General features: G+C 26.5%; 134 protein-coding genes and 3 pseudogenes (1 of these 137 running past the window's edge). 65 read left to right on the plus strand and 72 right to left on the minus strand.

Annotated elements, in window-relative coordinates:
• The coding region (locus tag ACTG47_RS19500; RefSeq protein ID WP_479927100.1) for a tyrosine-type recombinase/integrase at positions 1-1,113 on the plus strand (1,113 nt) is incomplete at its 5' end.
• Between the two features lie 221 nt (positions 1,114-1,334).
• Positions 1,335-1,481, plus strand: a complete 147-nt coding sequence (locus ACTG47_RS19505) for a hypothetical protein (protein ID WP_479927101.1) — start codon at positions 1,335-1,337, stop codon at positions 1,479-1,481.
• A gap of 152 nt (positions 1,482-1,633) precedes the next feature.
• On the opposite strand, the gene ACTG47_RS19510 is transcribed toward ACTG47_RS19505, so the two are convergent.
• Positions 1,634-2,041 (minus strand): hypothetical protein, encoded by a 408-nt coding sequence (locus tag ACTG47_RS19510; protein ID WP_479927102.1) that lies wholly within the window; start codon positions 2,039-2,041, stop codon positions 1,634-1,636.
• Positions 2,042-2,381: 340 nt separating this feature from the next.
• Between ACTG47_RS19510 and ACTG47_RS19515 the strand changes: the two genes are divergently transcribed.
• On the plus strand, positions 2,382-2,513 hold the full coding sequence (locus ACTG47_RS19515; protein ID WP_479927103.1) for a hypothetical protein: 132 nt from the start codon (positions 2,382-2,384) through the stop codon (positions 2,511-2,513).
• A 108-nt stretch (positions 2,514-2,621) separates the two neighbouring features.
• Here ACTG47_RS19515 and ACTG47_RS19520 read toward each other — a convergent pair whose 3' ends face one another.
• The 3 genes from ACTG47_RS19520 to ACTG47_RS19530 all read right to left on the minus strand — a co-directional run bounded on the left by ACTG47_RS19520 (position 2,622) and on the right by ACTG47_RS19530 (position 3,889).
• Positions 2,622-2,837 carry a hypothetical protein gene (locus ACTG47_RS19520; RefSeq protein ID WP_479927104.1) on the minus strand — a complete coding sequence of 72 codons (216 nt, stop codon included), beginning with the start codon at positions 2,835-2,837 and terminating at the stop codon, positions 2,622-2,624.
• A 238-nt stretch (positions 2,838-3,075) separates the two neighbouring features.
• Complete coding sequence (locus ACTG47_RS19525; RefSeq protein ID WP_479927105.1) at positions 3,076-3,411, minus strand: BlaI/MecI/CopY family transcriptional regulator; 336 nt, start codon at positions 3,409-3,411, stop codon at positions 3,076-3,078.
• 127 nt (positions 3,412-3,538) lie between these two features.
• Complete coding sequence (locus ACTG47_RS19530) at positions 3,539-3,889, minus strand: helix-turn-helix domain-containing protein (protein WP_479927106.1); 351 nt, start codon at positions 3,887-3,889, stop codon at positions 3,539-3,541.
• 597 nt (positions 3,890-4,486) lie between these two features.
• On the opposite strand from ACTG47_RS19530, the gene ACTG47_RS19535 reads away from it, so the two are divergent.
• Entirely contained in the window at positions 4,487-5,023 is a 537-nt protein-coding gene (locus ACTG47_RS19535; protein WP_479927107.1) for a hypothetical protein, read from the plus strand.
• Between the two features lie 282 nt (positions 5,024-5,305).
• Here the strand turns inward: ACTG47_RS19535 and ACTG47_RS19540 are convergent, their stop codons facing one another.
• The 31 genes from ACTG47_RS19540 to ACTG47_RS19690 all read right to left on the minus strand — a co-directional run bounded on the left by ACTG47_RS19540 (position 5,306) and on the right by ACTG47_RS19690 (position 44,625).
• The gene (locus ACTG47_RS19540) at positions 5,306-6,244 is read right to left on the minus strand and encodes a tyrosine-type recombinase/integrase (RefSeq protein ID WP_479927108.1); all 939 of its coding nucleotides are present in this window, start codon (positions 6,242-6,244) and stop codon (positions 5,306-5,308) included.
• Positions 6,245-6,276: 32 nt separating this feature from the next.
• On the minus strand, positions 6,277-6,588 hold the full coding sequence (locus tag ACTG47_RS19545; protein ID WP_167640833.1) for a hypothetical protein: 312 nt from the start codon (positions 6,586-6,588) through the stop codon (positions 6,277-6,279).
• Complete coding sequence (locus ACTG47_RS19550) at positions 6,589-6,840, minus strand: phage holin family protein (protein ID WP_479927109.1); 252 nt, start codon at positions 6,838-6,840, stop codon at positions 6,589-6,591.
• Between the two features lie 11 nt (positions 6,841-6,851).
• Positions 6,852-7,469: a glucosaminidase domain-containing protein gene (locus ACTG47_RS19555; RefSeq protein WP_479927110.1), complete on the minus strand. Its 618-nt coding sequence runs from the start codon at positions 7,467-7,469 to the stop codon at positions 6,852-6,854.
• A gap of 12 nt (positions 7,470-7,481) precedes the next feature.
• Entirely contained in the window at positions 7,482-8,294 is an 813-nt protein-coding gene (locus ACTG47_RS19560; RefSeq protein ID WP_479927111.1) for an N-acetylmuramoyl-L-alanine amidase, read from the minus strand.
• Positions 8,295-8,367: 73 nt separating this feature from the next.
• On the minus strand, positions 8,368-8,544 hold the full coding sequence (locus tag ACTG47_RS19565) for a hypothetical protein (protein ID WP_479927112.1): 177 nt from the start codon (positions 8,542-8,544) through the stop codon (positions 8,368-8,370).
• Between the two features lie 26 nt (positions 8,545-8,570).
• A complete protein-coding gene (locus ACTG47_RS19570) occupies positions 8,571-8,897 on the minus strand; it encodes a hypothetical protein (protein WP_479927113.1) in 327 nt (108 codons plus the stop codon).
• Positions 8,898-8,913: 16 nt separating this feature from the next.
• Positions 8,914-10,737 carry a hypothetical protein gene (locus ACTG47_RS19575; RefSeq protein WP_479927114.1) on the minus strand — a complete coding sequence of 608 codons (1,824 nt, stop codon included), beginning with the start codon at positions 10,735-10,737 and terminating at the stop codon, positions 8,914-8,916.
• 34 nt (positions 10,738-10,771) lie between these two features.
• The gene (locus ACTG47_RS19580) at positions 10,772-10,954 is read right to left on the minus strand and encodes a hypothetical protein (protein WP_479927115.1); all 183 of its coding nucleotides are present in this window, start codon (positions 10,952-10,954) and stop codon (positions 10,772-10,774) included.
• Complete coding sequence (locus ACTG47_RS19585; protein ID WP_479927116.1) at positions 10,954-11,247, minus strand: hypothetical protein; 294 nt, start codon at positions 11,245-11,247, stop codon at positions 10,954-10,956. The genes ACTG47_RS19580 and ACTG47_RS19585 overlap by 1 nt, the downstream gene beginning before the upstream one ends.
• Before the next feature lie 16 nt (positions 11,248-11,263).
• Positions 11,264-12,922 (minus strand): glycine rich domain-containing protein, encoded by a 1,659-nt coding sequence (locus tag ACTG47_RS19590; protein WP_479927117.1) that lies wholly within the window; start codon positions 12,920-12,922, stop codon positions 11,264-11,266.
• A 14-nt stretch (positions 12,923-12,936) separates the two neighbouring features.
• On the minus strand, positions 12,937-13,473 hold the full coding sequence (locus ACTG47_RS19595) for a hypothetical protein (protein ID WP_479927118.1): 537 nt from the start codon (positions 13,471-13,473) through the stop codon (positions 12,937-12,939).
• A gap of 72 nt (positions 13,474-13,545) precedes the next feature.
• Positions 13,546-13,683 (minus strand): XkdX family protein, encoded by a 138-nt coding sequence (locus ACTG47_RS19600; RefSeq protein ID WP_479927119.1) that lies wholly within the window; start codon positions 13,681-13,683, stop codon positions 13,546-13,548.
• Positions 13,683-14,015, minus strand: coding sequence for a hypothetical protein (locus tag ACTG47_RS19605; RefSeq protein WP_479927120.1), 333 nt, complete (start codon positions 14,013-14,015; stop codon positions 13,683-13,685). The genes ACTG47_RS19600 and ACTG47_RS19605 overlap by 1 nt, the downstream gene beginning before the upstream one ends.
• Positions 14,016-14,032: 17 nt before the next feature.
• The gene (locus ACTG47_RS19610; protein ID WP_479927121.1) at positions 14,033-16,225 is read right to left on the minus strand and encodes a WD40 repeat domain-containing protein; all 2,193 of its coding nucleotides are present in this window, start codon (positions 16,223-16,225) and stop codon (positions 14,033-14,035) included.
• Positions 16,226-16,304: 79 nt separating this feature from the next.
• Complete coding sequence (locus ACTG47_RS19615; RefSeq protein WP_479927122.1) at positions 16,305-16,643, minus strand: CD1375 family protein; 339 nt, start codon at positions 16,641-16,643, stop codon at positions 16,305-16,307.
• Positions 16,644-16,652: 9 nt separating this feature from the next.
• Positions 16,653-21,800, minus strand: a complete 5,148-nt coding sequence (locus tag ACTG47_RS19620; RefSeq protein WP_479927123.1) for an RCC1 domain-containing protein — start codon at positions 21,798-21,800, stop codon at positions 16,653-16,655.
• Between the two features lie 17 nt (positions 21,801-21,817).
• Positions 21,818-22,954, minus strand: coding sequence for a hypothetical protein (locus ACTG47_RS19625; protein ID WP_479927124.1), 1,137 nt, complete (start codon positions 22,952-22,954; stop codon positions 21,818-21,820).
• Positions 22,947-23,111, minus strand: a complete 165-nt coding sequence (locus tag ACTG47_RS19630; RefSeq protein WP_167640766.1) for a hypothetical protein — start codon at positions 23,109-23,111, stop codon at positions 22,947-22,949. The genes ACTG47_RS19625 and ACTG47_RS19630 overlap by 8 nt, the downstream gene beginning before the upstream one ends.
• A 19-nt stretch (positions 23,112-23,130) precedes the next feature.
• Entirely contained in the window at positions 23,131-23,442 is a 312-nt protein-coding gene (locus ACTG47_RS19635; RefSeq protein WP_167640767.1) for a hypothetical protein, read from the minus strand.
• A gap of 30 nt (positions 23,443-23,472) precedes the next feature.
• Entirely contained in the window at positions 23,473-28,125 is a 4,653-nt protein-coding gene (locus ACTG47_RS19640) for a gp53-like domain-containing protein (protein ID WP_479927125.1), read from the minus strand.
• Between the two features lie 11 nt (positions 28,126-28,136).
• Positions 28,137-28,304 (minus strand): hypothetical protein, encoded by a 168-nt coding sequence (locus ACTG47_RS19645; RefSeq protein ID WP_223153101.1) that lies wholly within the window; start codon positions 28,302-28,304, stop codon positions 28,137-28,139.
• A gap of 5 nt (positions 28,305-28,309) precedes the next feature.
• Positions 28,310-30,226, minus strand: coding sequence for a tail fiber domain-containing protein (locus tag ACTG47_RS19650; RefSeq protein WP_479927126.1), 1,917 nt, complete (start codon positions 30,224-30,226; stop codon positions 28,310-28,312).
• On the minus strand, positions 30,226-31,887 hold the full coding sequence (locus ACTG47_RS19655; RefSeq protein WP_479927127.1) for a hypothetical protein: 1,662 nt from the start codon (positions 31,885-31,887) through the stop codon (positions 30,226-30,228). Before ACTG47_RS19655 ends, ACTG47_RS19650 begins: the two co-directional genes overlap by 1 nt.
• 70 nt (positions 31,888-31,957) lie before the next feature.
• The gene (locus ACTG47_RS19660; protein WP_479927128.1) at positions 31,958-32,293 is read right to left on the minus strand and encodes a type II toxin-antitoxin system RelE family toxin; all 336 of its coding nucleotides are present in this window, start codon (positions 32,291-32,293) and stop codon (positions 31,958-31,960) included.
• The gene (locus tag ACTG47_RS19665) at positions 32,293-32,628 is read right to left on the minus strand and encodes a type II toxin-antitoxin system Phd/YefM family antitoxin (RefSeq protein WP_479927129.1); all 336 of its coding nucleotides are present in this window, start codon (positions 32,626-32,628) and stop codon (positions 32,293-32,295) included. The genes ACTG47_RS19660 and ACTG47_RS19665 overlap by 1 nt, the downstream gene beginning before the upstream one ends.
• 886 nt (positions 32,629-33,514) lie before the next feature.
• Positions 33,515-39,889, minus strand: coding sequence for a hypothetical protein (locus ACTG47_RS19670; RefSeq protein WP_479927130.1), 6,375 nt, complete (start codon positions 39,887-39,889; stop codon positions 33,515-33,517).
• Positions 39,890-40,674: 785 nt separating this feature from the next.
• Positions 40,675-42,045 (minus strand): phage tail tape measure protein, encoded by a 1,371-nt coding sequence (locus ACTG47_RS19675; RefSeq protein ID WP_479927131.1) that lies wholly within the window; start codon positions 42,043-42,045, stop codon positions 40,675-40,677.
• A gap of 56 nt (positions 42,046-42,101) precedes the next feature.
• Positions 42,102-43,184 (minus strand): WG repeat-containing protein, encoded by a 1,083-nt coding sequence (locus ACTG47_RS19680; RefSeq protein ID WP_479927132.1) that lies wholly within the window; start codon positions 43,182-43,184, stop codon positions 42,102-42,104.
• Positions 43,185-43,501: 317 nt separating this feature from the next.
• Positions 43,502-43,660: a hypothetical protein gene (locus tag ACTG47_RS19685; RefSeq protein WP_479927133.1), complete on the minus strand. Its 159-nt coding sequence runs from the start codon at positions 43,658-43,660 to the stop codon at positions 43,502-43,504.
• A 152-nt stretch (positions 43,661-43,812) separates the two neighbouring features.
• Positions 43,813-44,625, minus strand: a complete 813-nt coding sequence (locus ACTG47_RS19690; protein WP_479927134.1) for a phage antirepressor — start codon at positions 44,623-44,625, stop codon at positions 43,813-43,815.
• A gap of 260 nt (positions 44,626-44,885) precedes the next feature.
• On the opposite strand from ACTG47_RS19690, the gene ACTG47_RS19695 reads away from it, so the two are divergent.
• Positions 44,886-45,272, plus strand: a complete 387-nt coding sequence (locus tag ACTG47_RS19695; RefSeq protein WP_479927135.1) for a helix-turn-helix domain-containing protein — start codon at positions 44,886-44,888, stop codon at positions 45,270-45,272.
• 183 nt (positions 45,273-45,455) lie between these two features.
• Here the strand turns inward: ACTG47_RS19695 and ACTG47_RS19700 are convergent, their stop codons facing one another.
• The 9 genes and pseudogenes from ACTG47_RS19700 to ACTG47_RS19740 form a co-directional block, all read right to left on the minus strand.
• Positions 45,456-46,205 (minus strand): toll/interleukin-1 receptor domain-containing protein, encoded by a 750-nt coding sequence (locus ACTG47_RS19700; RefSeq protein ID WP_479927136.1) that lies wholly within the window; start codon positions 46,203-46,205, stop codon positions 45,456-45,458.
• Between the two features lie 62 nt (positions 46,206-46,267).
• A complete protein-coding gene (locus ACTG47_RS19705; protein ID WP_227862063.1) occupies positions 46,268-46,588 on the minus strand; it encodes a hypothetical protein in 321 nt (106 codons plus the stop codon).
• Positions 46,589-46,651: 63 nt separating this feature from the next.
• The gene (locus ACTG47_RS19710) at positions 46,652-47,212 is read right to left on the minus strand and encodes a TIR domain-containing protein (protein WP_479927137.1); all 561 of its coding nucleotides are present in this window, start codon (positions 47,210-47,212) and stop codon (positions 46,652-46,654) included.
• Entirely contained in the window at positions 47,212-48,042 is an 831-nt protein-coding gene (locus ACTG47_RS19715; RefSeq protein ID WP_479927138.1) for a macro domain-containing protein, read from the minus strand. The genes ACTG47_RS19710 and ACTG47_RS19715 overlap by 1 nt, the downstream gene beginning before the upstream one ends.
• 515 nt (positions 48,043-48,557) lie before the next feature.
• Positions 48,558-48,716, minus strand: coding sequence for a hypothetical protein (locus ACTG47_RS19720; protein WP_479927139.1), 159 nt, complete (start codon positions 48,714-48,716; stop codon positions 48,558-48,560).
• A 146-nt stretch (positions 48,717-48,862) separates the two neighbouring features.
• Positions 48,863-49,225, minus strand: a complete 363-nt coding sequence (locus ACTG47_RS19725) for a hypothetical protein (RefSeq protein WP_479927140.1) — start codon at positions 49,223-49,225, stop codon at positions 48,863-48,865.
• A 237-nt stretch (positions 49,226-49,462) separates the two neighbouring features.
• Positions 49,463-50,176 carry a LytR/AlgR family response regulator transcription factor gene (locus tag ACTG47_RS19730; protein ID WP_479927141.1) on the minus strand — a complete coding sequence of 238 codons (714 nt, stop codon included), beginning with the start codon at positions 50,174-50,176 and terminating at the stop codon, positions 49,463-49,465.
• Between the two features lie 329 nt (positions 50,177-50,505).
• Positions 50,506-51,243 (minus strand): BRO-N domain-containing protein, encoded by a 738-nt coding sequence (locus ACTG47_RS19735; protein WP_479927142.1) that lies wholly within the window; start codon positions 51,241-51,243, stop codon positions 50,506-50,508.
• A 251-nt stretch (positions 51,244-51,494) separates the two neighbouring features.
• Positions 51,495-51,851 (minus strand): annotated as a pseudogene (locus ACTG47_RS19740) (phage antirepressor KilAC domain-containing protein); the annotation flags it as partial.
• A 232-nt stretch (positions 51,852-52,083) separates the two neighbouring features.
• On the opposite strand from ACTG47_RS19740, the gene ACTG47_RS19745 reads away from it, so the two are divergent.
• On the plus strand, positions 52,084-52,815 hold the full coding sequence (locus tag ACTG47_RS19745; protein ID WP_479927143.1) for an ApaLI family restriction endonuclease: 732 nt from the start codon (positions 52,084-52,086) through the stop codon (positions 52,813-52,815).
• A 31-nt stretch (positions 52,816-52,846) separates the two neighbouring features.
• Here the strand turns inward: ACTG47_RS19745 and ACTG47_RS19750 are convergent, their stop codons facing one another.
• Positions 52,847-54,061: a DNA-methyltransferase gene (locus tag ACTG47_RS19750; RefSeq protein WP_479927189.1), complete on the minus strand. Its 1,215-nt coding sequence runs from the start codon at positions 54,059-54,061 to the stop codon at positions 52,847-52,849.
• Positions 54,062-54,469: 408 nt separating this feature from the next.
• Here ACTG47_RS19750 and ACTG47_RS19755 point away from each other — a divergent pair, with 408 nt between their 5' ends.
• Positions 54,470-54,898, plus strand: coding sequence for a helix-turn-helix domain-containing protein (locus tag ACTG47_RS19755; protein WP_479927144.1), 429 nt, complete (start codon positions 54,470-54,472; stop codon positions 54,896-54,898).
• Between the two features lie 79 nt (positions 54,899-54,977).
• Entirely contained in the window at positions 54,978-55,229 is a 252-nt protein-coding gene (locus ACTG47_RS19760) for a hypothetical protein (RefSeq protein ID WP_479927145.1), read from the plus strand.
• A 64-nt stretch (positions 55,230-55,293) separates the two neighbouring features.
• On the opposite strand, the gene ACTG47_RS19765 is transcribed toward ACTG47_RS19760, so the two are convergent.
• The 26 genes from ACTG47_RS19765 to ACTG47_RS19890 all read right to left on the minus strand — a co-directional run bounded on the left by ACTG47_RS19765 (position 55,294) and on the right by ACTG47_RS19890 (position 76,408).
• Positions 55,294-55,497 carry a DUF4236 domain-containing protein gene (locus ACTG47_RS19765; protein ID WP_021383048.1) on the minus strand — a complete coding sequence of 68 codons (204 nt, stop codon included), beginning with the start codon at positions 55,495-55,497 and terminating at the stop codon, positions 55,294-55,296.
• Positions 55,498-55,582: 85 nt separating this feature from the next.
• On the minus strand, positions 55,583-56,620 hold the full coding sequence (locus ACTG47_RS19770; protein ID WP_479927146.1) for a YHYH domain-containing protein: 1,038 nt from the start codon (positions 56,618-56,620) through the stop codon (positions 55,583-55,585).
• An 89-nt stretch (positions 56,621-56,709) separates the two neighbouring features.
• The gene (locus ACTG47_RS19775) at positions 56,710-57,144 is read right to left on the minus strand and encodes a hypothetical protein (RefSeq protein WP_021383114.1); all 435 of its coding nucleotides are present in this window, start codon (positions 57,142-57,144) and stop codon (positions 56,710-56,712) included.
• Complete coding sequence (locus ACTG47_RS19780) at positions 57,145-57,594, minus strand: hypothetical protein (RefSeq protein WP_479927147.1); 450 nt, start codon at positions 57,592-57,594, stop codon at positions 57,145-57,147.
• A gap of 13 nt (positions 57,595-57,607) precedes the next feature.
• Positions 57,608-58,411: a phage tail domain-containing protein gene (locus ACTG47_RS19785; RefSeq protein ID WP_479927148.1), complete on the minus strand. Its 804-nt coding sequence runs from the start codon at positions 58,409-58,411 to the stop codon at positions 57,608-57,610.
• An 80-nt stretch (positions 58,412-58,491) separates the two neighbouring features.
• The gene (locus tag ACTG47_RS19790) at positions 58,492-59,307 is read right to left on the minus strand and encodes a hypothetical protein (RefSeq protein ID WP_227863445.1); all 816 of its coding nucleotides are present in this window, start codon (positions 59,305-59,307) and stop codon (positions 58,492-58,494) included.
• A gap of 40 nt (positions 59,308-59,347) precedes the next feature.
• Positions 59,348-60,148, minus strand: a complete 801-nt coding sequence (locus tag ACTG47_RS19795) for a hypothetical protein (protein WP_479927149.1) — start codon at positions 60,146-60,148, stop codon at positions 59,348-59,350.
• A complete protein-coding gene (locus ACTG47_RS19800) occupies positions 60,148-60,597 on the minus strand; it encodes a hypothetical protein (RefSeq protein WP_479927150.1) in 450 nt (149 codons plus the stop codon). Before ACTG47_RS19800 ends, ACTG47_RS19795 begins: the two co-directional genes overlap by 1 nt.
• A gap of 59 nt (positions 60,598-60,656) precedes the next feature.
• Positions 60,657-61,649, minus strand: coding sequence for a hypothetical protein (locus ACTG47_RS19805; protein WP_479927151.1), 993 nt, complete (start codon positions 61,647-61,649; stop codon positions 60,657-60,659).
• Complete coding sequence (locus ACTG47_RS19810; RefSeq protein WP_479927152.1) at positions 61,642-62,298, minus strand: hypothetical protein; 657 nt, start codon at positions 62,296-62,298, stop codon at positions 61,642-61,644. The genes ACTG47_RS19805 and ACTG47_RS19810 overlap by 8 nt, the downstream gene beginning before the upstream one ends.
• A complete protein-coding gene (locus ACTG47_RS19815) occupies positions 62,288-62,857 on the minus strand; it encodes a hypothetical protein (protein ID WP_479927153.1) in 570 nt (189 codons plus the stop codon). Before ACTG47_RS19815 ends, ACTG47_RS19810 begins: the two co-directional genes overlap by 11 nt.
• Positions 62,858-62,882: 25 nt before the next feature.
• Positions 62,883-63,854 (minus strand): hypothetical protein, encoded by a 972-nt coding sequence (locus tag ACTG47_RS19820; protein WP_479927154.1) that lies wholly within the window; start codon positions 63,852-63,854, stop codon positions 62,883-62,885.
• Between the two features lie 66 nt (positions 63,855-63,920).
• Positions 63,921-64,379: a hypothetical protein gene (locus ACTG47_RS19825; protein WP_479927155.1), complete on the minus strand. Its 459-nt coding sequence runs from the start codon at positions 64,377-64,379 to the stop codon at positions 63,921-63,923.
• Positions 64,380-64,420: 41 nt separating this feature from the next.
• Positions 64,421-65,803, minus strand: coding sequence for a hypothetical protein (locus tag ACTG47_RS19830; protein ID WP_479927156.1), 1,383 nt, complete (start codon positions 65,801-65,803; stop codon positions 64,421-64,423).
• Between the two features lie 12 nt (positions 65,804-65,815).
• Positions 65,816-66,043, minus strand: a complete 228-nt coding sequence (locus tag ACTG47_RS19835) for a hypothetical protein (protein WP_021383029.1) — start codon at positions 66,041-66,043, stop codon at positions 65,816-65,818.
• Complete coding sequence (locus tag ACTG47_RS19840; protein ID WP_479927157.1) at positions 66,006-67,490, minus strand: hypothetical protein; 1,485 nt, start codon at positions 67,488-67,490, stop codon at positions 66,006-66,008. The genes ACTG47_RS19835 and ACTG47_RS19840 overlap by 38 nt, the downstream gene beginning before the upstream one ends.
• Entirely contained in the window at positions 67,459-69,234 is a 1,776-nt protein-coding gene (locus ACTG47_RS19845) for a terminase large subunit (RefSeq protein ID WP_223153130.1), read from the minus strand. The genes ACTG47_RS19840 and ACTG47_RS19845 overlap by 32 nt, the downstream gene beginning before the upstream one ends.
• Positions 69,224-70,051 (minus strand): hypothetical protein, encoded by an 828-nt coding sequence (locus tag ACTG47_RS19850; protein ID WP_479927158.1) that lies wholly within the window; start codon positions 70,049-70,051, stop codon positions 69,224-69,226. Before ACTG47_RS19850 ends, ACTG47_RS19845 begins: the two co-directional genes overlap by 11 nt.
• Positions 70,052-70,181: 130 nt before the next feature.
• Positions 70,182-71,381, minus strand: a complete 1,200-nt coding sequence (locus tag ACTG47_RS19855; protein ID WP_479927159.1) for a metallophosphoesterase — start codon at positions 71,379-71,381, stop codon at positions 70,182-70,184.
• An 80-nt stretch (positions 71,382-71,461) separates the two neighbouring features.
• The gene (locus ACTG47_RS19860) at positions 71,462-71,647 is read right to left on the minus strand and encodes a hypothetical protein (RefSeq protein WP_479927160.1); all 186 of its coding nucleotides are present in this window, start codon (positions 71,645-71,647) and stop codon (positions 71,462-71,464) included.
• A gap of 159 nt (positions 71,648-71,806) precedes the next feature.
• Positions 71,807-72,085 carry an HU family DNA-binding protein gene (locus tag ACTG47_RS19865; protein WP_021383106.1) on the minus strand — a complete coding sequence of 93 codons (279 nt, stop codon included), beginning with the start codon at positions 72,083-72,085 and terminating at the stop codon, positions 71,807-71,809.
• A 118-nt stretch (positions 72,086-72,203) separates the two neighbouring features.
• Positions 72,204-73,643: a hypothetical protein gene (locus ACTG47_RS19870; protein ID WP_479927161.1), complete on the minus strand. Its 1,440-nt coding sequence runs from the start codon at positions 73,641-73,643 to the stop codon at positions 72,204-72,206.
• A gap of 8 nt (positions 73,644-73,651) precedes the next feature.
• Positions 73,652-73,900 (minus strand): hypothetical protein, encoded by a 249-nt coding sequence (locus tag ACTG47_RS19875; protein ID WP_227866565.1) that lies wholly within the window; start codon positions 73,898-73,900, stop codon positions 73,652-73,654.
• 179 nt (positions 73,901-74,079) lie between these two features.
• Complete coding sequence (locus ACTG47_RS19880) at positions 74,080-75,021, minus strand: hypothetical protein (RefSeq protein WP_479927162.1); 942 nt, start codon at positions 75,019-75,021, stop codon at positions 74,080-74,082.
• Positions 75,022-75,210: 189 nt separating this feature from the next.
• Positions 75,211-75,480, minus strand: a complete 270-nt coding sequence (locus ACTG47_RS19885) for a hypothetical protein (protein ID WP_021383071.1) — start codon at positions 75,478-75,480, stop codon at positions 75,211-75,213.
• Positions 75,481-75,493: 13 nt separating this feature from the next.
• A complete protein-coding gene (locus ACTG47_RS19890; RefSeq protein WP_021383103.1) occupies positions 75,494-76,408 on the minus strand; it encodes a ParM/StbA family protein in 915 nt (304 codons plus the stop codon).
• 1,118 nt (positions 76,409-77,526) lie between these two features.
• Between ACTG47_RS19890 and ACTG47_RS19895 the strand changes: the two genes are divergently transcribed.
• From ACTG47_RS19895 to ACTG47_RS20020, 26 genes are all read left to right on the plus strand, one after another.
• Positions 77,527-77,670 (plus strand): hypothetical protein, encoded by a 144-nt coding sequence (locus ACTG47_RS19895; RefSeq protein ID WP_227831932.1) that lies wholly within the window; start codon positions 77,527-77,529, stop codon positions 77,668-77,670.
• Positions 77,671-77,863: 193 nt separating this feature from the next.
• Positions 77,864-78,064, plus strand: coding sequence for an AbrB/MazE/SpoVT family DNA-binding domain-containing protein (locus tag ACTG47_RS19900; protein ID WP_479927163.1), 201 nt, complete (start codon positions 77,864-77,866; stop codon positions 78,062-78,064).
• 475 nt (positions 78,065-78,539) lie between these two features.
• Positions 78,540-78,749, plus strand: a complete 210-nt coding sequence (locus ACTG47_RS19905) for a helix-turn-helix transcriptional regulator (RefSeq protein WP_227831842.1) — start codon at positions 78,540-78,542, stop codon at positions 78,747-78,749.
• Between the two features lie 198 nt (positions 78,750-78,947).
• Positions 78,948-79,103, plus strand: a complete 156-nt coding sequence (locus ACTG47_RS19910) for a hypothetical protein (RefSeq protein WP_219673427.1) — start codon at positions 78,948-78,950, stop codon at positions 79,101-79,103.
• A gap of 260 nt (positions 79,104-79,363) precedes the next feature.
• Complete coding sequence (locus tag ACTG47_RS19915) at positions 79,364-79,555, plus strand: helix-turn-helix domain-containing protein (protein WP_219673426.1); 192 nt, start codon at positions 79,364-79,366, stop codon at positions 79,553-79,555.
• Between the two features lie 86 nt (positions 79,556-79,641).
• Entirely contained in the window at positions 79,642-79,956 is a 315-nt protein-coding gene (locus ACTG47_RS19920) for a hypothetical protein (protein WP_479927164.1), read from the plus strand.
• A 326-nt stretch (positions 79,957-80,282) separates the two neighbouring features.
• The gene (locus ACTG47_RS19925) at positions 80,283-80,489 is read left to right on the plus strand and encodes a helix-turn-helix domain-containing protein (protein ID WP_479927165.1); all 207 of its coding nucleotides are present in this window, start codon (positions 80,283-80,285) and stop codon (positions 80,487-80,489) included.
• Positions 80,490-80,734: 245 nt separating this feature from the next.
• Positions 80,735-80,929 carry a helix-turn-helix transcriptional regulator gene (locus ACTG47_RS19930; RefSeq protein ID WP_021373110.1) on the plus strand — a complete coding sequence of 65 codons (195 nt, stop codon included), beginning with the start codon at positions 80,735-80,737 and terminating at the stop codon, positions 80,927-80,929.
• 452 nt (positions 80,930-81,381) lie between these two features.
• Positions 81,382-81,705, plus strand: coding sequence for a hypothetical protein (locus tag ACTG47_RS19935; protein ID WP_479927166.1), 324 nt, complete (start codon positions 81,382-81,384; stop codon positions 81,703-81,705).
• A gap of 96 nt (positions 81,706-81,801) precedes the next feature.
• Positions 81,802-82,005 (plus strand): helix-turn-helix transcriptional regulator, encoded by a 204-nt coding sequence (locus ACTG47_RS19940; RefSeq protein ID WP_021425105.1) that lies wholly within the window; start codon positions 81,802-81,804, stop codon positions 82,003-82,005.
• Between the two features lie 215 nt (positions 82,006-82,220).
• Complete coding sequence (locus tag ACTG47_RS19945) at positions 82,221-82,481, plus strand: hypothetical protein (RefSeq protein ID WP_219673422.1); 261 nt, start codon at positions 82,221-82,223, stop codon at positions 82,479-82,481.
• Between the two features lie 77 nt (positions 82,482-82,558).
• Positions 82,559-82,789 carry a hypothetical protein gene (locus tag ACTG47_RS19950; RefSeq protein WP_227825345.1) on the plus strand — a complete coding sequence of 77 codons (231 nt, stop codon included), beginning with the start codon at positions 82,559-82,561 and terminating at the stop codon, positions 82,787-82,789.
• 227 nt (positions 82,790-83,016) lie between these two features.
• On the plus strand, positions 83,017-83,733 hold the full coding sequence (locus ACTG47_RS19955) for a Fic family protein (RefSeq protein ID WP_479927167.1): 717 nt from the start codon (positions 83,017-83,019) through the stop codon (positions 83,731-83,733).
• 34 nt (positions 83,734-83,767) lie between these two features.
• Entirely contained in the window at positions 83,768-84,553 is a 786-nt protein-coding gene (locus ACTG47_RS19960) for a HipA domain-containing protein (protein ID WP_479927168.1), read from the plus strand.
• Positions 84,525-84,902, plus strand: a complete 378-nt coding sequence (locus ACTG47_RS19965; RefSeq protein WP_479918874.1) for a hypothetical protein — start codon at positions 84,525-84,527, stop codon at positions 84,900-84,902. The genes ACTG47_RS19960 and ACTG47_RS19965 overlap by 29 nt, the downstream gene beginning before the upstream one ends.
• 91 nt (positions 84,903-84,993) lie before the next feature.
• A complete protein-coding gene (locus ACTG47_RS19970; RefSeq protein ID WP_479927169.1) occupies positions 84,994-85,503 on the plus strand; it encodes a hypothetical protein in 510 nt (169 codons plus the stop codon).
• Complete coding sequence (locus tag ACTG47_RS19975) at positions 85,503-86,123, plus strand: hypothetical protein (RefSeq protein WP_479927170.1); 621 nt, start codon at positions 85,503-85,505, stop codon at positions 86,121-86,123. Before ACTG47_RS19970 ends, ACTG47_RS19975 begins: the two co-directional genes overlap by 1 nt.
• Before the next feature lie 350 nt (positions 86,124-86,473).
• Positions 86,474-87,094, plus strand: coding sequence for an integrase (locus ACTG47_RS19980; RefSeq protein ID WP_223153060.1), 621 nt, complete (start codon positions 86,474-86,476; stop codon positions 87,092-87,094).
• 129 nt (positions 87,095-87,223) lie between these two features.
• Entirely contained in the window at positions 87,224-88,150 is a 927-nt protein-coding gene (locus ACTG47_RS19985; RefSeq protein WP_167641045.1) for a hypothetical protein, read from the plus strand.
• A gap of 4 nt (positions 88,151-88,154) precedes the next feature.
• Positions 88,155-89,696: a hypothetical protein gene (locus ACTG47_RS19990; protein WP_021383047.1), complete on the plus strand. Its 1,542-nt coding sequence runs from the start codon at positions 88,155-88,157 to the stop codon at positions 89,694-89,696.
• A gap of 410 nt (positions 89,697-90,106) precedes the next feature.
• A complete protein-coding gene (locus tag ACTG47_RS19995) occupies positions 90,107-90,373 on the plus strand; it encodes a hypothetical protein (protein ID WP_021383050.1) in 267 nt (88 codons plus the stop codon).
• 68 nt (positions 90,374-90,441) lie between these two features.
• Complete coding sequence (locus tag ACTG47_RS20000; protein WP_021383056.1) at positions 90,442-90,687, plus strand: hypothetical protein; 246 nt, start codon at positions 90,442-90,444, stop codon at positions 90,685-90,687.
• A 1-nt stretch (position 90,688) separates the two neighbouring features.
• Positions 90,689-91,075, plus strand: coding sequence for an aspartyl protease family protein (locus tag ACTG47_RS20005; RefSeq protein WP_479927171.1), 387 nt, complete (start codon positions 90,689-90,691; stop codon positions 91,073-91,075).
• A 29-nt stretch (positions 91,076-91,104) separates the two neighbouring features.
• Entirely contained in the window at positions 91,105-91,368 is a 264-nt protein-coding gene (locus ACTG47_RS20010) for a helix-turn-helix domain containing protein (protein WP_219673403.1), read from the plus strand.
• Positions 91,369-91,442: 74 nt separating this feature from the next.
• Positions 91,443-92,621: a hypothetical protein gene (locus ACTG47_RS20015; RefSeq protein ID WP_479918879.1), complete on the plus strand. Its 1,179-nt coding sequence runs from the start codon at positions 91,443-91,445 to the stop codon at positions 92,619-92,621.
• A 689-nt stretch (positions 92,622-93,310) separates the two neighbouring features.
• On the plus strand, positions 93,311-94,024 hold the full coding sequence (locus tag ACTG47_RS20020; RefSeq protein WP_479927172.1) for a LytR/AlgR family response regulator transcription factor: 714 nt from the start codon (positions 93,311-93,313) through the stop codon (positions 94,022-94,024).
• Positions 94,025-94,511: 487 nt separating this feature from the next.
• Here the strand turns inward: ACTG47_RS20020 and ACTG47_RS20025 are convergent, their stop codons facing one another.
• Complete coding sequence (locus ACTG47_RS20025; RefSeq protein ID WP_044212557.1) at positions 94,512-94,865, minus strand: helix-turn-helix domain-containing protein; 354 nt, start codon at positions 94,863-94,865, stop codon at positions 94,512-94,514.
• A 180-nt stretch (positions 94,866-95,045) separates the two neighbouring features.
• Between ACTG47_RS20025 and ACTG47_RS20030 the strand changes: the two genes are divergently transcribed.
• The 31 genes and pseudogenes from ACTG47_RS20030 to ACTG47_RS20180 all read left to right on the plus strand — a co-directional run.
• Positions 95,046-95,219, plus strand: a complete 174-nt coding sequence (locus tag ACTG47_RS20030) for a hypothetical protein (protein ID WP_167641019.1) — start codon at positions 95,046-95,048, stop codon at positions 95,217-95,219.
• A 36-nt stretch (positions 95,220-95,255) separates the two neighbouring features.
• Entirely contained in the window at positions 95,256-95,480 is a 225-nt protein-coding gene (locus ACTG47_RS20035) for a hypothetical protein (RefSeq protein ID WP_021383150.1), read from the plus strand.
• 37 nt (positions 95,481-95,517) lie between these two features.
• On the plus strand, positions 95,518-95,754 hold the full coding sequence (locus ACTG47_RS20040; protein ID WP_167641018.1) for a hypothetical protein: 237 nt from the start codon (positions 95,518-95,520) through the stop codon (positions 95,752-95,754).
• Between the two features lie 218 nt (positions 95,755-95,972).
• On the plus strand, positions 95,973-96,380 hold the full coding sequence (locus ACTG47_RS20045; protein ID WP_227831938.1) for a DNA ligase: 408 nt from the start codon (positions 95,973-95,975) through the stop codon (positions 96,378-96,380).
• Positions 96,381-96,433: 53 nt separating this feature from the next.
• Positions 96,434-96,952 (plus strand): hypothetical protein, encoded by a 519-nt coding sequence (locus ACTG47_RS20050; RefSeq protein WP_021383058.1) that lies wholly within the window; start codon positions 96,434-96,436, stop codon positions 96,950-96,952.
• Between the two features lie 289 nt (positions 96,953-97,241).
• Positions 97,242-98,342 (plus strand): annotated as a pseudogene (gene nrdD / locus ACTG47_RS20055) (anaerobic ribonucleoside-triphosphate reductase); the annotation flags it as partial.
• A gap of 211 nt (positions 98,343-98,553) precedes the next feature.
• Positions 98,554-99,252 (plus strand): hypothetical protein, encoded by a 699-nt coding sequence (locus tag ACTG47_RS20060; protein ID WP_021383031.1) that lies wholly within the window; start codon positions 98,554-98,556, stop codon positions 99,250-99,252.
• A gap of 141 nt (positions 99,253-99,393) precedes the next feature.
• Positions 99,394-100,413, plus strand: a pseudogene (gene nrdD, locus ACTG47_RS20065) (anaerobic ribonucleoside-triphosphate reductase); the annotation flags it as partial.
• 15 nt (positions 100,414-100,428) lie between these two features.
• Positions 100,429-100,926 (plus strand): anaerobic ribonucleoside-triphosphate reductase activating protein, encoded by a 498-nt coding sequence (nrdG, locus tag ACTG47_RS20070; RefSeq protein WP_021383028.1) that lies wholly within the window; start codon positions 100,429-100,431, stop codon positions 100,924-100,926.
• Between the two features lie 34 nt (positions 100,927-100,960).
• Positions 100,961-101,092, plus strand: a complete 132-nt coding sequence (locus ACTG47_RS20075) for a hypothetical protein (RefSeq protein WP_021383042.1) — start codon at positions 100,961-100,963, stop codon at positions 101,090-101,092.
• Between the two features lie 56 nt (positions 101,093-101,148).
• Complete coding sequence (locus ACTG47_RS20080; protein ID WP_479927173.1) at positions 101,149-104,220, plus strand: PHP domain-containing protein; 3,072 nt, start codon at positions 101,149-101,151, stop codon at positions 104,218-104,220.
• Between the two features lie 103 nt (positions 104,221-104,323).
• Entirely contained in the window at positions 104,324-104,575 is a 252-nt protein-coding gene (locus ACTG47_RS20085; RefSeq protein ID WP_479927174.1) for a hypothetical protein, read from the plus strand.
• Positions 104,575-104,892, plus strand: coding sequence for a hypothetical protein (locus ACTG47_RS20090; RefSeq protein ID WP_021383026.1), 318 nt, complete (start codon positions 104,575-104,577; stop codon positions 104,890-104,892). Before ACTG47_RS20085 ends, ACTG47_RS20090 begins: the two co-directional genes overlap by 1 nt.
• A gap of 119 nt (positions 104,893-105,011) precedes the next feature.
• Positions 105,012-105,572 (plus strand): RlpA-like double-psi beta-barrel domain-containing protein, encoded by a 561-nt coding sequence (locus ACTG47_RS20095; RefSeq protein WP_479927175.1) that lies wholly within the window; start codon positions 105,012-105,014, stop codon positions 105,570-105,572.
• An 11-nt stretch (positions 105,573-105,583) separates the two neighbouring features.
• Entirely contained in the window at positions 105,584-106,252 is a 669-nt protein-coding gene (locus ACTG47_RS20100; protein WP_479927176.1) for a hypothetical protein, read from the plus strand.
• A gap of 46 nt (positions 106,253-106,298) precedes the next feature.
• Positions 106,299-107,192: a hypothetical protein gene (locus ACTG47_RS20105; protein WP_479927177.1), complete on the plus strand. Its 894-nt coding sequence runs from the start codon at positions 106,299-106,301 to the stop codon at positions 107,190-107,192.
• 37 nt (positions 107,193-107,229) lie between these two features.
• Positions 107,230-107,787, plus strand: coding sequence for an ERF family protein (locus tag ACTG47_RS20110; RefSeq protein WP_167641153.1), 558 nt, complete (start codon positions 107,230-107,232; stop codon positions 107,785-107,787).
• Between the two features lie 62 nt (positions 107,788-107,849).
• The gene (locus ACTG47_RS20115; protein ID WP_479918890.1) at positions 107,850-108,383 is read left to right on the plus strand and encodes a hypothetical protein; all 534 of its coding nucleotides are present in this window, start codon (positions 107,850-107,852) and stop codon (positions 108,381-108,383) included.
• Entirely contained in the window at positions 108,383-109,957 is a 1,575-nt protein-coding gene (locus tag ACTG47_RS20120; protein WP_479927178.1) for a DnaB-like helicase C-terminal domain-containing protein, read from the plus strand. Before ACTG47_RS20115 ends, ACTG47_RS20120 begins: the two co-directional genes overlap by 1 nt.
• 9 nt (positions 109,958-109,966) lie before the next feature.
• Positions 109,967-111,028: a CHC2 zinc finger domain-containing protein gene (locus tag ACTG47_RS20125; protein WP_479927179.1), complete on the plus strand. Its 1,062-nt coding sequence runs from the start codon at positions 109,967-109,969 to the stop codon at positions 111,026-111,028.
• A gap of 33 nt (positions 111,029-111,061) precedes the next feature.
• On the plus strand, positions 111,062-111,307 hold the full coding sequence (locus ACTG47_RS20130) for a hypothetical protein (RefSeq protein WP_227825321.1): 246 nt from the start codon (positions 111,062-111,064) through the stop codon (positions 111,305-111,307).
• Complete coding sequence (locus ACTG47_RS20135) at positions 111,300-111,635, plus strand: hypothetical protein (RefSeq protein WP_479927180.1); 336 nt, start codon at positions 111,300-111,302, stop codon at positions 111,633-111,635. The genes ACTG47_RS20130 and ACTG47_RS20135 overlap by 8 nt, the downstream gene beginning before the upstream one ends.
• Positions 111,636-111,926 carry a PD-(D/E)XK nuclease family protein gene (locus ACTG47_RS20140; protein WP_479927181.1) on the plus strand — a complete coding sequence of 97 codons (291 nt, stop codon included), beginning with the start codon at positions 111,636-111,638 and terminating at the stop codon, positions 111,924-111,926.
• A 55-nt stretch (positions 111,927-111,981) separates the two neighbouring features.
• The gene (locus ACTG47_RS20145; protein ID WP_479927182.1) at positions 111,982-112,464 is read left to right on the plus strand and encodes a PD-(D/E)XK nuclease family protein; all 483 of its coding nucleotides are present in this window, start codon (positions 111,982-111,984) and stop codon (positions 112,462-112,464) included.
• A gap of 33 nt (positions 112,465-112,497) precedes the next feature.
• Positions 112,498-112,812: a hypothetical protein gene (locus tag ACTG47_RS20150; RefSeq protein ID WP_227831963.1), complete on the plus strand. Its 315-nt coding sequence runs from the start codon at positions 112,498-112,500 to the stop codon at positions 112,810-112,812.
• Positions 112,813-112,814: 2 nt separating this feature from the next.
• Positions 112,815-113,396 (plus strand): guanylate kinase, encoded by a 582-nt coding sequence (locus ACTG47_RS20155; protein ID WP_479927183.1) that lies wholly within the window; start codon positions 112,815-112,817, stop codon positions 113,394-113,396.
• Entirely contained in the window at positions 113,387-113,878 is a 492-nt protein-coding gene (locus tag ACTG47_RS20160; protein ID WP_223153079.1) for a crossover junction endodeoxyribonuclease RuvC, read from the plus strand. The genes ACTG47_RS20155 and ACTG47_RS20160 overlap by 10 nt, the downstream gene beginning before the upstream one ends.
• Positions 113,879-113,893: 15 nt before the next feature.
• Positions 113,894-114,427, plus strand: a complete 534-nt coding sequence (locus ACTG47_RS20165) for a dUTP diphosphatase (protein WP_479927184.1) — start codon at positions 113,894-113,896, stop codon at positions 114,425-114,427.
• Entirely contained in the window at positions 114,420-114,560 is a 141-nt protein-coding gene (locus tag ACTG47_RS20170) for a hypothetical protein (protein ID WP_479927185.1), read from the plus strand. Before ACTG47_RS20165 ends, ACTG47_RS20170 begins: the two co-directional genes overlap by 8 nt.
• Before the next feature lie 23 nt (positions 114,561-114,583).
• Complete coding sequence (locus tag ACTG47_RS20175; protein ID WP_167640958.1) at positions 114,584-114,757, plus strand: hypothetical protein; 174 nt, start codon at positions 114,584-114,586, stop codon at positions 114,755-114,757.
• A gap of 95 nt (positions 114,758-114,852) precedes the next feature.
• Positions 114,853-115,343 carry the start of a cell wall-binding repeat-containing protein gene (locus tag ACTG47_RS20180; RefSeq protein ID WP_479927186.1) on the plus strand. Its footprint extends 925 nt past the window's final position, so only the first 491 of its 1,416 coding nucleotides appear in the window; the start codon lies at positions 114,853-114,855; its stop codon lies beyond the right edge, outside the window.

Raw genomic sequence — 115,343 nt, forward strand, 5'->3', positions numbered from 1 at the left:
ATGAATGCTTTTATAAGGAAAAGAAATAAAAACTATGTAGTGTACCTAGAATTTAGAGATGATGAATCAGGAAAAAGAAAACAAAAGAATATGGGAGCATTTGATAAAAAAAGAGATGCGAACAAACGATTGGCCGAAGTTAAGGATAGTATATATAAAGATAGCTTTCTTATTCCAAATGAAATAACACTATCTGATTTTTTATTAGATTTTCTTGAGAAGTACAAAGATAATGTATCGGCTTCCACATACAATGGTTATATGGCCATTTGTAAAAATCATATTAATCCTTCCATTGGGAGATATCGTCTACAAGAGCTAAGAAATATTCATATACAAAATTATATAGATGATTTAGCTGGTAATTTAAATCCTCAAACGATAAAAGTTCATATAAATGTGTTAAGACTTGCAATAAAGAGAGCCTATAGAATTAAGTTAATAAAAGAAAATATTATAGATGGTATAGAAAGTCCTAGAATTAAAAAATTTAAAAATGAAATTTATGATAAAGAACAGATGCTAAAATTATTAGAAGTAGCTAAAAATACCAACATGGAACTGCCCATCAGTTTGGCTACAGGGCTAGGCTTGAGACTTTCAGAAGTCTTAGGATTAACTTGGGATAATATTGATTTTGAAGAAAATACAATAACAGTAAGTAAGATAACTAGTAGATTAGATGGTTCTGTTATACTTAAAGAGCCTAAAACTGAAAGCTCAATTAGAAAAATATTCGCACCAGTAGAGCTTATGAATTTACTAAAAGATTATAAATTAGAACAGAATAAGAAATTATTAAGAAGTATTATTAGAAATGAACATAATTTACTATTCTTTGATAGAAAAGGGAATCCAATTGCTGAAGATGTTATGAGTAAGAGATTTAGAAAGTTTTTAGAGAATAATAATTTACCACATATCAGATTCCATGACTTAAGACATTCACATGTTACTTTACTTATAAATTCTAAAGTACCTATAAAAGTTATATCTGAAAGGGTAGGACATTCAAATATTAATACTACTCTTAATGTATATTCTCATGTACTTAAAGAGATGGATAAAGAAGCTTCTGATAAAATTTCTGAAAACTTATTTAAAGCTAATTAATAATTATTATCAAGAAATATAAAATCAATAATAAAAATCAGAGGTATAAACGCAAAGGTGAATTTTTATAAAGCCTTAAAATGGCGTATAGAGCGTCGCATATTAGATGATATTAGGATTATAACTTTATAAAAAATAAGCTATAATCCTAATCAATATCTACTATATCTTAATTTCTATACTAAGCTTTTTTATTTGCAAAATATGATGTTATAAATAGTATGATAGAAAGAAGAAATCCTAATAATACAATACCAGATATAATATTATTGTGCATCTTATTTATGTTTAAAATTGATAAGACTACATTTGAAAGCAACATGACTATATTAGCAGCTAAAAAAGTAGTTCCTTTTTTATTTGTATAACATACAATGTTCATTATACATATAATATACAAAACGATGCTTGTAATCAAGTATTATCAGCTCCTAATTTATAATTTTATAAGACAAATGCTAGTAATGCCTTAGTAACCCACCATGCAACATCATTACTCATACCAAGACTTTTACAACCTTTATATAATCCCTTCAACTGTGCCAGTGAATGTATTTAAAACACTAAGTATTCTGCCATAAGCTGCATATCCACCTATAGCAACTTTAACTTTTGTAGGAATTTTAGTCCAAGCAACTTTTAATATTTTTACAGCCCAACTTAATTTTCCTCTTGTAGTAGGTGTAGATTGTGCCTCTAACTTTACTTCCTTAATAGCATTGATATAATCTGCTTTCTCTTGTTCTGTAAAACCAAAATATGCTGCAATTTCATCAATATCTTTTAGTCTTTGTTCATCCAATATGTATGATTCTATTCCTGTTTGATGAGAGTTACTATCAGCAAAAGAAACCGATGGTAATAATGTAGTAAATAGAGTTGTACCAATTAGAGAATTAGCTATGATTTTTTTGCATTTTTTGTTCATATATCAAACCTCCAAAGTATTTTAATTAGGCACCTATCTCAATTCTATTGCAATAGTATAAATTGTGCAAGGAAATATTCATTAATAATACTTAAGTATTCATAAACAAAAATTAATTATTTGTGAATAGTTCTTAATTATTAGTAGAAATTCATAACTGTTTTTTTAGTTTAAAAGACATTCATTAAAATAAAATGAATATTTTTAGATAGAATAATAAATTTTATATTTCTAATATTTATGATATAATAAACATAGCAAGGAATAAATATTTGAAAAAGCTATGAGTGGTGTTTCTATAGAGTTTTCCTCACTTTCGTATGAAAGGAGGTGAAAAACTATGGAAAATCTAATGATGAGTATTATAGCTGGTGTAATGGCTAGTTACATTTACGATAAATTAAAAACCACTCGCAGCCGTCAAACTAAGAGTGGTTGGGAACTTAATATTAAGTTCCGAAACAATAAATAACCAATTTTAAGTTGGAAACATCACTTAAAGTTAAGTAAAATATGTTTCCTTGCTTTTATTATACCACAAATTAAAAATATTAAAACAAAATTTAATGTAAATAATATCTTAATTTATAGATTTTCTATTTTTAAAAAAACTAACTGAAAGTTGGAACATCACAAATCCAACTGTTGAACCTAAAGCATTTACAGGTATAGATGATATATTAGTAAAATTATTTAAAGATGACATACCTAGCATTACTATAGAGACTATAGCTAAATAAAGAATAACTAGAGAAATTGGTATTGAGATATTTATCTCTAATTCATGTTCTTTCATAATATCATTCCTTTCAATATTGTCATACTTAATCTTATTATATCATTAAATATAATAAATCGTAATGTACAAAATAACTTATTTCTAATTACATAATATGAGAAAGAGTACTTATGATGGGTTTTATGTCGTCTATATACTATTCCTTAAATTCCCATTTAAAGAATAATATAAATCAAACATATTTAATAAAACAACATTATAAAAATCAAAAATTTAGTTATATTAGGTCTTTAAACTAAGTCTTTTTATCTATAGTGCCACAATCCTCTAAAGAGCTAATTAAACTTTCTATTGAATTAGAATGTATTTCCTCTAAAAATCGTATTGTTGCGATTTTTAAATAAACTTTTTTTGTTACAACTATTTTATAATATGTAAGTCTTTTAATTCTTTCTGAATGTAAAAAATATTTTTTGACAAGTCTTGATAAAAGGGTCAATGTAGTTGTTTGCTTCCATCCATATTTTTGTCCCATAGCTTCAATAGTTTCTTTTGATGTTACTGTATCATTTTTTTCCCAAATAAACTTCATAACTTTTAATTCTGCTTGTGGTATATTTCGTATAAACATAAAATACTCCTTTCTTAAGCAATAATAAACACATATAGACTTTAAAATTATAAAATATATGTTATAAGTATATATTAACATAAAATAAAAAAAGATGCTTTAGGATCTAGGCATCTTTTTAGGATTATTATTCTTCTAGTTTGCGATATTGAATTATTTCTTTTAATAACTTAATTATTGCCTTTTGTTCTTTTACTGTCAAGCTATCAATTAAATCATAAGCTTCAGATGATATAGCATCGTTATCTTTTTCATTTTGTGTAATATTCTCAAATAAAATTTCTAGTGGCATTTCTAATGCATTTGCTATTTTAAAAATTGAACGAAGAGATGCTTTACTTTCGCCTCTTTCAATTTGACCTAAATAAGCATGAAATAATCCTGCCTTTTTCGCTAGTACTTCTTGGCTATATCCTGCTCTTTTTCTATAATTTCTTATTCTTTTCCCAATTATATCATATATTTTATCTTCTGACATTTTTACACTTCCTCATTAGATTATATTGAGTTATTTACCTTAATAATATGCTATACATGTCAAAAATATACTTCTATAGTATATTATATTCTTAAATATATGTTATATACTATAGAATATATTAAGAGATGAAATTCTATAGATAATAAAAATACTTATGCAATATTCTGTTGTAGACAAGAGAATAAACTCTCCAGAGATTAGTTTCTTAATATTCAACAATATAGTTATGCTTTCATATATATACTTAATAAAACTTCATATATAATTAAGATTGATTCATGAATACTTAATAATTATTAATGAATGATTTCTTGCATATCTTATACTATCAGAGTAGAATTAAGATAGGTACTTAATTAAAATAAATTTAATATATTAAATGAAAATGTAAAAATTTTATAGACACATCTTTGATTATTATAACCTTATTTATTATTATATATTATTAAATTGGCAGGAGTTATTGAATAAATAGCGTATAATTATACAGCTGAAATCATATGTTAAAAATTTATCTAAAATTTAATTCTTATATTGTTATATGAGTAAAGGTGAGATTTGAACTACTGAACTATTAACTTTTAGGAGGCATTTATGAAAAATAAAAAGATGAATAAAATTTTAGCAACTACAATGATAACAACTATGTTGGCTATGCCATTTGCATCAACTGTACATGCCCTGGAAACTATGGATTCTAGTTATCAATACGAGGAAACTAATGTATTTACATTTAATCCTAACGATGATGATGAAAAATTAAAAGTAGGAGAAGAAATAACATTTACCGATTTAGAGATTTATCAAGCTGCAAAAGATATGGGTTATGATGTTGATATGAGTATTGTTAGAAGTAGAGCGTCTAATGGTGTTAATAAAATTGTTAGAACTAAAACAGGATATAATATTTATGTCTCTAAAAATACTATTCTTTTAGCTTCAACTGTTGGAGCAACAGCTTTGGGCTGGATTATATCTGCTGTATCTGCTGGAGCGGGAACTTTAATTGTTGGGTTAATAGTGCAACATGCTAATAACACAGTAACATCAGGAAAAGTTTTTAGATTTGATAAAATAAAAGTTGGAAAATATGATTATAAATATGCTCTTATAAAAGTTTGGAATCAATAATGGATTTTTATATTTTTTTTATAGCATGTGTGGTATTTTATGTTTCTGATGTTTTATTTAAAAAATTTCAAATAAAATCATTTTTTTTGAAAAGTATTTTAAGTGGATTAGCATTATACATAATTATAATTTTATACAATAAAATTATATAAACATAAGAAAAAAAATAAGCCCTCTAAAGAAAACTCAATTAAGAGTAATCTCTAGAGGGCTTATTATCTATCTCTTTTTCTTACCTTTTTTACATGCCACAATCTCACTTCCTTTTAATTTTATATCTATTTATAAACCTATCAAATCTTTAGACTTAGAGATTTTACCTTTATCTTCTTTGATATATATTTTAGTTGTATCAGTAGATTCGTGGTTCAAAATAGTTGATATGTCTTCAAGAGGTAAATTATTAGCTTTAGCTATAGTTGCAAAACTTCGTCTTAGTGAGTGAGGGGCTAAGTTGTCTATTTCTATTAATTTACCAGCCTTCTTCGCCCAACTTCTTAATACATCTGATGTAGCTTTATGATATTCTCCACCATACTTAACTAAAAAAACATAATCATTTATTATATTTTCTTCTTCTCTTAGTTTTTTTAGTTTTAATAGTAAATCTTTTACTTTTTCACTAAAGTAAAAATCTACTATCTTTCCACCTTTTTCTTTAATATTATCACATACTCTATTATCAAAGTCTATATTTTCCCAAGTCAGATTACTTGTAGCTGTAACTCTACCAGCAGTTGACAAAGCAAAATTTATATAAACTTCTAATTGCAAATCATCTTGTTTTGACAATTTATCTTGTAGTTCTTTAGTTTGTTCTATATTTAAAAAATGTTTTTCTACAACAGGTAATCCTTTTTTAGGTCTTTCTATTAGTGATACTGGATTTTCTTTTACAATTCTTTTTCTTCTAAGATGGTCATATAAAGAAGATATACCAGAAAATATAACTTTTATTCTATTAACGTGGTTATCTTCCATTCTAAATGAAATATACTCCATTATGTCATCTTCAGTACAATCTTCAATAAGCAAATCATCCATTTCATCATGTAGGTATCTAGCCCATGTATGTAAATCACATTTGTATACATATATAGTTTTCTCACTTAATCCAGCTATCTTTTTAGCTTGAAGAAATCCTCTTATTAATTTCTCATTGTTTTTATTTATATTTCCTTCTATTTTTATTCTTTTACTTCTCTTTTCAAATGTTGCCAAATATTTCACTTCCTTTAAAGAGACTAGAGAAATTAATCTCTAGTCTTCAATTTGTCTTTAATTTCTGTTATGTCTGTTTCAACTCTTTCAAGCCTACTATTATTAGTATTTAATGCTTCTGCAAATTTATCTAATTTATCATCAAACTTATCTATTGTATTACCAAATAAAGTTCTCTGCTCTTTAATTTCTCTTGAAAAATAAGCTCTTTCCTTTTTTCTGTCATCCTGCTCTAGTTGTCTATTCTTTTCTAAATATCTGCCAAACCATAACATTACTATCGTTAATAGTATAGCCGTATATCCATATTGGCTTAATAATTCAATCATTTCTTTAGATAACATTTACTTTTCCTTTTTGTTTTGTACTTGTATTTGACTTATACCTATAGACGCTCCCCAGCATAAAATACCTTCAAAGATAGCCTCTATTGACAACTCTTTCATAAATAAACAACTACTTATTATTGATATAATCAATAATGTAAAAGGTATATATTTATTTTTAATATTTGATTCTTTTATAAAAGTCCCCAATATGTAAAGACCCCCTATTAGTATTATCAAATTTTGAGGTATAAACTGCATTATATCCATATAACTTCCTCCTATCCAAGAATGTCACTTAATTCTTTTACTTTAATTTTTACTTGCTCTAACTTCATATCATTATTTTCTATTTTCATTGAATTTATCTTATTGCATATATTTATTATGTTTTGACCATAGCCTGTATCTGGACACCATTTACCGGATAAATTTTCAACTGTTTTAGCTTCTCCATGTAAATATGGAAAATGTCTAGGGTCTAATGTGACTCCATTGACTTTGTATTCATACTTCCCAACTAATTCGCTATATTTTGGATAACCTTTAGCTCCAGCATATAGAGCTAGATGGTCTATGAATGCTGACGCTCCATCTTCCCAACAACTAAATCTTGTATGAGCTGATGGGTCTAAATCTCCACCACCTTTATTACCTTTAAGTCCACATACATTGCAATATGAAGGATTTAAAACTCTGCCAAAATTAAAATATCCAGTTTCTACAAATGCTTGGGCAATTGCAATAACTGGATTTACACCTTCTTTCTCTGCTTCTTTATATATTATTGGTACTATAGCCTTACATAAATAATGTGGTGGATTAGAGTTATTATTTAATGTATCTAAATATGCAAAGATTTGTTCTAATGTTGCGGTTGTTTTATCTAATATATTCAATTTTAATACCTCCTACTTCCCTATAAAATCTAATACTTTATGAAGTGTCGCCCATCTATCATCACCTTGTAACTTAGTGAATCTTTCACTGGTCTTGATTTTGTCACTAGCTGAGCCTATTACATAAAGGTTTTGACAATGTCCAGCTACATAATTTTTTAACTCACATACATAGACTTCATCAGATTTATAATTTATGGCCATTACATTAGCTATAGCTTTATCAACTTCACCTTCATAAACTATTGTATATTTCATTTTTTCCTCCTGCGTTTGATTTATAGATTTATTAAATATACCTTCAGCAATATCTATGGCCATATCTTTAGCATTATAATTTTTAGTATCATCTGTATCTACAAAGCAACATTCAACTAAAAGTGATTTTGCTTTTGTTCTTCTTAAAAATGCTAAAGTTTTCTTTTCTTTGACACCTCTGTTTTTAAAAGCTTTATCCCCTTTAGCATGGTAAGTTTTTGTTATTTGTTCACAAATTCTTGAAGCTATTTCAACAGTTTCTTTGTCATTTAAGTTATATACTAGAACTTCTACACCTCTACCTCCACCTGAGTTAAAATGAACACTTACATTTAAATCTGAGTTATATGAATTACATTTAGCTATAATTTTATTCAATATATCACTCTGAGAAGTTCCATTGTTACAAGTGCAATCATATACTTTACATTCTTTTTGAGCCAAAGGGATTAGATATTTTAGTACTTTTCTTGCCTCTGTAGATTCTTTTATATACTTTACTGCTCCAGAACCAACCTTACCATCTGGATTATGTCCTGCATGAATTGTTAATGTTTTTATATTCAAAATTACCACTCCTTTCAATAAATAAAAAGGCTGAGATTAGTCAGCCTTCTAAATTTAAACATAAAAAAAGAACCTATACTATTTCACTTGGTTCTACTGGTGTTTCTTCTTTAACTAATAAATTTGTTAACTCTGTATATTCACTTTCTTTTATTCTATTCATTGCATAAAATACATCTAACTTAGTTTGTAACTCTTCTTTAGTCTTAAAGTTTTTTTGTTCAATCATTCTTTTTAAAATATTATGCATATTATCACCTCCTGTTTTTATTTATTTTATAACACATTGTTTGTGTTAAGTTCTAACATAGCTATTCTATAAGCATTATCTATTAAAAGATTATCTTGCTCCTTCTGATTTTCTATTAAAATTGTAATTTTATTTGCATTTATTTCTTCAATTAATGGTTCTGAATTAGGCGGATTCTTTTGTAACTCTAACCACTCATTGTAGACTTGTTCACCTGTCTTAATTAGCTCTCCGCCTTTTATTGCTGGAGTAAACAATTGTCTATCCTCTGTAATGAAATAGTTATCTATATTATTTAAATCATCTTCAAGACCATATTCTATTAAAATATTTTTCTTTTCTTCTATATTCATATATAAATTTCCTTTCCTATTCAATAAAGTAAGTTCCATAACTATATATATCTGCATTGCTTCCTAATTGTGTAATTTGAAGGTATCCATTTGCAAAATTAAAATACATAAAGCCTTGAACTAATTGATTATTTTGGGTTGTGAATATTGGAAAAACATAAAAAGTTTTAGGAATAAATCCATTAGGAAGCTTTAATAATGCAATACTATCTGTTGCTGCTCCTCCAGTTATACGCATGTGAAAACTAACTTGATTGCCATTTTTACTTATTATAAATCCATCATTATCTGAAACTGTTTTCTTCCATCCATTTAATAATTTGTTAGATAAATCTATAATTACATTCTTAGACTGTATATTATTAATATTTTTTATATTATCTCTGATAGCTTCTATATGACTACCTAAATTTTGTGTACTTTCAAAACTAATATCTGGAGTTATAGCATCAGTATTACAAATAAATCTAGTTTGGTTATCATATTGTTCTAAATTTAATGTTCCAAGCTCAATTTCTTGTGCTTTTTGTAATGGATATACAACTGTAATATTATTACTTTTCAACCAAGTCTTGAACGTTTCCAAACTATCCGCTTTTGTCTTACATATTCTTATCATTGTTTCATATCCTGTATTTTCACCATTTGCAATACATTCATAATCACAATTTGTAAGAATATTTGCTGATACAGATTTAAGTTTATCTGAGTTTAATATACAAGTGTTAGCATTAGAGTTTATTACTCCTTTAGAAGTTACAAATACTATTGTGTTTGTTTTTTCGATACTTGTGTGTATTCCCCAAGTTTCATTTCCATTTAAAATATTTTCTTCACATCTCTTTATTAAATCATATTTATTATTTTTATAAACTATTTCATCTCTAACTCCATTTGGTAAACTTCTTAATGTATATGGAATTACTTTTTTATCAAATTTAGTCCCCTCACTAATTGTTATTTTATCTTTACATCTAGTAGGCACTGATATCCTCATATAACATGAATTAGAAGTTGTTTTAATAAAGAATAACCCTTCTGATATTTTATCACCTAGTCCATTAATACTCATATAAGGATTTGGATAGCCAAAATTTATTATATTTTTATCTTTATCATAGAGTAAAATATTCCAATTTGCATAAATTAAAGTGTAGTCTGTGTCAGCTTTAACTGGTATATAATCTAAAGTATAAGAATAATGTTTGGACTCATATTCTAAATTATCATTTCTATTTAAAAAATATCCATCTTTCCATGTTATGTTATTAGGTATTATATTAATATCTTCTTTACATGAGAATAATTCCATATTGTACTCTTGACCAACACTTTGTAATCCATCAAAGTATTCAACATATTCTATATCTTCAATTGTATAATGCCCTTCTAACACTAACATTGCTTTTGATATTTTTTGTTTATCTGCATCAGTTTCTTCCCAACCATCAGATGTATGACCATAACACATAATTTCTGATACAGTGATATTAGTATTTGGAATAGTATAGAATACTTTACTATATGGAGGAATTGTTATATCTCCAATACCTCCATAAGTATACTTTATTTGTTTATTACATAGATTCATAAAAGTATAAGTTTTACCACTTTCAATATATCTAAATGGGTTATTATATCTAACTCCATCTGTGATATAGACATTATTAGGATTGGCTAAATTAACTAGAGTCTTACCTTGTATATTAAAATTAGTCAAGTATCCTTTTTTACTATTTTCTATTGTATATTCACCTGTATCTGTGCTACATTTTATACTTTCAACTTCCTTGAGATTCTCTATATCATCAAGATTTTTAAGTAAATCTTTATATATCAAATTAAACCACCTCTTTCCAATAAAAAAAGAACCTCTATAATGTTGGTTCTGCTCCTTCTACTATTCCACTTTCTCTAATTATATAATCCTCTACTGCTTTTCTATACTCTATATTAGTTACATCATCTAGTTGAAATTCTCTATTTTTCAAAAGATTTAATCCCTTGTTTAGTATTCTCTCTGACAATATTCTTACTACAACATTATTTATATTCATTATAATAATCCTCCTACTTTTTCATTTTCATTTAATAAAATTTGATTTTCTAACTCTTGTATTCTCTTTTCTTCTTCACTCACATATATTTGTATTTCTTCTAAAATTGGTTCTTTTGTTTCTATATTTATACCTGTAATTCTATTTTTTGTATAATCTATACTTCCATATTCAACATCAATACAATGTAATTCAGTTATTTCATCATGTTGCAATACATCCCCTGTTGCTTCTCCTGTTTGCAAGAGTATTTTGCCTGTTTGGTCACATATAATTCTATTTGGTCTATTCATTTTATCACCTCATTTATTAAATAAATTTTATAGCTTGCCACTTAAAAGAAGAACCTTGTCTTTGGCAAGGAAGTTGTATACCTCTATTATCCATATAAACATCACGTTCATTTAATTTAAGAACTTCGCCTTCAACTTTAAAATCTTTTAAATATGTTTCTAAGCGGTGATAATGTGCAGTAATCACAAAATCCTGAGTGAAAATACCACGACAAGCAAAAACAAGAAATTTACGAAAATAACCACTATCAATTAATTCAAAAGTAGTAAAAAATATATTAGGAACAAAATTAAGTCCGTTAATTTGAATGGCTCCAGGAAATAAAAATAGATAATCACTATTAAAATAAAAGCCTTTCATATTGGTGCAACTATTAACAACACTGCTACCACTAGCAACCTTATATTTAGAATTTAACTGTGTTATAGTATTATTAGACTGTGTTAATTTGCTTGTTAAATCCTCAATACTAGCATCCCCACTATCAAAACTCGTTTTAATCTTCTCTGATAATTCCACAAGTGTATTATTTAAACTTGCATCTATATTCTTTAATGCTAAAGTATTTATAATACTTGTTTTTCCATTCTTAAAACTTTCTCCAATCTCTACTAATTTAGATGATATATCTTGTAAATTAGCATTTGTTGGAAGTGGCATTATACTCTTACTTATAGTAACAACTTGCTCATAATTTACATTATTAACATCTGTTACAACTATCTTAAGAGTGTGGAGAGCATTATCTTCAAGTGTATAGTTAATAGTTCTTTCTAAGTATAAATCTGTAGTAAATGTTTCTTTTAGTGTATCATCTATAAACCATTCTATCTTAGATAGTTTATTTTCTTCTGTATGTTCTGCTGTAAAAATAGCTTGTTGCGATGTGTAAGAATTAATAACAAGAAAAGGTAACCCTTGAATTAGCGTTATTTTAGCTTTTCCATGTCCTCCTGCAATGCCACCACCCGTTGTTGTAACAGCATTTTCTAGCCAATACTCTTTAGTTGGTATATATCCAGCTGATTTATAACTACTTTCTGTTAAAACATAGCCACTTCCTCCACCAGCTGTTGGTCCGCTTCCTCCTCCATACCAACCTCCGCCTCCACCTCCACTATCTTCATATTTACTATCTTTGATTCCACTACCACCTTTTCCAAAAGAACCATCAGTCCCGCTCGTCCCTTTTCCTCCTTTAATTTCCGTTGCTCCTTTACCAAGAGCATCACCACCAATAGCACCTCCTCCATCTCCGCCTTTATCTCCAAAGCTATTTCTACCACCTCCACCAGCAACAATTATACGTGATAATAGCCCTTGCTCATCATCCCAATAACCTCCAATGAGTCTTATATCAACAGCACTTCCACCATTGCAATAAACAAGGTCTTTATTGGCATCACTTTCATGTATTAGTGCTTTCCCGCCACCATTAAATGGAGGAGGTCCCCAGCTATCTCTACCACTACAACCAACATATACATGTAAAGTAGTTTCTTTTTTTAACATTAATTCCCCTTTTGAATATCCTCCTCTGGAACGCAAATTAGGGTCAGCTATAGAACAACCTCCTCCACCTGCTGCTCCCCAGCATTCGAGCAAATACTTACCACGTGGTAAAGTAACAGTTTGCTCACTATATGCACGCTCAAATTCATAAACTTTAGCCATTTTAACACTCTCCTTTATATAGGTAACATATTATTCACACTTGTAGTAATATCAGATAGCCCACTGTTTACTTTTTCTTCTAAATTAACGAATCTATTCTCAATCTTTTTTGATGAATAAGTAGTCATTTCAGACACTCTATTATCATCAACAGTCGCATTAATAAAATGAGTCTCTGCATTTCCATTAATAACATAAACGTTTAACTCAGTTTTTGTTTCACTTCTAATTTTAATCGAGTTATCATCTATAATTTTAAAGTTTGTAACTGCATTCTCTTTTGTAGTAGCATCTATAATATTTACAACTATTCTTTGTGTTAATAAGTTATGCGTTACAGTTGCCTTGAATCCACCTTCATCATCATCTACCCAATCATCAGTATCTATTGTTTGAGTAGATGCTACATTAGAACCCCCTGCTATTAGCTGGTCAATTTTAGTATTTAACTCTGTTTTAGTAGTTTCTATATTTGTATTAACTTTCTCAATCTCATTATTTGTATTATTAGGTACATTTTTTAATTTTTTTACTACATCTTCATTTAACAATCTATCACCTTCTTCTTTATTTAAAGAACTACATATAAATATGCTTCTCAGTTTATTTCAATAAAAAAAGAACTATGCTATATAGTCCTCACCTATTATTTCTTTATATTCCTTCGCTGTTATCTTTTCTTTAAGTACTGCATTTTTAACCATTTCTTTAGTCCATATGTTATTATTATAATAGTATTTTATTTTTTCAAATCCTAACATTATATTAATCCTCCCATCATTAGTGCATAGTTTATATTAGCATTTTCTAATTCTAATTCTTTGACTTTCCTTAGAGCTTCTTGTTCTGGTGTCAATGGTATTTCTACATACTCATATGTAATCTCTTTTGTTGTCTTATCTACATACATAATAGATGCAAACCCTTCCTTATGTTCAGCTTCAATTAATGTATCAATTAGAACACCATTCAATTCCAATTCTTGAGCTGATTTTCCTAAGCCATTAACTTTATCAAATGGCATATTATGTATTAAATTCACTTTATAAATGTTACCTTCCTTATGTTCCAATCCTGTTAAGTATTTTTGCATTCTATTTCCTCCTAAAATTAGTTATAATAAGCTACTTTTTGTAATACATGTGTATTTTTCAATTTACTTATAGTATTAAGATTATAAGTTATAACAATATTATTAGATGAATCTAATAATATTGATTTAATTGACTTAGTAAAAGATGTTGATTTCCATATCTCAACACCATTATGGGCTATTTTTCTTATTGTACTATCAGATCCGCCACTATAAATATTAAACTCTGAATCTACACATACAGAGTTTACAGAATCAGTGTGATCTGAAAACTTCCATATCTCAACACCATTAGAAGATATTTTTCTTATTGTTTTATCATTACTAGCACTATATACATTATATTTAGAATCTACGCACACTGAATTTACAGAATCAGTATGCCCTATAAATTTCCATATTTCAACACCATCAGAAGATATTTTTCTTACTGTTTTATCATTGCTAGCACTATACACATTATCATGTAAATCAACTGTAACTACAGTAATATGATCAGTATGTCCTGTAAATGTCCAGAGTGACTTCATGAATGTATCGTCTCTTTCTAATGATGTTTTTATAATAGTATTATCATAACTACCACTTATTAAATTATTACTATTATCAATTGCTAGACTAATAATGACATCTGAATGTAAAGGTAATTCATTAGAAACAACATTAGGATCAGATAAAAACATTAGACTGCTGATGCCTCCACAGTACACTAAACCATCATTATTAGTACATACTGAATATATACCTAAACTAAATAAAAAATTATATTTCCAAATAAGATCACCTGAAGGCGATGTTTTAATTACTGATCTATCAAATCCATCACAATTTATTATATTATCATTGAAATCTATATGTGTTGACATGATTATGTCAACATCAAGATTAGTTGTCCATATATTATCAGGATAAGGATATACTTCTTCTACAAGAGTTCCTAATTTAGTTACCTTGTGTATTTTGCTTTGGTTATCTTTTGTAACTAAAATACCTAAATTTTGTTGAAATTTTCTTATAGTATTATCATATCCGCCACTGTAAACATTACTATTAGAGTCTATAGAAATACATTTGACATAATCAGTATTACCTTCAAACTCCCATATTTTTGTGCCAATTGAAGATATTTTCCTTATAATTTTATCTCTGCCTCCAACATAGGCTGAGCCTTCAGAATCTGTATTGACTGTAAATATATTGCTAGTATTTTCATTATATTTCCATATCTCAGTTCCATTTGAAGATATTTTTCTTATAGATTTATCATCACTACCACTATAAATATTACTATCTAAATCTACACATACTGAATACACTGAACTTGTATGACCTGTAAATTTCCATATTTCTATACCGCTAGAAGATATTTTTCTTACAGTATTATCATAACTACCACTATAAATATTGTTATCTAAATCTGTACATACAGAAAAGACATAACTTGTATGACCTGTGAACTTCCATATCTCAGCACTACTGGAAGATATTTTTCTTATTGTATAGTCATCGCTGGCACTATATACATTTCCATTTAAATCTACGCATACACCTTTAACATACCCTGTATGGCCTGTAAATTTCCATATTTCTATACCACTTTGAGATATTTTTCTTACTGTGTAATCATCACTGGCACTATAGATATTATTTTGTTTATCAACACATATGGATTCTACTGATAGTGTATGGCCTGTGAATGTCCATATCTCAGTACCACTTGAAGATATTTTTCTTATTGTATAGTCATCACTGGCACTATATACATTTCCATTTAAATCTACGCATACACCTTTAACATACCCTGTATGGCCTGTAAAACTCCAAACTTCTTCAATATCATTAGGCATATCTGGCATTTGTTTTATACTACTAATATTACTTGCCATAGTTTGAAATGTATCACTACTATTAGTTGGTACTTTTTTGTCAGTAATAGCAGTAGCGATTAATTTCTTTCCATTACTGACAGTTTGAAAAAGTTCATTTAATGCTCCTTCTACATTATCACTTGTAAAATTATTAGATATATCTTCTATAGTTACTTTATTAGCTGTATTTTCTATAGTATCTACTAAACTTTTTATTTTTTTAGATGAATATGTTGTAGTCTCAGATTCTTCTGCATCATTAATAGTTGTTTTTTTATTAAGTTCTAAATTAGTATCATTAGGTACATTTTTTAATTTTTTTACTACATCTTCATTTAACAATTTATCACCTTCTTCTTTAGGTTAGAGAGCTACATTAGTAACTCTCTATTTTAAGCACAAAAAAAGAACCCTTAAAGTTCTATGATAATGGAATCTCTAGTGCTTCACACATTTTTCTCACTTCTTCTCTGTATTTTATAGGTACTTGATCAATTGTTTTTAAACCTCTTTCTATTAATCCTACATAAATTGCTGCCATACTATTTCCTCCTTCATTTAAAGTTATATTTTTTAATGACATAGCAGATGCCTCTGATTGGCTGCCTAGTACCATTTCACATATTTCAGCAGTTGCCAACATTAAATCTGTAATATCATTGTCTTGAGTTATTTGACTTGTATTTATATCATTAAATTTAATATTGTTAGTTTTATTACTTTTAATATTATTTATTTTATTAACATCTAATTTAAACATATATTCCTCCTATATATTTGAACTATCTTCAAACTGACTTGGATCATAACTAAATAACATTGAAGGTCTTCTTATGTTTGTCCATTTATCACCTTTTTCTACAGTTATTTTTGGTTGAACTGATGTAATATTTGATTTCTCAAGTTCATATATTTCTTGATATCCAGAGCTTACTTTTTTTATTTCCTTCAATTTAAGATCTATAAAATTATCTAAATTATTAATATTTACTTTAACATTTATATTATTTACTAATATTGAGATTGATTCTCCAATAGATAAACTATTTTCTAGTCCTCTATCAAGTGTTATTATAACATCATCATATCTAGTTCTTATGTTAGTTATATTATAAATTTTACCCTCTATTATTACTTGAGAGTTTAATAGATTTTCATTACCAGTTTCTTCTTTATAAATAAACATAGTATCATAAAAATTATTAAATTTAGAATAGGCTTTGAACATAATTATATTTTTGCCAATAGATATTATATCTCTTGGTATTTCAAATAAAATAGAATTAGCGTCAGTTACATCTAATGTATCTATAGATCTGCCGTTTATGAACATTTCTATTTTTGATATATTTTTATTTGAATCTTGTAAATTTATTCTAACAGAATCTAAGGTTTTATGAGATAATTCTATATTTGGTTCATCTGTATCTATTTTTGCTATTATATATAATGTATCATCTGTAGAAAGCATATTAATTATGTTGTCTATTCCATCAGTAGGTATAACACTAAATTCGTATAAATTATCAACTGTATTATCAACTTTAAATGTAAAGTTATTTTTACCAGCGACTTGTATGTTTCCAAGATTATCTATTAAGAATATATTTTTTTCATCAAATTGTATTACTTCTTTTATGTTTGTTGCAGCTTTAGTAAAATTTTTTACTAGAACATTTTTATTTTCTATACCTAGTCCAAAACATCCTTCTAAATTTTGACCTTGTACATATAAATCATTATTTTCAGTTATTACCAAATTATATCTATTATGTACATACATTTTTTTTACATTAGATAAAGTGATTTTTTGTGGTAAACTTACAGTATCATTATGACCAATTGCTAACTGGTATTCTGAATTGTTACCAAATGCCCATAGGCTATTATCTGATATTTTTATGTAGTATGTGTAATTATTTCCACATTCTATATGTTTAACATCTTCTATATCTAATTTTACAAATTCATCATATTGAGTAATCGTTTTATCTTTGAATAATTCTCCATATTTATTAGATCCACGTCCATATAAATCTCCATTATTTAAGAGAACTATTATGTGTGTTCTAGACATTGATACTTCTTTTATATTATCAAATGGTAGTTTAATACAATTATAACCAGAATATTCACTACCAAAAATATCTTTATAGTTTATATCATTATCAGTTATAATCAGTGTATCATTGTTTATTACAACACAATTATGTTTTCTTTTAATATCAATATTATCTCCAAGAACAAATGGCATTTGGATATATTCAGAAACTAAAGTGTTATTATTATTTTTTACATTGTAAGTACTTTTTAATCCAAGTTGACCTTCTACATTTCGACCACATATAAATATATCTTTATCATTTTTTATTATTATACTATTTGATTCTGATGTAATCATTGTGCTTACATCATCAGCAGTTTTTAAATAAGTTGTCTTTGTAGTTAAATCTTTTAATCCAAGTTGACCAGCACTATTTATTCCAGAACCATAAAGTTCATGTTTTTTAGTTAAATAATATGCAGAGTATGGACTTACAAATATGTCTTTTACATCTTCAGTTTTTAAAGTATAAACAGCATTAGCATGTGCTGAACCATATGAATTACTTCCAGCTGTATAGAGTTTATTGTCTAAAGTTAAAAATAATGTAGCATAGTCATTACATACTATTTTGTCAATACCTTCTAAATCTAAATCTGTGAAAGTAACAATAGATGAAGTATTATTTAAACCTAAACATTTACTTGAGTTCTCGCCTGTTACTTTACATTTATTTGTATTTGAAATAATAAATGTATTATTATTAGTTATGTAAAAGTCTTTTACATCTTCTGATATCTTCATTAGTGTATTAGAATCTGTAGTGCTTCCTAATCCTAACTGTCCCTTATTATTTATACCTGCCATATAAAAAGTATTATCATTTTTTAAAATTGCAACTGTATTGTTAGAACAACTAACTTTTTTCACATCTATTATATCCATCTTTGAAAAAGTATCATAATTATTGTAGTTTTTAAGACCTAATTGTCCATTAGTATTAATGCCACAACTATATAATGTATTATCATTTTTTAGGATATATGAAGTAGAGGTAGAACAAAGTATAGTCTTTACATCTTCTATATATACTTTAGAAAATAGAGTATGTTCTAAGGTATCACCAAGACCCAATTGCCCATAATTATTTAAGCCACAGGCATAAATAGAGTTATCTTTTTTTATAGCAAAAGTATTAGATCCACTAGTTATAATATCATCAACATCATCTATAACAACTTGTACGAATTTGTCTTTATTAATTTTATCACCAAGACCCAATTGCCCATAATTATTTGAACCACATGCATATAGTGTACCATCATATTTCAGTATGAATACAGAGTTACCTTTCATTTCCACTTTCTTAATTTCATCTATAGTAATATAAGATATGTATTGGTCTGTTATGTTTGTTAAATTAGTTACATTGGCTGAGTTGTTATTTCCTATTCCAAATTTATTGTAGTTATTTGCTCCTATACAATAAATATTATTATTGTCATCAATTACAAGAGAACTAGTTTTTGAGGAAATTAATTTTTTCACATTTTTTATTGGATAATCTATCTTATATCCATAATCAGGGGAATAACTTGTATTTCCAGTATCAATATATTTTAATAAATTATTATAATAGTATAGGATATAACTATCTGCACATGTTGCAAGAGTAGCACTACTTGTTTTTAGATTAGAGCTAGTAGAATTACAATAATACATTTTATCATTCATGATAAAACAAGAACAAGTTTCCATAAAATTAAGGGTATCCAAATTATTTAAACTATAATAATTCGGAGAATTGTATTTTGTATAGAAATAACTATTACTACCAGTATAAGTATTACTTACCCCTAAATCTCCAAAGCGATAAAATGATGATTTGGCAGAACTAATGCCAGAGATACATAAAATATTGTTTTTTGTTAAGACAGCACAACCTTTGTAAAATGGCAAAATATCTTTTATAGTGTATGGAGATAACCTTGTATTTCTAGTGTTAGTATTTGAACCTGAAGTATAAATTTCCCAATAATAAATATAGTTGTTAGAAGTCCACGAATTATGAGCAGAATTATCTCCAAGACCAAGTTCATAAAAAGAATTAGCACCTCTTACTTCTAAATAGTCTTGTTCATTTATAGCGAAGGCATTACTTTCATAAGTAGCTATTTTTTTAATCTTTCTAGATGCAGAATCATTAGGTGTAAATACTAAAGCACGAGTGCTGCCAGTTACATAAGTATCCATACCAGTATGTAACATATTTCCTTCTCCATTTAGAGCTAGTACATAATTTGATTCAATACAAAGCTGCTTGATATTACTGATATCAATCTTAGTGAAAGTATTTCTATTTACTGTATCTCCTAAAGCAAGTTGTCCTCCACTATTATTTCCACAACTCCATATAGTTCCATCAGACTTTGTTAAATATGTTATATTTCCTATTCTATCTGAGTGAATTTCAACTACATTATCAATTGGAACTTTGCAGAAGAAAGCTCTGTCTTCATTATCTCCTAGACCAAGTTGCCCAACATTATTTCTACCACAAGCATAAAGAGAACCATTGTTTAACAGTATAAACATGTTTTGCTCTGTTAATTTTACTTGCTTATGATCATGAAAATCATCTGAGAGTTTAATATTGTTTATTTCGCAATTGTCTTTAGAAACATTTAAAAAATCTTTATATTTATAAATATGTTTCAAATTATCTGTATCATGGAATTTAGGTTCAACAAAATTGTATAAAATCATTTCATTAAAGCTACATCCTAATTGCCCTTTATTATTATATCCACTCACTAACATTTTATTTTCATTATTCATCACAATATTATGTTTTGAACCTGCAATAATATAATTTGCAGATTCATAAACTTTTCTAAATGAAGTTATTTGAGTTGTGTAATATTCATTATCAACAACACATTCACCAAATAGATTTTTTCCAGAAGTATATACATTTTTTGCTTTATCAAGTATTATCGTATGGCAATTTCCACAGTGTATAGATTTAATTTCTGTTTTATTAGAAAGATAAAAAACATTACTTGAATTTGTTGTACCATTTCCAAATTGTCCATAAGAATTAGATCCTGTAAAATAAATAGAACCATTATCTTTTAGTAAAGCTGAGAATTCTAGCCCACATTTAATATCTTCAACATTTTCTATATCTACTTTTGTAAATTTATTTGTAACATCAATATTACTAAGCCCAAGTTGTCCATTATTATTTTTCCCACATCCATATAATGTATTATCATTTTTTAGTATAAAAACATGCTTATAGAATGATGAAACTAGTTTAACATTATCAATATCAGCTAAAGTAAATATATCTCTATTAACCACATCTTCAAGACCTAACTGTCCATCTGAGTTTAATCCAGAGACAAAAAAAGTACCATTATTTTTTACAATGTATGAGGTACAGTCTCCACAGGATATATATTTAACATCATCAATATCCAATTTAGTGAAATTATAATATATTGCCCCTAATTTAGAATTCCCAAGTCCTAATTGTCCATAATTATTTTTACCTGAGGCATAAACATGTCCATCATTAGTTAACAACAATGCATGATTAGAACCAATGGAAACCATCTTTACATTATCAATAGAAAGTTTTACAAACATTTTTATAGGTTTTGAATTATCTCCTATACCTAATAAATAATCTTTATTATCTCCACAAACATAAATATTATTATTAGAGTCTAATGCAAAAGTAACATCTGCATATCCAGTAAAAAATTTTATAAAGTTGTAAGAATCATAGTTTTTAATAAATTTATCTAATATTATATTGTCATTTCCAAAATAATATCCTCTTTGTAGTAATTTACTTTTTTTCAAATATAAGCACCATCCTTTTATCTTATTTCATATGAATATTTATTTAAATTAATTTCAGTAGAATTTTTATCATATGCTTTATCTACTATGTTTTCTATAAAGTTATTATCTAGTTCATGTATATATCTAATTTTATTTGAAATAAAAGGGAGATCGACATTTCTAAATATTACATTTCCAGAATATCCATATAAACTTTTTTTACTAGTATCTAATCTCAATCCATCCATAGCCACTATATTATTATTATTATTTAGATTATCATACCAATATCCAGCTTCATCAGCAGTAGAATTTATTTCTAAATCTAGCTCTATTGCCATATCTAGAACTTTATTTGATAATATATTATATTCATTTTTTAAAATAGCTATTTCAGTGGCTATTTCACCAGTTATATTTCCACCAGATTTTGATATTTTAGTATTAACTTCATTTATAGCAGAAATAATCTTTTTACTTTCAGTTTCTAATTCAAGAAAATCTGTGTTAACATTTAAATCTCCAGCTTCCCCTCTAGATGGTTTACCAGTATCATTTTCATCTATAAACCAATTACCATTTTCTCCAATTGAAGGTGTTGAGCCAGTATCACCTTTACCTCCTTTTAAACTCTCTATAAATTCTTGAACAGTTTTATCTTTATTTTCAGATATATCCCTCCATGTTTCATAGGCTGATTTTCCTTCATTACCAATATCACCTTTATTCCCTTTAGATGACTTACCAGTATCCTCTCCATTTACAAACCAATTACCATTTTCTCCTATACTTGGAATAGGTATTATATCTGTATTAATACCTACTATATTTACAGTTGCATTAATAGCAATTTCGTTAAATAATTCAATTGTATTGTTATCTATTATTTTATATGAACATAATAAACTACTTTTTGTATCTTTTTCTACTATACTTACTAATAAACAATTTGAATCTAAGTTATGTTTTATAGATTTATGGTAAAAACCATCTTTTAAAATCCAGTCATTTAAATTAATATCTAAAGTTGTACTATAGATAGAGTCAGGTTGTCTTATTAAATTCCTTAACTCATCTATTGCGTCTTTAGTATTAGTGGAATTTAATCCACTAATGACATTATTATATTTTATATCCTCAGCTTGTAATCTTAAAATTTTATTACTATCCAATATTATCTACTCCTTTAACATTTATTTTAGATGTAGAGACTATCATATCTCTTTCCTTTGATGTGATAATTTTATTAGATGACATAGTATTTAAATATTTTTCATCTATATTACCAATCTTCCACATATTAAGTAAAAAGTTATATAATAAGTTCATTTAATTCACCTCCCATCAATTATTTTAATAATACAGCCAACATTGCTTTTTCAATTGCAGAAATTCTATCTTCTAATGCTATATTATTTTCAGCATAAGAATTTGGAATAATTTTTTCAAAGTAATCTTTTTCCTGAATAGTGTATAAATCTTTCTTTTCTTTGTAATTCCCTATAAATTTGAAATCACCTAACTCTAATAAATAATTCCAAAGATCTTCTGCAATATTTATATAATATTTAGGCATATTATTTTTATGAATATCTTCTATATAAAATCCATTGAATGATTTTAAATCTTTTTTCAAACCCATCTTAAATATTTTTTTCATTTTTTATCTCCTTCTTGAAACTATAAAGTTTTAATACCCAATTGCAAGTATATATAGTGTAAGTGCCCCTTCTATATCAGCTACTGAGCCAGTTGCCTTAACATGATATCCAAATTTAGTGGATGATAGCCCGCTTTCTTTTGCTACTCCATGAGAAAAGCATGCATTATCTCCTTCTGAAGATATAGCACTATACAAACCAATACATGCAGTAGGAAATGCTATAGGTAAACTTCCTACTCCTCTTTTTGTATCAGCAACTGTAAACGATAATTTAATTTGAGTCCATTCTATTATTAATCCGCCTAAATCTGAACCCAATGTGATATAACCGCTAGTTGGAGATTTACTAGATGAACAACTATGGTTATGAAAAGATGGATTAAAAGAATTAGGTTTTCCATTAATATCATTCCAATTGGATGTTCCAGAATCGCCTTTCAAGGAAATTATCCACTCTTCTTTTGTACCAATAAATCCACTTTCAATTGCAACTTCATATGCTGATTTACCAGTTTCTCCTTTAGAACCGGTTGTACCTAAAGAACTTTTACCTGTATCAGTGCTATTTATAAACCAGTTGCCATTTTCACCTATAGTTGGCAAATAATTTATATTTGTATTAGTCCCCATTACTATAATAGTTGAATTAATAGCTTTTTCATTGTATATCTTAATTGTATTATCATTAATTATCTTATAAGAAGTAATTACATTTATATTGGTATCATCATTCAATATACTTATAAATAGATTCTTAGAAGATAAGTTATGATCTATCTCTATAGAATATAAATCATTTATTAGTGTCCAGTTATCAGATGTGATAGATTTTGTATACATAAATGCTTCAGAGGAATTCTCTATTTTATCCTTTAATTCATCTATAGCTTTTTGTACATTTATTGAATTCAAATTACTATTCTCGTTATTATATTTAATATTATTTGCATTTAATTCTAAATTTAATATTTCATTTAATGAGTGAGTGTGATTAATAGGAGTAAACCTCTCTGGCTTATCCAAAATAGTATCCCAAGTAGAAGCTCCATCTTTACCAGGGGGGCCTTGAATTATACCACAATCTACCCATTTTCTTATATTATCCCATATGTATAAATGTTGTTGAATTAGATATGTATCTCCATATTTTCCATCTGTAGGTAATTCTTCTATAGTCTCAAAACACCCTTTTATTTCTAGACCAGTTCCAATATCTCCTTTATCACCTTTTGATTGCTTACCAGTATCTATATCACCAAGAAACCAATTACCATTATCTCCAATCGTTGGAGTTATACCAGATTTGCCAGTAGCCCCAGTCAATCCAATATCTCCCTTAGCGCCCTTTATACCAGATTTACCAATTGAGCTTTTTCCTGTATCAATATTATTAATAAACCAATTGCCATTCTCACCTATAGTAGGCAAATAATTTATGTTTATATTGTCTGATATTACTAAAACATTTGCATTAACAGGTGTATCATTATATATATTGATAGTATTATCATTGATAACTTTATATGAAGTTATTAGGTTTATATTGGTATCAATATTCAAAATACTGATAAATAAGTTTTCAGAAGAGAGATTATGATTTATTTCTATATAATATAAATCATCTTTTTCTATCCAATTATCCAATGCTATATTTTGAGTATAGATCATTAACTCAGATTTAGTGTCTATTTCACTTTTTAATTCATCTATAGCTTTTTGTACATTTATAGCTTTTAAATTACTTGTTTCATTATTATATGTAACAGTATCTGCATTTAACTTTAGCCCTTCTATATCATCCATAACATGAATATGCTTACTTGGATTAAATGTATTTGGTTTATTTAATATATCTTCCCAGTTAGATGTACCACTTTCGCCTTTTTCACCTTGAATTACACCACAATCTATCCATTTTTTTATATTATCCCATATATGTAGGTGTCTTTGAATTAAGTAAGCATCACCAGTATTGCCTTCTTGAGGAAGCTCTTCTACAGTATCAAATGCTCCTTTTATTTGTAATCCAGTTCCAACATCACCTTTTTCACCCTTTGATACTTTTCCTGTATCAATATTTCCAAGAAACCAGTTACCATTTTCACCAATCATCGGTGTTATACCTTCATCACCTTTTAAAGATAGTAACCATTCATCTTTAGAACCAACAAATCCATCTTCAAGTGCAATTTCATAGGCTGATTTACCATTATCACCTGTTAATCCTATATCACCTTGTTCTCCTTTTTCACCAGTAATTCCGATAGAACTTTTTTTTGTATCAACATTGTTTATAAACCAATTTCCATTGTCTCCAATTACTGGTATATATGATACATTAGAGCTATTTCCTAAAACAACAACAGTGGCATTAATTGCTTCGTCATTGTATATCTCAATTGTATCTATATCAATTATCTTATAAGAAGAAATCAAATTTATATGAGTATCATTGTTTAATATACTAATAAATAAGTTTTTAGAAGATAAATTATGTGTAATTTCTATTGAGTACAAATCATTTGTCTGTTTCCATTCATTTCGCTCAATAATTTTGGTATACATAATAGAATCAGATTTACTATCTATAATCCCTTTTAATTCATCAATTGCTTTTTGAACATTTATGGAATTTAAATTACTAATTTTATTGTTATATGTGACAGTATCTGCATCTAATTTTAATCCTGTTATATCACTCATTAAGTGTGTATGATTTGTAGGATTAAATGTTTCTGGCTTGTCTAATATGTCATCCCAAGTAGAAGCTCCATCTTTACCAGGGGGGCCTTGAATTATACCACAATCCACCCATTTCTTTATCTTGTCCCAAACATATAAGTGCTGTTGTACCAGATAAGCATCTCCAATTATTCCTTCTGATGGTAATTCATTTATGGTGTCAAAAGATCCTTTTATTTCTAAACCACTTCCTATATCTCCCTTATTACCTTTTGATTGTTTACCAGTATCTTCTCCATTTATAAACCAATTTCCATTTTCACCTATTAATGGAGTATCTCCTTCTTCGCCTTTTAAGGATAATAGCCATTCATCTTTTGTTCCCTCAAATCCATTTTCTATAGCAACATCATAAGCTGATTTTCCTGTGATACCAATATCACCTTTATCTCCCTGATCGCCTTTTAACCCAATTGAGGATTGTCCTGTATCAACATTATTAATAAACCAATTACCATTTCCTCCAATTGTTGGTGTAAATCCGTCTAATCCTTTTAATGAATTTAACCATTCTAATTCTGTACCTTCAAATCCATTTAACTTTGCTAAATCATATGGAGATAATCCTTGTTCTCCAGTATCTCCTTTTAAATTTACATATACATATTCAGTTGATCCTTCTTGACGAATACCTAACTGAGTATTATCCCATATAAACTCTATACTTTTTCCTGTTAAACCAGTATCACCCTTATCTCCTTTAACTCTTAAATCTTTTATTATTTTCCATTCAGCACCATCATATATATATAGATCATAACCAACGAAATAAGTATCGCTTATAGTTGGGTCTATTGGTAACTGATCTACAGTATCTACACTACCTTTTATCTCTAATCCAAGTCCATCTTTACCCTTCAATTCGTCTTTTGATGGAATCGCATCTATGGCTTCTTGTACTTTATTTTCCATAGTATCTTTAGATGTATTTACAGAATTAATTAAGTCAGTTTTGGCTGTTGTCACTTCTGTAGTTAAAGTTTCTTTAGTAGAATTAATTGAGTTTATTAGATCAGTTTTAGTTGTTGAAATATCAGCAATTACACTATCTCTGGTTTCATTAAATGAATTTGTTAAGTCAGTTTTGACTGTTGTTACTTCTGTAACTAGAGTTTCTTTGGTAGAATTAACTGAATTAATTAAATCAGTTTTAGTTGTCAATATGTCTTGATTTATATTATCTTTAGTATTTGTTATATCTTCAATTAAATTTTCTTTAGTTTCATTGATATCATCAGTTATTTGTTGGGCTTTTTCATCAAATTGATATTGAATGTCAGTAATTTTATCATCAATTTCTGATTCCATTTCTTGTATAGATTTTTGTCTCTCTGTTTCTTGATTTTGACGAGTAATTTCTTGATCTTTTCTAATAATTTCTGAGGCTACTCTTTCTTGTTCTGCTAAGTCTCTTAATTCTTCATTTTTAAGTATAGTAATTTCAAGATTTTCTATTTTTATTTTTAAATCTTTCAGTTCTTTTAAACTATCTTTATATTGAGATATAAGAATCATCAAAACTGAGTATTCATCTGAACTTACTATATCACTATCATTTAAAACGCCTTCTTCTACTCTATAGAAAACTTTTGGAGAGAATATCTGACTTTCTTCATTTATTAGTGCTATTTGAAATGAGTGTAGACCTGAACATAATAGTGCTTGTTTTGAAAATATTATTTCTACTATTCCTTTAGATTCATCTATGATCTTACATTGTTGATCAATTGTTGTTCCATCATTTTTTTTTATGTTTAGAGTTATGTAATCATAAACTGATAAATCAATTGATTTATCATTATTTTTAAGTTCTACTGTTATTACTGCTGTGTTTGTATCATTTTCATCATAAATAAATGAATCTATGAGACTTTTATTTATTCTATAGTTACTAAAATCTAATACTAAAGGATAATTTTTTATTTCATAATTTCTCAAAGTATCACATCCTATTGATTTTTATTTTTTTCTTTTTTTAATTTATCTATTTCTAATTTGTAGTTATTAATTTCTTCTTGCTGTTGTATATTTAATGATTTATATATTATAATTTCATTAGTTAAGTTTTTTATTTCTTCTAGTGCTATCATGTATGCATTTTGTAAATTTACTTCCATATTTATTACCCTCCCAATTTATCAATTTTGTCACATAAATTTTTAGTTATTGATTCTAATTCTTCTCTTTTTTTTATTTCCTCTTGAAGTGCACCTGCCACAATAGTTGTATATCCATAAAGGCTAAATTTTAATCCAGCTTTTTCTCCATAATCGTATATAAAGTATTTTCCTATTTTACTAGATTGTATATCATTGGCTATAAATCCAATCTGCTGATTATTATCTTCATCATGAAGTGTTTTATAGTTAAATGTTGCTATCTTTAAATCATTCTTTAAAAAATCTATAAATGGTGTATCCATAATTTTAGAATAAGATTTAATTTTATTATTATTTATATATCTAATATTTTCTTTAAATTTAGCATCAGATGTAGCTCTAACTTCATCACAATAAACATATCTCCAGCAATTATATCTTTGTCCCAAATCGGTTCTATCTTGGTCTGGAAAAAAGGAATATGGATCATTAGTAAAACAAAATTTAGCTCCACCACATTTTATAAAAGTATCATCTTTATTTACTTGTAAACGAATTTCATCTTCTATATATGTATTCATAGAATATCTATTTATAAATAAATAATTTCCATTATTATATTTTAGTCTTATAGCACTTCCTTTAACTGCTCCATTTGAAGATCTTGCATCTAATGCAATATTAGCCGAACCATCATTAAACAGATTTATAACTGGTTCATGCCCTGATGGTGTCATCAATGTATCGCATGCTATAGCCCCTTGATTTACTGTTAAACCACTAGAATTTATAACAACAGAATTGGCTATCTTATTAAATCCAATTCTTATATCTGTAGGTGATTGCCTTATAATTGAAGAAATGTCACCTTCTGAAACCTTTGAAGCAATTTCTCCTGCCATTAACCTAATTTCAGAACTCATTTCTCCAACATTAGTATCAAGCTTTTTTACACTTAAAGCTATTTCATTAGCTTTTACATTTATTTGTGCAAATTCTTCTGAAACACTTCCTCCCATGCCTTTAAGGAATACTCCATCAAGGGTATTTTTTAGTTCATTAACCCTTAAATTATATTTTGCAAATCCATTTGTAACTAGAATTACATCTGAAGGAGTGATTATATTATCAGATATAACTGAATTGATTATTGTTTTAAGATTATTATGCGCATTGTCTAAAGCTGTTTTAGAACTGTTAATTGCAGCTATACTTGTACTATCACTATTTGATTGGCATCTATCAATTATTTTTTGTATTTGAGTGTATAAATTAGATTTATCTGTATCTAATAAACTTATTTGTGTAGATATTTGAGCCTTTTCAATATCTGTAATTTCATCATCTCTAAAATATTCATTAATATTAGAATTAAATAATCCTAAATCAGAATTAAGCTTAATTATAAGGTTATTTGTATCTTCTCTTAATTTACTAAGCTCCTTAGAGTCATTAAAATTTTTAGTTGCTTCCTTTACAAATATATTTATGTTATCTGCTTTTTGATCTATAACTGAAATATTCTCTTTAATATAACTAGTATATTCTTTTACATCTCCAACCGTTTGTCGTATTCCATCTAAATCTTTTTCAACAGAAATAAATCTATCTCCAAGTTCTTTATCTGTTTCATATAGAGCATAGATCTCTTTCTCTATATTTTTTTGAGAATCACCATCATAATTTATATTAAATATATCACTATCATTAGGTACTTCAGTATGAATTCCATTATCATTTATAACTATTAAAAATCTTGTATTACTTCTATCTAACATTAAATTAGAAGTTTCAAGTTTATAAGGGTTGTTTGCATTCCAGTATATATACTTTCTATTTGTTGATTCATTTTGTACAGTATAAACCTCTTCATTATAAGTCACTATACATCCTGTTATTCTTATATAACTTAGTGTATAACTATTATCATATATTGCCATTAGGACACCACACTTTCTGGGACATTCATTCTATTGAATTTTTGTCTATTGAGTAAGTACTTTTTCTTATTAACTGAATCCATAGTATGTTTTGATTTAGTTAAATAATCAGAAATAGTTCTTGTATTATCTTCCTTTAATTTCTTATTAGATAAATCCAAATTTAAACTTCCATCTTTAAAGTTTTGTGTATATCCAACAAAATATATTATATCTTCAGTATTTTCATTTCTATCATAAAATATAATTATGTCTCCTACACCTAATGATCCATTCCAATGTTGTCTAAACTCCATATTAATAATTCTATTTAAAAAGTTTACAGAGTCTATTGTCCAATCCACTGTTGGTCTACACTTAAGCTCTAGCTCTCTTTTTCCTGTTTCAATTAAGTCTTCAATCTCCAAAAATGAATCATTCGTATAAGTATCACAATAAATAAATTCTTTCAATTCTTCTAGTAATATTTCATTAAAAATTAATTGTCCATTTTCATTAGTTGCGGTTTCTCTCTTACACAATATGTTTATTTGTTTTATACTATCTTCTAATTCCAGTACTTGTTGTTCTAAATTTTTTATAGTTACTTCAAGTATTACTTTTTCATCATTATTCTTAGTTATATCTGCTGCTACCTTGGTAGCATTAATAGTATCCTTATTTGTCTCATATGTTTTTTTAATACTATATAGTGCATTAATGGTAGAGTAGATTACTTGGAGTCTATTTTTATTGTCTCGTAATTCTTTATTCTTTTTATTCTTTTCATCTATTAATTTTAACCATTCAACTTCTCTTAATTTAATCATCTCATTATACTTAAGTATAGCAGTCACTAAGCCTGTACTCATCTCACCATTCTCTAAAAAATAGGAGTAGTTTTCAATATATTTATATCCTGTTACAGTAGCTCCGACAATATCCATCTCCTCATTTCCAACTAAAGTCATTCTAGTGACTATTTCATCTGAATTTCTAGTCTTTTCATGTGATTTTATATAGTTATCATAAGATAATACTAATTCTATATTGTCTCCAAAACTATCTACATCATATAAATGAACTCTCTTATTATATGTATCAAATTGAACAACACATCCAAATTCTTCTTTAATATCATTAATTAAAAAGTCATGCCAATTACTATCTACACTTTCTTGCCACCTTACCTTTTCTCTTTTTTCTCCAGTATCAATAGTTTCATAACCTATTGAGTCATCTACATTGCCTAAAGTCCATCCAGTTTCTTCTTTCATATAATTATTAAGACTAATTATTCCAGCATCCTTATCTTCTGTAAATAATTGTAGTCCCATATCTTCAATATTTAAATTTATCTTACCCAGTTTAACTTCTGCTGATGTTGCTCTAATAACCTTATTTTTATATCCATCTTCTTTTATTTCTTTTATTACAAAATACTCTTTATTATCTACACATATAAATCGTTCATTACTTACTTCATAATACAATGGATTTATTATTTTTTGGAATGAAAAGCGATTTGTTATAAATTTTGGTATGGTAAATTGAATTTCATCTGTACCATCAATGCTACGAGTTAAACTATCTATAAATTCTATTGGAATTTCACCTAGAATTTCTTTGTTAACTTTATGGAGGGTTATATTATACTCTCTTTGGATTTGTTTGAGATTCACATTAAAATGCATATTTTATCACCTTCTTTATATTAAAAAAGCCCATCATTAAAGATGGACTAAAATATTATTATTCAGTTGTAGTCGCAATTTCCTTTACTCTTTCATTTGCAATGTCATATACTAGGCTATCTTCTCTTACTGATATTACTATTATTCTCATAATATTATTTTCCATTACTAAATTATAAACTACTCTTATTCCAATACCTCTTAATTTTATTTTAAAACAATTTGTAAGATTATTATTCCCTTTATTGCCTAATGGCTTTCCATATCCATCAGGACTAGGTAGAGGATTGTAAGAAACTTTTTCAATTGCTTTTAAAACTTGTTTTCTTTGAGAATTGTCTAATTTTTTTAAATCTTTATGAGAATCTTTTGTATAAAAAATATTCCATTTCATTATTCAAAATCCACCTCAATATTTTCAAGGTCTTTTTCGCTAATATCTAAATCTTTCATAATCTCACTTTGAGATATTAAATCCTTTTCATTTATATTATACATTCTTTTTTCTGCTTCAAGAAGAAGTTTGTAGTCTTCTATAACATTTATCATTTCTTCATATTTTTCAGGTGTAATCAAGACACAAGTTGGGACATTGTTTTTCACAACAATTTTACTTCCAGATTGTTTTACCTCATCAAATATCTTATTAGCTTCTCCTTTGTTGAATCGAGAAATAGGAACTATAGTATTCAACATATTAGCCATCAGTAAATCTCTATTGTTTAACATAATAACACCTCCTAATAGTATATATAAATTGTAACACAAATATTAATCTTTATCAATAAATTTATATATAAATAAATATACAAATTTAACTATAATAATTTATTTTATACAAGAAAATAGCCACTTGTGTAAAGTGGCTTAAAATAAGTAGTTAATTTTTATGTAAAATATTTTTAATCTTCTGTTATTTATATTATATCTTTATTCTACTCTCGTAGTCAATATAATATTAAATTCAACATGCTGGCAAATTATAGTATAATAATCTTAGAGACTACATGAAAAACTATTAGGGTGAATTTTCATATACATAAGCCTCCCATGTCAAATAAAGAGGGAAGTAATATTATGAAATATCTGATTTGTTTGCTAACAATAATAACATTTCTTACAACCATAACAGTCAGTTTGATTAAATTGGTTCAGAATTTGAATAGACTCTTTAAAGAGATAGATGAGTTTAGAAAAACGTTGCAAAAAATTAAGAATCGCCCGAACGGCAATTCAGGTGATTCTTCTTCCAATTAGTACCTTGCTTATTAAATGAAGAGACACCCTAGCGTAAATAGTTGTAGTCTCTTTTTTTATGTCTTTAATGATATAATTTATATCATCTATATAACTATTATACTCCAATATTGTCATTATAGTCAATATTGTCATTATCTTCATTAAATATTTTTCTAAAATAAAAAAGTCATCCTATAATAGAATGACTTCTTAGAACATAAGTCTCTTTAAATAAAGAGCGTGTTCGGAATGGTAATTATATTGTATCATATCTAGCAAAAAGAATCACTAGAATTTTCCAGTGACTCTTTTAATACATGCGAACACCAATGAGATATTGTGGTAACTACATTATAACATATATTTTCATAATATTTTAATATTTAGTTTTTCTTACTATTTCTTTGGCAAGTTCATCTTGAGATTTTTTAATCATTTTTTCTACTTCTTTTAATATATCCCTATTCATAGTACCTTGTACACTAACTAATGGAGCATTGTAATTAAATTGATTTTGATTAGATTGTTGAGGTTGATAACTACGACCTCTAGATACTGAATAATTACTATATTCACCAACACCTAATTTATCTTGAATATCTAACATATCCTCCATTACTTTTTTAGCAATTTCAAGGCTACCAACTAATTCACTTTTTATAATAGCCCCTGTAGCCCCTAATCCATCACCATACTTATCTGCAAAATCAAGCAATGTTTGTTGTAAATCATGAACCTCACCATTTATATCTGTAAATAATCCTGTATTTAATGCCTCTTTGATTAATCTAGCTAATTCTTCTTTAGTATACTTATTATCTAAATCTTCTTTAGCCTTATCTGCTTCATCTTGGAGTCTATCACTTTCATCATCATACATATCATTTACATCTTTATCAATCTGGTCTTGAACTAAACCTTCTAATGCTCTCTTAGCCTCTTCTAATTCTTTTCTTAATTCCTGTACTTTCTTTTGTCCTGATAGTGAACTATCTCTTTCAGCAATATCTAATTTCTTTTGAAGTTCCTCTATTTCTTTTGATTTATCATCATAATCACGCTGATAATCTGCTTTATCTCTAGCTTTATTGTAGGCTTCTTTTTCTTTATTAAGTGCATCAAGACGTTTTTTAAGCTCATCATCTATCTGTTTCTTACGTTCTTCAATTTGCTTTTCATAAACTTTAGTTATCTCATCTTCTATTTCTTTAGTAGTTTCTAACTTTTCTTTTAATGCTGCTTTAATTGTAGCATCTAACTTAGCCATTTCTTTTTCAGCGTCAGGAATTTTATCCATCATTAAATCTAGGTATGCATCAACTAATTCTTTCGCTTCATCAAAGTTATCATTACTTTGGAATAACTTGTCTAGTTGTTGAATGTAGTTAGTTATTGTACCATCATCTCTAAATTGAAATCCAAAACCTTGAAGTTTACCCTTTATTTCATTTTGACTTTGTTTCATGTAAGCCGTAGTTTCACTCATTTCTTTTTTCTGTTTTTCTAATAAATCTAGTTTTTGTTGAAGTAAATCATTTTTTTCAACTCCAAAAGCACTTCCCATCAGTACATCTAACAATTCAAGCTGATTATTAACTTCTTCAACATCTCTATTCAGAGATGTCCATTCAGATTCTTTGTGTAGCTTCCAAGACTCATTTCTTAAATCTCGCTCTGCTTTTTCTATATCTTTTGTAGCATTTACTACTTCTTGTTTTTCTTCAACTACTTTTGGTAGTTCAGTAAACATGATATCTAAATATTCATCACGATATTTCTTAGTTTCATCCCAGGCTTTTTTAGCATCTTCATATTTCTTCTTAGTCTTATCAGATGCTTTCTCTTTATTTGCCTCTGCTTCAAGTTTAGCTAATTCTTTTTCTTTTTTTATAGATAACTCTTCATAATTTGTCATGTTTCCATCAGAATTAAATTTGAAACCTTTGTCACTCAATACCTTTTTAAATCTATTTGCTTCATCTTTTGTAAGAGCTTCTTTTCTATTTAAAAGTCTTTCCTGCTCTTTATATAGTTCATTTTGCTTTTTAAGGTAGTTGAGTTTCTGTTCATTAGTAGCATTTTTCATTTGCTTATCTAGCAATGACAATTCATTTGTTACTTTTGAAAGTTGATTCTCTAATTCTTTAAATAACTCTATTTCGTATTTTATAATAGCATCAAAATTTTTATCTATTGGTGTATCTTGTGTTAATGTTTTAAGAGCTTTTATTGGTGCTGTGGCTCTTGATACTGCTCTTGAGAATAAGGATGGTTTTGTTACAGGAGTCTCGTTACTTATTGGTGCTGGTTCTGATGTTCTAGGTTGGGCTGATAGATTAGTTGGGATTGGAGTTCCTCCAGTAACAGATGTCTGTGTTCCATTATCTTTATCTGAACTATTTCCTCCACCTCCACCACCTGAAGTATTTGTTACTTTATTGGTTACAAATGTAGTAGTGAATGTTTTTCCTGCATAACTTGATTTAAATGACTCTATCTTCCTCATTAAGCCACTAATATTTTGTGCTGCTTGTGCTGTATATGCATTAAATCTAGTTGTAATAGTCTTTCCGCCATATCGGCTTACATAACTTTGCACTTTAGCCAATAAACCTGATACATTTTTTGCTGCTTGTGCGGTTTCTGTTCTAAATACAAGTGTTGAAACCTTTAAAGCTAAATATTGTTTTACTCTAGCTATAAGACCTGATATATTTTTTGCACCTTGAGAAGTTTCTGCATTAAGATTTATATTATAATTATTTTGACCAAACTCTTCGGCTTGTTGCCCTAATGATGCTATTTTACTTGCAGTATTTTCTAATCCAATAGTTCCTACAACTGGCTCAATTTTTTCACCATTAATTTCATCTATCTTTTGTTTGGTATTGTCTAATTCATCTTTACCTTGATTGTTTAAAGAAAGTTCTATAACTTTTATAGGTGATATGCCTTGTATAAATTCAGCAGTTTGTTCCGCTTCTACTTTACCTTCAGTTTTTACATCAACAGTTGGAGTAGCCGTCTTACCATTTAACTCATCCATTTTCTGTTTAGTATCATCTAATTCTTCTTTATTAGTTACTTCAGGTTTAACAATTGGAATATAAGATTCATTTCCATATTCATCTAATATTCTCATACATTGAATAACTTTTTCACCATTATTAACTTGAGGATTTAAATTAGGAGTATATGTTTTATTTCCATTCTTATCTAATGTCTCTATACATTCAACTACTTGTGATTCACCATTAACTTTTGCATTTACTAAAAGTTCAGCATTAGTTCCATCTGCATCTTGAACTGTATTAACAGTTTTCTCTGCATTTTCTCCTCCTTCAACTTCTATTCCAAGTTGTTTTTTTATCTCTATAGGTAAATTATTTATAAGTTCTTGTACATTTTTAGCTTTTTCAAGTTGGTCTAAGTTATTTACTATAAAATCAATAACAGCTTCTTTTTGCTCATCTGGAGCTTTATCGAATAGTTCTTGAACCATTTGAAGTTTATCTGCATTTTCCATCATAAAGCTTAGAGTAAATTCTTTTTTTCCAGATGGAGCTTGATTGAATAAAGAATCCATAACATCAATATTATCTGGATACTGTATAGAGAAATTTGCAAATTTTTTCTGTAAGGTTTTATCTGTTATACTATCAAATAAACCTTTTACTTTTTCAAAATTTTCTATTCCATCTATTTCTATATTATATTTCAATGCTATGTCAGGATTTTTAGTAAGTTCATCAATAATACCTTGATAATCTTTTGCATCTTCAATTACATCTTTATTTTCCTCCATAAACTTGAGAGTCATTTCTCTGTTTGCAGGAAGACCATCTATCATATCCCACACTTTACCTACATGTTCTTGACCAATAACTTCAGTATCAATTATATATTTTGCATTTTCAGGTAAAGACTCATAGTCATCTTTCATTTGTTGAAGTTTTTTATCATTACTAACATCTATGTCATAATCTATAAGATTTTTAAGTGGAATATTTTTTATAGCTTCATCTAAAGAATTAACACCTTCAAATGCTTGACCACAATCGGCTATAAAATTTAATTTAGTATCTTTATCTTTAAATTTGTTTAATTGCTCATCAAGAATATCTAACTCTTTAACAGATTTTATATTAGTATTATCTTTTATTTTAATAGCAATATCTTTATCTTTAAACTCATTTAATCTAGCTTCAAAAACCCCTATTTCTTCAACAGCTTCTTTATCATTAAATAAAGCATCTATGTTGATAGGTTCTAATCCTTCTTTTTTTAATTCTTCATTAATTTTTTCTAATGCTTGCCTTGCTTCTTTAGTATCTCCTTGTTGAAAAGCATACATTACTTCTATTGCAAAGGCTTGTTCATCACCAGTAATTCCATTTATAGAAAATCTACTTAACATATTACTAATTTCTTTTGGAAGGTCTTTATTTTGAGAATACTTTTCAACCATATCTTTTGTTAAATTTGGACTCATCATGTCTTCTAAAGTATTATTGACAGCCTCAAATTGACGTTTAAGTGTTTTAGCCATAGAATCGCCATTTCTTAAATCGTTATCTGTTTTATTAAAAGATTTTAAAAAGGATTCTACTCCTCTTGAAGCTTCATATGACCCCTGCGTTATTCCATCAAGCATATCTTTCCAAAAGTCAACATCATAACCAGTACCATCAGATGCTAATTTAGCTAATTCATCTATCTTTTTATTATAATCTCCAACACTAATTTGACCACTTTGAAAAGCTTTATTTGTTTCATCTAATGATTTTTTAAAATTTGATAAATCAATTCCAGATGAGCCTAATGCCATTATTGCATTTTGTGCTTTTGTAAACTCTTCACTTGTTAAATCTGAAAAATCTAATGAACCTTGGAGAGATAGTATTTCACTTTGAATTTTTGAAGTGAAGTCGGAAAATGAAATATCAGATTTTATACCAGCAAATATTCCTACTCCTGCTTCATTTGATTTTTTCTGAATTTCATTAAGTTTACTTTGATATTCGCTTTCTCCACTATCAACGATTTTTTGTCTTTCTTCATAATATTTTTGATATTCTGCTAGTGCTTTTTCTCTTTGACCTTTATTATTAGTTTGAGCCATTAAAAGAGCTTTTTCCATCTTTGATTCAGTCTCTACAATTTTTGAATTCGTTTCATTTTGAATACCTGCAAGCTTCTCTTTTGCATCTTTATAATTAACTACTTGGTCAAAGAATCCATTGACACCTTGTTTTCTAACTTTTCCAGTATCCTTCTCATTTAGTTCGTCTAATGCAATTTTACCAGCCTCTTCTTTATCACCAGCCATTAGAGCTTCTTTTCTAGCTATAGCTTCATCTAAATCAGAAATTAAGTCACTAACATCTCCACGCATATTTAAAATAGCGTTTCCATCACTATCAGTTCCTACAACCAGTTCAGGCATCAATTCCGCTATTTCTTTTGTTAATGCTTTATACCTTTCTAATTCTTCTGGAGTCTTATTTGATTTATTATACAATGCGTCATATTCTTTTTGAATACTTTTTAAACCATCTTTTTGACTTTTATATCCATTTATTTCATCTTGAGCAACTTGAATTCTTTCTTCTGCTTGTTCTTTAGCTATCTCATTTCTACGGACATATTCATCTATCATTTTTACAGCAGTAGATATACCTGCTGTAGCAAGTCCTAAAAATGCACCATTTAATAAAGTTACACCTGTATTTGCAAGTAAACTACCAACCATACTTCTTTTCATTCCATCATTAAGTTCATTTACTCCTTTTGAAGCTGAATTGGCACTTTCACCTGTTTTTTTAGAAGCCGAATTAGCTGCATAAAGCGAACGGATACTTTCTTTTCTTGCATCAGCATTCTGTTTCATAGCTTCGGCACTTTGTTTCATTGAATTGGCAGTTTCCTTACTAGCCTTAATTCCCTTCATTGAAGATTCGTTTACTTTATTATTCACTGAAGCAACTTTTTGACCACTAATATATAATTTATTGTAGTCACTTACCATTTTCCCTGTTTCTTTATTATAATTGACAACTGGTAAATTTCTTTTAGTATCATTATTAAATTTATTAACATCTTTGGAGGCTGAATTTATCATATAAAGAGAACGTGCATTTTCTTTCATAGCATTAGCAGTTTCTTTACTAGCCTTAACTCCTTTTACTGAAGATTGATTCATTTTATTATTTGAAGATATTACTCTTTCAGTATTAGTAGAAAGCTTGTTGTAACTACTTGACATTCTTCCTAATTCTTTATTATAATTAACAATTGGCAATAAACCTTGTTTCTGATAATTATTTAATTTAGCTTGAGAATTGACGTATGATTTTATAGCTTTTTCAGTATTTTTAGTATCTACTGGAATTAACTTATTCATAGTGTTGGCAAAATAATTAGGTATTGTACCAGTTGTACCAAGCCCTTTAATTGTTTTAAATAGACTACCAATTGTACCTACAGCCAAAGGAATACTCATTCCTATTTTTTCAAATCCACTGACAATTTTATCTAAAACATTTACAAAGGAAATAGCAACATCTAATACTCCTTTAAACATATCGGTAGATATTGTTGTTGTTACTAATTTCTTCAATCCTTCAGATAGCTGTATCATCTTTCCTTCTGCACTATCTACGAATCTTTTATTTTCTTTGTCACTTGACCCTACCATTAACCCTTCTTTATACTGTTCCTGATAGGCTATAACGTGTTCCCAGTTGTTCATTAGGGCGACAAAACTATTTATGTGATATTTTCCCAATTTTGTTATCCATAAGGCTTTTTATCCTTATGTTCTTACATTTCTTATTAATGTAAGTTCAGCATACATTTTCATCTTCAGCTTTATCTGTTAAGATGGAGGATACTCTTGGAGATATTATATTCTATTTCTAGTTTCAATCTCTATGCGTTACATTACTAATAGCTCTTTAATTCTACCAGTTAACTCGATATTAGCATCTCAGCCTTCACCGATTTTACCCCCTCATAATATTAACTATTTCTAATTAACACGCCAAAAGTTTAGCTGCTGCCTCAGCGATACCATTTTTTTGGGCATCATTGAGGTCATCCCATTTTGTATTTAACTCGCCTAGAACATCCATAGTTCCTTTTATTTCACCAGTTTGTTTATTCCAAATATCTATATTTGCTAGTTGTTTGAAGGCTTTATTTGTTTTATTTGCTTCTAATGTTCCTTCCTTCGCTGAAGCCTTTACTCCTGCTAAATTAACTGCAATACTTTTTAAAGCGGTCTTTTATACCCTCTGTTTCCAGATATTTATTAAGGGAATAGACTATACCATCATCCAATAAGGATGTCGATTGGTAGTCGTTGAGAGCTTACCATATTCTTTTTGAACTTAGGTCTATCTCTGCTGATTACCCAATCCTTGATATTTTAAGATAATATACAAGTTTCCAAATATATTTACTAATCAAGGCTCTAAGGGCTTTCCAGCATATTCTCGATTCGATTACATATTACTATGTAAAAGGGCTAATTTGTTAACCTGTTTTTTCTGCATTTTGTGTACTTTCTTGCATTCCAACTACCAATGCAATTGAATCTTCCATTGAAGTTCCAAATCCAGCTAATACACTTGCACTTCTTTGTAATGCTGCCCCTACATCGCCTGTTGTAACAGCAAAGTTATTACCAGCATAATTGGCAAGGTCTGAGAACTTTGTTAGATTATTATAATCTTTTCCTGCACCCTGTAATTCAGTACGAAGAGGTTTTAAACTATTAGCCACACCACCATATGCAGACATTATTGATGTTAAATATGTATTGGAGTCTTCCTGTGATAAATCTGAAACATTTGCAAATTGTGCTGATTTTGTAGCATATTCCATCGCATCATTTACATCTTTTATACCAGTTTGAAGTGCTTTTGCAGTTCCTTGTATTATGTCTGTACTTGAACGAGCAACACTTATTCCAGCTTCAATAGCTGAGTCTCTAAGTGAATTTAAATCCTCTGTTGTTCCTCGAAAATTATCTGGAGCAACTTTCATCAAATCTCTGAAACTACTATCTAACTCCACAATTGTTGTCTTTATATTTCTAGCAAAGCTCATCATACCCATACCAATCATGTTTCCAAGTGTAAAGGTACTCATACTGGAATATAAATTTTGAAAAAATCCATTTGTAGTTCTCATACTAGAATTCAATCCTGAGAAACTAGAATTCATACCACTTATTTGAGATTTTATCCTAGCTAATTCATTAGCTTTTTTATCCATTGGTAGATTAGAAAGCTCTCTTAATTTAGCCTCAAGCTTATCAATTCCAGAAGTTGATTGACCTAATTCTAATGCCTTCTGTCTTAATCTATCTAAATCAGTTTGTGCTTTTGATGTATTTATATCAAATTTAGCATTGAATTTAGATTGTTTGGTAGCTGATTCTAATTCTTTATATTTATTTTTTAATGATTCCATTCCTGATATAGCAGCGTTCATTCCACTACTATTCATATTTTTAAAATTTAAATTTTGTATCTTCTTTAAATCACTTGATAAAGCTTTTAATTTAGATGTGTCTACATATCCAGATTTTCCTAATGAAGCTAATTTACTTTGTAAATTTGTAGCATCTCTTTGTAATTTAGCAAATTGGCTAGAAGCTTTACTTATACCAGAATTATTAAATGACTTTCCTCCAAATAAACTATTTTGAGTCTTTGCACTTAAAGCATTAATTTTAGTTAATACTGCTTCTAATTGTTTTAGATTATTTAAAGATGAAGTATTCATCTGTACATCTAATTTAATAGGTTTTCCTTTAGTTGATTCCTGCAAAGTAGCCAGTTGCTTTTTAGCTTTTTCATCATCTAATTCGATACTAGTTCTGATTTTAAACTCTGACATTAAATCACACTCCTTTTTTACATAAAAAAAGACAGTCAATTGACTGTCTTAATAATTTAACTATAGATTTTAACTATATCTTCATATTTAGGTTTAATAACTATTTCACCATTCTTGTTTATAACTCCCCATTTATCATTTATGCATACAAATGCCAATCCTTCTTTAAATGCACATGCACTTTCAAATTGAGGCTTTATAACTATCTTACCTGTTTTATCTACATACCCCCATTTATCTCCAATATAAGCCACTGCTAAGTCTTCACTAAAATCATATAAATCTTGAAATTGAGATTTAATAATTACTTCTCCCTCTCTATTTATTGCTCCATATTTATTGTTTTTACTTTGAAATACAAATAAATTCTCTGATTTAGTATATGGTCTTCGTAATGACTCTTTTGAAATGACATTTTCATTTTTATCTATAGTAAAGTATGAACCCTCTTTGTATGCAGAAGCTAAACCACCATAAAAACTCATTAAAGAGTCATACTTTGGTTCTATTATAAAATTTCCTTCTTTATCAATACAACCATATTTATCGTTTATTTTTACGGCGGCTAAACCTTCATAAAAATGGTCTACTGATTCATATTTAGGTTCTATCACAATTTTACCTTCTTTATTTATAAAACCATATTTATTATTTATTCTAATCTTAGCCAATCCATCACTAAACTTAGATAAGTATTCAGCTTCAATGTTTATTACAACTTCACCCTTTGTATTAATAAATTTATCCTTCCCATCTAATTCAATTACAGATAATCCTTCACTAAAATCTAATGCTAAATCATATTGAGGATTAATAACTATGTCTCCCTTTTCATTTATATATCCATATTTTTCATTATCTCCAGTCCCAAATTGGCAAACAGCTAATCCATCGAAAAAATATCCAAGATAATCAAATTCTGGTTCTATTACAGTATTACCCTTTTTATCTATATATCCATATTTCCCATTTAGTTTAACTCTTGCTATTCCATCCTTAAAAGCATTTTCATTTGGATTATCATGCATTTTTTCTGAGTAATAAATATCTTCATTTGTACCTTCTTTATTATCACTACATCCTACAACTCCAAATCCTAATATACCAATCATTAAAATCAACAATATCTTCTTAAACATAACATCTCCCCCTATCCTGATACTTCAATTATATCAAGTCTAAAGGAAAATTTATACTACAAACACATAATAAAACCAAACTATCTGTTCAATTAAATCACACTCCTTATAAATCAATATAATAAAAAATCCCCTATTATTAAAATAGAAGGATTTTCTATAATATTGATTTTTGAATTTCCACTTAGTTAATATAAAATAGGTATACCATTTTCATCTGTGCCAATGACTGCGTCATTTACATACCACATAGTTAATATAAAACCCTTCAACCTCTATTCCAAGTTGTTTTTTTATTTCATTTACATACCACTTAGTTAATATAAAACTTTTATCGCATCTAATTTCTTCACTTTTTGACCTAAACTTACATACTGCTTAGTTAATATAAAACCCCAAATCACAACCTGTATTCCCAATACATCTAATTCATTATAAATTGCAGTAAACCTTACATATAGATTTTTATAGCTCATTACATATATTATAACATATTTATGGAAGGTAACCTAAATCACCTTCCATATAATTACTTAAAAAACACAGACACAAAAGAATATACTATACCTACAAATCCATCATCCAACAAATCAATTAACCTTTTCAGTTCATCTCTCATATCATTCACCTAACAAACTTCTTCAAGTTCTATAATAGGTAATACTCCAATAAATTTAAGTTTCTTATATATCATCAATCTTCCTTTTTGAGTCCACTTAGTGTTCATTTTAATGTCAGGAGTTCCATCAGCCTTTACAATATCTATTGTTTCTGAGTGAGTATATCCTTTAGCTTGATAATCACTGTACAGTAGCCATTGTCCGCTCTGCTTGAATTGAATTCCTAACTCATGTAGTTTCTTATTCATAGCTTTACCACTCATTCCATAATCTTTAGCTATTTGAGTTATAGTTACTAATCCTTTATTTCTAAGTATTAAGTCTGTATAATCTGCCTTTGGTTTAAGTTCACCTATTATTTGTTGTTGCTTATTATTTGTTATCTCTAAAGCTTTTCTCTTTTCTCTCTCTTCTTTCAGGTCTGTGGCAAGTCTTATGATTGTGTCTGGATTAGATAATATTTCTTCTATATTTGTGTCAGTTAGATATGCTCCATGTTTTCTTACTGTAGGAAGAATATCATCCATTACCCAAGATTCAAATTTTTCTACTGAAGGAAGTTTAGACCTAATTATCAATCTATAAATATCTCCTTCAGGTATTATATTCATAAGTTGTTCAAACCCAGTTATATCAACGAACTCGTGTTTAACTACCCCCTTACAATGTCTTGAAATTGCATCGTGAGGATTTTTATAACCCAACACTTTAGCAATATCGGTAGCTAAAGCATATGGTTTCCCATCTACTTCGATAAATCTAACTTCTCCAAATAAATCATTGTCAAAACTTATTACTTCATTTCTTTTTTCATTACTCATACACACATCTCCCTTTTATTTGTTTTTTTATAAGGAATGGTATATAATATCATTAGAGTTAATCATATACAATGGGGGTCTATTCAAACTTGGCAGGGTGAATAGACCCTTTTATTCCTTTTTCAAACAACATTTAGTTGAATTTATATCATCTATTTGTTGTTTATAGTTACATATTATACCATCTATTTGTTGTTGTCAATGCCTTTATTATTTACTTTAACAACTAATAGTTGTATAATTATACTGGAGGTGATTGAATGAATCAGATTTCAGAGAAGCTAAAGTATTTAAGGTATTTAAAGAGATTGACACAAAAGGAAGTTGCAAACAGCATTGGTGTCACAACAAGTGCTTATGGATTTTATGAACAAGGAAAAAGAATTCCTCCAATAGATGTTATTGTAAAACTAGCTGAATATTTTGATGTAACAACTGACTTTTTATTAGGTTCTTCAAAAGGAAAAGACCCTATGGCATATTTAAATGAAGAACCTTCTGAAGAAATGAAAAAATATATGGTAGACTTAGATTATGCTGTATATTTTGATAGAATTAAAGCATTGAATCATGAAAATTTTGTTACTGCATTTAAATTAATCGACTCATTATTATTTAAACAAGAACGTGAAGAAGAGGATAAATAGGACTCTTCTTTTTGTTTATTAAATATGTCATACATCTGTCATCATTGAAATTACTAATATACATAATACTTGTTATACCATTTTATAGATTAAATCAACATAATAAAAAATCCCCTATTATTAAAATAGAAGGATTTTCTATAATTTCAGCTCAATTAATTATAAAACTATTTAAAGATTTATTTAAAATTTAAAATTCTTATGTTGAACAATTTCTTTACCTTTAGTTGTTAATGTAAACCTATAATTCTTAACAGTACCATCCATGGTAAAATCTACACCTCCATACCTTTCAATGGTAATTATGCCATCTTTGACTAATGTATTATTTAAAAAATTATGTATAGGATTAAACAATTCATCTTTCATGACTTGTAAATTAGCAACTCCTTTAGACTTTAAATATTTAGTGATTCTCTCATCCATATTATATATTTTCTCAAAATTTTCATTTACTTTATCCCAAAAAGTATATTTTTCTTGCAATTCGTTTACTTTTTTATTAAACTCTGTTATATTAACTTGATTTATTTCTACATTAATCTCTTTAGATATACTCATTAAAATACTATCAAGCTCAGATATAATTTTACCTTGCATTATGTTTATAGGAATTGGTACATCATGTTCTGTAATTCCTGAGTGATAAATAGGAATAATGGGGATATTTCTCATCCAAAATGCTCCTGCTTCAAAGTTTATCCAACGTCTTTCTACTGATTTATAGCTAATAAGTATAATTCCTATTGCAGACTTTCTCAAAGATTCTATAATAACATCTATCCACTCTTCTCCCAAACGAATACAATCTCCATCAGAAGAAACAAAAATTTCAATTTTATCTAAAAAAGCTTCTTCTAGTGCATCTTTTATTTCAATTGCAAGCTCTGATTCCTCAGTTATATGAGAAATAAAAATTAATGGTTTATTCACAATATTCACTCTCCAAAATATTATTTGATTTAATCGTACAATATTTTAGGGTAAATTACAATCTAATCTCTAGAGCCTATTCTGTAATATTCATATTTATCATCTACAAAGTAAATCATATAATTAAACATAAACAAACTATAGTTGTTTTCTTTTGCCATCTTAGCCATTTTCATTTTTTTACCTGCCCATATTTCATTATCATAATTGTATATTAAATGTTTTGGAATATCTACTTTATTATTTGAAAAATCATTTTTTTTAAATACTTCTTTATCCTTAACTTTATTATCTGATTCTCTTACATCTACATATGGATAATCCCATTTTTTTGAAAAGTCCATATATTCATCTATATTTTTAAAATTGATTATTAATTGCACATTTATCACTCCCTTAACATAAAAAAGATAGCGAATTGCTATCTTTTTTATCATAATTTTATTTTATAATAGTCTCCAATTTCTATAAGATTCTTCACTATAAGTACACATTGGAGAATTTAACATATCTCCTACTTCATTATGAACACTAAATTGCGAAATAGCAGCAGTTATAACAACTTCTTTAAAAGGAATATGTATACACTTGGCAGTATTATTTTTTATTCTATCATACAACGCTTTAGGCCATAATTTTTCTAATCCAATTGGATTTAATATATATGCATAACCTGTATAAGCTATAATTATAGGCATTTTATAGTAGTCAACAGCTTTTTCTATTTCAAAGTTTAACATACCTCTATCCCAATTTGTATTCTCAGAAACAATTAAAAGCATATTTTTAGACTTTCTCATCCTTTCTAAAAGTCTTTGTTCTAAAGTTCTTTTTTGGCTACTATCATTAACTTGATAGGTTTTTTTATGACTATCACTAAAATTTAAATCAAATCTTTTATCTGTATTCCATTTTTGCAAAAGGCCATAATACTTCATATCTCCTTGAGTTGGATTGATAGTTCCATTTCCATCAAAAGCTACATAAGTTCCATTCCTGTAAGACATTATTGACACCCCTTTAATTTGTAAAAATTTACTTTATCCTTTTTTACTTCATATATAATAATTTTTACTTTTGAAGGATAAGTAAACTTAACTCTACTTATTTTAAAAGACCATATTAATAACTCTAATAATTCTTGTTCTGATAAATGATATTCTCGAAATCTTGTTATTCCTGAACCAAGTAAAGGTATAGCAACAGTTCTACCACTATATATTCTATCTATTTCATCCCAAAAACTAAGCAAGAAATCAATATAATCTCTCATACTTAAATAAGCTTTGTTATCATTATCAAATTTTGAAAATGCAGTCAATAAATAACCATTATATTCAAAAACACTTCCTAATTTATATTTTTCTTTTTTTCCTAATAATCTAGATTCATTCATTCCTATCTTTTTACTATTCATACAAGCATCTGTTTTTATGCTCTCATCCAAATCATCCACATTATCTATATAACGTTTTATAAACATACCATTTAAACTTGTCTCTGATATCACTTTATTATCCACCTGAGTATCAAAATACTCATTAAATGCTATTACTTTTAAATCTTCTTCTTCAAATATATCTGCTATTCTTATTTCAAGGATTGAATTATTTATATTTAATATGGCTTTACACTTAATATTTGCATATATCCATGTACTAATATAAATACATAATAAAAAAATTACAAATACTATGCCAAATATGATTTTTAAATCTTTTGGAATTTCAACAAAAATTAAAATAAATGATATTATCAAACTTATAAATGAAATATCTTTAACAAAGGCTTCTATTACTTGCTTATCAAAAAGATTTACTTTAATTTTTTTTAGCATATTTACTTCTCCTCTACTAGTTACTCTACTATTATAATACAATTATATCAAATATACTTATATTAAAAAACCATTATAATTCTCAATTTCTAATAAATTTACACTATCCACCTCCAATTTAGTAGATAAACTAATACAAGATAAAAACAACCTAAAATAAGTATCTCAACAACCAGAGATGCTTATTTTTTTTAGTACCACGCTAGTCCAACGTTGAAATTCCAACATATGTCCACTGTGGACGCCCTTTATTATATTATATTTCTACTCTCCATTAGTGGAGAATTATTATATCAAGAGGGGTTATTAATTTGGTATACCCTCAATCCCATCACACTCAAAGTAGTGACCACTCAAATATCGAAATAAGCTCTTATGGTAGCTAAACACCAAACAAAATGTTCCTCTCAGGAACACTTGTTGAAATTCCAACACTTTCAGCATAAAAAACCAACCTCTTATATTCGATTCTAAGCAATCAAGGTATAAACACAAGTAATCATTCTCAGAAAGCCTTAGAGAATCTTACAGGAGGTTAATTTCTTAAGCAGTCTTTCATTTCTTTCTATTTCCTTTTGACTTGGTTCACTAAATACTTGCCTTATAAATAATTCAGCATCTTTACCTGATAATTCAGGCATTGCTTGTATTGCTTTAATTTTATATTTGCTCATATTATCACCTCAATTAATAAATATTTTTTTTAACACATCATCTGTTGTCATACTTTTGTCATCATTGCAATTAGTTACCCCAGCTCATCCAATGAAAAAGAGACAATCAAAATTGATTGTCTTTAATATATCTGAATTTAATTATCTTAATGCTTTTTTCTAACTAAATAATCCATAGTCCTTCTAAAACCATTTTGGGCTTTTAACTTGTACGCATATTTAAAATCTTCTATATTACAATATTTATTTAATTTAATTATGTATTTATTTATTACATAATCTGGAATTTTCTCATAGAATAACTCATTTTCTATTATATATTGAACACCCTGCAAATTATATTCATTTATGTATTTAAAAAACTTTTCAATCTTGATTAGCAAATCATCGTCTGTTATCTTTTTAATCATATTAATACGTTGTTCATTTTTCTCTAATATATTACCTCTAAATATTTCAGACGCTTTAATCACACCCGTATTATTTGTGAAATTTCTTAATTTTTCCATATATGTCATCCCCTATAATTTTATTATATACTTTAAAATCTTTAATAAAAACGCTTCAAGATTGTTGTTAGAAATTTCTAAAAATAGGATACGTATCTTTTAAGTATATAATAAATTCTTTTCAATAAAAAATCAAGGGAATAGGCATGAACGTAGCGAAAAACGGATTTAACGTAATTTTGAGAATATATTTATTCATTTTTCGACTAAAAATGATTTTTTTTATTCATTTTCATTTTAAAATTTGCCACATACAAGCGAGGTGAAAATTTCTTTAAAACTATTATATTTCCTGTAAGAAATGGTTGCTTTTATATCTTCTCTTTCTCCTAATATTACTTCTCTATGATTGTAGTCTCTAACTTCTAATAGATTTATTAAAAAACTTTTGTGGCATCTAAAGAAAATTTCATGGGGAAGACTCTCTTCTATTTTTTTAATTTTGGTACATGTAAAAAAACTTTCCGTCTTAGTATGAACTTTTATATACTTGCCCACACTTTCTATACATACTATTGACTCTAATTTTATAACTTTTGTTCCATCTTTCACTTTAAATTCAATTAGTTTTTTTTCTTTAGCTTTTTCAAAAAAATATTTTGCCATCATGCTTTCAAATTTATTATATGAAATTGGTTTTACTAGATAATTATATGCTCCAACATCATAACCCTGTAGAGCATATTCTGTAAATGCGGTTGTGAATATTATAGAAACATCTTTATCTATTTTTCTTATTTCTTTTGCTGCATCTAACCCATTTATCCCTTCAAAATGTTTGAATTCTATATCCATAAAAATTATATCTACTTTAGTATAATTCTTCAACAATTCTTCTCCATTTTCGAAATTAATAATTTTGTATTTATTTTCTTGTAAAAACATTTCTATATATTCAAACATTATAGTTCTCTGAATCTCTTCATCTTCACATATAGCTATTTTAAACACAATAATGCCCCCTAATATTTCTTTTTATACAAACAAAATATTCCGGAATTATCATTTGCTATAACAATTTTAACACTTTTTTAGTGTTCTATAAATGGAAAAATATGTAATATATTGTTATTTAATTTTGTTTTTTATCGTTTTATTTGTTTTTTATAAATTTAAATAAAATATTTACTATTCTACAAATATAATAAGATTAGTGGCTCTTGTTTTATTTAAAAATCTATAAGAGTTACTAATCTTATTATATTTACACCATATTTCCAAAATCGCCAATGGTGGAGATTATTTATTATTTTTAATTAAATCCCCAGAGTTGGGATTTTTTAATTCTTCCAAGTATATATGTCATCTATTTCTTCCAAAGTATCAATCAGAGCATGTACTTCATTGAATTTAGAAATAGGTATGTCTTCCCACTTAGCAACATTATATCTTGCAAAAATTTTAGTTGTTACAGTTATGTAGTCATAATCATTAGCAGTAACATTGTAACCTTTAATATAAGATAACTTTGCTTTTAGTAATTTTGATAACACAACTATATTTTTAGACCTAAATCCAATTAAATTTTCTACTTCATTAATTTTTTCATCCATTCTATTTTTTATTTGGCTGAATCTAATTTCTATCTTTCTATCATTTTCTATTGAGAATTGTTCAAAACCTGCAATCATGCCATTTATCATAACTGGCATTAATACCTCTTTTATATTGCTTGTATTCATACTGAATGACTCAGTTTTACGTATATTTGGTAGAACTTCATCAAATACCCAATCTTGAAACCTCTCCGCTTCTTTCTTTTTGGATTTAAAAATCAGTTTGTACACTCCACTTTCAGTAAGAAAATTCTCTCCTGTATTATGTAATTTTCTAAACTGCATATTATGCATTTTAGAATTAGTCAACTTGACTAACTGATTATCATTAAATTTTCTAATACTGCTGTTAACATCTGAAACCTCTAAACATTTTGCCACATGTTTTGGATTAAATAAAACCTTGCCTTCAAACTCAAATACTTCAACTTCTTTACCTTCAAACATCATCAAATTATTCATATTCTAATCTCCCTTTAAATTTTATTTTCACCAAAGAGATTAGAGCGATATCAATAACCACATACTAACCTCTTTAGTAATACCTCATTATGTAATTATTGATATCTTCTTATGTCCCATATAAACGACCTCGTGTTTCACGACCCCCTTACAATGTCTTGAAATTATATCATTTTGCTCTTTCATCTTTAACAAGGCAGCTATGAAACATCGCCCCCTTGACAGTTATTAAATATATATTTTAATTTTATTTAGTTTAGCGAACTTTTTCTTCTATCTTGTCCTCCGTCATATAAGCTCCATGTTTCTCTTATTGTGGGCAATATTCCTATAGATTCAAGTTTTTCATATATCATCAATCTTCCTTTTTGAGTCCATTTAGTATTTATTTTAATATCAGGAACTCCATCAGCTTTTACGATATCAATTATATTTGAATGTGTATATCCTTTGGCTTGATAATCACTTTCTAATAACCATTGACCGCTCTGTTTAAATTGAATTCCTAACTCATTCAATTTGTTATTCATAGCCTTACCACTCATACCATAATCTTTTGCTATTTGAGTTATAGTTACTAATCCTTTATTTCTAAGTATTAAGCCTGTATAATCTGCTTTTGCTTATTATTTGTTTCTTCGCGTATATTATAATATAATTATTTTAGAATTAGGATAATTAAAATAATTATCCTAATATTGCAACTTTATATTTTATAAAACTTATTACATGAAGTTAGACATAAAGCATATTCTATAAATATCTTAGTTATATAGTCTTTTTTTACAAATTATGCTAATATGTAATAGTATTTTATAAATTATGAAAGGAGGAACTTATATGGGTAAAAAATCTAAAACAGCTGCAATCATTAATGATTTATTTGAAAATTTTTTTATTGATATTAAAAATGTAGATGCTAATGAACTAGTTAATATTAAATTGTATTACATTGATAAAATCATAAGTGTTTATAGGAATGCTTTACAAAAATCGATATCTGAAAGATTAGATGAGATGGAACATGATTCCAATGAACATTTTACAATTTATACTATTCTTGGTATCAAAGATAATGAACATAAACTAATTGATTCTTATCAAAATATAGGTAGATTTGTATTTAAGTATGCTGGAGCATTAATTGAAGATATTGCTATCATCGCACTTGGTGGTGTAGAATATATATTCTATAATAAAATAAGCTCATCTCCAAAAAAATTTCAAATAGATTGTTATACTCATTGGGATAATAAAGCTCATGAAATAAAATGGAAAGATGCCACTACAGATGGAGATCATACTAAAAAAGAAGAAAATAAAATTAAAGGTATTCTATCTGAAGGTCTCATTCCAGTCAGAATAATGTTTTTTATGCCTGAACGAAAACAAGCAAAAACTATACAATCAAAAGTAACTGCTTTATATAAAAAAAATGGAGAAGCATATGTTGGGAAAGATGCTTTTAATTATATTTATAATTATTCAGGAATTGATATTTTACACATCTTTGATAAATTTACAAAAGAAAACAGCAATGGTTTTTCATACTATGATAAAATACAACAATAATATAAAAGAGTAGGTATATAATAATATTTACCTACTCTTTATATAATTTATGAATCCAATTTTTTACTGCCAAATCAAATTTATCTATTATTAAAATATTTTCATCTAAATCAATTGGAATGTCTTCATCACTTACTCTTACCAGTACCATATACGAGCAGTTTTTAGATTCACTTGATTTCTTTAAATGTCCTATTGCTTCACTCAATTTTTCGTTCTCTTTTTGTATTCTTAAGGATATTAATTGATTTGAATCTCCTGTATTTATAAACCCATCTATACCTTTATTTCTTTGTACTGTTACTGCATTAAATATTGACAATATCTGTAACTCTAATTCAGTTTTAGTTTTATACTTATCAACACCTTTTTTCAATAAGGAAGATTCAGTTTTTATTTTTTCCAGTAATCTTTTTTTTGATAGTTCTATTGCCTCTTCACTTATATCTATACCGATGTAATTTCTATGCAATAAACTTGATGCTACCAAAGTTGTTCCACTACCACAAAAAGGATCTAATACAATATCATTTTCATCTGTTGTAATTTTTATAATTTGTTCTAACAACAAAATTGGTTTTTGAGTAGGATAACCTGTTCTTTCCTTTGCTTTTGGATTTAAATATGGTATTTCCCAAACATCTCCTAAAGGTACTCCCTTTTTATTTGCATCTATAATTACATTGTTCTCTTTATCTGTCATATACTTTGACTTACCATGTTCATCTCTAACTCTTTTTTGTAAAATTTGATCAATATTAGTAGTTGCTGAATAATCAATATATAATTTATTAAATTTAAAGTTATTACTCTTACTATAGAAATATATTGTTTGATGTGAGTTTAGTAATCCATTTTTAGAATTTGACCATCTTTTATAACTCCAGATTATTTCACTTTGAAAATTATTATATCCAAATACTTCATCTAAAGCTACTCTTAAATAATGTGATGCTAATTTATCACAATGTAAAAAGATACTTCCAGTATCTTTTAATACACTCTTCATTTTATATAATCTTTCTGTAATATATTTTTTATAATCATCTATAGAATTCCACTTGTCTTCAAAGCTGTATGTTACAGTATTATCCTTGCTCTTTGATTTTTGTTTCTTTTGTGTGAAAAATGGTGGGTCTAAGTAAATTAAATCTACACTGTTTTCATCTAATTTATCTAATATACTCAAACAATCTCCTAAGATAACTTCATTAGTGTATTTACTTGCATTTAAATTTCTTTGCATATATTCATTATGTAATAATTCATTCATTATTTTTACCTTCCTTACTTAAAACTATTTAACTTATAGTATTATATCATATAGTAGCTATTATACAAGATAATCTATTTTTTAATAATTCCAAATCATAATGTATTGATTTGTTCTTGTTCAATCCTATATATTTCATTTTAGAAAACTTTTTTATTTTACCTTATTTTCTTACCTCATCTATCCAAACTTATAAGTGGCACAAAACCTCAAACAATCATATTACTATTTAGTTTTTGTACTTCTCTTCAAGGAATTGTTTTTTAATACTCTAAGTATTTATAATACTCTAAGTATTTATATAATACACTCAACTTTTAGTAATGTCAAACATAATATATTGTAAGTTTTTGTGTTATAATACATTTGGAGGTGTAGTACATGGTCGGAAAAAGATTAAAAAAACTTAGGATTAAATTTGGATTAAAACAACATGAATTAGCTGAATTTCTAAATGTTACGCAAGGTACTATAGGTATGTATGAAAATGAAAAAAGAACTCCGCCTGCAGAATCTATTGTCAAATTAGCTAAATATTTTAATGTAACTACAGATTATCTATTAGGTTATACAAAAACTAACTATTCAGTAAATTTAAATATACATGAAGATACTTCTATAAGCAACATACTTGATGAAAAAAAAGACATTAAATCTTTAGAAGATATAAATAAATTCTTAAAAAATACTAATTGCAATGATGAAGTCAAAGAAGTTCTTAGGAAATACATGCAACTAAATGAAGTGGATAAAAAAGCTATAGATAGAATAATAGATAATGCATATGAGAGACTAAAAGAGGATAATTAATATCTCTTTATTATATTAAAATAATTTCAAATCGATTATTAGTTTATAATAAATATACAATATAAACTGGAGGTATCTTATGAAAAAGAAATCCTTATCTGATTTAGCATTAATAATTTCAGTAATATCAATGATATTAGTAATTTTAGAATTATTAAATATAATTAAAATACCATTAACAGTTATAATCTTATTATTCATAACTCTATTAAGTATAATGACATGGATAAATTATAAAAATAATAAAAAAATACAAATGTCTATTGGAATTTTAATACTTATCGTTTTTATTATTTTTATAATTCATAATTTACTTTTTAATAATATGTAAAATATTATATTTCTTCAATAAAAAAGACAACCTCAATTGATTGTCTTTTAATACCTGTTTCTATCTATTTAGGTTTACGTTTCTTTGTACTAGTTTTTGTATATGATATTCCAGTCCCAGGTATACTCAATGTAGCCGATTTTCTTCCTTTTGAATTAACTGATACTCTAGCACCTTTAACACCAGCACTTATCCCTACACTTTTCTTCCCTAAATTTAATTTTACTCCACCACCTAGATTTATGCTCTTTCTAAAATTAAATCCCACAGATACAACCTCCCTTATATATTTCAAATAAATATACTTAAAATTATATTTGTCATACACTTGTCATCATTGGTATATCTAGTATCTATATCTTTTTATGCTTTTTCTTTCTATATACTACTCCAGCAGCTACTGCTACAGTTCCAGCTCCAACACCATATGTAATATTTCTACTTTTCTCTTCTTCTCTTTTTTCTAATCCATCATCATATATACCTTTTAACTTAGTCTCAATAGACTTCATTTCGCTTGGTACACTAAAATCTTCTTCATTGTATCCTTGATTATATATATCTTCCTTTACTTTAGGTAACTTAACTTTACCATTATCATATCCTTCTTTAAACCAATTAGAATATTTAACATTACCTATAGTTGATGTATCAAATTTTTCTCCTTTGATAGCACTCTCAAATCCTTGAGTATTATAATCATTCTTCAATTGCTCTTGTATTTCATCATAGGCACTATTGTAAGCATCTTTAAACTCAGAATCTATATTTTCTTCAAAAGTCATTTTCTCTTTATCTTTATTACTATCTTCGATTCCCTTAGCTTTATATTCTTCTATCTTTTTAGTCTTATATTCATTGTATCCATTCGAATATCCAGTATCATAAGCACTTTTTAAAGCTTCTTTTTCATATTTATTATTAGATTTAACACCTGTAAGTCCTAAATTATATCCAGCCTCTTCAGTTGCCTTTTCTTCTTCTTCTAATTTAGCTTTTCCTTTTTCATATCCTTCTGAGTACTTTGATTCATATGTATCACTATAATCTCCACTATAACTTGCTGAACTATAACTTCCTTTATACCCATCCTCGTATCCTTGATTATATCCTTTTTCTCCAACAGATTTTTTTTGTTTTTCTTCATTATTAACTGAAGTGGTTGTTGTTCCAGAGCTACTTCCTCCACTAGTATAAGGACAACCACCATTATTATGTAGATGAGCTGGATAACCACCACAATGATAGTGATAGCTTCCTAATCCAGATTTATTCTTATTGTCACGATGGCCTCCAGATGAATCAGTTCTTCCTGAATGTGCATATGAAAAGCTCCCTATACTAATCATAGCCAAACTCATTATTACAGTTATTAACTTTTTCTTAAACATAATATATTTCCCCCTAAAATATTCTATGATTTTATTATATCAGTCAATATATTATGTTTAAACCACTAAAATTCGACAAAGATAAAATCTTATCCTAATGGTACACCTAATTCATTCATTTTAGACTTAAAGCACTTTGGTATCTTAGTTCTTACTTTAGCTTCACTTTCATTCATTATATTTGTCTTTGGTCTAAACTTAGGTTCTTCTTTAGTGCTACCATGAGTCCAAACACTACCACCTTCAAACCCATACATAGGAAAGAAATGACCACCTCTAAGAGAACTCCATCCTCCATTATCTTTTATCTCAGATGTAACAGAATTTGCAGTAATCTCAGCTATTTCGGAAGCATCTAATAAATCTCCTGTTCTTTCATAAATAGTTGGAATAAAACTTCCATAAGCCTGTTTAACTACCTCTTCTTTCATAATTTCCTTCATTTCTTCTCCAACTTCTGGCATAGATGCAGCAATCTTAACTTTAGTATAAGCAACTACTTCGTCTAATGATTTAAATACCATCTAATTCACTACCTTATCTTTGATATTATTCATCTTTTCAATTTCCTCAGTCTCTTTAAGTACTCTATCTTGTAACATTTCATTTTTTAACTGACCTAACTTAATCTCAGTATTCATTAATAAAGATGCAGTTAATTCATTTTCTATTTGACCTATGTGATACATCACAGTTTCTAATTCACTAGATATATTACCATTTATTAAATTTTCTATTTCAATATTTAGTTCAATATTAGTCAACTCATCAACCAACATTTTAAGAATATCTTCTTGAGACAATGCTAAATCTGGATTTTCCATACCAGCCCATATTTTATTTAATATCTCTTCCTTAGTTTTCTTATCAGGATTTCTAACCTCTATGTACTCCTCTTTACCATTCTCATCTACAATAGGTATAATAGCTCTAACCTCATCTTGCATTAATTTATCTACTTGTATCTTATTCATATCTACCTCTCCCTTATTTTATTATTGGATATTTACACTTAATAGAAACTTTACAGTTTCCAGTAAATCTCAATATATTTACACCTCTTCTTAACCTAATCCACTTTCTATTAACAATATTAAATCTATTCTCTCCATTGTCATTTAAAACAGTATAGTATAAATTATCTATTGTTATTTTTTCATTTAACTTTAATCCAGTTATCGTTAAAATATCTTCTTCATTATCACTAATACTAGCATTTTTAATAGTTATATCTCCTTCTTTCAAACACTCAATATCAATTACTGGGGCATATTCTTCATCTACATTAGATACATTATTTAGTTTAATTTCTCTTGTATCTTTAACAGTTATCACCTTTTGAAAGTTTTTATAAGCATAATTTGTGTATGGCTGAAACTCTATTTCCAATACACCTTTTTTATCTTTTGTATACTTTTTTGTTATCTTTCTTGCCTTCAAATAATAAATTTCTTCTATATTGTCAAAGGATATAAATGGTTTAAATTCTCTCTGCCAAAACCAATTGCATATATTCTCTAAAGTATAATCATCCCACTCATAAGCCTCTCCATGTTCACTACACAAACAGAATTGTAATGTTATGGGTTCAATAGTAGTTTCATCCTCCGAGTAACAAGGATTCTTATTAAAAGTATTATCAGATTTAATTGCTTCTTCATAAGGTAATCCGTATTCATTTAAAATATCATCATCGCCCAATGTAACTAACTTGATGTTCATAGATTCACTAGATATATTATCGAATAAAAACTTATCATCTAAAAATACCAATTTATCACCTTCTTTCATTTTTTTAAGTTCAAATCCGATTAAAATTATATTTGAACTTAAAAAAATAACCCCTACTCAATTAAGAGTAGGGCAATTCACTATTTCTTAGATTTAACATCCTTTTCGTCTATTAATTCAGCACCTAACATAGAAGCCATTCTAACAGGGCTAACATCTTCATTTCCAACAAATGCAAATGTTACATATTCTTTATTTTCATCTGGTAAAACATCTAGTGTCATATTAAATCCAGATGGATTTTCAGCAGTAAGATTTAACTCTATACTTCTTTGTGCTTTTGCATTTGGAATAGTCATATATAATACCATATATTCACCATCAGCAGTTTTAGCCATAACATCTGCCTCTACTACATAATTTGGAGCAGTAGATTCTTCTTTTATTTTTATAACTTTTGCTTTTGGTAACTCTTCTAAATAAAATACCGCTACCTTATCTCCTGCATTAAAATCAGCAGTAGATATTGTTATCTCTGTGTTAGAACCTGTTACAGTTGAAGTAAACTGTAATTTCTTAACTAAAGATATACCATCTTTTTCAACACTATATACAGATATACTATTAGTGACTGGTTTTACATTTGCTAAAGTAACTTTCTTAGTACTATCAGAAGTTAATAGTTTTCTTTTACCAACCTTAGCAGATTCTTCAACCATATCAGAAGCTAATAGCATTGCCAGTTGTGGCATTTGTATTACCTCTTGCTCAAGTGCTAAACTACAAGTCACGCTCCCATCAAAGGCAATGGCATTCGCACCTTTCGCTTTAGCATAAACTGATTCTGAATCCAATTTAAAGTTAAAAGCATTTAAATCTGCTGTATAAAAAAGTGGTTCTCCAGTTGTTTTATTTTTTACTATTATATTACTTGCATCTTTTATCGCAAATCTCATTATTTAATCATCCTCTCATTTTTACATAAAAATAACACTGCTATTTAACAGTGCTAGTTTGTATTTTTATTTCTTTAGACCAATGTTTCATCTTATCTGCTCCAATTTGGTATTTAAAAGACCATGCATAACCTAAGTTTTCATTATAATTCTTAAATTGAATTTTAGTCTTATAAATATTAATCAGTTGCCAATAAGTCATTTTTAATATTTCATTTATATGAATATGCCCATCTATATTTTGAACTATATTTATATAATCACATAAATGATATGCTTCTTTTTCTCTTTTTTTTCTTTCCTTTTCTTTGAAGTGTTCAATTAACTTTCTTTCTCTCTCAGAACCAGTATTTTCAATCCATTTATCTTCATCATCTTGGAAGCTTTTTTTATCAATACAAAACATTTCTAAAATTAAATCTGATACTAATCCAAAATCTTCTCTGCTTATAAAAGCATTTTTCTTTTTATCTTCTGATTTGATTAAAATACCAATTTTAATATTATTCATATACTCAATATTTTTAATATCAGTTTTATATAATATAGATAAAGATTTTTTTATTTTATCACTAATTAATTCAACTTTCTCAGAAGAGTTTTTCCTTGATGTTAACATCATTAAATCTAAGATGGGTATAGTGTCATATTTACATTTTAGTTCAAATGATTCCTCGTTACATAGCTGAGAATAACTCTTCTCAAGTATTAAAAACGGGTTGACCATCTCTAAATTAGCCATATCTGAATTAATAAGCTCTTCAATAGTAGGTTGATATATAGTTCCTAGTGTTTCACCTAGTTTAATTGGAAGTCCTGTAATATAGTAATTTTCTAACATTACATATCACCAAAACTTTCAGCAGATACAGTTATTACAAATCCATTATAATCAGTACTTAAATTATACATTTGATATACATTTTCTAACTTAATCTTACCTATACCAGCTATTTCCTCATTTTGAGTTATTATATCGACTATGCAACACATCAACGCAACATCTCTTAGGCCATTTGCTGTATCTTGGCATTCATCATGACAGACAACACCAATTTCTATCTTTGTTTTTTTAACTGTCCTACTTCCCTCAGAACATGGTCTATACTCTGACATAATTATGAAAACTGATATATCTGCTTCTTTTAATACTTTTTCCACTCTTCTATTTAAAAATACCTTCTTGTTTCTAAGCTCTTTAACTGGGTTTTTTATATCAGGCATAGATAAAATATCTTTTTGGGATTCATCATTGTAAATCATAAATTTAGCAAAATCTTGATTTGACATTAGAGTTGTTCCAATATTTGAAATTAACTTGTTAGGGAAAACCATATAAACTCATATACCTACCCCCTTAGTATTATCTTTTTGGTGTCTATTATCTCATTCGTTTCTTTATCTTTAGCTAATAGAGATATTGCCAAACCAGAGTATTTAGCCAATACACCACTCTGTAGCATGCATGTTTTCTCGTTCTGATTAATTATATTACAAAATCTATACTGCTTGTCTAAGACCCACTCAACGTCTCTCATGTAGTCTATAGTGTATTCATTTTCTTCTCCTAGGTTTATAAATTCATCGCCTATTATTTTGTTAAAAGGTATAATTACATTATCATTTTCAGATAGCTCATTATAAGCAATATTATTTATTGTATCATCTTTTGAAATTAAAGCATCTTGTAAACATATAGCTTTAATAAGTCCATCTGAGCCTGTTTCTCTGCCATTATACTCAAAGTCATTTACCGATGTAACTCTAAATACAGTTTTGCCAGTTAACATTATTCTAGTGTCAATATCTATAGTTTTAGTTATATGATTACTTCCAAAATAAAGTTGTCTTTTTGTATCTGCTACAGATGTATATTTATTATCTGCCATACCATCAGAATATAAAGTTAAGTTTTCTACTGAGAGTGGAATCTTATATGATTGACCTTTATATTTGTAGTTGAAGAATTGATTACATCTTTTTATTATAAAATGCTTATATGTATCCATTTCTTTATGTTCTTTAAAGATAGTCAACCAATAACAATTATCATAAAAAAGATAACAACCTATGTCTACATTTAAATCAGATTCAACTAATAGATTTTTTTCATCTAGTGACCTTTTATCATTATTAGTTATATCATTAATTGCAACTACAGCTTTTTTAGTATCTTCTGTTATACAAACTTCATCTATATCAGTTATTGGTACTTCAATACAGGTTGGTGTTTCTTTTAAATATTTCTTAAAACTTAATCTTAGTTGTAATATTCTTTTTTCTTTAGGAGTTGAGCATCCTAGTCCAATTCTTTTTTTATAATTACTAATATAACTATTCAATTTTATCCCAACCTTTAAAACCTTTATATACATATCTTGTCTTGTATTTGGCAAGGTGCTCTCTAATTTGAACTTCTAACAAACAAAGCTTTGCTAACATATTAGCACCAGACTTAGTATTATAATCTGAGTCAGTTAACATCTGTTTTAAATTTTCTTCTCTAAGAATCTTAGGTTGAAGCCACCAAATCATCATTCCATAAGCTAATATAATTATTTCATCTAAATTAAGGTCTGAAACTATTTCACCTAAATATTTACTCTTAAATAAGACCTCTTCTTCTGTTTCTGTTTCAAAGGTTATTACACAATTTTCTTCTTTAAATTCTATAGTATAATCTCTATTGATTTCATATTCTTTATTTGTAGATTTACCAATTAAATTAATATCATAATTTTTATTAATTTGATTAAAAACATATTCTGACTGGTCAATTGGAATTGTAATACAATATTCTTCTTGTCCTATTATAGATAAATCTTTTTTACATTCAAAAAAATCAAATGTAGCCTTTTGAAGATATGAATACATCATATCCTCAATTATTTCTTCTTCAAGTAATAGCATCTCCTCATCATTTATTAGAGAAAGAAATTGCTTATATATATCTTTTATTGGTGTAGCCATAACATCACCTTTAATCTTCAAATAAACTTTGTAAACCTAGTCTAGTAGCTATTAAACGTTCCTTATAATGAGAATCAAACTTACCCTTTTTATATAATTCGATTACTCTTGAGCCTAAACACTCTATTAAACCATAATTAGCTTTTTCAACTATATTCATAAATCTATCATTATCTAATTTTAATAATATATAATTTATGTAATCTAAATCATATCCACCTAAACCTTCATAAACATCTTTTAAACTTAAATACTCCAATATATCCTCAACAGTATAATCATCACTATCAACATCCACTATAGTTATAAGATAGTTTTCAAAATAACCTCTATGTTTGTTTGATATTTCATATAAGTCAGATAGTATAATAAATGTCTTTTCCCCCACTTTATTCATTTCAAAGACTAATCTTTCATCTCTATCTCTATATAAAACTGTTCCAGTATCTAAGTTCATTATCTCTACTTCTATCTCATCTTTGAGTTTCCTCAGTTCATTTCTTAATTGTTTATATGTTTTTTTAGAAGTTTTTATTTGTTCAACTTCCTCTGAAACATCTTTTTTTGTCTTAGCAGCCATTAAAAAATCTCCCTTCTAAATAATATTATTGTATTTTATACATTCCAAATTTAGAAGCAACAACAACACCTAAATGCATTTTTCTTGACATGAACATCTCTATTTGTTGGTCATCTCTAGCTATTCCATCAGTATTTTCTATTATCATTGTGTCGCCTTCAAAGCCTAATTTGATTATCTTCTCATCATTTGGTATAACATATAAAATACTATTACTTAATGCCCATTTATCTCTTTCAGCATCATAATAGTTAGGTAATTCTATTACAGGTGTTCCACTAAAGTTTTTAACATATCCAAAATTTCTTTTGTCATCTTTATCTAAGTCAGCTCCAACACCTTCTATATTTCCTACTGCTTCTGGAGTTCCATATATAGCAACAGATTGTCCAGTAGCACCTTTTACTTTATTAACTATTTTCTTTAAGTCCTTATCTGAATAAGCAGCACTAGTTTTTAAATTAGTATGCACAGATGCGTAAGCCCCTTCCATAGTAGATGCTATTGCCTCTGCTATATGATGTTGAAATGTAGAAGATACTCTATCTACCATTTCAGACCAATCTATTCTTCCAGCTATAAATCTATCAAACTCTTCATATATAGCTATTGCTAATTTAAATGCAGATGTAGGAACTTTTTTACCTAATAGTCTTTGTCTTCTTGTACTATTTTTACCTTCAGCTATATTTGCAATTCTTAATAAATCAGTATTTTTAACTGTAAATTCTTTTTTATTCCCTAAATCAAAGTTTTCTACATCACAAAAATCTGAAAATGCTTCTTCAGTTAATCTATTTACTTTATCAGTTATTGTTTCAGATAATATTTGAAATATCTTATATTTATTTTCAAAGAACGTATATTGTCCCCATTTCCCTCCGCATATATCTATTATTTCTTTTCTTAATGCATCCTCACACTGAGCATAATTTTTTACTTTTCCGTTTAATATATCATTTGATAAATCTTTTAATGCTATCATATCTATAGCCATCTTTTTTCCACCTTTCTTTAGTCATTTTCATTTTTAAAAAACTGTCTCCAGTTCATCTATTTGTTATTACATAAAAGATACATATACTGATTCTTGTCCATTGAAACTATATAATTCTTCAACTTTTGCAACTACTGCACCTGTAGTTTTTTTTGTAAGCTTATATGTATCTGTTTTAAGTTCTAATTCATCTCCAACGGCTACTACACCATCAAAATGTTTTTTAGCTAATGTCATACATAACCCCCTATGAGGTAATCTAACTCTATCTATTTCATTTGCTTTTAATTCATAATCTCTTTCATCTAATCTTTCATCATATTGAAGTGCAACACTGTCTAAAATTCCAAATCTGCATCCTTCTGATAACTTTTCTATTTTATAACAATCGTTTCCTAGCTCTGAATCGACTAAGCCACCTAATGCAACTATTGCACCATTTTCTAGTACATCACTTCCATTTTTTGCTGTTACAACATCTGGATATTTATCTATATCACAATTTAATATCGCTTTATCTGCCATTTTTATATCTCCTTTTCTATTTTTTTTATAAAAAATAAACACTACTTATTTGAGTGTTTTTTTAATATTTGTTCATATGATTTTGTATTTTTATTTTCATCTTCTAATGTAGATGAATAATTTATTTTTGCTTCTTCAACTATAAGTCCCTTATCAGAATTAAATTTCTTCGTGTTTTCTTTTAACTTAGCATAATCAAGTAAACTTAACTCTTTTCTTAGTTCCTCTAAAGATAGTTCTTTGTTTATAGCCGATTCTTTAAAAATCTTAACTTCATCCTCTGTTAATGAACTAAATTCTGAGATAACATTAGAAATTTTTTCTTTATATTCTTCCATTTCTTTATCGGCTTTAAATTCTCTTAAGTTTTCCAGTTCTTCATTTAAATTTTTTATTTCAGTCTCTTTTTCATTAAATTTCTCAAGGACTAAATCTTTTAAAGTATCTTCTTTAGAAAAGTTTTCTATAACTTCCCCTTCTTTTTTCTCTCTCCATTCTTCTATATATGATTTTCTGTTTTCATAATCTAAAACAACATCATCTCCATCTATAGAATATGATATTCCATAATAATTACCATAGTTGGTGCTATCCTCTAAGATAGCTATTTTTTCTTCTGGTAGAATAGTTCTTAAATAATATTCTCTAGTTGTATATTTTCCTCCCCAGTAAGGGTCTTCAACCTCAACCATCTTATTTTTTAATTGACTATTAATAGAAATTCTTATATTTTCTGTTGATAGTCCATAGTTTTTATTTGTACTCAATATATCTTCCTCCTTCCCTTTAAACGAATACATTTCTTTACAAATATCATAAATTGCTTTTTTATATTTTGAAAAATTACTATATGTATTTATAGATGCTCCCTCAATTCCAGATGCAACATCATCTCCTAAAATAGTAATTCCTAAAAAACTAAATTTTTTAATATTATAATATCCATCAGCTTTATCAACTTCTCCATCTTCAACTGCTATTTCCATACTTACACTTTTTGACTTTGACTCTGTCAATAATTGATATGCTGAGTTAGAGTAATGTTTCCATATAAGCCCTGTACAGTTTAGATATGTCTTTCCATCTTCTTCTGTATAAGTTATTTCAGTATTATTTGGAATCACACCAAGCGGTCTTTCTAAAAATTTATACTCTATAGAGTAGCCATCCTCATCTTTTACAACTTTAGTTATCATATTATGCTCGTCAAAATCTACTGCATTTTCTTCTTCATCATATTTTATGTATCCAAGTATTGGTATATCTGATAAAGTTGATTCTGCTTCATTTATAGTTGACAACTGAAACTTAGTTTTATTTAAATTTTTACCTTCATGTAAAATTTTTAGTTTTACATTTAATTTTCTATCATCTTCTTCATTAGAAAATGTCTCAAATCCACATGGAATACTAACTACTTTCAACGTCTCACCTCCTTAAATAAACATTACATCGCTAAAACTTATATCTTTAAAATCTTCCTTATTAAAATTAAGTATCTCATCAGGCTTATTTTCAAATAAATAAAATGATTCTTCACCACATTTATTTTCATTAATAAAAGTAAATCCTTTTTTCATTAATTCGTCTTTTTTATCACTCGTAAATGCAATAATAAATCTTTTATTATTTGTTTTCATCTTTTCTATCTGTTTTATTTCCATTTGTACCACCATCACCTTTGTCTTCATTAGTAGGCCTTCCAGCATCATTATTTGAAAATGTATATGAAGCTTGTTTAACTGGCAACAAATCATCTATTTCCATTAGTTGTTCTGCTTTATATAAATTAGCAATTTCAATTGGCTCTTTTCCAGTACTAGCTAAATATACTAGCCTGCTATCTCCTACACTATTTATATTTTCTCTAAGTTGTTGTGATATCTTAGATTGGTTAAAATGAGTTGTACCAACAAAGTAAAGTTGGAATGCTTTAGATGAGTTCTTTTTATTTAATTCATAATTTATCCATGTCTCTATTTCATTTTGAATTCTCATTGGTATTAAACTATCTGCTATAACACCATCTGCAATTGATTCTGTGTTTATTTTATCTGAGTTAAAAAGAGCAGTATTGATTCCAGCATTATCAAATATAAATTCTTTTGCTTCTTTAACATAATCATTAATCTTTGATTTTCCATCACTTAGATTAATCCCCTCCATATCTAGTGGAGTTACTGCTACAGATGTCCCTGCTGGTAAGTTTGATTTTATATCATGGTAGTATGCACTTAATAAATCAAATGCAACTAATGGTTCACCATCTTTACCATAAGGTACTTTTCCATGTATTAGCTTAATACTTTCAATAATAGCATTAGAACCCTTTAAATCTTTCATATCTTCAAGCTCTAAAATATCATCAAATAAAAAGCTAAAAAATGGTATTCCCTTTGTTGAATCAATATCCATATTGAATGCTACTGCGTTATCACTTAATTCATAGTACTTATTTTCTATTAAGTCTTCTTTTTTTAATCTTCCATCATTTAATTTTTTATATGCGTCTTGAACTTCTACTGGAAATGCTGATAAGGTCTTTCTATTTATTTTTCGTAAATCAATGCCATACCTTAATACCCCATTTACTTTGGATGTTATTGTGCAATAAGAAGCTGGTATTTGTTGCATCATTATACATTTTGAATCTTCAATTTTATATAAGTATATTTCCCCTTGCTCTAATACTTTTTCAGTTATCCAAGTACAAATATGTTTAAGTTGATATTTTTTTAGAAATGTAGCTGACTTAAAAAAAGAGTTGATATAATCATCTTTATCTTTGAATTTAGAAATATTTGCTGGTATTATATAATGGTCAAATGTATTCATGGTTGAAATCATATTTAGAATTCTTTTATATGTGCCAGACGTTTCTTTAAGTAAAAGACTTACCTTTTGTAGTAATTCTACGTTTTTGTAAGGGTCTGTCATAGCTTTTCTTACTTGGTCTCTACTTATATTTCTTATCTTATACATTTCATTTGACAGATTTATAGTATTTTCTATCATTGCATAATTTCTTTGCCTTAGTTGCTCATTTAAGTATTTTATTTGGTCTAAAGTATAATCTTTTTTATCTCCTTTGAGTTCTATTATGGTTTCCACCTCCTGACCAGAATGAAATTATTTGTCCATTTTCTTTACTATTTCTCTTTTTTAATTCTATATCCAGTAAATTTGCTAGATAATTCCCATATGCTAAAGAAGAATATCTGTCTTTTCGTGCTTTCCCTTTTTCTTTAACTTTAAGCCACTTTTGACCATCATTTTTAACAGTTTCTAAGTTAATTAATTCGTTTACAAGTAGTGTAGTTTGTTTATATGGTAATATCATTCTTGCTTGGTCTGTATAATTTTTCTTTGCATACCCAGATGTACTACTTAACATATCATTAGCCTCTACATCATTTATAGGTAATTTTATTCTATTTTTTAGAAATACATCCAGTAAACCAATTATACAATCATGATTTATTTGTCCATATGCCTTAATCTCAAATATAACTGGATAATTCTCTTTCGTAATAAAATTATTATGTAAATGATTTGTATTAGTGTGAGAAAATGCATTATATTCTTTATTTCTAGCATCATCATAATTAACTCTAAGTAAATCAGATAAAACACTTTGCCCTACTCCTTGAGTGTCTATAACTAAGAAATCTGCTTCAAAATCAAAGAACAATTGCTTTAATCTTATTGCTTGTTTATCTGGCTTCATACCATTATGAGATTCTATATGAACAACCATTCTTTCATAATAATCTTTCTCGGGCAATAATCTCCAACATGTATATACTGAGTTATCATTATTGTCTCCTTCTGCGATAGCAATGTCAGCAGAAATTATCCTTAGTTCACCTTTTCTTTTTTGTAGATTACACTTTATTTTTCCGTTTTTAGCAGATAACACTTCCAAATCTGTTGGAGGATAAAATGGATTTTTTAATGTCCTACATGGATTTACATAAGATGATTTAAATATCGCATCTTCATTTTCTCCAAAGAAAAGTGATTCCATCTCCATAATCCAAGAAACGGCATCCATTTCTCTTTTCATTTCATCTGCTCTTTCTTTATCCAGTATTCCATGATGAAGAGAAAGTTTATAATTACAATTAAGTACAAATTTATCTCTACCATCTATCATATCTTTCACATACAATTTAAATTTATCATATGCTTCATGCATCCTAAACCATGCACTACTTAAATACAATTCTTTATTAGGTTCTGGAGGATAATCTTCATATTTCCCATCTTTTTTAAATTTCAGATTTCTACTTACATTTAAAAATGGTTTAAGAATTCTATCTTGTATCTCTTTTTTTACCAATCTAAACTCATCTACAATAAGTATATTAAAACGGAAACCTCTTGATTGCTCATTTGAGACTATAGCTTCTATAGTACTTCCATTGTGAAATGTTACTTTAGAAAATTTATTATTATATTCTATCTTTTTAATCTCTCTAGCTAACATAGGAGATTGTTTTACTAATTCTTTTTCTATCTTTTCTCTTATAATAAGTTCTGCCTGTGATTTAGTAAATGCAGCTATACCAATTTTAGAATTTGGGTATAAAACAGCCCTACAACATGCATATACAGCAGCAATCCAACTCTTTGCAAATCCTCTAGCACATATAAGCATTGCATAGTTAACTTTGTCAAACATATATATTAAAATGCTTTGAACTAAATACAAATTGAGTCCAAAATAATCTATACAAAATCTATGAGGATTTTCTCTATAGAACTTAGTCCATTCAATTATACCTTCTTCAAAAGCTTTAGTTTTATCTGAATTAATCTCATGATTATCTAACTTTCTAGTTTTAGTTGTCATTTGGATTGTCCTCACTGGCTAAGTCAAATACTTTTCTCATTTGCCCTATAAACCACTTATTAATATATGTTTTTATTTTATCTACATCTTTAAATTGCTCTGAAGGCTCTCCTATAGGTCTATAATTCTCTATCTTATCAATCCATGTACCCCATGTAATAGTTTCATTTTCCGCTAAACTTGCTTCTTGAATAGGCTTTATATTTGCATCATTCATAAGTTTTGATATTAAGGTATTCATTTTCTCAAATCCTGTAGCATCACCATTTCTTAGTGCCTCATCACTTCTTAATAAACATTTAGATATTTGTTCTAATAGCATCTTTTCAGCAGGTCTTTTACATTGATATGCAGTAGAAAACTCGTTAAACTTATTTTCTAAGAACATATAATCTTCTTCTCTTAGCCCAGCTCCCCATCTTTCAACCATATCATTATTTATTTTTACTTCATTTGCTTCAAAACCACAATTAATCTTATCTTCTATAGAATTATCAATTGATGCCTTTCCTCGATATCTTGAATTTCGATTAATAATCTTCATATATTCATCAATAAAGTCTTCAATTTTTTTATTTCTCAATTCACTTGCTAACTTATCATCAAAATAAATATCAAAATTAAGACATGTATGTTTTAATGCTTTTATATTGCTATTATATTTATTTTCTAGTCTATCAAAGATGTTTTTAAAACATTCTTTGCACACAGGTAATCTTCCACTATCTAAATATATATAACTATAACTTTTCCAGAAATATCTTTCTTCATATTTTTCTTGTTTACAGCAAGAACATTTTTTCTTATTTACTGCCATATATTATTATCACCACCATAAAAAAACCACTAGAGAATTAACTCCCTAGTGGTTAATAGGGAGATTCAGTTCAATTAAGAGCTGAGATAAGTCTACAACTATAAACTTAACTCAGCTCTTAATAAATAGTTTATAGTTTACTTAAATTTATATTATAAGTACACAATCTTCCATTTTCATTAAATATCATAAATTTTTGCATTGCATATGAACTTAATCTTAGATTTTTAGCGTATGTATCTGTTCCGCAGAAACTTCCATTTACACATATTTCACTTTCTCCAAAACTATCTTCTTTACAATTATGTAGATGAGCCATGAAGATATAATCAGGAATGACTTTTATTAGAGATGTAAGCTTAGGAATTGCAGTTGATATTTTATCCTTATCTCCATGGACTCCTAGACATGTATTTCCACATATTTTGGCTATTATTATATCATTGTCTTGTACATTGTTTTGAAATATAACATTATTTATATTATTAATTCTTAATTTTATATATTCATCTATTAATAGTGTAAAATTATCTTTATCTAAATTTTCATCTTTCTTTGGAAGAACTCTATCATGATTTCCTCCTACTGAATAAACTACAACTTCATCAATTCTCTGAGATAGCTCATATATAAAGTCACTGAGTATTTCAGATACTTCTATAATTTGTTCAACTATATTCTCTCTATTCTCTAATCTTATAGAATTATGTATATGACCAGAAATTAAGTCTCCAAGTAGCATTATATGCAATCTCTTAATTTTATGAAGTTCACAATATTCTACAATCCTACTTTTCAAATAATTTATTCGTACTTTAAATATTTCAGTGTTATATCTATTAAATGAATTAATTACTTCCAATCCATAATGAATATCAGAAATAAGAATAATAGCTTCTTGATTTAAAGGCTCATATCTTTTGTAATTATAAGTTTCTAAAAGTGGCTTATAATGTGATTTCTCATTTATTTTTTTATTAAATAAATTAATTATACTATCTAGCCTTGAATATTCCCTTATTTTTCTATTAACTAAAGCTCTTTCATCAGATATTTGTACTCTAATCTTTTTTAATTCTAATATCTTTTCTTCTATATCATTTAATTTTTCTTCATTAAAATCTTTTGGAATGTTTGAATTAATATAATCATGTGCCTCTTTTAAACCATATGAGATTTTTCTACAATGATCTGGTGAACATTCTAAACCCAATAGTTCAACTATTTCACCCCAATCTAAATCTACTTCTTTATTAACTTTTGCTAGTCTAATTCTGAATCTATAATCTTCTAATGTCTCTTTTTCTTTTCTCTTTAATATATCTTCCATATTTAATATCTCCCTATTTTATTAAATAAATATCATTATCAATATATTAGTAAAAAAATAAATAGTCTAAGATACTAATCTTAGACTATTGTTTCACTTAATCTAATTGTTATATTTAAATCTGTATCACCAGCATATTTATCTAAAATATCACTAAGTAATACCTCATGATCTCTGTCTTTTAAATGTTCTACAATCTTTATTGTTCCATCTTCTTCTTTTACTATTTCACATTTTTCTAAAACAGTTCCTTTATTATTTTTCATAAATATCTTCCTTAAATTTATTTTTTATATGTTTTTATTATAAAATCTACTGGGAATTATTTATTTCCCAGGGTTTAAATCAATTATAAAAATTATTTAAATTAAGGAGCTAGATAAGCCTCTAACTCCTATTATATCAAGTATATATAGTACTATACATTATTTTACTGCATCTTTTAAGGATTTAACTGCTTTTAATTTAGGTATTATCTTATCTTCTGATTTCCAAAGCTTTTTAGTTCCATTTTCAAGGGTTATTTCACCCTCTCTACCTTTTTGTACCTTAGTTAAATATTTTACTCCCATAAGAGTCAACTCATCACCGCTTTTTAATACTTCATTTCTTTTTTCTTCTATCACATCAAGTATTTCTCTTGCTTTTATCTGTGATATCTCTAGCCCATCTGCTATTATTTTTATAAATTCTTTAGTCTTCATATTTCCAATCTCCCTTTTTCATATAATTTTCATTTGATAATAAGAGGTCTTATTTTTATCCCCTTACACTATTAATATGTTTTAAACAAGCATTTTCTTAACCACTTTTCCCCACCAACTAGTTGCAATTCTTACAGTTTGACCTATATCCTTTTTTCCCATTCTTATCGAATTTAGATAATAATTTGATTTCCCCACATCTGCTACACTTCTTGTACTTTCCTTTGCAAACAGACATATAATAGTACTTTTCTTCATACTCTTTTTCATAAGTACTAATTATTTTATTTACTATTTTATCAATTTGTTTGCTTACTGCTGGAGAAGTTATATTCATAATATCAGAAATATACTCCAAAGATTTATCTCTCCTATACATGCTTAATATATCTATTTGTATTTTAGTAAATTCAATCTTGGAAATAATGTTATTTAAATCCATAACAATACATGATAAATCATCCTGTAAATCATTTCCTTTCTGAACTCTTAAAAGTTCTTTGACATGGGTTTTATCAAACATATTTAAATAATTCCAATCAGGGTTACCAGAGTCTTTTAATGGTGCCTTCCAAACAATAGGTCTTTCTATTGAATTTTTAGCATCAATCATGTCATTTTTTAATAATTTCAAATTCTTTCTAACTACCCTTTTTATCTTCAAGTCTTCCTTATTTAATTCTCTATATCCTAGTTCCTTATATTTGCTTTTATACCATTCATAAGTATCTGAATACATTTTTAACATAGGATATTTTTTAATATCTTTAGATTTTATTTTAATATCTTTTATTTTTTTATAGTTTTTGGGTATCTGGAAAATTGCAAATGAATTATCTTCTTTGAGTTCATCTTTATTTGAAGCTTTTGAATATGTATTTTCACCATTGACTGTAGCTATTTTATTTAGAAGAGCCTCTTCTTGACATGCTCTTTTGAAAAGTTCTTTTGAATTGTACATTTTTGTTTTAGTTTCTTTACTTTTATCATCTACTGCTAATATGTAACTAGCTAATATTTCTAAGCTTTTAGCTATATTTGATGTTGAATATGTGCTATCATTTTTATTTAATATTAATTTAACTTTAGAAGTATCATTATTGTTATAATCCCATGTTCCTTCACTACTACTAAATGGATTAACTGCACCTACATATTCAGTTGGACTTATATCTTTTAATTTACACCACTTAATAAATCTCTTATACTCCATTGCTACTTCTTCACCATTTTTGTCTACATAATATATACCATCTTTATTTAAAGGGCTATCTGAAGTTTGTTCAAATATTTCTTCCCAAAATTCATTATTAAACTGTTTTTTCTCTTGATACTTTACTTTTGTAATAACCTCTTCGTTTCTTTTTGAAACAGAATTATAGTATTTATCTGTATAATTTCTACTTACTTCTTCAAACCAAGTATGTTTAATTTCTAATATTTCTTCTACATACGTAATTCTATCTTCACAATCATCTATACTATAATCCAAATTCTTTATGTAATCTTGAACATATCTACCATTTATATTTTCATAAAAATTGTTATTATTGTACATTAAAAAGATTATATCTCCCTTCCTTGTAATCTGTCATTATAATTTGTATCATCATAATCCCATAACTCATCTTTGAAATCTTCTTTGTGTTTTCTATTAATTATTTCATATGAAGATCTTTGGCTTAATTCATAGTATCTATCTATTTCACCTTCATATTCTTCATCAAAAATCTGATATGTATTTCTATGTATACTTGTTTTTTCTAACTCGCATAAATCTTCTAAGTATATTACCTTTAATTCTTCTTTTTTCATATTTCACCTTTATCTTGCTAACAATATTAAATGCTATTATCTATAAGTAACATTTTTATGCCAGTTTTTTGTATTTTAGTCACATTTCTATGCCACCTATAAATTTTATTTTTCAGCTGTTTTTACTGAACTTTTTCAATTTTTTAAGGTTTATTACCTCTTATATCTTAGAAACTTATTTAGAAAAAGCATAAATTAATTGTTCTTTTAGCAATGTTTAAATTATTACCTCTCCAAACAACATAAGGATTTATAATAAAGTAATCCATACTTTTATAAGTTCCTTCTACTATTACATATTTAAAAACATAAAACCTATTTTCATCTAACTTTATATAAAATTTTAGCAATTCTTTTTTAAATCTATTCATGTCTTGTTTTATTGTACTAACATTTAATAATTCACAAATTGTGTGTAAACTCATTTTTTCTAATTTTGATATATCTAATTCATTTGGATTTAAACATAATATATTACTTTCGAAATGTATATATGGTATGAGTTGATATATATAGCTTAATTGTTTATGTTGTCTTGGAGTGCTGTGTTCATAGAGGAACCTACTTGTGTTTATATATATTCTTGTATAGTCTTTATCTTTAAATTTAGAAATGCCTTTTGTAAAATACTCTGTGCTTATATAAAATTTTCCATGACTTTCATATAATAAATTGTTTTTCTTTACATCTGTTAGAAACTCTCTAAATGCTCTGTCTTTAAGATTTAATATTTCTCTCATATTCTTTCTATCTATAGGGACTATTTCTTTATATTTAGAATATTTCACTAATAAGTTTTCTTCTCCTGTATTGTAATTTAAATATGTTGTAAGATATATTAATCTACTGATATTTGCTCTACTTATACTTATTTCATTAAATAACAATTCATTTTTCACATAAGCACAGAATACAAAGCCCCCTAGCTTAAAATTGTGAGATGGTAATTCTTTTTTATTATTCATAATAGCTTTTTGCTCTGGTGTAAAACATACTTTTCTTTTGTTAATCTCGACTATTTCGCCTCTTTTCATTCCTCGATGTTCCACTATTTCTCCAGTTCTATTGTCTGTTACAATTACACTTTTTACAAATTCATTACCTTTATTTATAAGTATCACACCCTTCCTCTTTATTTATTAATTTAATACAATGTTTATATAAAACTATGTTAAAATTATTATAAATTAAAGCTTCATGAATAATAATATCTTTGTTTATAGTATATTTTCATTATAACATATAAACTCTCCGTTCTCAAGTATCTTGTTAAATATCTACTCCTTAAATTAAAGAGCAGATATTTGTCATTAATCTGGCATATTATTAAATATATTTTTAATAATTGGATTTTCTTTTTTTATAATTTTCTCTTCTGTAATTGAAATTTCTTTATTATCTTTAAATGTACTATTGCCTAAACATTGTTTTAATAATTTATTTTCTTCTAATAAATTTTTCCATTCTAATATAATTCTTTCTAAAGCTGTGTTTCTACTACTTATTTTTCTATCATTCTGATATCTTTCTATTTCATCAAATATATCTTCTTCCAAATAAAAGCTAGATGATTTCTTCATATTTATATCACTCCTAGAATTGTTCGATACCTACTTCAAATAAGCCTTTAGAAGTTGCCATTTGAGCATCTTCAGATACTTTAAATCTATTATCAAATTTCATATGCAATGCAGTACCACCAGATACATATACATCCATTTCATCAATGTTCTTCCATTTAGAGGCAATTCTTTGAGCAGTGCTTTCAGAAGCCATTATATAAGCAACCTTTTTAAGTTCATCATAATCATTAGAACTGTCTATTTCATTAAGTTCTCTTATTATGCCTCTATCCTTTAGTTGCTTCTGAACCATTGTTAATGCATCTTGATTTCCAGCTTCTAATGTATCAGATAGTTTATCGTTAAATACAAAACCTTTTTCAAAGAAAGACATTTCAGTACTTCTAAAACCTATAGAAACCATACCAACAGCTTTATCTTCATTTACTTTTCCTTCTAATGTATGAAATAGTGCAGCATCTCCTTCTCTAAAAATTGATATATCAGATATTTTTATTTCTTTGTGTCCACCTTTTATTTTATCTTTTACTTTAAATGTTTTACCTTTATATGTATCTATTACTTCTTTTAATGTAGTTTTTCTAAATGATTTATATGGAACACCCATCATTATTTTTACTTCATCGGCTACAGCTATTTCATTAAGAGCGGCTGCAACTAATATTCTCATTGTAAAAGAGGTTTTTGAATCATCAGAATTTCTAATAGGAGTTATACTTTCTTTTTCTGCTAGAGATCCTACAAAGTAACTAACACTTTCAAAATCTATATATATAGGGTCTGTATATTTTTCAAAATCTATATTTCTGCCATCACCAAATACAGATTTAAATAAACATTCTTTAACCATACCATTATACTTACTAAATCCTTTTACATAACCTCTTCCTATATCTAACCCTATAACTTGGTAATTTTCTTCCATTTTAATTCCTCCTAAGTAAATATTTGCTAATTATATTATATCATATAATTAATTAATATTTGAATTAATTATAAACAAAAATTCAACTATAAATTGACATTTTTTGTTTTTAAGTTTAAATTAGAACTTATTTTAATTCATTTTTAGTTTAAATATACACCATTACATTTACATAAACTTTTATTAGTTTATATTTAACTTGTTTTTAGTTTAAATATAGTTTATTTTTTTCATAGTATTTAAGTCTATTTTTCATGATTATTTACAATGTAATAGTAAACTTTTAATACTCTTTTGAAATTCATTTTCTTACAGACAATACTTTGATATAGTAGAGTAAATTATCCTGTATATCTAAAGTTATTACTTATAATATTATTTTTATTTATTCTAGTAGTTTTTATAATAATCAATACATACATTTTTATTTTATATTTTCTATATTAAAACTTAATTTTAGAATAAGAAGTTTCAATAAAAAGATTTTATGTGTTTTAATTTTGCATGAAATCTATGGAGTCATTTATTCTGTAAAGTCGTCTGTAATTTATATAAATATTTAAATGTGGAAATGAAAGAACTAGCCGAAAATTTTCACTGACAACACAAAGCCTTTCCTAAAAATACCCCTATGCTATTTTTACTTTACTTTATTAACTAAAATCATATAAATATTATTTTTTTAAATAAAGTATTACTTTTCACTAAACTTTTAAGCAACACTATTATATATAGCATAAAACAAACTATTCTATGCCTATTTTTATAAAATCTAGTATTTTCAATAATTTCAACAATATTTTTTATAATTTTGTCAGCAATACGTCAGTTAACAATATAATTATGCCATATTCTAATACTGTTACATTGTATAATCGAATATTTTATTTTTTATAATTATTTTTTTCATTCACTTTATAAATTTTTTAATTATGGATAGGTAAGCCTTATAAATAACCATGATAAACAATATTTTTTAATGAGTAGAATTTTTATGATATTCTAAGGATTGAAGTTACAAATATGATAAGAAAAAACAAAAAAATAACTTTATTTTCCATTTTTATATTGACTTTAATCATCACGACATATATAATGTAATTATAGGAGGTGATGAGATGTCACAAAAACTTGAAAAGTTCGCCAAGATACTTGACGAACTTAACAACTTAATCGAGAAGCTTAATAAAATGGTTACCTCAACTATTAAACTTCTTGTTAAAATAGTTGCATTAATAACATTATTAAACAAACTATTTTAATTCTTTACTAGAAGGTAGTTCAGACCTACCTTCTAGTAACTAAATTATATCATTTTTGTGACTAATTATACAATGAAAAATAAAATATTGAAACTTTTTCTAAATATTACAAAGTTATTAATAAAAATTATATTTTTAATATTAATTATATATATATTCATTAAAATAAATAAATAATAAAGGAGTTTTTAAAATGGATAATAAAAGAAAATTAAACATGTCGTTTTCAAAAAGTGGTTCAGGCTCAATGTATACAAGGATAAGTTTGCCTATTACATGGGTTCGTGATATGGGATTAACTCAAGAGGACAAGACTGTTGTAGTTGAATATGATGAACATAATCAAGCTATAACAATAAAAAAATATGATGAGTTTGCAGACAATGAATTTTAATTACTAAGGTAGTGGATTGTATAATCTACTACCTTTTTTAGTTGTTTTAACAGTTAGAACAACTCTCCTATAATATTTTCTATAATTCAACTTGCAATATTATGGTAGTTAATGGTATAATAAACTTGTACCAAAATTTAACAGAAAGGAGGTACAATAATGTGGGTAAGCATAGTAGACGTATCAACAAAGTTTTATTGTTAAAGAATGTTCTCATTATCATCTTTAACATAGCGAGTGTATTAAGCTCTTTAATAACTATCTATTGTTTTATTAATAAGTAAAACAATAAGCCTATACAAGAGGTCGCACCCTCTTGTATGGGTGATACGTCTACTATATATTATAACACATTTAAACAAGCTATGAAAAGAGATACAAAGACATGTATATTATATGGTATTGGTTGTTTAATAGTTATTATTGCATTAATAATAAACATTAAACGTTTATTTTAGGAGGTGGGTACTGATTAATGAAACTAGATTTATTAAAACAATATAGACTTGAAAGAGGACTAACACAACAACAGTTGTCTACTTATATTAATATGTCATATCGAACTTACTCAAGTAAGGAAAGTGGTAAGAATCCTTTTTATATTGGAGATTTAGAAAAGATATTTGATGTATTGAATTTAAGTGATGAAGAAATATTAAGTTTGTTAGATAGAAAAAATGTATAGTATAACACTCAATAGACTAGGTTGTAACATATCTAGTCTATTTTAATGTGTAAATATATTTCAGAAATATTTTACCAAGATTTTAGTCACGACTTTATTGACATATAGTTCTTGACAAATTTGTCATTATTATGTATAATGTAATTAAGATAAGAATTAATCTTATCTATACAATTTAATATTAGGGAGGTGTGCCTAATGAAAGTAACCAAAGACAAAATAAAAGAGCTTATCGAGTTGTGTCACCAACTTGAAAAGCTCATAGTACAAGTGATTAAATCACTTGAAACAATATTTATTGCCTTAGTTTCTTTGTTTGGCTGGATTACTATACTAAACTACATACTAAAATAAACTTAGTAAAGTAATCTTACAATATATCCATAGTAATATTTTTATGGATATATTGTAACACACCTAATATCAAAAGTAAATGAGGTGATTATATGAATCAACACATTGAAACTACATTACAAATATTAAAGATACTCGGTTTATTATTCTTCTTATATTTTGCACTTAAAGCAATGTATATTGTTTATCTTTAATATCTTTATTGAGTTACTTATACATTAAGTAACTCCTTTTTGTTATAATACTAATGAGGTGATAACATGAAATTAGAAAAATTAATTGATATAAGAAAAGAAAAAAAATATTCTCAAGAGGATATCGCTAGAATGCTAGACATATCTTTAAGAAATTACCATAGAAAAGAAAAAGGAGAAAATCAATTTACAGTAAGCGAACTTGAGAAAATATGTAACTACTTAGATATAAACCCAAATGAACTACTTGATATATAGTAGTTCTTTTTTTATATAAGTTATCCACAGGACTCCATGTTATAATATTAAAACATAACTAAAATATACAGAAAAGAGGGTTAACTATGGATACTGGTATAATCAATTTATTAGAAGAATTAAAAACTGATATTAAAGAAATTAAAACTTCACAAAATAAAATAAGTACCAATATTATTGAATTAAAAAGTAATCAAGATAAAATAGTAAATCAAATTGACTTATTGAAACTTGTTCAAAGTACTAGTAATTCAGATGATAATATTAGCATGAAATCAGTTGAAACTGCTATATTAAAAATGGAAAGTACTACAAATAAATTCAATAATAAGTTATCTATCTTAGAAAGTATAATTATAAATAATTGGAAGGAACTTCTTGAACTTAAAGGTTTTGAGTAATAGGTATTTTTTTACTTGCAATAGTATAATATAATTAAGGTAGTACTTAACACTACCTTATACAATTTAATATTGGGGGTGTCTTAAATGATAACCAAAGACAAAATAAAAGAGCTAATCGAGTTGGTCGCACAACTTGAAAAGCTCGTAGTTCAGATGATTAAATCGGCTGAACAAATAGTTTTTGCTTTAATCTCATTTATAGGCTTGTTATACATATTAATGAACATGATTAATAACTAATAACAAGATACAATATACTTATAAGTAGTATATTATAGGTATATTGTAACACACCCAATATTAAAAGTACAAGAGGTGATATAATGAAACTTAATAAGTTAAAAGAGTTAAGAGAACAAAAAGGTTATACTCAACAAACATTAAGTACTAAAATGGGTATGGGCATAAGAGCATATGCTTATAAGGAAAATGGTCATAGAGATTTTTCAGTAGAGGAACTAGAACAAATACTATATTATTTAGATATAAATGCAAATGAATTATTAGAACCACATAGAAAAATGGACTAGTTTATAGCTAGTCTATTTTATTACAACAATATATTGTACAAGCCATTTAAATCCATTCTAAGCACATTCCAATACACTCGCCTTGTTTATTATAACATTTAGTTTTTAGAATCGAATATGAAAAATAAGCTAAAATATATAATTCTAATTTATAGTAATTTGTTTATTCTTACAATATTGTCAAATTTGACAAAATACTATTCTTAAAATATTATATAATATATGTAGTAAAAAGGAGTGATAAAATGAAACTTGATAAATTAAAAGAATTAAGAATAGAAAGAGGATACAGTCAGCAACAGTTTGCTACTTATATAAATATATCTCAAAGAGCATACAGTTATAAAGAAGCAGGAAAAAGGGAATTTTCCATTTCAGAAGTTGAAAATATCTTAAAATTTTTAAATGTAGAGCCATTGGAATTACTTGACTTAGAGTAGATTCCAATATTTTTTACATTTTTTAGAACATTTTTACTTGTAATATTGTTCTAAATATAATATAATTAAATCATAACAAGGGAGAACAAGAAAACACCAAGCCACCTCTCAAATGAAGTAACAGGCAAAGAACCTTCTTAAAGCCCTAGCTATAAATAATATTAATAAAGGTTTCCAGTTAAAGCCTATAAAAATTGAGGTATCAACTTAGTTGCTTCTATAATGGCACTCAATACAATTTAATATGACATAGTAGTTGTGGAATACTACATTATCAAAAACACTAAAGATTAAGCATTAAAATTATAGTTTGTACTGCTTAACACTTACATTGTTCATAAACTATCTAATATTTACTAAAATTATTTAAACTATTTATTTTAGATTATTTTAGTAAGTGTTAGAATAAGACACTTAAATTATGATATAATAATAAAAGGAGTGTGGTCGTGATGGATGAAAAGATATTAGAGTTATTACAAGAAATGCAAGGTAGCATCAAAGGGATACAAGGTGAAATCAAAGGAATCAATACTAGACTAGACAGTATGGAGCATGATATTAAAGACTTAAAAACTGGACAACATGAAATGCAAAAAGATATTATTGAGATTAAAACAGATGTAAAACATATTAAGACTGAACTAGAATATACAGAAAAACATGTAGTTGCATTAAAAGATGATATAAAAGAGATTAAACAAGATTTAAATGCAACACAGATTATAACATCTAAGAATTGGTCTGATATAGAAAAATTAAAAGCAATTAAATAGCAGTACATAAAAAGACATCTTGACTTTAAGGTGTCTTTTATATAACTCTTTAGTATGGTATTATTATAGAATAATGATATTCTTGGAGGGAACAAAATGAACTTAGATAGATTAAAAGAATTAAGAGAAAGCAGAGGATACACGCAACAAATGTTGAGCACATACATTAATATGTCGACTTCAACTTATAATGATAAGGAAAAGGGTAAAACATCATTTAAAATTGAAGAACTTGAAAAAATAGCTAAATTGCTTAAATTCAGTAAAGAAGAAATGTTTGAATTACTCGACTTAGACTAATCGAGTAAAATAAAAAATAAAAATCCGAAAAATACTATTTAAAAATTCGGATGCGATGGTGCCTTAAAAACTTAATACGACATAGCGGTTGTGAGGTACTGTGTTATCAAAAACACATCAAGTATTTAGTAAAATAATTCACGGATTGTTTTATTAAGTACTTGAATATAGTACTTAATATTATGTTATAATAATAAAATAGGAGTGTGAACGGCATGGATGAAAAAATATTAGAGTTATTACAGGAAATGCAAAGTAGATTTGACAGTATTGACAATCAACTTATTGACCTAAAAGAAGGACAAGAAGAAATTAAGAATAAACTAGACTTAACTTATAACCAAGTTGCTAGAAACATGGAAGGTATAACAGAAGCTAGTGAAAAAATAGACTCTCTAAAAAGTGACATAAACTTTGTAGAAATAGCCACATCTAAAAATTGGAATGAAATAGCTAAACTTAAGGCAATTAAATAGTAGTACATAAAAAGACATCTTAAAATTAAGGTGTCTTTTCTATTATGAAATATTATTTGTCAACTGGAGGTGCGTAAATGAATCGTTGTGATAAGTTATCAATATTAAATCAATTAGAATACATAGAAAAAGACATTAATGCAAGAAATGAAATTATTGAGAAATTTAAAGACTTATTGGTTAAATATCCAAAGAGCAGAGATATAAGAAGATATATAAAACAACAAACTCAATTTTTAAATGGTATTATATATGTATATGATAATTTAGATATTTTAAAGAATATGGTAAATAATGAGATAAGATGAGAACATTACTAGATATAATATCTAATGAATGTAAAAAGGAACTCTATATCTCGTAAGTATAGAACTCCTAAAAAATTAATTCATTATGTGATTGAATGATTGAGAAAAGAATAATATTATTCTTTTCTCAATTAAATATCATTACTAACAAATAAAGTTCAAAAGATAGTGTAAAATATAATACTTTTTGTTAATATTATTAATATAAAATAAAGTTAAAAATGAAGATGAATATATTGATTGAAAATAAGTTTATAGAAAAATTAAAATATACTAAAAACATACCAAACTCTTTATATAAAGACTTAAGACATAACTTTTTATTTCATTCAAATAAGATAGAAGGAAGTACATTTACAAGTGAAAGTTTACAAGATTTAATTGAACACAACATTGTAAAAGGTGACCATACTTTAGATGATGTTATAACAACAGTAAATTCAAGCTATGTATTTGAAACTGTAATAGATACATTGGATGAATACCTAACTGAAAAGTACATAAAGGATTTACATGGTCAACTTATGTATAATTCAAGTATTCATAATATAGGGCTATCTGGTATATACAAAAGAATATCAAATAGAATAATAGGGACTAATAGTGTATTAGCCCAACCATTTGAAGTAGAACCAAAGATGTTAGAACTTATTGAGTGGTATAATAATTTAAAAGATATTACATTAAAAAACTTAGCAGAATTTCATTATAGATTTAAAATCATTCATCCTTTTCAAGATGGTAATGGAAGAATAGGAAGATTTATATTACTTAAACAAATACTTGAGAGTAATTTGAAATTGATTATAATATCGAGTGATACTATAGATGATTATACACAAGCTTTAAAAAGTTGTTCTAATGGACATTATAAACCTTTAGAACAATATTTTGAAACTTTAGATGATTACAAAGAAAAAAATAAAGATTTATGGAACTTTTAACCCATAATTAAACAAATGAATGGAAGTGAAAACTATGCTTTACAGAACGGAAGATTTAAATACTTTTACAGGTATTGGAAGCTCTAAGGGTGTTTATTATAAATGGAAAGATTCAAATTATTATTATAAGACAGGAACTTTATTTTTTGGAGAATTTAGTCCACTAGAACCTGTTACTGAATGTATATGTAGTGACATAGGAAGTTTATTAAATGTAAATAATATACAATATGATTTAGTAAAAGTTCATACAAAGGGAAATTCAGATTTTGAAGAACAAGATATATTTGTGTGTAGAAGTTTAAATTTTTTAAATGACAATGAAGAACAATTTATAACTATGAGAAAACATTATAATAGAAAAGTGGATTATGATACAATTATAGATGATTTCCCAAACTTTAAAGAGTTTTTAAATCAAATGTTAATATTTGATTTCATTGTCAACAATATTGACAGACATTATAATAATTTTGGATATATAAAAAATATTAAAACGAATGAAATTAGATTTGCACCAATATTTGATAATGGATTGAGTTTATATTCTATGTTAGATATCGAGACATTAAAAACATTAAAAACTAAACCTTTTAATAAAAAAAAGTATGATAAAGCTAAACCATTTATGAATAAACATTATTCACAAATAAAATTGATAAAAGAACTTCCACAAATAAATTTAGATTTTAATGATTCAGATATAGAAAAAATATTATTAAAATATAAAGATGTTATTTCAAAAACTAGAATAGAAATGATATTTGATTTAGTTAAGGAGAGATTACATTATGTTAGACAAATATACGCTAATGTTTAAAGATATTCCTATAGGTGATTTTATTTATGATGAAGATAAAGATAAATTTAGTTTTAAATTGTATGATATAGTAGATAATATAAATTATTTGCCACCACTGTTATACGATTACACAGATTTGAGACTAGATTATCAGCCTAATGATAAAAATATAAGAGATTTTATAGGGGATAGAGTTATGCCAGAAGAGAGACATGGATTGAATAGTATATTGGAAGGTCTTGGATTAGATTTCTATGACCCTTGGGAGATATGTAAAAAATGTCATGGTTGTTCACATGAAGACTATTGGTGGCTTAAAAAAGAAGGGGATAATTTTAATTGGAGAGAATATCATCAAATTAGTTAATCCATATTTTTAAATTATTATGAATAAGTGTCCAAAAACACAATTTCCATTCGTTATATATTTAAAGCTAAATATATAAGGAGGATATTTTATGAAATTAAAAAACTTAAAAAAATCAATTGCTATTGCTCTAACAGCTATAATGCTAGGTATACCTTTGATGAGAACTACATATGCACTAGACGAAGATAATTATACAAGTCAACAAGAAATTCAAGAGGAACAATCTAACAATCCTCAAGAAAGAATAATTTTTGCTATTCCTGCTATAGCAATAGCTCCATCAGTTTTTGCTGCTTTAGGTATAACTGCTGCTACAGGGCTTACAATATATGATATATATCGTGTATCAAAAAGCACTGCAAACGAAATTGACAATGCATGGAAAAAGATACCACAGAAGTTAAAGGATGCAGATGGTACAGTTGGTATTGGAAAATTTGATAAAAAGTTAAAAAATGGAGTTAGAGAAAATTCAAAAACAGGTTGGAAAATAGACCCAGATAGGGATGGTCATAAAGGTAGCAAGTGGAAATTAAAAGATAAAAAAGGCAATAGAATTGGTTCATTAGATTCTGAAGGAAGGGTTGTTGGTAAGTAGTGGATTTAGAAAAAAAAATACATAAGCATTTTAAAAATTTAATTATAAGTAGTGACTATGCTGAGAACATAGAGGAACATTCATTATGGATAGATACTGAACTTATGTCACCAGATTTATTGGAAAAAAATATTAAATTTATAGATAGATTCCCTAAAAGAATGAATGTAGATTCTCCACATAATGTTTTAGAAATCTTTTTTGATTTATATTCTGACAAATCTAACTATCTTTTTGAAGAATATAAATTTTTAAAAACAACGCTATTATTACTTAACTATAGTAACGATATTATTATAAGTACAAATTATATTGATTATAAAAAAGAGTGTGAAAATATTGAAGATATAATAGCAGAAGAAGATATTGAAAATTTAAAAATTATTAAGAATAACCTATTTCAATTTAAAGATATTAAAAATGATTACTTTGCTATTAATTCATTATTGAAATTAGCATTTAGAGAAAAGATATTTATAAATATATTTTTATTAGATTTAGAAATATCTTTTGATATAAATAGTTTGGCTGTAATGATATACATAGAGAATAGTACAGATTTTATAAATACAATAGAAAAAATTTGTTCTATTGAAGGTCTTTATTTAAGAAATAATTAATTTAAAAATATATAATACTAAAAAAATGTCCTAAAATATATGATATATTTTAGGATATTTTTTAGTTATAATTTTAAATATAACCTATATTAATAAGGAGAAAAAAATGCTTAAAATATTATTTATTTCATTAGGGATTTGTATAATTATTAAATTATCTATTTTGATATTTAAAGACTCATTAAAGTTTTTAAATATGTTTGATAATAAAAAGGAGAGTTTTATTGGGTGGATAATTTTATGTATTCTAAGTTTAATTATCTATTGTTTGATAGATATAATATTGTAAAAAAATGATAGAATCCAGAAATATATGTAGATAAAAGATAGAATTAAAAGATGAACATAGTATGACAATCGTAATCTCATATAGTATACTTGATTTAGAGGTGATTAGAATGACTTGGAACGATTTGAAAAATAATGATATAACATATATAGTTGAATATATTAATAATAAGTTAAATGATAATAAGAGTTTGACTAAAGTTGCAATAGAGCTTGGCGTGTCTGAAAGTAGTATAAGAAAATATCTCACTAAAAGAGGTTATAAGCGTATAAATGATGAGTATATATTTATTGGTGACAATGGTATGACAAATGTAGTAAATAATAAATCACAGAGTAACAATGATACTATATTTAATATGACAATAGAAGATGACAACAGTCACAACATAGTAATTGACAATCAATTTAAAAATAATATTATTTCTTTAGCAAAAGACTATGACAAGATACAAGATGTTTTGAATTGGTTTGATAAAAAAGATGATACAAATGTTATAGAAGTTATACAAGATGGAATTAAAATTGATTTACCATCTAAAGACGCTATAAGGACTACTGTTAGATTAAATAAAGACGCTTGGAATTTATTTGATGAGTTTTGTGAAAAATATAGAGAGTTTAATAAGTCTGATTTAATGAGTATGGCATTATTAGAATACATAAAAAAGTATGATAAATAAAAATGACAATAAAATTGTAGTTTTAATGCAAATAACCTTATTATTTTGAGGTTATTTTTTATTTTCCATTTAAAACGGAGAAGGTAAGTGTTATAATATATATAACTAAAAAAAAGGATGTTTAAGCATATGAATTATAATTTAAAAAATGAAAATATATTATCAGAGCTATTACAAAATGAAGATGAAAAAACAAGGATTGGCATACTCAAAGTTTATAAAGTTTTAATATTTTGGTTTGCTAAAGAAGGAAAGCTTATTGAAAAGGAAAATGACTATATTGTTGAGATAGTAGGTAATGATAAAGAAAAAATTGTAAGAGATATGAGTCAGGATAAAACATACAATGCTATAATGGCTATAATTTTCAAGATTAACAAGATATTTAAAACTTTAAACTATGATATTCACTTTTCTAAGCCAAAAGATTTAGTTGCTGAATTTGATTTATCAAAATACCTAACAAAAGATGAAGTCCTTCAAGTATGTAATAAGTTAACTAATGCACAAGATAAGTTTATAATTTACGCAGCTTTTTGTGGACTCATTGGTAAAGATGCTGAAGACATAAGGGGTATAAAAATAAAAGACATAGATTTAGAAAAAAGGTTAATAAAATTAAAGGATACAGAGTTTAAATTGGACAAACTCTTATCTGATTTTACAAAAGAAACATTAGAGCAGAAAGAATACAAACAATATCTAGAGCAAGATAGTAATGCGGCTGAATTTTATCTATTTAATTCTAATTCGGAATATCTGATTAAAACTAAGCCAGATGCCCGATATGGAAATGGATTAAAAGAGATAGGATATTCAACAATTCGTAAAAGATTGCTTATTATAAATGATTATTTAGACAATAAAGTACAATTGAATTTCACTAACTTAAAAATTTCTGGTATTATGCATCAAATGCAAGTAAATGAAAAAAAATATACTCAATCTGGTTGTTGGACTAACAAAAGTTTGAAAGAGTTCAAAGAAGATAACAAATTAAATTTTAAGATACAAGAAGTTTTATCTATTTATAAGCAAAAATATATTAAGGAGTAACCTTATGAGCAAAGATATTAAAGAAAACATAAGTAATGAACAGAAAGATCTAAATAAAATAAATTTAATTTATCATATTATATATGATAATGATAGATTTAAAATGATAACAAGAAAATATTTTGAAATTTTTAGATTGAAAGGTATGTCCGCTGAAGAAATAAGTTTAAAATTTGAAGAATTCCTATATAAAATAATTTATGATAAATTCAAATCTATATATTCAAGTACTGAGGTTAAAAAACTAAGAAGCTATGAGAATATGTCTTCATGGAAATTAAAACAAAGATGGGCTAAAATGGCTCTTGATTCATTAGGGAAAAAAAGTAAAAAATATTTAAAAAATGAATTAGACACTGTTAAAAATGAGTATATAAAAACTGGCAGAATTATAAGTGCTGGGGTAAAAACACCAGAAGAGTTATTAGATACAAGAAAAGACTTTTTAGAGAAATGGACTTCTAACAACACATATAATATCTGTGATTATCCATATTTACAAGAGTTAAGTGAAAGTAAAATAACTTCTGCATTTACTCATGATATTCTTATTTGTATAACAGAAATATTAAAGAATGAATATGATTTTGATGTTAATAAAATAGAAATCAAAACTCCTCCACATTTAGCACCTGGTATATTTTTACCTATAACAAAAGGTAAAAAACATACACATATAAATGTTAAGAGAAATAAAGATTCTTATTTATCAGAAGATTATCAAGCTAAAAGTTTCTTAGGAATACAAACCAACTTTTCTTATGAATTTTCATTTCATCAATCTTTAGATGATGTCGTTGAGAATTTAAAACTTGAACTTATAAATCAAGAAACAGAAAAAAAGGCATTACCTAAAATATATCTAGACAAACAAGACTTAGAAATAATAAGATTTGTATATACTTATAGCCATATGCATTCTTTTGCATTTTATCTTGGTGACTTAATTAAATATTTAGGTCTTTCTGATGGTAAGAACAATTACACTAATATAAGAAATAGATTGTTAAAGTTACCTTATTATACTTTTTATGTAAATCAAATCAAAGATACTGGAGAACTAAAATCTGAAATGAGTTTCAACTTATTTTCAAGGGTAATGATTTCAAAAGATGAAAATGACAGAGAATTTATAGAAGTTACAAAGTCTTTAATCAAAGAAGTTGAAAAGGTGAATACAGATATAATGTATAAAAATGAGTTAAAAAAATTAACACTTGTACAATCTATTAATTTAGCTTATTTTTTAGAAGGAAAAAGATATACTTTAATCTCATCTGGTGAGAATATTAGAAATAAAAGTTTTAGATATAATATAGAAGACATAAAGTTTGATGTCCACTTAAGTAATAAAAAAACTCTTAAACAAAATATGGATTATCTTGAAGCTGGTTTTAATGAAATAAAGGAAAACCAGTTTATAATAAAAGATTATAAAAGAGGATTATCGCATTTTGATGTTTTCTTCTATGAGGATGTCGAAAAAAGAAAATTACTTATAAATAATACGATTTTATCCTTACCAGATTATATAGTTGATAAATAAAAAAAGCAAAAAGGCTATCTCAGCTCCGTACTTCTGAAATTATTAATTTTTCAAAAAAGCAAAAAGGCTATCTCAGCTCCGTACTTATCAAAAAATAGCCTTTTTTTGCTTAAAAATCATGTCGAAAAATTTTTTTTGTTTCTAATTATCTCCATTTACCACAAAAAATTATCTTTGTATTCTTTGAAAATAGTGCTGTTCAACAAAATGGCTATACCAGCTCCGTACTTCTGAAAAGCCATTGCAATTACTATATTTGATAAGAATGGCTATACCAGCTCCGTACTTCTGAAACATAGACATAAACCTAACTTTTGGGTAATATAAGTCTAAGTAAAAAAGTTTTATCCAAAAAATGGCTATACTAGCTCCGTACTTCTGAAATTATTGATTTTTCAAAGGAGAAAATTATGAGTATTAAATATAAAGATAAAGAATTCGTACTTGTAGAAAAAAAGAATATAAATGAATTAGATAGCTCTAATATAAAATATATTGACCTAAAGGACAAGCAGTATTATGTCGTTACACAAGGTAGAAGAAGTAAGAGATTTAATAATGAAGATGTAAGTAAAATAAAAAAAGACTTAAATAATGGTATGAGTCTAAGAAAATGTGCTGAGAAATGGAATTGTAGTACAAGAACCATACAAGACATAAAACAAAATAAGTACTAGCGAGGTAGCATTTACATTTTACCTCATTAATATTATAATATTCTTATACTATAAAGGAGTTGATTTCTATGAAATGGTCAGAGGTTAGAAACTTATATCCTAATTCATTTGTAAAATTAGAAATTTTGGAATCGCATATACAAAATGAAAAGGAGTATGTAGATGAAGTAGCTCTTATAAAAGTTATTCCTAACAATAAAGAGGCTTTAAAAGAATTCAACAGATGTAAAGATAAAGAAATTGTATATAACACCAAGAATAAAGAATTTGTAATAGATATCATAAAACATATTGGTATAAGAAGAGGTTTGTAGTATGAAAAATTTCAAATATAAAAATGGACTATTATATACAGATATAGAAATCTTAATTGAAAATAAAAGTATCCTTGTAAAAGATATGATCATTGATACTGGAGCATCTCATACTATAATATCATCTTCTTATTTAGAGGAATCAGATATTGGATTTAATGATGATGATACAATTGTAAAGGCTTGTGGTTATGGTGGGACTGTTCAATATTCAGTAAGGAAATTAGTTAATAAGGTTGCTTGTGGTGATATAACTCTTGAAAATATAAAATTAGATTTTGGAGAGATTGACCCAGAAGAAAAAGTAAATGGTTTATTAGGATTAGACTTTTTAATAAATGTTAATTTAATTATTGATTTGGTAGATAATTTATTAATACAAAAATAAAACATATTTATATAAGGAGTTATCACAATATGAGTATTAAATATAAAGATAAAGTAGTCTTTATTGTAGATAGTTCAGAAAAAGAGAAACTAGATAAATCAGGAATTGCATATGAAACTTTAGAAAATGAAAATTATTATGTAGTTAAACAAGGAAGAAGAAATAAAAGATTTAATGATGAAATGCAAAAACAAATTAGAGAAGAATTAGAAAATAGTACTATTAGGACAATTGCTAAAAAATATAAGACAAGCACAGGTATAATACAAAGTATAAAAGATTTTAAATACTAATTTTGTTTCTCTATTTACAACAAGAAACAAAATTAGTATACTTATATTATAAATTAAGAAAGGAGGATTATGTTATGCAAGAATTAAAACCAGTTGCTAGAATATCAAAATCAAAATTAAAAGATATCTTAGATGTTTTTAAAACTTCTATAAGAAAAGTAGAAAAAATAGACTATTCTGCTTGTAATTCTTGTGCAATAAAAAATAATCCTTCTTTTGATAGTAATAAATTAAATGACTTCTGCTCAAATTGTCCTAAATTAAACACTATATCAGAGTTTTCTTATGTTACAGAAAAAGAAACAGAAATTGGTACAATAGAGATTGTAACTAATGTAAATAAACATATTACTTTAAGTAAGAGTGCTATAAAGCAATATCTAGCATATCATTTTATAGTATCTAATAAAAACTATGTTAGAAAATCAATATCATTTCAAAACATAGCTGATATATGCAATATCTCTGTTGTTACAGCAAGACATAATCATAATGTATTATTACAAGTTGGATTAGTTTATTCTACAGAAATAAAAAGAGGTAAATTTGATATAGTCATAGATGAAGAGTACAAAAATCATCTTAAAAAAGAAGATGGTGGAAAAGGTTACTTAACTATGTCATTAGATACTTTAAATCACCTATTAAGTTTTGAAAATGTAAATGAGTTAAAACTTGAAATTAAAAAGTTAGTTTGGGCTGATGCTAAAGGAAGTAAATTAGGTAAGAGAATACGATTTAAAAAAGATAATCTTATCTCTATACTTCCAGAGTACATAAAGAAATCAAACAAGCGTATAGATACCTTTCTAAGAAGCACTAAAACTTTATTTGATATAAGTAATGATACAATAGATACAAAGCGTTATGAGACGAAAGAAAGCATCTCAGAGAAATATACAGAATCTGTAAGAATAAAAATATTAAAATTCTTTGATGATACAGGATGCTCCTTGAGTTCTAATTATAGTAAAGTATTATCTCAGTTAAATTTAGATAGATATAATTTATTTGAAGAAGATTTAAGAAATAAATTAGAAATAGAAAAAGATATTATTATAAATGACTTAGTTGGATTAGCAGTACAATATGGAGTTAATAGAGTACTAGCAGCATTAGATTATATGTTTAATAAATATACAGTTGACGAAGAAGATACAAACTATAATGAGATACGTAATCCAGGAGCATTTATAAGAACATTGATTGTTCAAAGCATAAATAAGAATGGAAGTTTAGCAATAGCAATTTAATATATGGAGTAGTTCAAAAAAATTGATTTTGACTACTCCTATTAGTGTTTGTATTCAAATAATAAAATACTTAAATAGAGCTATAAAGAGTGTAAAATCTATATTAGCTCTATTTTTTTATGCTTATTTTAATTAAATTATATACACAATAGAAAGTTTTTTATACATATTAATAACTTAATTTTCCAATAAGAATATATAATTATTCAATTTCTTAAGAAACTTATTCTAAAAAAACAACAATACATCAACAACATATTATTATTAAAATTTATATTTTATTGTACTAATTGCAATTACTATAATTAGTAGCTTATTATTATTTTCTAATTATTGATTTAAATTTCTGTTTTAATTGTTATTATTAATTTCTGTTTTAATCAATGAACAGTATCTATTTAACATCTATTTAACTAATTATAAAAATATAATAACAACTTTACTCTTCTAAATTTTCTTGCTCATTTATCAATTTATTTTTTAAGGATATAACAATAACTTAAAAGTTATATTTGAATGACAATTTATAAGTAAAGAATTAACAAAATTATATTAATATAAAAATTAGCTCTACAGACATAAAATGATAAAAAAAGTATTTATAATACAACAAATTACAATAATTACCAAAACTCAGATATCAAAAATATATAATATTTATTAAATATATATTTTGAGGAGTGATTATTATGGTAATAATTATTTGTGAAAATGATGATATGCAAAGAGATATCATTCATGACTTTATTAAGATTTTTTTAAAGAAAATAAAAATAAAACAATATGAAATTTTATTATTTAAAAATGTAGAAGAACTTTTAGAAAAAGATTCTAAAAAAGTAGATTTAGTTTTAATGGATCTAAACTTAGAAGATAAAAATGAATTTGAAATATCAAAAGAAATTAGAAAAAGAAATAAAAATGTTAAGATTATATTTACTACTGAATCTAATGAAGATGTTGTTAAAGAATATGAAATAAATGCATTTAGATACCTAATAAAACCAATATACTACAAAAATTTTGAAAAAATAATGATTGATTTTGCTATTGATTGGAGAAAAAGAGAGGCTGTTATTTATATAAAAAAAAAGAAAAAAATCATAATAATAGAAGAAAGAGATATTTTATTTGCAGAGATTGTTAAAAGAAAATTAAAGGTTATAACAAAAACAGATGAATATATAATAAATGAAAAACTTGATATATTTGAAGAAAAGCTAAAAGAAGGGATTTTTTTTAGATGTCACAAAAGCTATCTTGTAAATTTGTTACAAGTTAATAATTTGAACTATAATTTTGTATATTTAACAGAAAATAATATAAAAATTAAGGTAGCTCCTAGAAAAGCAAAAGAATTAAAATTTTATTTATCAAATATATTGAGAGATAGAATTTGGTAAATAATTTGTTTAAAAGAATCGAATGTATGTTCTTGATGATTTATAGAGAAAGAGTTATAATATTATTATGTAGGAAAATAGGAAAAAAATTAATATTTTTGTATTTTTTGTTATCATTTGCGATTTTAGTATTGAACTTTTCTAAAAAAAATCTTATTATTTAATCAAGCAATCTACTTTAATAGAGTAGGTATTTATTAAAAAAATACATATATGAAATATTCATTTCAGATGCAGATAACTTCAATTTTACTAAATGCTGAGGGATTTTAGTTTCTTTAAGAACAAATGTTCCTGAAATGGGAATAGAGTGAGGAGATGATTGGGTAAAAAGTATTAACTTTATAATTATTTTATTTATTATATGGGGGGATTTAATGAAAAAGCAAGTTACAGAAGAAATACTTAAGATGCTCAAAAAAATGGATTTATCTTCTTTACTCATAATTAAAAGTTTTATATCTAAAATAAAATAGCCCTTCTAGGGCTATTTACTTAGTTTATTTATTATTTTTTGTACAACTTCTCTTTCATCATCTGTAAGTTCTGCAAATGTTAAAAAGACTTTTTTCAAGAATTCATCATTACTTGAAAATGTCTTACCCATCATTGCTGCTAATTCAATATCATCTATATTTTTAAATATTTTTCCATTTCCATTTCGTAACCAATCTTCATTTACATTAAAAACCTCACATATTTGGTAAATATGTCTTTCAGTGATATTTCTCTCTCCATTTTCAAGTTTTGATATTGACGCAGATGTTAATTTTAATTTATCACCAAATTCTTTTTGTGATAATCCTAATTCTTTTCTTAATTTTTTTAGATTATATATCATTGTGTTCAATATATCACCTCCATTAATTAAATTATACAATTCGGTATTGACAAAGTCAATATATTCAGTGTATTAGGTAAACAAAGTATAAAATATATTGACATTGTACAGCATAAGATATACAATGTAATTATAACAAAGTAAATATAAAAATATACAAAGTCAAGAAAGAGGCGAGTTATGGTTGATGAAAAATATAAAGAATTAATAAAAATGTTGTCTTTATTTAAAAAATTGAAAAATATAAATCAAAGTTTGGTTTATAAATTATCTTTGGAAATTATATCAAATAGAAAAAATATAGAATGTCATAAGTATAATAAGGTTAAGTGCCAGAATAAAAATATTCATTAGTAAATGAAATGAATATATCAAAAATAGGAGAATCATATGATTAGAGAAATATTAAATAAAAAAGGGAGTCTTTTGAACTTATCAAGTGAATATCTCACAGAGCAAGATTATATTAAATTTCAAAAATGGTATATAAAAAAATATAAAAAAGAAAATGCTTATACAGCCTCTATAGATGAGTATTTAAATTATAAATATGATAAAGAGTTATTAAAATATGTATTAGATTTAAAATTTCAAGAAGCAGTAGAAGCCTTGTAAATATTAAAATTTAGTAAATTTAAAGGAATGATGAAAAATGGATAATAAAGAAATAGAATTAACACAAGATGATATAAAAAATACTATAGTTGCTTTAAATACTATAAAATATGTTTGTATCAAGTCTAAGCACTGCAAAAACTGTCCAATTGGACATATGGTAAAAATTGATGAATATAATTGCTTACTATCAGAATTAGTTGATAATGGAATATTGCCTGTAGATTGGAAAATAAAAAAAGTATCAAGATTATTAGATACAACATTTAGCTAACAATTTCTTTTGAGGAGTATAAATATGAAGAAGAAAATGATAAGAATAAAAAAATGTGAATGTGGTGGAGATATATTTAAATTAAGTACGAAAATAGGATTTATTTATCAATGTAAAAAATGTGGAGAAATGTACAAATAAAAATTTCAAGTAATAAAAAAGTAAATAAAATAGATGATATGACGAATAATATACCCAGTAGATTTAAGGAGGAAAAAATGCAAGAAACATTATTTGTAAAAAACATCTTCAAAAAACTAAAAAGTACATCAAGCAGAAAAGAAAAAATAAATATATTAGAAAAAAATAAAAATAATGGTATGTTTGTAACCTGTTTACAATTTCTTTTAGATGCAGGTATTTTAACTGGGTTATCTAAAAAGAAACTATCTAAAAAAATAGGGAATATTGAGTGTAAAAAAATATATAGCATATATGATATGATTGATTATCTATCTGAAAATAATTCTGGAAGAGATGTTGATATAAAAACAATACAATTATTTTTAGAAAAAAATAAAGAACTTGAAGAATTTATAATTGGTATAGCTACAAAAACAATTAAATTAGGGATTTCTTGTAAAACTGTAAATAAAATTATGCCAGGTTTAATAAAGGAACATTAAAAATGTTAATTAAAAAATAAAGTAGATTTTGCAATGGAAGGGAGAGTGTATATATGAGTATGATAATAGTAGCTAGTGTAGATGAAGAGGAAATGATTTTTAGAACAGAAATTAAAAAACTAGAAGAAGGAAATGAAGTAGTTGCATTTGTGAATGGAACAATGAAAATAGCTATATTTAAGAGGTTTATAGATAAATGTGAAGACTATATAAAAGACATAGCTTTTCAAAAAATTGATTTAAATAGATATAAAGAAATTGTAAAAAAAGAAAATGACAGAGTAAAAAATGAGTTTAAAGATATGTGTATAAAACAATCTGAACTTATGATCAGTAAAGAAATAGATGATTATTTAAGGATATGTAGATTTAATTATAATAAAAATAAATTTACAAAATATGTAGATGACACAGAAATATCAATATATAAAAGTGAAAATAAACATTTACTTCATATTTTTTCATATAAAAACTCAATATCAACTAAGATTGATATAACTAATAAAGGTCTGATTACAATAATAAAAATAATTAATAAATACATATTGAAGGAAAGTGATATAAATTTTTAGATGGTTCAGTATATTGATATATTATAAATTAATTTTTAAGTAAGGGGGATTAAATAATAAAAAAAGTGATTTATTTAGCATTATGTATTATTTTAGCAATTATATTGTTTACAACAGGAAAAGAATCAAGTACATATCAAATTTCAACTCAAAGAATCTTACCAGTATAATATAATTTTTATATAGTCAAATATTTACCACTTATGGAAACAGAATATTATTGATAACATGTATGTAAAAAGGGTATTATTTAAAGGTTGAAAATAAATATTAGAAAGAGAGTGATTTAATGGAAATAATTAAAAGGGATGGGAGCAAGGTACCTTTTGATAATACAAAGATACAGATTGCGATAGAAAAGGCAATGAAAAATGGAAGTGGAATTTACATAGAGGATATCTCAAAATTAATAGCAAATGATGCTGAATTTGAATTTAATAATAAGAAAAATATTCCTACGATTCATCAAATAGAAGATTTTGTATATGATAGACTTATACATTATGGTCAAAAAGATACAGCTAAAGCATATGAAGGTTATAGAGCTGTTCAATCGTTCAAAAAACAGATTAATACAACAGATGAAAGCATATTAGGTTTAATAAGCAAGACGAATGAGGATATTTTAAGAGAAAATTCAAATAAAAATTCAATAATCGCATCAACTCAAAGAGATTTAATTGCTGGAGAGGTTTCTAAAGATATAACTAGAAGAAAATTGATACCACCTCATATAGTTCAAGCTCATGATGAAGGAGTTATACACTGGCATGACATGGATTATACATTACAATCAATATTTAATTGTTGCTTAATAAATATTCAAGATATGTTAGATAATGGAACAGTAATAAATGAAAAATTAGTAGAATCTCCAAAGTCATTTAGTACTGCTTGTACTGTAACTACTCAAATAATGGCTCAAGTTGCTAGTAATCAATATGGTGGGCAGAGTATCACAGTAAAGCATTTAGCACCCTATCTAAGAAAAACATATGATAAATACTATAAGAAATATTTAGATAAATATAAAGACGAAAATTTAGCTAAAGAATTGGCTGATGATAGAAAATTAGATGATTTAAAAGCAGGAGTTCAAACGATTAGATATCAGCTTTCAACTTTGATGACAACGAATGGCCAAGCACCATTTGCAACAATTTATCTTGAAGTAGAAAGTGGAAATGAATACGAAGAAGAGATGGCTCTTATTTGTGAGGAAATGATAAAACAAAGATTAGAAGGAATGAAAAATTACAAAGGACAAGAAATAGGAGAGGCTTTTCCTAAACTAGTTTATCTTCTTGATGAGGATAATTGTTTAGAAGGTGGCAAATATGACTACATCACAAAATTAGCTGCTGAATGCACAACCAAAAGGTTAGTTCCTAAGAGATAATTGGGACTTAATACAGAAATGTATTTCGAATAACCTCGTGAACCTATAAACATAGGGTGTGCAATCAACGTATAGTAGTCATAGTAAATGATGACGAATGATTGTGCTAACAGGGAAAGCTAAGTCTAAAATTAGATATGCTAATCCTGTGGTAAGTTATTGTGTAATATATCTTCTAAAATATAGTTTGGAGGATATTAAAGTGAGAAAAAATAAGACCATGTATAAAGATTTAAAAGAAAAATATCAAGAGTATGGAATTGAAATAATAAGTATAGATGAATATGAATGTACTTATAAATGTTGTGAATGTGGGGCTATAAAAACTAATATATTGAATTCTATAAGAAGACAGCTAAATGAAGGTAAAACATTACATACTGAGGCTTGTTCTAAATATTATAATGATATTATAAGAGAAGAAATAGGGGATAAAAATCTTAGACAGTTTAGAAGTTTTTATAGATATGCAAAAGAAAGATGCTGCAATCCAAACTCAAAAGATTATGAAAGATATAATGGTAAATTTAAATTTAAAGACTATACAGAATATGCTAGATTTTGCTTTGAAGAGTATAAACAATCATATAAAATATATGGAGAAAATAATCTTAGCATAGATAGGATAGATAATTCTAAAGGGTATGAGATAGGGAATGTTAGATTTGTTCCTATGAATATAAATGCTAAAAACAAAGATGACATATATCCAGTTATGGCTGTTAATATATTTGATAAAACAATAATAGAGTGTGACTCTTTAGTACAATTAGCTAACGAATATTTTGAAGGAAAATCAACTTCATTATATCAATCAGTTCAAGAAAATAGACTTTACTTAAATACATGGAAGATATTTTATACAATAAAAACTCAATCGACTATCGAAAGCAGAACATAGAAGAAATATCTATGGGGAGAAGCAAGTAGAGTACAGGTAAATGGGTGGAAATCCCGACTGGAAGTGCGAGGGTTCTTATATTTGTTAATAGAATATAAGAATATAATATAGTCAGAGCCTATAGAAATATAGGATTACTTGGATTATCAATCAGCTAAAATTATGCGTACTAATTATGAAGGAAATACATTCCCACCTATGGGTTGTAGAAGTCATCTTAGCACATATAAAGATAAAAATGAAAATTATAAATGGTATGGAAGATTCAATCAAGGTGTAATATCTTTAAATTTACCTCAAATTGCAATAGTAGCTGATAAGAATATGGATTTATTTTGGAAGATATTAGACCAAAGATTAGAATTGTGCAAAGAAGCTCTTTTAACTAGACATAACATGCTAAAAGGAACACTCTCAGATGTATCACCTATACATTGGCAACACGGAGCTATAGCTAGACTTGAAAAAGGAGAGAAGATAGATAGACTTTTAGAAAATGGATACTCAACTTTAAGCCTTGGATATGTAGGAATATATGAAATGGTTCAAGCTATGCTATGTATAAGTCATACAGAAGAAGAAGGAGAAAAATTTGCATTAGATGTTATGAAATACATGAAAAATAAATGTGAGGAATGGAAAGAGGAAACTAAATTAGGATTTGGTTTATATGGGTCTCCCGCAGAAAATTTAGTATATAGATTTTGCAGGATAGATAAACAAAAGTTTGGTGAGATAAAAAATGTAACAGATAAATTATATTATACAAATAGTTATCATGTTCATGTTTGTGAAGAAATAGATGCTTTTAGTAAATTAAAATTTGAATCTCAGTTTCATAGTATAAGTTCAGGGGGATGTATTTCATATGTGGAAGTTCCTGATATGAGCAGAAATCTTGAAGCAGTTGAACAAATCATAAATTACATATATCATAATATTCAATATGCAGAGATAAATACAAAGCCAGACATATGTTATAAGTGTGGATACACTGGAGAAATAAAACTAGATGAAAATTTAACTTGGTATTGTCCATCATGTGGAAATAGAGATGAGACTGAAATGCAGGTTATGAGAAGGACTTGTGGTTATATAGGAACTAACTTTTGGAATAAAGGTCGTACTCAAGAAATAGGAGACAGAGTACTTCATTTATAAGAAAGGGTTATGAATATGAAATATGCTGAAATAAGAAAGTTTGATGTATCAAATGCACCAGGAGTAAGAACAACACTCTTTGTATCTGGATGTACCCATAATTGTAAGGGATGTTTTAATAAAGATTTACAAGATTTTAATTACGGAGATGTATGGTCTAATAAAGTGGAAGATAAGATTATTTTATATCTAAAAAATGATAATATAGTAGGTTTAAATATATTAGGTGGAGAACCATTGCAACAAATAAAGGATAATGATTTAATTGATTTTTTAAAAAGAGTTAAAATAGAGACGAATAAAAATATCTGGCTTTGGTCAGGTTACTTGTTTGAAGAAATATTAAGAGATCTATCAAGAAAAATATTTTTAGATTATATTGATGTTTTAATAGATGGTAAATTTGACATTTCAAAAAGAGACATTTCATTAAAATATAGAGGCTCATCAAATCAAAGAGTTATAGAGGTTCAAAAATCATTAAAAGAAAATCAGATAGTATTATATAAATAAGAGGGATATCTTTCCCTCTTTGGAGGTGATTGATTTGACTAAAAAAGAATTCACAAATAAATTTCTAAAGGAGCAATTCAAAAAAAAGAAATTTTTAGATTATGAATTTGAAAATTTCAAAATGAATAGAAGATTTAGTGAATGGAAAAAGAATAAAAAACATTAAAATATTTAACTGGAGATAGAATTTGTTAAAAGAGACTTTGAGGTAGAGGTGATTAATTGAGATATAATAATTATCATAGCCATAAAATATACTCAAATATTAGAACCTTAGATGTAATTACCAAACCACAACAATATATAGATAGGGCAATAGAGCTTGGCCATACTACATATTTTACAACAGAACATGGATATCAAGGAAATGTACATGAAGCAAAAACTTTATGTGATAAAAGCAATTTAAAAATGATTGTTGGAGCAGAATTTTACTATGTAAATAATATAAATGAGAAAGATAGAGGAAATTATCATCTAATAATAATTGCTAAAAATAATAATGGCTATAAGCAAATAAATAAAGCTTTAAGTTTAGCTAATACAAATGGGTATTACTATAAACCTAGAATAGATGAAAAGATACTATTTGAGATATTTAAACCAGAGGATGTGGTTATTACTACTGCATGTGTAGCTGGAGTATTAAAACTTGAAAATAGAGAAGAACTAATAATAAAACTAAAGAGTCATTTCAAAGGTAATTTCTTTCTTGAAGTGCAATCCCACCCTCATAAAACTCAAGCTTTACATAACAAAGATGTTTTAGAGTTAAGTAACAAATATAATATAGATATAATACATGCCAATGATAGCCATTATATTTATCCAGAAGAATCAAAATATAGAACTAAATTTCTTAAAGCTAAAGGTATAAATTATCCTGAAGAAGATGGATTTATTTTAGATTATCCAAATTCAGATGATATATTTAAAAGATATGAAAAACAAAATGTATTAACAAGGCAAGAAGTTGAAATAGCATTAAAAAATACTCTAATATTTGATGGATGCGAAGAAATCACATTAATAAATGAAGATATAAAGTTGCCATCAATATCTAAAAATCCAAATAAAGAACTAAAAAAAATTTTAAACAAAGAATGGTTAGAGAAAAGAAAAAATATATCTAAAAATAGATGGAATGAATACTTAGATGCTATAAGATCTGAATTTGATATTATAGAGAAAACTCATATGGAGGATTATTTTATTATAGATTATAAAATAGTTCAAAGAGCCAAACAAGAATATAATGGTCTTCTTACTAAAACGGGGAGAGGTTCAGCACCTTCATTTATAATAACTAACCTTTTAGGGCTTACTGAAATAGATAGATTAAATGCTCCAGTACCATTATTCCCTACTAGATTTATGAGTGTTGAAAGAATACTATCAGCAAAATCTTTACCAGATATAGATTTAAATGCTGAAGATGCAGAACCATTTATACAAGCAACTAGAGACTTGCTGGGAGAAGAAAATTGTGCTTGGATGATAAGTTATAAGCCATTACAAGATGCATCAGCATTTAGATTATGGTGTAAAGCAAATGATATGAAATTATCAGAGTATGATGAAGTGGCTAAAAACCTAGATAAATATATAAATGATGATTCTTGGAGAGATATAATAAAGGAATCAAAGGTATTTGTAGGAGTTGTAGAAAGCATTTCCTTCTCACCCTGCTCTATGCTTATATATGATAAACCAATAGATGAAGAAGTAGGACTATTAAAAACTAAGGATGGGATATGTTGTAATATAGATGGATATTATTGTGATAAGTATAAGTATTTAAAAAATGATTATTTAACAGTGAAAGTATGGTCACTAATTAGAAAAACTTGTGAATTAGCAAATATTAATATTCCTACAATTGAAGAACTGAATAGTTTATTAAATAGTAAAACCTATGAGATATACAAGAATAAATTAACTTGTACTATAAATCAAGTAGACTCAGACTATGCGACAAACCTAGCATCTAAATACAAAATATCAAGTGTGGCTGAAACGAGTGCGTTTGTAGCGAGTATTAGACCAGGTTTCACATCTTTATTAGACAATTTCATTAAAAGAAAGCCATATACAACTAATGTTAAAGAACTAGATATATTATTAGAGGATAGTTACCATTACCTTATGTATCAAGAGTCTATAATGAAGTATCTAATATGGCTAGGGATAGAGGAATCTGAGAGCTATGATATTATAAAGAAAATAGCAAAAAAGAAATTTAAAGAAAAAGAGTTAAAAGAATTGCATACTAAACTAAAAAATAACTGGATTAAAAAAGTCAGAACTGAAAATAATTTCGAGGACACATGGCAAGTTGTAAATGATGCCGCCTCGTATTCCTTTAATGCTTCACATAGTCTTTCATACGCATATGACAGCTTATATTGTGCATACCTTAAGTCACATTATCCATTAGAATATTATACTGTAGCATTCAACTTATATAATGAAGATACAGAAAGAACAAGAAAATTAACAGATGAAATAAAGTATTTTGGTATTAAGTTAGAAAATCCTAAATTTAGATTCTCAAAATCTGAATACTTCTTTAATAGAGATAAAAATAGTATTTACAAGGGAATTGAATCCATTAAATTTTTAAATTCTGATATAGGAGAATATCTATATTCTCTTAAAGATAATAAATATGATTCATTTTTAGAGCTATTGAATGACTTACAAGGACATATAAACTCTAAACAATTATCTATACTAATTAAATTAGATTTCTTTGAGGAATTTGGAAAGTCCAACAAACTTTTAGAAACTTATGATATCTATAACTCAATATATAGTAAAAAACAATTTAAAAAAGATAGTTTACCATGCAAAATGGAAATTATGAGGAAATATTCTAATAAAGAAACAGAAAAAATATTTAAAGAAGTTGATACAAAAAAATTATGTTCATATCTCGAAAGTCAAATTGAAAATACTGATATACCAATCAATGAAAAAATACAAGCTTATTTTGAATTTGTGGGTTCGTGTGACATAAAAGATAGTAATTCAAATCCAAGATATTGTTTAGTAATAGATATAGATACTAAATACTCTCCTAAAGTCACATTGTATAATATAAATTCAGGTAATACAAAAATTTTCAAAGTAAATAAAGCTATTTTCGAGGATAATAAAATTGGCATTTATGATTTAATATATTTAAAATCAACTAAAGAAAAAGCTAAAAGTAAAAAAGTAAATGGAAAATGGATTAAAAGTCATACAGAGACAGAATGGTGGATTCAAGAATATTGGAATATAGAAAATTAAAAATATGACCTCGTATATGGCTTCCTAAGGCTTTGTATAAAATACTGTTTATATTTTGTACATTACAATCTCAAAATGGCATATAAGAGGCAGGCGAAAGGTAGTGATTTCAATAATTATAGATGAACAAAGACACTATGATTTATTAGAAAAAAATAGAGAATTAAGTATGAAAATTGATGAATTAAATGAAGAAATACTCTTTTTGCAAAAAGAGAATAAGGAGTATGAAGAAGTTTTAGAGAAGTGGCAAAATGTAAAAGAAGAAATTAAATCTGCATATGAAATTAGAAGAAGATTAAATAGAAAACATGGAAAGTTAGAAATGATATGGCATAAAATCGAGGATTTATAATGGATACAAATAAAATATATGAGAAAAAAGAATATATTATTATCAAATCTAAAACTGGATATATTGTCTACAATACAAATAAAAAATTTGAAGAAGGTCATACTCATTTAAAAAGTTATAATGCTGCTAAAACAGCTATAGATTTAGTTATTAGGAGAAGAATTCCTAGAAGCTATTCTGTTTATTTTCTTACGAGTTTGATGAGAATATCTAATGATATACAGTATATAAATGATATTATGAATATAAGAAATAATAAAGGGTTAAAAGAGAAATATATAAATTCTAAAAATGTAAAAAAACTATTGAGAACTTAGAAGGTATATTATACAATATAGCTACAGATAAAATAGAGAAGGTAAAAATAAAGAAAAGATATTATTGTTGGATAAAAAAGTAATTAAAATGATAATTTTAATATGATTAGGGGGTATCTATGAGGTGTAAGAACATGCTAATAACAGGAGCTTTAATAGCTGGTAGTACAATACATGTATTTGCCAATACAGAAGATGTTGTTAATAATAACATGAATAAGGAACTTATGGCAGGCACAGCAAAGAATATTAATTTAATGTATAAAAATGAATGGGAAAAATATAAGAATAGTTCTGAATATAAATTAGAAATTAAAAGGATTAATTTAGAAAAAGAATTAGGGATAAAAATAGAAAAACTAATTCCTATAATATGGGAAGTGAGTTATTATACTTCTTTAAATTGTGAGAACAGTAAATATGGAGCTATTACAGCTACAGGAGAAAAATTACGATATGGGTTTGTGGCCAATAATCATCTTAAATTTGAAACTAAAATATTAGTTGATGAAAATTTAAAAATGGTTAAAGATAGAGGTTCTAATAAATATTTTAGTAACTCTAATGCTATAGATGTATTTGTACCAAGATTAGATGGAGAGAATGATTATAAATATTATAAGAGAGTAAATAATATGGGAAGGCATTATAAAGAAGGATATATTATAGTCGAAGATTAGGGGTTGGTAAGTTGAAAGTAAATGGAGTAAAAGTACCAGAAATTATTAATGTATCAAATGTATATGTATATGGAATTGAAGAAAGTATAATAGCAAGTGGATACCCAATGTATGAACAGCAAGTAATAGATATGAAAGAAATAAACATTTCAGAAAAAGATTTAAAACGAGCAAATCAATTAGGCAAGTCAAAGCAAGGTTCAGGTCATGATTGTTTCTCTAAAGGAATTATTGTCCAAGTGGATTTACAATGGTCAGAATATATGTGGAGACAATGGGATAGATACCATCATAACGATTATGTTTCAAGTCAAAGTAAAATGCATAGATTAATTAAATTTAACCTTGATAATATGTGTAATAAATATGTTGATAAAAATACAATAAAGTTCTTAAATGAATTAATTTATGATTACAATAATTTTGATGAATTAAAATTATCCGCATCTGATAAAGTGACACTTAGGAACGGGGAAAATATCGAGGCCACGAAAGAAAATCTTTGGAAAATAATAATATCGAATTGTCCATCAGGATTAATGTTAACTGCAAGAGTTACATTAAATTATCTACAAATCAAATCTATGATAAATCAAAGAGAAAATCATAAAATGGAAGAATGGAGATTCTTATGTGATTTTTTTAAAACATTACCAAAATATAAAGAATTAATGATGTAATAAGTTTTGTTAGCAATTAAATTTTAAATATAAAGGAGAAGGATAAATGGCAGAAAAAAGAATAAACTATAATCAAGTATTTGTATCAGGAGAAGTTTTAGACATATTAAATATAGCTAGAATGAATGAGGGAACTGGTCAAGAAGCAATAAGATTTACCTTAAAAGTTGAAACGGCACAAAATGAATCAGTGAATGTAGACTACTTTACATCAATGTTTAAGTCAGATGGCTCACCAAATCAAATGTTTTTAGGGATAGAGACAATCGCTAATGAAATAAAAACTAGAGCAGAAAATGGAAAAGGAGATATAGTTAGATGTGTTTGTTCATTAGATAATAACTTATACTATAAAGATGGTGAAAAGAAAGAGAGATTCCAGATATCAGGAACTTTTTGCAACAGAGAAAAATATGATGACAAAGGTAATCCACTTGATGACAAGGGAGAAATAGTAAAACCAATAAAGGCAAGTCAAGTTTGGAGAGCATATACATTAATTGAAAATATAGAAGAAAAAAAAGATGACTTAGGTGAGTACTTAGAGATTAAGGGTCTAATTAATAAGTATGGTAAGCAAGGTTGCAATCTGACATTTAGAATACATAACAAAGATATGATAGAAGGATTTAAAAGTTTATATAAGGTGGGAGATGTTGGTCTTCTTGAAGGTACAGTAAAATCTATAATTACTAGTAAATCAGCAGGGTTTGGTTCAAGAATCAAAAAAAGTGCTTTTACATTTTTAGAAATAGAAGGAGGAGATGAGCCTTTGAAAGAAGAAGATGAAATATTAAGTGATAAAAATTATCCATTTACAGATAAAAATATAGAAGCAATGAGAGAAAAAATAAAAGAAAAAGATGAAAAAGAAAAACAAAGAGATATTGATAAAAATGGTAAGACAGTTGAAATAAGTGATGATGATGTACCATTCTAAATTATAAATTAAATAAACTATTAAAAGGAGAGATTGAATGGAAAATAAAGAAACTACAATTATGGATGATATTAAAAAAGTAGTGAATGAGGAAATAAAAAAGAATATATCAAATTTATATTCAGATAAGATTGAAGGATTAAAAGAAAGTGATAGCCAAATTGAAATAACAAAAGCATTAATAGCTTTCCATTTAGAGATAGAGTCAATTCAAAAAGACAATACAAATCCATTTTTTAGGTCTAAATATGCAAATCTGGATACAATTCTTAAAGTAGTAAATCCATTATTAGCAAAACATGATTTAATACTAATGCAGTCAGCAGAAGATGCAGGTAATGATAAAGTCTATATAAAAACTAAACTTAAACATTCATCAGGAGAATACATAGAATCAAATTCTGCACCATTTAAACCAGCTAAGACTAATGATATACAAGCTAGAGGGGCATTAGAAACTTACTTAAGAAGATATGCAGTTCAATCAGTACTAGCATTATCATTTGAGGAAGACGATGATGGTAATTCTCTAACAAACAAATCAAAAGGCAAATCTGAAGAAGAAAATACAACAGTTAAGAAAAGTAGAGTGTAAGTAAAAAAAATGCTACCTCTTAATGGGGTAGCAATAAATACATAGCATAAGGAGGGGAAAGTTTGAATTGTAAGTGTAAGGTTTGTAAGAAAAAATTAGATACAAAAGATGCTTATAAAGTAGAACATATTACATCTGGTGGAAATAAGCAGAATAGATATTACTGTAATGAACAGGAATATAGAAAAGAGCAGCAGGACATATATTTCTGGAAACAATGTCAGCTTGGTATAGATTATATTATCGGCTATACAGTTATAAGTAATCAAAAAAATAAGATGTTACAAGAGATAATAAAAAGTGGTTATACAAGAGAAGAATTATATGACTGTATGCTTGAAAAAAAAGATGAAATCATAGAATTGCTTAACTACAGAAAAGATATAGAAGAAGAATATCCTAAATTATGCTATGTATTTACTATATTAAAAGGTTGTATTAGAGATATAACAATTAGAAATAAGCAAATAAAAGATGAAAGAGAAAATGAAAAGATATACAAAGAAAGTGAAAAATATTATGAAGTAATTGCTCCGAAAAAGGTACTTACTAATAAAAGAAAAAGTTTATTTGAAAAAATTAAAGAGGTGACTTAATGAGTGCATATGAAAAAATAACAAAGGATAGAGGTATTATAGAAACTTTAGTTTTAGGAACAATGCTAAAATCATTAACTCTTTTTAGTGAATATAAAATTAGTGAAAATGACTTCATAATAGATAAAGTAAAATTCTTTTTCTCATTAGGAAGAACAATGTCTAAAACTCATAGTGAACTCGATGAAGCGAGTGTGGCTAAATTTGTATCTTCAAATAAACTCAAATCTGAATATGAAAAGTATGGTGGTTGGAATAGCTTATCATCTGCTATGGAGTATGGAAAAGAAACTAATATATCAGCATATATTGATGATTTGGCTAAAAGCAATCTATTAATCGCTTTAAATAAAAGAGGTTTTAATATAACAAAAGAGATGGATCATAATGAATTAAAATTTATTCCATTTGAATTATTCCAATCTATGAGTTGTAGAGAAGTTGAAGAATTTTATGAGGGTCTAATATCTTCATGTAGTGTAAATTCCATAAAAAATAATATGAAGGTAGAAAATCTTTTACTTACCAAAGATGATAGAGAAAAATTAAAACAAAAAACTGAAGCAGGAACGTCTTATAATATCATCTTTGAATATAATGAAAAAGAAATAGGGTTAAGTGATAATGAAGAACTTAAGTATATATATAGTTTACCAATATTATCAAATAGAACTAATGGACTTGGTAAAGGTGGGGGTATAAATATAATATCTGGATTTTCAGGAATAGGGAAAACTACATTATTGTTCTTTAATTATATATTAGCTATGATATATCAGGGTGAAAAAGTAGTTATATTTGCGAATGAACAAAAATCTCAATATTTTAAAAGTATGTTAGTGTCATTTATAGCATACAACATATTTAATTATCATGATTTAGATAGAAATAAAATTGACAATGGAGACTTCACAAAGTTTGAAGAAGAGCTTATGGAAAAGATAGAAATGTTCTTAAAAGACAGAGGATTTGAAGAAAGTTTAAAATTTATATATATGGAAGAGTTTGAGATATCTGAGATATTAAGAAAAAGTAAAGAACTTGTAGCACATGAGGGATTTACTGTAATAGCAGTTGATACATTCAAGTCAGAAAATTCATCAGATGCAAATTATACAGGAAGGTTAATAGAAAACTCTAAATTACTAGATAACTTTGGAAATAAATACAATGTAATAACACTTCTATCTATGCAATTAGTAACGGCTCAAGAGAATAAAAGTTCTTACTTATCAGCTTCAGATTTAGCAGAAGCTAAAGCGGTAAAGAATGTGTGTGGATTATTAATGCTTATGAGAAAAGTAGTTAATGATTTAGAATTAGATTCAAATAATAAAAAATTCTTTTTAAAGCCATATAGACTAAAATATAATAAGCTAAAAAAGACTACTGAAAGAGAGTATATTCAGTTTGATATAAAAGATTTACAAAAAGAATACAGATTATTATTTTTAAATAAGTCAAGAAGAGGTCAAGATGGAGATGTGATTCTACTAAGATTTTATGGTAAGACTGGTAGATTTGAAGAAATAGGAAGGTGTGAAAAAGTCTATAGAGGACAATTGTCATACTAGGTGATGACTATGGAAATAAAGGATTTGACTAATGAAGAGGTGATAAGTTTTATGGAATATTTAGGTTCGGACTTATCTCCTAAAAGCAATGATAGACAGTTAATCTTTAATACTCATTTATGCCATAATGGTGATTCATATAAATTATTTTATTATACAGAAAGCAAAACATTTCATTGCTATAGTTCTTGTGGCCATATAGGTAGCTTAATAGATTTATTGATACATATAAATAAATATGAATTTAAAGACGCTATTAATGAAATAAAAGATTTCTTTGACATTTCAAATCAACCAATGTTAAGAAAAGGATTTAGAGTAAAGAAAAAAGTAAATAAAATAGATGATATTAAGGATATACAAATAGAATTACTTCCTACTCCTAAAAAGCCATATGTATATAAAACTTTTCAACAAGCTCCAATTAAAGAATGGGAACTTGAAAACATATCTTTTGAAGTTCTTAAAACATATCAAATACATTATAATCCATATGAAAATCAAATAATAATTCCTCACTTCTGTTGGCATGACAAAGATAGACCAATTGGTATTAGAGTTAGAAACTTAGATGAAGATCAAGCTAAAAATTTTGGTAAATATATTCCATTATGGTATGACAACAAGTGCTATAATCACAGACTTAGTCTTAACTTATATGGGATAAATATAAACAAACAAGCTATTAAACAAGCTAAAAAAGTAATAGTATTTGAAGGTGAAAAATCAGTCTTGCAAATGGCCACTATTTATAAAAATAATCCTTCTGTAGCTATATGTGGAAGTAATTTTAGTAGAGAGCAAAAAAAGATGTTAATAGATTTAGGTATTGAAGAATTAATCATAGCTTTTGATAGGCAATTTAAAATTAAAGGAGATGAAGAATATATTGCATGGAGAGCTAAGATATATAAGTTGGTTCAAGATATTAGGGATGTGATGAAAATAAGTGTAATTTGGGATGAAGATAATCTATTGGATTATAAAGATAGTCCTAGTGATTTGGGAAAATATATATTTGAAAAATTATTAAAGAGTAGGATTGATATAGATAACTTTATTAGTAAATGAAAATAGCAAATTATATTAATAGGAGATGATTATATGATACAAGAAGTTAGGCAAGAAATATTATTAAAAAATGGTGAGATATTATATACAGGTGATTTAGTAGAAATAGAGTATAAGTTGGATGAAGATGAAAAAATGAAATGTTGTACAGGAAAAATTAAGGATGTAGAAGAACTATTCATTAAATTAGATACAAGTAAGAGATATAAAGCATCTGAAATAATGATATATTCTTGGGAGTTAAAGTCAATTGGAAGGATAAGTGATAAAAATGAATAGTATGATTAATAATAAGTATAGGGCATTGTATTTATTAACTCTTTTTTTAATTCTTAATTTTATTTGTAATGTATATTTTGCAAAAAATGTCAATGTTGAATATTACTTAAATTCATATTGTATATTTGAAAATGTAATGAAAATAATAATTTCTGTGGGGATTTTCTTTTCTATGATGTTGGCAGGATTTGATATAACTAATAAATTTATAAATAAGTTCAAAGAAGCTATAAAAGAAGAAAGTATAGATATAAATGCTAGCATATCTGAGGAATTATATAAAGAAATTAAAAGTCAGATAGAAAAGGAAACTAGAAAGGTAAAATAGATGTCTAGAGAATTATATAGTTTTAGTAAATTAAATACATTCTATACATGTCCATTTCAATATTATCTTACATATATTAAAAATTTAGATCGAGAAGAAAATTGCTATGGTTATTATGGTAACGAATTACATAGATTACTAGAAGAATTACAACAAAGAAAAATGACAAATCAAGAAGCTATTCAAAAATATAATGAAGTTATAGAATATGCAAATCTAATGGATTACAACTTTCCTACACCAAATTCAAGAATTAATTATTTAGAATCTAGAATATTTTGTACCAATTGAGTGTGATAAATACTGTATAGAAGAATACTTTGAGTATTATATTAATGGAATTACAATGAGGGGATACATAGACTTATATTATATAATAGGTAATAAAGTTTATGTTATAGATTACAAATCGAGTAGTAAATTTTCTAAAAAAGACTTATCTAAAAAATCAATGCAGCTTATCTTATACGCAATGTATCTTAAAGAAAAATATCCAGATAAAATGATTGAATATGTAGCTTTTGATATGTGCAAGTACATTAAAAATGAAAAAGGAGTATTAATTGAAAGAAATAAGATTGATAATATAAGAAATTACGAAAGAGCTATAGTGAAAATTAAATATACTAAAGCATTAGAACAACAATTAATTGCCTTTGTTACTGATACAGTTAAACAGATAAAACAGCTAGATTTCAACGATGAGAGTGTTTGGTGCAAAAACGATGACAAAAGTAATCAGTTTTTTTGTAAAACCCTATGTTCTCATTATGGAAAAGGTTGCAAATATAATGTAAATAAAGGTTTTAGAAAATCTAAATCACAATAAAATATGAATTTTAATAAGATTGGAGAGTACTCAATGAATATACCAAAAGAAGTAAAAGTAGGAGGTTTATTTTATAAAATAGAAGAAACAGAAGAACCTATTCTAGTAAATAATCAGTTATGTTATGGGTTAGCTGATTATGGAAGTGAAACAATTAAGTTATCTACCAATTTGCAATCAGAAAGAGTAAAAGAAGCAACATTTCTACATGAATTATTTCATTGTATATTTAGAGATAGATGTATAGAGAGTGAAGATGAGGAATATTTAGTAGATATATTAAGTAAAGGACTACATCAAGTGATTATTGATAATCCTAATGTATTTGAATGTAAGGTAGAACTATAAATATGAAAAACTTAAAAAATATATTTGTATTTTTAGGATATTCAGGTTCAGGCAAAGACAGTATAGTAAGTGAAATCTCAAAGCAATTCAATATTCCAATTCTAATATCACATACAACAAGACCTCCTCGTAATTACTTAGAAATCACCAATAAAGCATATCATTTTGTAGATAATAATTTCTTTAAGGAAGAAAAAAATAACTTTATTGAAATGAGAAAATATATAGTTCATGATGGCAGCACTTGGTTATATGGTATACATAAGTCTGAATTAAAGAATAAAAAATATGCTTTGACTATAGTAGATGCAAGTGGATATAAGTCACTAGAAAAATATTTTATGGGAACAAAAACTAAGTTAGTACCATTTTTTATAAATACAGATGAAATTGTATTAAGAAAAAGGCTTATTAGTAGAGGTGATAATTTTAAGGAAATTGAGAGAAGATTAAAAGATGATAAATTTAAATTTAAAGACTTTCTAAATAATGAAAATTATATTGCAATACCAAACAATACTAACCTAATTAATGCAGTAGAGCAAGTTAAAATACATATGAAAGAGGGAATCGAATGGTTTTAGCCTTAGATGTATCCATGTCCTCAACTGGATGGGCAGTTATAAATAGAAATAAAAAAGTATTAGAATATGGAAAAATAACAACCAAAAAGGATAAATTCAAGTCTGAAGATGATCGAATGTGCTATATCTGTAATACTATTCAAGAGTTAATTATAACTTATAATATTCAAATAGTCTTAGTTGAAGACCAATTCACTTCCAGAAATTCTAAAACAATTCTTAGTTTAAGAAAACTCTTAGGAGCAATAATGAGAACTGTTAAATTAAATAATATAGAGATTGAATATATGTATCCAGTTTCTATTAGAAAATATCTTATGAATAATGGTAAGGCTAAAAAAGAAGAAGTGGCTACATATATAAGAAAAAATATAATTGATGTTGGAGAATACATTGATAGGAATTGTAAGGTAAAGACAAGCGATATATATGATGCTATAGCTCTTGGAATAGCTTATTTAAATAAAATAAATTTTAAATAAAAGGAGAAGTAATTGATGAGTATAAATATCAAAATAAAAAAATTAAGTCAAAATTCAATAGTCCCATCTTATGCAAAAAATGGTGATAGTGGTATTGATTTATATACGATAGAAGATACCATAGTTCATGCTAAATCAGCAGTAGCAATTTCTACAGGTATAGCACTAGAAATTCCATATGGATATGAAATGCAAGTTAGACCAAGAAGTGGCATAAGTTTAAATGGTATAGAATATATAAAAGATGAGAAAGTATCTTGTACTGGAAATAAAATAAAAAAAGATATTATTATTTTCAATGAAGGAGAAAATAATAGAGTATATCCAACCATAAGATTTGGTACAGTGGATTCAGGCTATAGAGGTGAAATTAAAATAATTGCATATAATGAAGAACAATTTGATATTTTAATTCCTAAACATACTAAATTAGCTCAAGGTGTATTTCAACAAGTACCAAGAGCTATTTTAAAAGTTGTAGATGAATTGAACATTTCTGAAAGAGGAAATGATGGATTTGGAAGTACTGGTATAAAGAAATATGAATAAATATATAATATTGGAAAAATATAATTATTACTATGATGACAAGTGTCATACTTTATATCATTTAGAAAATATCTATACAGGATTAAGATTTTCTATTGAAAAAGTGAAGTTAGAGTACTATAATATATGCTAGACTGACTTTGGGAGGAATATTAAATGTACAAATATGATGATTATGTAAATTTAATAAATGACTTAGAATTACCAAAAGAAATTAGGAATAAATGTGTTAGAGTTATAATGACACTAGAAAACATGCAGGATATTATGGTAGTACATAAGTTTAAAACTTATGTTGTTAATGAAAAATATATTGAAAAAGTAGCATAAAATGATTAAGTCATCTATTAATTTAGGTGACTTTTTTGTATTTATGTACTACTATTTAAGTAAAGGTTATTTTAAATGAATGAGGGGGATATACAATGAAGTTACCAAAAAAATTATTATCACTAGGATTAGTTATAACAATGTTAATAGTTAGTTTTCCAAAACAATCTTATGCACTTAATTCAGTAGATGAGATTGAAGTATCTACAATATACGAAACAGCAGGACTTATAGCAGATAAGCAAAGTTATGATACTGCGATACTAGTTAATTTAAGTGATTCCATAGCAGATGGGTTAAGTGCTAGTGGATTATCAGGAACATTAAATGCACCAATGCTTTTATCTGAAAATAATAGCATACCAAATGAGACAATGAAGAGATTAAGTAAAGTAAAAACAGTTTATTTGATAGGTGGGATAAAATCAATAAGTAAATCTGTAGAGAATACATTAACGTCAAAAGGATTTAATGTAAAAAGAATTGATGGAGATGATAGAATAAAAACTAGTTACAATGTTGCAAAAGAAATAAACTCTAAACAAAAAGTTAATACTATAATGCTAACAAATGCATATAAAGGAGA

Source organism: Clostridioides sp. LIBA-6622 (assembly GCF_056716095.1).

Bases quoted from the DNA above. Each gene is read 5' to 3' on its own strand.
- ACTG47_RS19505 (WP_479927101.1), top strand. From the start codon at position 1,335: ATGATAGAAAGAAGAAATCCTAATAATACAATACCAGATATAATATTA.
- ACTG47_RS19510 (WP_479927102.1), bottom strand. From the start codon at position 2,041: ATGAACAAAAAATGCAAAAAAATCATAGCTAATTCTCTAATTGGTACA.
- ACTG47_RS19515 (WP_479927103.1), top strand. From the start codon at position 2,382: ATGGAAAATCTAATGATGAGTATTATAGCTGGTGTAATGGCTAGTTAC.
- ACTG47_RS19520 (WP_479927104.1), bottom strand. From the start codon at position 2,837: ATGAAAGAACATGAATTAGAGATAAATATCTCAATACCAATTTCTCTA.
- ACTG47_RS19525 (WP_479927105.1), bottom strand. From the start codon at position 3,411: ATGTTTATACGAAATATACCACAAGCAGAATTAAAAGTTATGAAGTTT.
- ACTG47_RS19530 (WP_479927106.1), bottom strand. From the start codon at position 3,889: ATGTCAGAAGATAAAATATATGATATAATTGGGAAAAGAATAAGAAAT.
- ACTG47_RS19535 (WP_479927107.1), top strand. From the start codon at position 4,487: ATGAAAAATAAAAAGATGAATAAAATTTTAGCAACTACAATGATAACA.
- ACTG47_RS19545 (WP_167640833.1), bottom strand. From the start codon at position 6,588: ATGTTATCTAAAGAAATGATTGAATTATTAAGCCAATATGGATATACG.
- ACTG47_RS19550 (WP_479927109.1), bottom strand. From the start codon at position 6,840: ATGGATATAATGCAGTTTATACCTCAAAATTTGATAATACTAATAGGG.
- ACTG47_RS19565 (WP_479927112.1), bottom strand. From the start codon at position 8,544: ATGCATAATATTTTAAAAAGAATGATTGAACAAAAAAACTTTAAGACT.
- ACTG47_RS19570 (WP_479927113.1), bottom strand. From the start codon at position 8,897: ATGAATATAGAAGAAAAGAAAAATATTTTAATAGAATATGGTCTTGAA.
- ACTG47_RS19580 (WP_479927115.1), bottom strand. From the start codon at position 10,954: ATGAATATAAATAATGTTGTAGTAAGAATATTGTCAGAGAGAATACTA.
- ACTG47_RS19585 (WP_479927116.1), bottom strand. From the start codon at position 11,247: ATGAATAGACCAAATAGAATTATATGTGACCAAACAGGCAAAATACTC.
- ACTG47_RS19590 (WP_479927117.1), bottom strand. From the start codon at position 12,922: ATGGCTAAAGTTTATGAATTTGAGCGTGCATATAGTGAGCAAACTGTT.
- ACTG47_RS19600 (WP_479927119.1), bottom strand. From the start codon at position 13,683: ATGTTAGGATTTGAAAAAATAAAATACTATTATAATAATAACATATGG.
- ACTG47_RS19605 (WP_479927120.1), bottom strand. From the start codon at position 14,015: ATGCAAAAATACTTAACAGGATTGGAACATAAGGAAGGTAACATTTAT.
- ACTG47_RS19615 (WP_479927122.1), bottom strand. From the start codon at position 16,643: ATGTTTAAATTAGATGTTAATAAAATAAATAATATTAAAAGTAATAAA.
- ACTG47_RS19630 (WP_167640766.1), bottom strand. From the start codon at position 23,111: ATGAACTTATTATATAACTTTTTACTTAATATGTGGAAGATTGGTAAT.
- ACTG47_RS19635 (WP_167640767.1), bottom strand. From the start codon at position 23,442: ATGAAAAAAATATTTAAGATGGGTTTGAAAAAAGATTTAAAATCATTC.
- ACTG47_RS19645 (WP_223153101.1), bottom strand. From the start codon at position 28,304: ATGGAAGTAAATTTACAAAATGCATACATGATAGCACTAGAAGAAATA.
- ACTG47_RS19650 (WP_479927126.1), bottom strand. From the start codon at position 30,226: ATGGCAATATATGATAATAGTTATACACTAAGTTATATAAGAATAACA.
- ACTG47_RS19660 (WP_479927128.1), bottom strand. From the start codon at position 32,293: ATGAAATGGAATATTTTTTATACAAAAGATTCTCATAAAGATTTAAAA.
- ACTG47_RS19665 (WP_479927129.1), bottom strand. From the start codon at position 32,628: ATGTTAAACAATAGAGATTTACTGATGGCTAATATGTTGAATACTATA.
- ACTG47_RS19670 (WP_479927130.1), bottom strand. From the start codon at position 39,889: ATGAACAACTGGGAACACGTTATAGCCTATCAGGAACAGTATAAAGAA.
- ACTG47_RS19675 (WP_479927131.1), bottom strand. From the start codon at position 42,045: ATGTCAGAGTTTAAAATCAGAACTAGTATCGAATTAGATGATGAAAAA.
- ACTG47_RS19680 (WP_479927132.1), bottom strand. From the start codon at position 43,184: ATGTTTAAGAAGATATTGTTGATTTTAATGATTGGTATATTAGGATTT.
- ACTG47_RS19685 (WP_479927133.1), bottom strand. From the start codon at position 43,660: ATGAGCTATAAAAATCTATATGTAAGGTTTACTGCAATTTATAATGAA.
- ACTG47_RS19690 (WP_479927134.1), bottom strand. From the start codon at position 44,625: ATGAGTAATGAAAAAAGAAATGAAGTAATAAGTTTTGACAATGATTTA.
- ACTG47_RS19695 (WP_479927135.1), top strand. From the start codon at position 44,886: ATGAATCAGATTTCAGAGAAGCTAAAGTATTTAAGGTATTTAAAGAGA.
- ACTG47_RS19710 (WP_479927137.1), bottom strand. From the start codon at position 47,212: ATGTCTTACAGGAATGGAACTTATGTAGCTTTTGATGGAAATGGAACT.
- ACTG47_RS19715 (WP_479927138.1), bottom strand. From the start codon at position 48,042: ATGCTAAAAAAAATTAAAGTAAATCTTTTTGATAAGCAAGTAATAGAA.
- ACTG47_RS19720 (WP_479927139.1), bottom strand. From the start codon at position 48,716: ATGAGCAAATATAAAATTAAAGCAATACAAGCAATGCCTGAATTATCA.
- ACTG47_RS19725 (WP_479927140.1), bottom strand. From the start codon at position 49,225: ATGGAAAAATTAAGAAATTTCACAAATAATACGGGTGTGATTAAAGCG.
- ACTG47_RS19735 (WP_479927142.1), bottom strand. From the start codon at position 51,243: ATGAATAATTTGATGATGTTTGAAGGTAAAGAAGTTGAAGTATTTGAG.
- ACTG47_RS19745 (WP_479927143.1), top strand. From the start codon at position 52,084: ATGGGTAAAAAATCTAAAACAGCTGCAATCATTAATGATTTATTTGAA.
- ACTG47_RS19750 (WP_479927189.1), bottom strand. From the start codon at position 54,061: ATGCAAAGAAATTTAAATGCAAGTAAATACACTAATGAAGTTATCTTA.
- ACTG47_RS19755 (WP_479927144.1), top strand. From the start codon at position 54,470: ATGGTCGGAAAAAGATTAAAAAAACTTAGGATTAAATTTGGATTAAAA.
- ACTG47_RS19760 (WP_479927145.1), top strand. From the start codon at position 54,978: ATGAAAAAGAAATCCTTATCTGATTTAGCATTAATAATTTCAGTAATA.
- ACTG47_RS19770 (WP_479927146.1), bottom strand. From the start codon at position 56,620: ATGTTTAAGAAAAAGTTAATAACTGTAATAATGAGTTTGGCTATGATT.
- ACTG47_RS19775 (WP_021383114.1), bottom strand. From the start codon at position 57,144: ATGGTATTTAAATCATTAGACGAAGTAGTTGCTTATACTAAAGTTAAG.
- ACTG47_RS19780 (WP_479927147.1), bottom strand. From the start codon at position 57,594: ATGAATAAGATACAAGTAGATAAATTAATGCAAGATGAGGTTAGAGCT.
- ACTG47_RS19785 (WP_479927148.1), bottom strand. From the start codon at position 58,411: ATGAAAGAAGGTGATAAATTGGTATTTTTAGATGATAAGTTTTTATTC.
- ACTG47_RS19790 (WP_227863445.1), bottom strand. From the start codon at position 59,307: ATGAGATTTGCGATAAAAGATGCAAGTAATATAATAGTAAAAAATAAA.
- ACTG47_RS19795 (WP_479927149.1), bottom strand. From the start codon at position 60,148: ATGTTAGAAAATTACTATATTACAGGACTTCCAATTAAACTAGGTGAA.
- ACTG47_RS19800 (WP_479927150.1), bottom strand. From the start codon at position 60,597: ATGTCAAATCAAGATTTTGCTAAATTTATGATTTACAATGATGAATCC.
- ACTG47_RS19815 (WP_479927153.1), bottom strand. From the start codon at position 62,857: ATGGCTGCTAAGACAAAAAAAGATGTTTCAGAGGAAGTTGAACAAATA.
- ACTG47_RS19820 (WP_479927154.1), bottom strand. From the start codon at position 63,854: ATGGCTATAGATATGATAGCATTAAAAGATTTATCAAATGATATATTA.
- ACTG47_RS19825 (WP_479927155.1), bottom strand. From the start codon at position 64,379: ATGGCAGATAAAGCGATATTAAATTGTGATATAGATAAATATCCAGAT.
- ACTG47_RS19835 (WP_021383029.1), bottom strand. From the start codon at position 66,043: ATGGAAATAAAACAGATAGAAAAGATGAAAACAAATAATAAAAGATTT.
- ACTG47_RS19845 (WP_223153130.1), bottom strand. From the start codon at position 69,234: ATGACAACTAAAACTAGAAAGTTAGATAATCATGAGATTAATTCAGAT.
- ACTG47_RS19850 (WP_479927158.1), bottom strand. From the start codon at position 70,051: ATGGCAGTAAATAAGAAAAAATGTTCTTGCTGTAAACAAGAAAAATAT.
- ACTG47_RS19855 (WP_479927159.1), bottom strand. From the start codon at position 71,381: ATGGAAGATATATTAAAGAGAAAAGAAAAAGAGACATTAGAAGATTAT.
- ACTG47_RS19860 (WP_479927160.1), bottom strand. From the start codon at position 71,647: ATGAAAAATAATAAAGGAACTGTTTTAGAAAAATGTGAAATAGTAAAA.
- ACTG47_RS19865 (WP_021383106.1), bottom strand. From the start codon at position 72,085: ATGAAGACTAAAGAATTTATAAAAATAATAGCAGATGGGCTAGAGATA.
- ACTG47_RS19870 (WP_479927161.1), bottom strand. From the start codon at position 73,643: ATGTACAATAATAACAATTTTTATGAAAATATAAATGGTAGATATGTT.
- ACTG47_RS19875 (WP_227866565.1), bottom strand. From the start codon at position 73,900: ATGAAAAAAGAAGAATTAAAGGTAATATACTTAGAAGATTTATGCGAG.
- ACTG47_RS19885 (WP_021383071.1), bottom strand. From the start codon at position 75,480: ATGAAGAAATCATCTAGCTTTTATTTGGAAGAAGATATATTTGATGAA.
- ACTG47_RS19890 (WP_021383103.1), bottom strand. From the start codon at position 76,408: ATGGAAGAAAATTACCAAGTTATAGGGTTAGATATAGGAAGAGGTTAT.
- ACTG47_RS19895 (WP_227831932.1), top strand. From the start codon at position 77,527: ATGTCACAAAAACTTGAAAAGTTCGCCAAGATACTTGACGAACTTAAC.
- ACTG47_RS19900 (WP_479927163.1), top strand. From the start codon at position 77,864: ATGGATAATAAAAGAAAATTAAACATGTCGTTTTCAAAAAGTGGTTCA.
- ACTG47_RS19905 (WP_227831842.1), top strand. From the start codon at position 78,540: ATGAAACTAGATTTATTAAAACAATATAGACTTGAAAGAGGACTAACA.
- ACTG47_RS19910 (WP_219673427.1), top strand. From the start codon at position 78,948: ATGAAAGTAACCAAAGACAAAATAAAAGAGCTTATCGAGTTGTGTCAC.
- ACTG47_RS19915 (WP_219673426.1), top strand. From the start codon at position 79,364: ATGAAATTAGAAAAATTAATTGATATAAGAAAAGAAAAAAAATATTCT.
- ACTG47_RS19920 (WP_479927164.1), top strand. From the start codon at position 79,642: ATGGATACTGGTATAATCAATTTATTAGAAGAATTAAAAACTGATATT.
- ACTG47_RS19925 (WP_479927165.1), top strand. From the start codon at position 80,283: ATGAAACTTAATAAGTTAAAAGAGTTAAGAGAACAAAAAGGTTATACT.
- ACTG47_RS19930 (WP_021373110.1), top strand. From the start codon at position 80,735: ATGAAACTTGATAAATTAAAAGAATTAAGAATAGAAAGAGGATACAGT.
- ACTG47_RS19935 (WP_479927166.1), top strand. From the start codon at position 81,382: ATGGATGAAAAGATATTAGAGTTATTACAAGAAATGCAAGGTAGCATC.
- ACTG47_RS19940 (WP_021425105.1), top strand. From the start codon at position 81,802: ATGAACTTAGATAGATTAAAAGAATTAAGAGAAAGCAGAGGATACACG.
- ACTG47_RS19945 (WP_219673422.1), top strand. From the start codon at position 82,221: ATGGATGAAAAAATATTAGAGTTATTACAGGAAATGCAAAGTAGATTT.
- ACTG47_RS19950 (WP_227825345.1), top strand. From the start codon at position 82,559: ATGAATCGTTGTGATAAGTTATCAATATTAAATCAATTAGAATACATA.
- ACTG47_RS19955 (WP_479927167.1), top strand. From the start codon at position 83,017: ATGAATATATTGATTGAAAATAAGTTTATAGAAAAATTAAAATATACT.
- ACTG47_RS19960 (WP_479927168.1), top strand. From the start codon at position 83,768: ATGCTTTACAGAACGGAAGATTTAAATACTTTTACAGGTATTGGAAGC.
- ACTG47_RS19965 (WP_479918874.1), top strand. From the start codon at position 84,525: ATGTTAGACAAATATACGCTAATGTTTAAAGATATTCCTATAGGTGAT.
- ACTG47_RS19970 (WP_479927169.1), top strand. From the start codon at position 84,994: ATGAAATTAAAAAACTTAAAAAAATCAATTGCTATTGCTCTAACAGCT.
- ACTG47_RS19980 (WP_223153060.1), top strand. From the start codon at position 86,474: ATGACAATCGTAATCTCATATAGTATACTTGATTTAGAGGTGATTAGA.
- ACTG47_RS19985 (WP_167641045.1), top strand. From the start codon at position 87,224: ATGAATTATAATTTAAAAAATGAAAATATATTATCAGAGCTATTACAA.
- ACTG47_RS19990 (WP_021383047.1), top strand. From the start codon at position 88,155: ATGAGCAAAGATATTAAAGAAAACATAAGTAATGAACAGAAAGATCTA.
- ACTG47_RS19995 (WP_021383050.1), top strand. From the start codon at position 90,107: ATGAGTATTAAATATAAAGATAAAGAATTCGTACTTGTAGAAAAAAAG.
- ACTG47_RS20000 (WP_021383056.1), top strand. From the start codon at position 90,442: ATGAAATGGTCAGAGGTTAGAAACTTATATCCTAATTCATTTGTAAAA.
- ACTG47_RS20005 (WP_479927171.1), top strand. From the start codon at position 90,689: ATGAAAAATTTCAAATATAAAAATGGACTATTATATACAGATATAGAA.
- ACTG47_RS20010 (WP_219673403.1), top strand. From the start codon at position 91,105: ATGAGTATTAAATATAAAGATAAAGTAGTCTTTATTGTAGATAGTTCA.
- ACTG47_RS20015 (WP_479918879.1), top strand. From the start codon at position 91,443: ATGCAAGAATTAAAACCAGTTGCTAGAATATCAAAATCAAAATTAAAA.
- ACTG47_RS20020 (WP_479927172.1), top strand. From the start codon at position 93,311: ATGGTAATAATTATTTGTGAAAATGATGATATGCAAAGAGATATCATT.
- ACTG47_RS20025 (WP_044212557.1), bottom strand. From the start codon at position 94,865: ATGATATATAATCTAAAAAAATTAAGAAAAGAATTAGGATTATCACAA.
- ACTG47_RS20030 (WP_167641019.1), top strand. From the start codon at position 95,046: ATGGTTGATGAAAAATATAAAGAATTAATAAAAATGTTGTCTTTATTT.
- ACTG47_RS20035 (WP_021383150.1), top strand. From the start codon at position 95,256: ATGATTAGAGAAATATTAAATAAAAAAGGGAGTCTTTTGAACTTATCA.
- ACTG47_RS20040 (WP_167641018.1), top strand. From the start codon at position 95,518: ATGGATAATAAAGAAATAGAATTAACACAAGATGATATAAAAAATACT.
- ACTG47_RS20045 (WP_227831938.1), top strand. From the start codon at position 95,973: ATGCAAGAAACATTATTTGTAAAAAACATCTTCAAAAAACTAAAAAGT.
- ACTG47_RS20050 (WP_021383058.1), top strand. From the start codon at position 96,434: ATGAGTATGATAATAGTAGCTAGTGTAGATGAAGAGGAAATGATTTTT.
- nrdG (WP_021383028.1), top strand. From the start codon at position 100,429: ATGAAATATGCTGAAATAAGAAAGTTTGATGTATCAAATGCACCAGGA.
- ACTG47_RS20090 (WP_021383026.1), top strand. From the start codon at position 104,575: ATGGATACAAATAAAATATATGAGAAAAAAGAATATATTATTATCAAA.
- ACTG47_RS20095 (WP_479927175.1), top strand. From the start codon at position 105,012: ATGAGGTGTAAGAACATGCTAATAACAGGAGCTTTAATAGCTGGTAGT.
- ACTG47_RS20105 (WP_479927177.1), top strand. From the start codon at position 106,299: ATGGCAGAAAAAAGAATAAACTATAATCAAGTATTTGTATCAGGAGAA.
- ACTG47_RS20110 (WP_167641153.1), top strand. From the start codon at position 107,230: ATGGAAAATAAAGAAACTACAATTATGGATGATATTAAAAAAGTAGTG.
- ACTG47_RS20120 (WP_479927178.1), top strand. From the start codon at position 108,383: ATGAGTGCATATGAAAAAATAACAAAGGATAGAGGTATTATAGAAACT.
- ACTG47_RS20125 (WP_479927179.1), top strand. From the start codon at position 109,967: ATGGAAATAAAGGATTTGACTAATGAAGAGGTGATAAGTTTTATGGAA.
- ACTG47_RS20130 (WP_227825321.1), top strand. From the start codon at position 111,062: ATGATACAAGAAGTTAGGCAAGAAATATTATTAAAAAATGGTGAGATA.
- ACTG47_RS20135 (WP_479927180.1), top strand. From the start codon at position 111,300: ATGAATAGTATGATTAATAATAAGTATAGGGCATTGTATTTATTAACT.
- ACTG47_RS20140 (WP_479927181.1), top strand. From the start codon at position 111,636: ATGTCTAGAGAATTATATAGTTTTAGTAAATTAAATACATTCTATACA.
- ACTG47_RS20145 (WP_479927182.1), top strand. From the start codon at position 111,982: ATGAGGGGATACATAGACTTATATTATATAATAGGTAATAAAGTTTAT.
- ACTG47_RS20150 (WP_227831963.1), top strand. From the start codon at position 112,498: ATGAATATACCAAAAGAAGTAAAAGTAGGAGGTTTATTTTATAAAATA.
- ACTG47_RS20155 (WP_479927183.1), top strand. From the start codon at position 112,815: ATGAAAAACTTAAAAAATATATTTGTATTTTTAGGATATTCAGGTTCA.
- ACTG47_RS20160 (WP_223153079.1), top strand. From the start codon at position 113,387: ATGGTTTTAGCCTTAGATGTATCCATGTCCTCAACTGGATGGGCAGTT.
- ACTG47_RS20165 (WP_479927184.1), top strand. From the start codon at position 113,894: ATGAGTATAAATATCAAAATAAAAAAATTAAGTCAAAATTCAATAGTC.
- ACTG47_RS20170 (WP_479927185.1), top strand. From the start codon at position 114,420: ATGAATAAATATATAATATTGGAAAAATATAATTATTACTATGATGAC.
- ACTG47_RS20175 (WP_167640958.1), top strand. From the start codon at position 114,584: ATGTACAAATATGATGATTATGTAAATTTAATAAATGACTTAGAATTA.